Raw genomic sequence first — 112,767 nt, 5'->3', positions numbered from 1 at the left:
CCATCGGTCCAGGTGACGGTACCCAGGGCCGAGAGGCTCACATCACCGCCCAGGAGCTGGACGCCAAAGGCGCTCCCCGGCTGGAAAGAGACCGTCCCCGGCTGGACCGAGGCGGGGGCCGTCCCTGTGGGCACGGTGAGGAAGGGACCCCCAGGGAGCCGCTTCGCCCACCCCTCCACCAGGTGGAGGGCCCGGGGCCCGAACCCGCCCGCCATCAGCGGCGTGGCCAGGGGGACCAGCACCTCGGTGCCTGGCGGCAGTTGGGCGAGAAGCTGGGCGGCCGTGGCCTCATCGGGAGCGAAGGCTACCTGGCGGGGTCCCGCGGGCGAGGGCGCCTGGGCCGCCGCGTCCTCAGCCCCCATCCGCTCCAGAACCCGGAGCATGTCGCCGATGGGCGTCACCAGGCCGATCCGGTGATCGGCGTAGCCAAAGCCGTAGGCGATGGCGCCCACCAAGCGGCCGTCCACGAAGACAGGGCTGCCGCTCATGCCGGAGGCGATGCCGCCTGTCTGCTCGATGAGGGGGCCGGACGTCTCCACCAGGAGGAGGTCACCCGCCGGCCCCGCCCCGGGGAGGACCCCGAGGAAGAGAACGTCAAAGGCTTCGATATCCGTTCCCCCGATGACGGTGTACCCCGTCCCCCGGAGACCGGGCGCCACCTCTTCCACGGGGAAGAGCTGGCCGTTCCAGATGGGGGCGGCCCCTGCCGGCGCTGTCAGGCCCAGGAGGGCCGCTACCAGGAGCCAAAGCGCGTGCGCCTTCAGCCTTGTGAAGGGCATGGATCTCTCCCTCTCTCCGGGAGGCGGGAATCAGCGATCGGTGAAGACCAAGAGCGCGTTGGCCACAGGTCGCTCCCGCCCGTCGGACGGAAGATTGAACAAGTCGCCGCGAAGCACCATGGTGCTGGACCCGCCGCCGTCCAGGTTGAGCGCGTCCTGGGCGCCCAGGGAGGCCATGACCTCGGCCAGTTCGGTCAGGGTGAGGCCGACGCTGGAGGCCTGACGCCCGTTGACGGTGAGCAGGATGAGCCGGCCCCGACTGTCCACGCCGGCTGCCGTCCGGGGTGCCCGGCTCCGGGCCACGTCGGGCTGAAACCGCTCGGCCTCCGCGGTCACATCCACACGCCCGGCCCGCAGCAAGCGGGGCCCACCCCCCACTGCCCACTCCAGGTGGTCCAGGGGGATCGCCTCCGCCAGGCCCCACCGGGCCTCCAAGGGGATCCCGGGCATCACGGGCCACGGCGCCTCGGCCTGGGCACCGGCCACGATGACGTACCCGTCGGGCGGAATGGGCAGGGACTCCCCCACGGACGTGGCCACCACCTGGCCGTCCACCACTGCCCAGGCGGCCCCGCCCTCAGGCACCCGGGCCACCGCGCCGGCCAGGGGGGTGAAAACGGCCAGCTCCTGGATGCCCGGCGCCCGGTTGACGGCCGCCAGGGGGCGGGTCCCCTCCCGGCCCGCCACCTCCCCTTGGAAGGTGGCGGGGCCGATCCACCAGCGGGCCTCGCCGAAGGGCCCCCGGCCAAAGAATAGGGCCGTCCGGGAGAGGATGGGCTGGCTGTGCATCTGGCCGTCCAGGAGAAGGAGACCCAAGGGGCGGCCGGCGGCGAAATAGGTGCCATTCACCCCGGCCAAGGCGCCGTGCTCCCGGACCATCTGACCCACCGTGGCCCGGCCCTCCAGGGTGGCCCCAGCCAGCACGGGCCGGACCTGGACCCCGTCCAGACGGGTATCCACCCGGAGGTACTGGGCCCGGGCGGGCCCAGCGGGCGTCTCGATGGTGAGCAGCCCGAAACGGACCCCGTACCCCACCCAGATCTCCCACGGCTCTCCGATCTGGAGCTGCCCGCCGGCTCCCGCCCCGGCCGCCGGATGGGGCAGGGCGACCCCCAAGCACGAGAAGACCAGCCAGATCAGCAGGGGGGCCACCCACCACCGCCCTGGCTGGCTCACCGACCGACGGGCCTCACCATCCACCAGTCAGACCACACTCCCCGCCCAGCGTCGGGACGCGCTGGCATCGAAAGGCTGGGTTAGAGTTTCTCGGAGGGCTCGCCACTCTCCTCCCCACCCTCAGGGGGCAGGTCCAGGCTGTTCAGGATCACGTCAGCCAGGCCAATGCCGCCCTGCTGGGCCAAGAAGCGGGCCAGCTCGTCCCGGACCAGTCCCGCCCGGATGGGGGACCCCCCGGGGCCCAGAAGGCTCCCGCTGGGGAGGGTGGCCTCGAGGCTCTTGAGGAGTTCGGATAGGAAGACGGCTTCCAGCTCCCGGGCGACTGTCTCCGCCTCCTGGCGGGAGCGAGGGGGATCGGGCCGGGCGGGCCGCCAGGAGGACAGCGGGGCGGGAAGATACCCGAGCGGATCCATGCTCACCGGACCTCCAGCTGGCCGTGGAGCGCGCCCGCTTCAGCCACGGCCCGGAGAATGGCTACCAGGTCGTCGGGCCCGGCCCCGGCCGCGTTGAGGGCGGCCACCAGCTCGTCCACGGTGCCGCCGTCCAGGAGGTGGACCGCCTCCCCCGGATTGGCCCGGCGGGCGGACCGGCCCACCTCCACCTGAACGCCCCGGTGGGCGACGGCCACGGGCGAAATGCGGACCCGGTGCCCGATGACCACCGTCCCCGTCCGCTCATCGACCACCACCCGGCCGCCGCTGTCGGGGACGACCGTCAGCTCCAACACGTCGGCCAGGAAGTCGACGGCCCGCTGGGCCAGCGCGTCAGGCGGGATGAGCCGGATGCTCCCGCTGTCCTCGGCCACCGCCGTCCCTGGGCCGTACGCCTCCTCGATGGCGGCCACGATCCGACTGGCGGTGATGAAGTCGGGCCGCCGGAGGAGGAGGCGGAGCTCCGAGGGCAAGACGGCTCCCGGTACCGCCCGCTCCACGTAGGCCCCGCCGGGAAGGACGGCCACCAGGGGGTGGACGGAGCTGGTGCGGGCGTAGCGGCTGGAGGTGCCGCCGCCCAGGGTGAGGGAACCTTGGGCCACCGCGTAGACCTGGCCATCGGCGCCCAGGAGGGGTGTCTGCAGGAGGAGCCCTCCCGCCAGGCTCCGGGCGTCGCCGAAGGAGGCGACGGTCACATCGATGGTGCTCCCCGGACGGGCGAAGGGAGGCAGCTCCGCGGTGACGGTGACGGCCGCCACGTTCCGGAGGATGAGGTCCCGGGGCTCCACCCGGAGCCCGAACCGCTCCAACATGTTGGCCACCATGCGGACGTTGGCCTCATTCCGCTGGGAATCGCCCGTGCCGTTCAGGCCCACCACCAGGCCCAAGCCCACCAGCTGGTTGGGCCGGACGCCCTCCACTTCCACCAATTCTTTGATCCGGACCACCGGATCGCCCAGGGCGAAGGCGGCCTCGGCCTGGGCGCCAACCGGGCCCGGAAGGAAGGCCGCCGCCAGGAGGAGGCCCAGGAGCGTCACCAGCGCCGCCCCAAGCCAGGCCTGCTCGTTTGCACGTCCCACCGTGATCACTGGTCTCACCCCTCCCGGAGCCCGCCCCTCCACCAGCGCTAAAAGAGCCAGTTGAAGAGCCGGGTCAAGAGGCCCGGATCCTGCAGGTCGCCCACGGGCCCCTCGCCGTCCAGCTCGATCCTGGCATCGGCCAAGTACGAGGAGAGGACGGTGTTGTTGGCGCTGATGTCCTCAGGCCGGACCAGGCCCGTGATGGTCAGGCGCTGCTTGTCCCCGTTGATGACGATCTCCCGGCTCCCCTCGATGCGGAGGTTCCCTTCAGGGGTCACCTCCACCACCCGGGCCGTCAGCCGGGCTTCCAGGGAGCTGCCCCGCCGGGTGCTCCCGTTGCCCTCGCCACTCTGGCTGGCCGACAGGCTCAGCCCGGGGATCCACTGGGTGAGCACGCTCGCCGGGGAAAGAGACGTCTGGTGGTCGCTGCTGGTGCTCGTCACTGCCGACTGGCGCCCCTCGGTCCACTCCTGGATGACCAGGGTGACCAGGTCCCCCGTCCGGCTCGCCTTCCGGTCGGCGAAGAGGGAGGGCGCCCCCTCCACCGGCCAGAGGGATTGGGCGGCCGCTCTGGGAGCCCACCCGACACCGGCGAGCAGCACGCTGGCCGCGATCAGGAGCGCCTGGACCCGCCGCCGCCTCTTTAGGGACCCACCGTCTCTCACTGCGGCACCTCCTCACCCCACCCGGTCTCGCTGCCTGCCTCGACCCGGACCCAGCCCGGGCCGACCACCACCGCCTCCACGTCCAGGCCGCTGGTCAGGTTGCGCACCCGGATCCGCTCGCCCAGACGGCCGGGAGCCAGGGCCCGGGCGGGCACCTGGACCACCACGCTGCCGGCCACCGCCTCCAGGGTGACCTGCTCGTCCCGGGCCACCAGGGGCGGGCCCGCCCCCACCGCCGGGCTCACCCCCGGCTCCAGCCCGCGGGGGGCTGGGCTGGTGGGGGCGGTGCTGGCGGGGGCGGCCGGCGTGACCAGCTGCACCCGCTCAGGCCCGTCCACCACCACCTGGTCGGGGTCGATCCCCGCCTGCCGGAAACGGACGGCCAGGTAGCCCGTGGCCAGCCAACGGCTCCGGCCCGGCAGGGGCGCCGCCCCCACCGGCACCTGAGCCAACCGGTCGACGAGCTCGGGCGGCCCTTCGATCTGGGCCACATCGCCCAGGGTGACGGTCCCGCCCGGCACCTCCACCACCTCGGGCAGGATCACCCGGGCCGGGCCCTCAGGGATGGCCGGCTCCTCCGAAGACGCGCCCGCCGCCGGTTCACCGGGTGCCGCCAGCACCACGAGCAGCAAGAGCGCGCCCAAAACCGAACGCCACCCTTGCTCACCGCGACGGGTCATGGTCTTCCCTCCTACCCCCTCAAGGGCTACCGCCTCAAGCTGTTGGCCGTCTGCAGCATCTCATCGGAAGCTTGGATGGCCCGGGAGTTGGTCTCGTACGCCCGCTGGGCGATGATCAGGTTGACCATCTCCTCCACCACCTGGACGTTGGACATCTCCAGCCAGCCCTGGGCCAGGGTGCCGAAACCGTCCAAGCCCGGTGTGCTCACCATGGGCGGGCCCGAAGCGGCCGTCTCCACGTAGAGGTTCCGGCCCAGGCTGCTCAAGCCCGCGGGGTTGACGAACCGGACCAGCTCGATCTGGCCCACCATCTGGGGTTCACTGTCACCGGGCAAGAGGACGGAGACGGTCCCGTCGGAACCGATGGTCACATCGACGGCGTCTTCCGGGATGATGATCTCCGGCTCGAGGGCGAAGCCGTCGGAGGTGACGATCCGGCCCAGGCCGTCCCGCTTGAAGGAGCCGTCCCGGGTGTAGGCGATGGTGCCGTCCGGCAGGAGCACCTGGAAGAAGCCGTCCCCCTCGATGGCCAGATCCAGGGGGTTCTCCGTCTGCTTGAAGGACCCGGGCGTGAAGATTTTCTGGGTGGCGATGGGCCGCACCCCGTGGCCCACCTGGAGCCCCACGGGGATCTGGGCGCCGGCGGTGACGGGGGTGCCGGCGAAGCGGACCGTCTGGTAGAGGAGGTCTTCGAAATCCACCCGGTTCTTCTTGTACCCGGTGGTGTTGACGTTGGCCAGGTTGTTGGAGATGGTGTCGATGTTGAACTGCTGCCCCGCCATCCCTGAGGCAGCCGTCCAAAGCGAGCGAAGCATCGGTCTCCCTCCCGTGCTCGGGAGGCAGGTCAAGGGGAAAGGTCGCCACCTCGATCGGTCAGTGGCGAGAGACCTCCGCCACGCGGTCCAGCCTCAGCCCTCTCCCCCAAGCCACGTGCCTGCCTGCCCGTTAGATCCGTCCCAGCTCATTCACCGTCTGATCCAAGGTCTCGTCGTAGGAGCGGACCACCCGCTGGCTCGACTCGTAGGCCCGCTGCAGCTCAATGAGGCGGACCAGGCTCTCCACCACCTGAACCGTCGAACCCTCGAGCATCCCCTGGGCCACCCGGGTCCCGTCGGCCGCCAGAGGTTCCGCGCCCTCCAGAGGGGCCAAGAGGGTCGCCCCCTCCTTCCGCAGCTCCCCGTTGGGGTCGGCGAAATCCACAATCAACAGCTGGCCCACCAGGGCCCCGTCCACAAAGACCGTGCCATCCTGGCCGACGGCGACCGCCCCTTCCAAGCCGACCTGGATGGGCCCGTCCACCCCCAAGACCCGGTTCCCCCGAAGGTCAGCCAGGTAGCCCTCGCTGTCCAGGACGAAGCTGCCCGCCCGGGTGTAGCGGACGCCCGCCGGCGTCTCCAGCGCGAAGAACCCCGGACCCTCCAAGGCCAGGTCCAGGGGGTTGCCCGTCTCCCGCAAGGGGCCTTGCTGGAAGGAGGTGTAGACCCCCTCCACATACACACCGGTGCCCAGGGGGCCCACCACCGGCGCCTCCCGGAAGGGGAGCCGGTCCAGGCCCTCAGGCCGGGTGCGCACCTCCACTCCCAGGGGATGGAGCGGCTCAGGATCCCCTCCTTCGCCCCCCACCCGGCGGAGCAAGAGGGTGGGGAAGCTGACCAGCTCAGCCTGATCCGCCTTGTACCCCGTGGTGGAGACGTTGGCCAGGTTGTTGGTCTCCAGCTCCAAGCGGACCGCTTGGGCCAGCATCCCTGAGGCGGCGGTGTACAAGCCGCGCAGCAAGCGGACGCCCTCCTTCCTTCCAGGCCCGCACCGAACCTGCCGATCAAGCCAAAGGTCCCGAGGGAGTGTCTGGTTCCATCATCGGCAAGCGGGAGCGATCCTTGAGCGCGCTGTCAAGCCAGAAGGAGGCGGGCTGGCCTCACTCCCGGGTCGTGGCCGCCTCGCCCACAAAGAGGGAGGGGAGCTCCTTGCCCCGGCGGCGGACCATCTCCAGGGCCGCCCACGTCCCCCGGGCGACGCACGTCAAGGGATCCTCGGCCAGCCGGGTGGGTACGCCCAGCTCGTCGGCCACCCGTTCGGGGAAGTCGCGCAGGAGGGCCCCGCCGCCCGTCAGGAGGATCCCATCCTCGTAGATGTCCGCCGCCATCTCCGGCGGCGTCCGCTCCAGCACCCAGCGGATCCCGTCGAGGATGGCCTGGATGGGCTCGTCCAACGCGGGGAAGAGCTCATCGCTGGTCACCTGGAGGCGCTTGGGCAGGCCCGAGGGCCGGTGGAAGCCGCTCACCTCCAGAGCCCGGACCTCAGAGGTGGGCCGGGCCGCCCCCACCTGGATCTTCAGCTGCTCGGCCGTGCGGGGGCCGACCACCAGCTGGTGGGTCCGCTCCAAGTGGCGGGCGATGGCCGAGTCAAAGTCGGTGCTCCCCACCCGGATGGAGGTGGCCACCACCTCCTGGCCCATGGAGAGGACGGCGATGTCGGTGGTGCCGCCGCCGGCGTCGATCACCATCCGGCCCCGGGGGTGGGTCACCTCCAAGCCGGCGCCCAAGGCGGCGGCCATGGGCTCGCTGATCAGCTCGCAGTGGCGGGCCCCCGCAGCAAGGACCGCGTCCACCACCGCCCGCCGTTCCACACTGGTGATCCCTGCGGGAATGCAGACGACCACGTCAGGGCGGACCAGGGGGATCCGCCCCAGGGCCCGCTGCATGGCGTGGACCAGGAGTTTCTGGGTGAGGTCGAAGTGGGCGATCACCCCGTCTTGCAGGGGGTGGACCGTCTCGTAGACCCCCGGGGTCCGCCCCATCATCTGGTAGGCTTCCTCGCCGACGGCGACCAACTCGCCATCCTCGACCCGGACGGCCACCACCGACGGCTCCTGCAGGAGAATGCCTTTCCCTTCCACATAGACCACAAGATTGGCTGTGCCCAGATCAATCCCGATGCCCCGGCTGAAGAGTGCCACCCTGGATCGTCCTCCCAATCCCCCTTGGGCTGGCCACAGTTTCGAGCCTGGGCCTGGTAAATCCTTCCCTTATGCCGGATCGTGCCGAAAAGTCACCCCTTTTGGCTGTGGGGCAGAGTTCAGGAGACTTTCCGCTCCCCCCGGTACTTCTGGCGGGTCGCCTCGCCCCCCCGGATGTGCCGCTCCGCCTTGTTCCGCTCCAAGACCCGCTTCACCCGGAGGGCCAGCTCCGCATTCACCCGCGGCAACCGCTCAGTGACATCTTTATGCACGGTGGACTTGCTGACGCCGAAGACGCTGGCCGCCTGCCTCACCGTCGCGTTGGTGTCGACGATGTAGGCGCTGATCTCCAGAACCCTTTTCCTGATGTACTCCCGCATCGCCGCGCCCCCTCGCCGCCTCCTGTGGTCCATGTCTATGTGGGGCGCCGGTGAATATGCTGGGGCGCGACGGGAAAGGCGCACCAGGAGCCCCTTCCCCCACCCGCGCCGGACCTCCGGGGGCCCACCTTTATGCGGAGCCTGAATGACCCGGGCGGGAGGGGCCCGAGTCCGGGGGAGGCCCCCGAGCCTCGGGGCGGCCAGGCGGCCGAGGGCCCGGCCAGAGGCCGGGCCCCCAGGCCTCAGGGACGAAGGGCCGGGAGAAACCGGGCCGGGTCGTGGGGCTGGCCGTCCCGGTAGAGGCTGAAGTGGACCCCGAGGCTCAGCCCGTCATCCAGCCGGCCCACCCGGCCGACGGCCTGACCCTGGGCGACGGCCTGGCCTTCCACCACGAAGACCTCACTGAGGGATTCATACCGAGTGGTCCACCCCCCGCTGTGCTCCACCCAGACCCCCAGACCGCCGGTGGCCAGCGGGAAGACCCGGACCACCCGCCCGGGCAGCGCGGCCACCACCAGCTGCCTGGGACCGGCGATCAAGTCGACGCCGTCGTGGAGGCGCCACGCCTGGGTACCCGGATCCCGCCGCCAGGCGTACGCCTGGCCCAGGCTGCCCGTGACGGGGAGGGTCATCTGGGAGAGATCGGCCAGGGGGATGGCCGCCGGGCTGGCCTGGCTCGCCTCAGCCGCTTCCCCACCGGGGACCTGGGGGCCCTGGAAAGGACCAGGGGCCTCCACGCTCACCGGATCGAGGGGGGCTTCAGGGAGCCCGGGCCCCGAGTCGGCCGCGGGGAGGATCTCATCCACCCCCGAAAGGATGTCATCCGTCCGGGGCGCCACGAGGGTGGGGCTCTGGACCATCCGCTCCCCGTCGGCCGCCTCCCAGGGCATGGCCGGCACCAGGTCGGGCCGGGACCGGCCCAGGAAGTAGCCCAGGCCTGCCACCACCGTCAGGACCACGATCCAGCGAGCCGCCAGCAGCCCGCCCTGCCAGCTGAAGGTGTTCCGCAGGGCCCTGCCCAAGCCCCTGGCGGCCCAGGCCAAGGCCCAACCGAGCCCCCGCCCCAGGCGGCGGCTGGCACGGCTCAGCCGGCTCCACCCGCTTCCCGCGGGGATGCGGGCCTGCTGCCAGAGGGCTTTCAGCCTTTCCCGCATGAAGACTCACCTCGCTTGAGCGTAGGTTGGCAGCGGCAGGTCCGCCGGGGAAGGGCCCGCAGACTCGATGACGAGCTGTGTTGTCTGGTCAACGGCCGTCAGGTGGATGCGGAGGGAAGGATCGGGCCCCAGGGTCCGGGCGAGGCTCGCCCCCACCACCTGGCGGGCCGGTCCGCTCAAGGGCGTGGGATACCGTCCTTCCAAGCGGACGTAGAGCCACCGCCCCGCGGCCGGTTGGAGCCGGCCTGAGCCCCGCACCAGCTGGCGGGCCTGGTGGTGGAGACCTTCCGGCGAGGTTCCCGTCGCCCGCACCCAGACCGTCGCCCAGGGGGCGCCGTCCTCCCGGAGAACGGTCACCTGCCAGCGCCCCCACGCCGTCTCCCTGGTCCCCCTCAGGAGCAGGAGGTCCCCCTCCCGGGTAGCCACCCTGTGATCGGGCTCGCCCCCTCGAGCCAGCGCTTGCCAGACCCGGTCCAGAAGCCGCTCCAAGCCCCGAAACCCGGCGCCCTCCACGGGAAGGCGGCTGCCGGCGCCGAGATCGTAGGCCACCAGGTGGGCTGTCGACGTCTGGAAGGCAAGGATGGCGCGATCAAAGAGACCCGCTGGCTTCTCCAGCCGACCGCCCGCCCCTTGGAGCAGCAGGAGGACGAGGGTGGCCAGCGCGGCTTGGATGAGGCTCTGCCGCAGGCGCCGTCCCACTGGGGGGCGGGAGGGTTCCCGAGCTCCTGCGGCGCCTGTCTCTGGAGCGAGGCCCCGGTCCACGGTCATCCTCTCCCCTGCACGTCCTGCCGTGCGTGCCTATTCTTGCCAGCAGGCCGCAGGGCTATACCGACGGGCCGGCGAGAGGTTCACCAGGGGCGAGGGGTTGGTTCCGAAGGCTGGGCGTGGGCGAGGGCAGGCAGACAGAGGGAGCAGGAACGGCGCAGGGCCGGCATGATGCCGGCCCTGACCCGAAGAGCGCCACCGTCCGAGGAGAAGCGCCGGTCGGGGGATCCTCAGCCCTGGGCGGCCTTGATCCGGTTGAGGGCCCGCCGGAGGGCCATCTCCGCCCGGTGGTAGTCGATGTCGGGCCGGCGGCTCCGGAGCCGCTCCTCCGCCCGGGCTCTGGCCCGCAGGGCCCGCTCCAGGTCGATCTCCTCCGCCAGCTCGGCCGTATCGGCCAGCACCGTCACCCGGTCGTGGGCGACCTCCGCGAAGCCACCGCTGATGGCCATCCGCCGCTTCTCGTTGCCGTAGGGGCCGAACTGGAGGACCCCCACCGTCAACCCGGCGATCATGGGCGCATGGCCGGGCAGGATGCCCAGGTACCCGTTGGCCGCGGGCAGGATGATGGACTCCGCCCGTTCGTGGAGGACCCGCCGTTCCGCGGTGATCACTTCCAGCTCCAGCAGGCGCTCCATCAGGCCTTCTCCAGCTCCTTGGCCTTGGCGACCGCGTCATCGATGGTGCCCACCATGTAGAAGGCCACCTCAGGCAGGTCGTCGTGCTTGCCCTCCAGGATCTCCTTGAAGCCCCGCACCGTCTCGGAGACAGGGACGTACACCCCCGGGGTGCCCGTGAACTGCTCCGCGACGAAGAAGGGCTGGGAGAGGAAGCGCTCGATCTTCCGCGCCCGGGCCACCACCAGCTTGTCTTCGTCAGAGAGCTCGTCGATGCCCAGGATGGCGATGATGTCCTGGAGCTCCTTGTACCGCTGGAGGACCTGCTGGACGCCCCGGGCCACCTGGTAGTGCTCCTCGCCCACGATCTCCGGGGCCAGAAGCCGCGACGTGGAGGCCAGGGGGTCCACCGCCGGGTAGATCCCCCGCTCCGCAATGCGCCGCTCCAGGTTGGTGGTGGCGTCCAGGTGGGCGAAGGTGGTGGCGGGGGCCGGGTCGGTGTAGTCGTCGGCCGGGACGTAGACCGCCTGGATGGAGGTGATAGACCCCCGCTTGGTGGTCACAATCCGCTCCTGGAGCTGGCCCATCTCGGTGGCCAGCGTGGGCTGGTAGCCCACGGCTGAGGGCATGCGGCCCAGGAGGGCGGACACCTCCGAGCCTGCCTGGACGAACCGGAAGATGTTGTCGATGAAGAGGAGCACGTCCTGGCCTTCCACATCCCGGAAGTACTCGGCCAGGGTGAGGCCGGTCAAGGCCACCCGGAGCCGGGCGCCGGGGGGCTCGTTCATCTGGCCGTAGACCATGGCCGTCTTGTCGATGACCCCCGACTCGATCATCTCCTGGTAGAGCTGGGTCCCTTCCCGGGTCCGCTCGCCCACCCCGGCGAAGACCGAGTAGCCGCCGTGCTCGTAGGCGATGTTCCGGATCAGCTCCTGGATGAGCACGGTCTTGCCCACCCCGGCGCCGCCGAAGAGGCCCACCTTCCCGCCCCGGGGGTAGGGGGCGAGGAGGTCAATCACCTTGATCCCCGTCTCCAGGATCTGGTTGGCCGGCTCCACCTCGTCCACCGAGGGCGGGCGGCGGTGGATGGGGTACCGCTCCTTGGCCTGGACCGGCCCCTTGCCGTCGATGGTCTCACCCAGGACGTTGAAGAGCCGCCCCAGCACCTCCGGTCCCACCGGCACGGTGATGGGCGCGCCCGTATCCAGCACCAGCTGGCCCCGCTGCAGCCCATCGGTGGAGTCCATGGCGACACAGCGAGCCGTGTTGTTGCCCAGGTGCTGCTGGACTTCCAAGACCAGCTGGGGCCGGGTGGGGTCGCCCCCGGAGCCGTTCCGGGGCAGGACGTGGAGGGCGTTGTACAGCGCAGGCAGCTGCCCCGGCGGGAACTCCACGTCCACCACCGCGCCCAAGATCTGGGTGATCCGGCCCATATGCTCGCTCTGAGGGTTCATTGGCCTTCCTCCTCGAACACCGCGCGCCGCCGGCGGTCACTCCGCCAGCGCTTCCGCGCCGCCCACAATCTCTGTAATCTCCGTGGTAATCCCCGCCTGCCGCGCCCGGTTGAGGGAGAGGGTCAGCTCCCGGATGAGCTCCTGGGCGTTCTCCGAAGCATTCTTCATGGCCGTCATGCGGCTGGCGAATTCGCTGGTCTTCGCCTCCAGGAGGGCCTGGTAGACGGCCACGTCCACAAACCGGGGGAGCAGGATGTCCAGGACCGCCTGGGGCGACGGCTCGTAGAGGTACGCCTCCACTGTCTCCTCGGGCTCGCCCGAGCCACCGTCGCCCACCTCCGCCGCTTGGGCGGCGGTTTCGATGGGCAGGAGGGTCACCTCCACCGTCGGGTGGGTGACCGTGTTGACAAAAGCGTTGTAGACCAGGTGGACCGAGGCGTACCGGCCGTCCATGAAGGCCTGGCTCACCAGCCGGGCGATCTCCTGCGCCGCGCTGAAGGGGACCTCGTCCCCCAGGTGGAGGAAGACCCCTTCCAGCTCCCAACCCAGCCGCTGGAAGGCGTCCCGACCCCGCCGCCCCACCACCACCACGCCCATCTCCGGGTGCTGCTCCCGCAGGTTGACGGCGTAGCGGATCACGTTGGCGTTGTAGGGGCCCGCCAGGCCCCGATCGGCGGTGATCACCACGTAGAGGGGCGGCCGATGGGGCTCGGGCGCCTCCAGCAGGGGATGGCGGTAGCGGGAGGCGTCCACCGCCGCCACCGCCCGGGCCAGCACGGCATGGAGCTTGTCGGCGAAGGGCCTGGCCGAGAGCACCCGGCCCTGGCTCCGGCGGAGCCGGGCGGCGGCCACCATCTCCATGGCCTTGGTGATCTGCTGGGTCGATTGGATGCTGGCGATGCGCCGCCTGATCTCACGTGCTCCGTGTGCCATGGTCTTAGCTCCTTACGGCTGGCTGCTCCGGAAGCGCTCCTTGAACTGGAGCACCGCGTCCTTCAAGCGCTCCTCGAGGGAGGCGTCCAGGACCTTCTTCTCCCGGATCTCCTGGAGGATCTCGGGCTTTTCGGTGCGGAGGTGCTCCAGGAACGCCTTCTCAAAGGGCCGGATGAGCTCCGTCGCCAGATCGTCCAGGAGCCCGTTCACGCCCGCGAAGATGATGGCCACCTGCTCCTCCACGGGCATGGGCGCGTACTGCTCCTGCTTGAGAATCTCCGTCATCCGCTCGCCCCGGGCCAGTTGGGCCTGAGTGGCCCGGTCCAGGTCCGACCCGAACTGGGCGAAGGCCGCCAGCTCCCGGTACTGGGAGAGGTCGAGGCGCAGGCGGCCGGCCACCTGGCGCATGGCCTTCACCTGAGCGTCGCCGCCCACCCGGCTGACGGACCGGCCCACGTTGATGGCGGGCCGGATGCCGGCGTAGAAGAGGTCGGGTTCCAGGTAGATCTGGCCGTCGGTGATGGAGATGACGTTGGTCGGGATGTAGGCCGAGATGTCGTTGGCCTGGGTCTCCACGATGGGGAGCGCGGTCAGCGAGCCCCCACCCAGCTCGTCGCTCAGCTTAGCCGCCCGCTCCAGAAGCCGCGAGTGCAGGTAGAAGACGTCACCGGGGAAGGCTTCCCGTCCGGGCGGCCGCCGGAGGATGAGGGAGAGCTCCCGGTAGGCGGCGGCGTGCTTGGAGAGGTCGTCGTAGACCACCAGCACGTCCTTGCCCTGATACATGAACTCCTCACCCATGGCGCAGCCGGCGTAGGGAGCGATGTAGAGCAGGGGCGCGGGGTCGGCCGCGGTGGCGGAGACCACGATGGTGTACTTCATGGCGTCGTGCCGCTCCAGCGCCTGGACCACGCCGGCCACCGTCGAGGCTTTCTGGCCGATGGCCACATAGATGCAGATGACATCCTGGTCCCGCTGGTTGATGATGGTGTCCACCGCCAGGGCCGTCTTCCCCGTCTGCCGGTCGCCGATGATCAGCTCCCGCTGGCCGCGGCCGATGGGGATCATGGAGTCGATGGCCTTCAGGCCGGTCTGGAGGGGCTCCTTCACGTTCTGACGGTCCACTACGCCGGGTGCCCGGGCCTCAATGGGCCGGAACCGGTCGGTCTCGATGGGCCCCTTGCCGTCCAAGGGCTGGCCCAGGGGGTTGACCACCCGGCCCAGCAGAGCCTCCCCGACGGGCACCTCCACCACCCGGCCCGTCCGCCGGACGGTGTCACCCTCCTTGATCTGGGTGTAGGGGCCCAGGAGGACGGCGCCGATGTTGTCCTCCTCCAAGTTGAGGGCGATGCCGTAGACGCCTCCGGGGAACTCGAGGAGCTCGCTGGCCACCGCATCCTCCAGGCCCCAGACCCGGGCCACGCCGTCACCGACGCTGATGACGGTGCCCACGTTTTGAACGTCGATCTCCCGCTCAAAGCGCTCGATCTGCTGCTTCAGAATCGCTGTAATCTCATCGGGCCGAATGGCCATGCCCTCACCCCATCCTGTCGCTCCCGCTACCTGTCAGTTCCGGAGCTGTGCTTCCAGGCGCTTCAGCCGCGTCGCCACGCTCCCGTCCAGGACCAAATCCCCCATCCGGACCACCACGCCGCCCAGGAGGCTGGGATCCTCCTGGACCACCAGCCGGACCGTCTGGCCGGTGAGCTCCTCCAGGCGCAGCCGGAGCGCCTCCTGCTGGTCCTCGGGCAGGGGCTTGGCGACGGTCACGTCCGCCTCCACCACCCCCTGCAGGCGGTCGGCCGCATGGGGGATCTCGGTGCAGATCTCGGGCAGGATCGGGGCCCGCCCCTTGGTGAGCACCAGCCGGAAGAAGTGGTGGAAAAGCGGCGGGAGCCGGTCCCCGAAGAGCTCCCGCAGGCGGCTGAGGCGCTCCTCCAGCGGCACCCGTTCATCGGCCAGAGCCCAGACCAGGGAGGGCTCCTGCTGGAGGACCTCCCCCACCAGCTGCGCCCCGGCCACGATCGATTCCAGGAGGCCCCGCTCCGCGGCCAGCTCGGCCAGGGCCTGGGCGTACCGCCGGGCCAGCTTGCCCCCCCTCATGAGCCCTTCACCGACCCGGTCTTCTCAAGGAACTCCTCCACCAGGCGACGCTGGTCCTCATCATTGAGGGAACGGCCCACCACCTGGCTGGCGGCCGCCACGGCCAAGCTGGCCATCTCCTGGCGGATGGCCGCCACCGCCAGCTCCCGCTCCCGAGCAATCTCCTCCTTGGCCCGCTGGAGGGTCTGCTCCGCCTCCGCCTGAGCCTGGGCCAGCAGCTCCTGGCGACGCCGTTCCGACGCCTGCTGGGCCTCCTCCATCATCCGCTGGATCTCCCGCTGGGCCTCCTTCAGCTTCTGCTCGTAGCGGGCTTCCAGCTCGGCCGCCCGTTGCCTGGCGTCGCTCGCCTCATCCAGGGTCCGGGCCACCTTCTCCTCCCGAGCCCGGATCATGTTCCCCAGGGGGCGGAAGAGCATGTAGTAGAGGGCCACCAGGACGACAGCCACGTTGATCAATTGAAACAGAAAGGTCCACAAGTCGAAGCTGAGGGGGTTGACCGCCTCGCCCTCAGCCGCGGCGTGGACCACGAAGGTCCAGTCGAACACGGGTCGCTACCCCTCTCCTTGCTCCCAAGCCGCCAGGGGAGGGCCGCCGGCACCGCCGGCGGCCCCACCCGCCAACCGCTCCCACCCCATCAGACCTTGGTCCAAATGAGGATGGCGACGATCATGGCGAAAAGGGTCAAGGCCTCCATGAACGCCAGCGCCACCAGGAGCGTCGAGCGGATGTCACCGGCTGCTTCGGGCTGACGGCCCATGTTGTCCATAGCACGGGTGGTCGCCCATCCCTGGCTGAAGGCGGAGACCATCGCCGGCAACGCGACGGCCAGTGCTACCGTGAGAAACTCCACCGGTTTCCCTCCCTTCCAAATCGCGGCGCGTGCTGCGACCGTTCTCGGACCGCATTCAATGCCCTTGCACCATCTCAGCGAGGTAGCTCACCGTGAGGACGCTGAAGACGTAGGCCTGCACGGCCCCGAAGATGAGGCCAAGGGCCATGATGGGCAGGGGGCCAAAGAGCGGGAGCATGGTGCCCAGGGTCATGGTCACCATCTCCTCGCCAAACATGTTGCCAAAGAGACGAACACTGAGCGAAAAGATCCGGACCAGCTGCTCGAGAATGTTGAGCGGGAGCAGGGCCACCGACGGCAAGATGAAGTGGCGGAGCCACCCCTTGACACCCTTCTTCCGGACAGCGCAGACCCAGGTCATGGGGACGGCCACCACCGCCAGGGCGACGGGGGTCATCAGATCACTGGTGGGCGGGATCGCGCCGGGAATCATCCAGGCATAGTTCAGGAAGAGAATGGCGATGAAAAGGCCGCCATAGAGCCAGGCATACTTCCGGCCCTCGCGGCCCATGAACTGCTCCGCCATGCCGTAGAAAAACTCGACGACAATCTCCAGGAAAGCTTGGGCCCCCCGGGGCCGCTCCTCGAAGCCCCGCCGGGTGAGGAGATAGACCAGGCCCAGCAGGAGCGCCATCGCCACCCATGTGGTCACAACGGTGGAGGTGATCACCACGGGCCCAATGCGGAAGACCTCGTAGCGGAGAACGTGCGCAATGACGTGCTGTAACGCTTCAATCATGCCTGGATCGGGACCTCCCACCAACGGAGCGGAGAAGGGTGAGGATGGCCGTCAGGGTGTAGAAGAGAACCTCGAGGGTGGCGCCCACCGCCACCCCGATCATGGTGTCGAGGCTGATCCGGTACCCGACAACCAACCCTGCCGCCGCCAGCACCAACCGGAGGGGCAGCCGCCAGGCGAGGCTCTTGGTCAGCCGGTCCTCGGCCCTGCCTCGGGCCAGAGGCATGGTCAAGGCGTGATTGATCAGGCCGATGGGTGTGCCCAAAAGGATCCCCAACGCCCCCGCCGGCCAGCCCGCCACCCAGGCCAGCCCGGCCAGCGCCAGGCCTGCCAGAGCCATCCAGAACAGGTCCCGCGGCTGCTGGCGGAGCAGGCGGACCTCTACTCGTTCCCCGGATGTCGCCCCGACTTCGGCGATGGGGGTTCCTCCTCCCGACCATCCTGGGGCCCAGCGTTGATGCCCATGGCTGTGGAGACCGCCCGCAACTCCTGGATCAGGGTGGTGAGACTTAGCGCCACCGCCGCCACCAGGCCCAGGACCAGGCCGACAGGCTCCGTCCCCCATCGAGCATCGAGCCACTGCCCGCCCCGGTATCCCGCATACAAAAGAACTGCCGTGAGGAAGACCCAAGAAAAGCCAATGGTCCCGTATCGCGTCCAGTCAGAGAGGCCTCGGTTCACGGGAACCGCCCTCCCCACCGGCCTGCAGGGCCCGCCCTCAGGCAGCTCGCACACCGAGGCCAATTATAGTCCAAGGATCCTGCCATTTCAATCCCCAATGCGGTATTGATTCCTATTTGTTTTCCAGATCCTTCGGGTCCTGGCAGGCGTTCTTACGAGGCCGCAGGGCCGTGGCCGCCCGGATGACTCCGGGGCTGGGAACCGCCCAGAACGCCCAGAGGCCGGGCCAGCCCGGCCAGGACCAACCCCGCTCCGGCCAGGGCAAGGAGCGCCGCCCACGGCTTCAGGAAGGCCAAACCCAGGCTGGCCACGGCCAGCAGGCCGCTGATCACGTAGAGGATCACCACCACCCGCCGGGGGGTGAGGCCCAGGGCCAGGAGGCGGTGGTGAATGTGGCCCAAATCCCCCTTGTAAAAAGGGTCCCCCCGGCGCCAGCGGCGGAGCACGGCGAAGCAGGTGTCGAACAGGGGCAGGCCGAGGGCCATCAGAGGCACGGCGATGGCCAAGGTGGCCGCGCCCTTGAGGGCCCCTTCGGCGGTGATGACCCCCAGCATCCACCCGGTGAACTGGGCGCCCGCGTCCCCCATGAAGATCCGCGCCGGCGGGAAGTTGTGCCGGAGAAAGCCGAGGAGGCTCGCCAGGAGCACGGCGGCCGCCGCGGCCGGCCAGGCCTGTCCCCGCTGGAGGGCCAGAATGAGGAGGGGCACCGTGGCGATGCTGGCCACCCCCGCCGCCAAACCGTCCAGCCCGTCGATCAGGTTGATCATGTTGGCCATCAGCACCAGCCAGAAGACGGTGACGGGCACCGCCCAGCCCCGGAGGGCGATCATCCCTCCGAGGGGGTGGGTGACAAACTCGATCCGCACCCCGGCCAGGGCCACCCAGAGGGAGACGGCCGCTTGGGCCAGGAGCTTGGCCCAGGCGGGGAGGGGGTACCGGTCGTCCACCAGACCCGCGAAGAGGAGGACCAGGGCGGCCAGAGGCAAGGCAGGGCCGCCGGGCCAGGGCAGGCCCGTCAGGGTCATCCCCCCAAAGAAGGCGACAAAGATGGCCACGCCGCCCAAGTTGGGCGTGGGCTCCCGGTGGATCCGGCGACTCGAGGGGCGCTCCACCCACCCCAGCCGGCGGGCCAGGCGGGCGAGCACCGGGGAGAGGGCGAGGCTCGTGGCCAACGCCACCACCAGGGCCGCCCCCCAGACCACCGGCGCCCCTTCGACCCAGGCCACAGGCCTCACCCCCTGTCGCGTTTCATGCTGCTTCCATTCTAGTGGAGATCCGGGGGAGGCTCAACGCCGATGCCGGCCAGCTTTGGCGCCAGCTGGCAGCCCGCCTAACGGGTGCCATACAGCCGGTCGCCCGCATCCCCGAGGCCCGGCACGATGTAGGCGTTCTCGTCGAGACGCTCGTCCACCGCCGCGAGAAAGATGGGCACGTCGGGGTGCTCCCGCCGCAGCCGCTCGATCCCCTCGGGGGCCGCGATGAGGGCCATGAGGCGGATGGAGGTGCCTCCCCGCTCCTTGATAAAGCGGATGCCCGCCGCCGCGGAGCCGCCGGTGGCCAGCATGGGATCGACCACAATCAGCTCCCGCTCGGCGATGTCCGGGGGCAGCTTGCAGTAGTACTCCACCGGCGCGAGGGTCTCCGGATCCCGGTAGACGCCGATGTGCCCCACCTTGGCGGTAGGGATCAGGCGCAGGATGCCGCCCACCATGCCCAGTCCCGCCCGGAGGATGGGCACGATCCCCACCTTCTTGCCGCTGATGGTCCACCCGGTGGTCCGGGCGATGGGGGTTTCAATCTCCACCTCTTCCAGGGGCAGGTCCCGGGTCACCTCATAGGCCATCAGCATGGCCACCTCGTCCAGGAGCTCCCGGAACTCCTTGGGCCCCGTGTGGCGGTCCCGGATGATGGTCAGCTTGTGTCGGATGAGCGGATGGTCGATCACATGGACCCCGTTCACGCAGGGTCCCCTCCCTTCTGCTCCCCATCCCCGGCCTCGATCTTCTCCACCCGGCGCTGGTGGCGGCCGCCTTCAAACTCCGTTTCCAGGAAGACCCGGGTCACCTCCCGGGCCATCTCCGGGCCGATGATCCGGCCGCCCAGGACGAGCACGTTGGCGTTGTTGTGGAGCCGGCTCATCCGGGCCGAGTAGGGCTCATGGCAGAGGGCGGCCCGGATCCCCCGGACCTTGTTGGCGACGATGGACATGCCGATGCCTGTCCCGCAGATGAGGATCCCCCGGTCAAACTGGCCCTGGGCGACGGCCCGGGCGACGGCCCGCCCGTAGTCGGGGTAGTCGACCGACGCCTCCGACGTGGCCCCGAAGTCCTGGTAGGCCAGCCCCTGCTCCTCAAGGAACTGGATGAGCACCCGCTTCAGCGGGAACCCCGCGTGGTCCGAACCGATGGCGATGCGCATACCGTCCCTCCCCTGGCTCCCTTCACCCTCAAGCAAGCGGAGGAGATCGGGCAGGTGCGCCTCCAGCAGATCGGCCGTCTCCCGGTACCGCCCGATGGGCCCGCCGAAGGGGTCGGGCACGTCCACGGGCGCACCCGTCACCTCACCCAGGGTGATGACCCGGTCCGCTTTGTGGGGGTACCGGCGCCGGATCTCGTCCCGGATCCGCCGGGTCATGGCGACGATCCAGGTCGCCTCGGAGACGAGGCTCCCGTTCAGCGGCCGGGCCCGGTGGACCCCCAAGTCAATCCCCCGCTCTGCCAGGACTTGGCGGGTCAGCTCGGTCGCCGGCGCCCCCTCGACGGCGTCCAGGCCGGCGGAACTGACCAGCACCGGCGGGCGGCCTGACGCCTGTCCCCGTTCCCGGAGCAAGCGACGGAAAAGGGCCTCGGCCATCACACTGCGGCACGTGTTGCCCGAGCAGACGAAGAGCACCGACTCCACCCTGCCACGTCCCCTCCCTGGCCTCTCCCGTGCCGGGGCGACCCCTGCCCGGCTCGCTCCCCCCTCCGCTTCCACCCGGGGCGGCCACTCTCCTGCCCTGAACCGGGCGGGAGTCGCCCGCCCCAGGCGGGCATTCCTAGGGGAGGAGGGGAAGCGCATGGTCGACCGTCCGTATCTATGCCCGATCTGCCGGTCCAATCGCACCCAGTTCGACCTGGTTTTCCGTCTCGCCCGGGCGGTGGTCAAGGACGCCGAAACGGGCGCCATCACCTACGAATCCAACACCATGGAGCTTCTGGGCCCACCCCGGGGCCCCGAGCGGGAGGTCCACTGCCGCCGCTGCGGTTACACGGGGGCCGAGCACCTCTTCGTGCGGGCGGCCCAGCGGGCCGACGAGCGCCGGGTGCCCTACCGGCGGTCCAGCCGTTGATCAGGCCCCCATGAGCTCCGCCTCCCGGGGCCGGCGCCGTCAGACCTGCTCCACCCGCCAGCCCGCGGCCCGGTACATCCGGTCCCGCACCGCCAGACCCACCCCCCGGGCTTCGGGGGCCGCCAGGAGCACCCGGTCGACGCCCAGCCGGTCCATCGCCCGCAGGGCCCCGTAGAGCCGGTGGGCCGCCTCCTCGGGCGCGTCCCGGGAGGCAAGGATCCGCAAGACGGCCCCATCGGGCAGCCGGCCCTCCAGCAGGCTCCCTTCCTCCGCCATCACCACCGCGCCCACCCGCCGGCCCTCCCGGGCCGCCTCCCAGGCCAGCTCCACCACCCGCCGGGCGATGGCCTCAGGCGAACCCTCCAGCAGCAGGGCCGGGGCCTGGGGCGCGTAGTGCCGGTACTTCATCCCGGGGGAGCGGGCCGGCCCGTCCAGGGGCTTCCCCTCCACGGCCGGGTCGATGGTCACCCGCCCCACCAACCCCTCCAACGCTTCCACGCTCACGCCCCCGGGACGGAGGACCACCGGGTGGGGTCCGGTCACGTCCACCACCGTCGACTCCACGCCCACCCCCGTCGGCCCACCGTCCAGGATCAGCTCCACCTTCCCGGCCAGGTCCTCCCACACATCCTGGGCGGTGGTGGGACTGGGCCGGCCCGAGGTGTTGGCGCTGGGCGCGGCGACGGCCGCGCCGGCCGCCTCGATGAGGGCCCGGGCCACGGGATGGTCGGGCAGGCGGACGGCCACCGTCGGCAGGCCAGCCGTTGCCTCATCGGGCACCTGAGGGGCCCGGGGGACCACCAGGGTGAGGGGCCCAGGCCAGAAGGCTCGGGCCAGGGTCCAGGCGGCCGGCGGCAGCTCCCGGGCGAGGGTGGCCAGCTCCTGGGGATGGGCCACGTGGAGGATGAGGGGGTTGTCCGCGGGCCGCCCCTTGGCCGCGAAGATCCGCCGGAGGGCCTGCCGGTCGGTGGCGAGAGCCCCCAGGCCGTAGACCGTCTCGGTGGGAAAGGCGACCAGGCCGCCTGCCCGCAGGATCGCGGCCGCCTCCCGGATGATCCCAGGGTCGGGCTGAAGGGGGTTGACCCGAAGAAGGCGGGTGGGAAGGGAATCCATAGCCAGGAGCCTCCTTCTCAGGGGCTGGTCCGGAGGCCGCAGACGACCCGGGGGTGGCCGGCATGGTCCGGGAGAACCCGGATCCCCTCGTACTGCCCCGCCTCCGCCAGGAGCTGCCGGCACGCCTCCGCCTGGCCGGCGCCGATCTCGAAGGCCAGGAGGCCCCCCGGGCGGAGGAAGGCCCACGCCTGCTGGACCAGCCGGCGGATCACCTGCAAGCCGTCGGGGCCCCCGGCCAGGGCCTGGCGGGGCTCGTAGCGGATTTCCGGGGCCAGGTGGGCCATCTCGTGGTCCGTCAGGTAGGGAGGGTTGGAGACGATCAGGTCCCAGCTGCCGTCGGGTTTGGTGCCGGCCCAGAGATCTCCTTCGAGGAACCGGATCCGGTCGGCCACCCCGTGGCGCTCCGCGTTGGCCCGGGCGACCGCGAGGGCATCGGCCGACAGGTCGGTGGCCAGCCAGTGGCTGTCAGGCAGTTCAGCCGCCAGGGTCACAGCCAGGATGCCGCTGCCCGTCCCCACATCCCAGCCCCGGACGGGACCCTCGCCGATGGCGAAGGCCAAGGCCACCTCCACCAGGTGCTCCGTTTCGGGCCGGGGGATGAGCACCCGGGGATCGACCTGGAAGGACCTCCCGAAGAACTCCTTCTCCCCCATCAGGTAGGCGACGGGCTCCCGCCGGCCCCGGCGGGCGATGAGGGTCCGGTAGACATCCACCTCGTGGGGCTCCAGGGGGCGGTCGTGGTGAACGTAGAGCATGATCCGCTCCATCTGGAGCGCGTGCCCCAGGAGGACCTCCGCGTCAAGCCGGGGCTGGGCCACCCCCTTCTCCCGGAGGTAGCCGGTGGCCAGGCGGAGAAGTTCCAGGACGGTGGGCCGGCTCACACCTGAACCTCCTGGAGGAGCCGCTCCTGCTCCGCCGCCCGGGCCGCCTCGATCAGCTCGTCCAGCTCCCCGTCCAGAACGGCCTCCAGCTTGTAGAGGGTGAGGCCGAACCGGTGGTCCGTCACCCGGCCCTGGGGGAAGTTGTAGGTGCGGATCCGCTCGCTCCGCTCCCCCGTCCCCACCTGGCTCCGGCGGGACTCGGCCAGCTGCGCGGCCTGCTCCCGGCGGGCCCGGTCCAAGAGGCGGGCCCGGAGGACCCGCAAGGCCTTCTCCTTGTTCTTCAGCTGGGACCGTTCATCCTGACAGGTGACCACCAGCCCCGTCGGCAGGTGGGTGATCCGCACCGCCGAGTCGGTGGTGTTAACGCTCTGGCCCCCATGACCGCTGGCCCGGAAGATGTCGATCCGGAGATCCTGCGGGTCGATGACCACGTCCACCTCCTCCGCCTCGGGCAGGACGGCCACGGTGGCCGTGGAGGTGTGGATCCGGCCGCCCGACTCGGTGATGGGGACCCGCTGCACCCGGTGGACGCCGCTTTCGAACTTGAGCTGGCTGTAGGCGCCCCGGCCCGAGAGCTGGACGATCACCTCTTTGAAGCCCCCCAGCTCCGTGGGCGTGCTGCTCATCAGCTCCACCCGCCAGCCCTGCCGCTCCGCGTAACGGGTGTACATGCGGAGCAGGTCGGCCGCGAAGAGGGCCGCCTCCTCGCCCCCGGCGCCGGCCCGGATCTCCACCAGCACGTTCCGCTCGTCGTTGGGATCCTTGGGGATGAGGAGCTTGCGGAGTTCCAGCTCCCAGGCCTCCCGGGCCTTGGTCAGCCGCTCCACCTCCTCCTGGGCCAAGGCCTTCAATTCCGGATCGTCCGCCTCCTGGGCCAGCTGCCGGGCGTCGGCCAGCTCCCGGTCCAACCGCTCCCCCGCCCGGATGTGCTCCACGATGGGCCGCAGCTCCGCCTGGGCCCGGGCCACCTGCTCGTAGCGGCGGCCGTCGGCCAGGAGGTCGGGATCCATCAACTGGCGGGTCAGCTCTTCGTACCGGTCGATCAGCTCCTGAAGCCGCTCACCCATCCTCCCTCCCCCCTTCGGGCCCAGGGGTCAGGGGCTGCAGGCCCTGCCGCAGCCCGTCCACTTCCATCGGCGGCCGCCCCGGCACCTGGTGGCACCAGCGGCAGCGGGCCTCGTACACCTCCTGGGCCCCCACCAGAATGACCGGATCGGTGTAGCGGGCCGGCTGCCCGCCAATGAGCCGCTGGGTGCGGCTGGCAGGGCGGCCGCAGCGGACGCAGATGGCCGCCAGCTTCAGCACCTCTTCGGCCCGGGCCATCAGCTCCGGCACGGGCCCGAAGGGCTCACCGCGAAAGTCCATGTCCAAGCCGGCGCAGATGACCCGCCGGCCCGACGCAACCAGCTGCTCGCAGGCGGCCACGATGGCCCGGCTGAAGAACTGGACCTCATCGATGGCCACCACCTGGGTGTCGGGGGCCACCCGCTCCAGGAGTTCCGCCGCCCCGCTGACGGGCTCGGCCTCCAGCGCGCCCCCATCGTGGGAGGCGACCCGGCTCCGGCCGTATCGGTCGTCCAGCTGGGGCTTGAAGACTTGCACCTTCAGGCGGGCGATCCGGGCCCGCTTCACCCGCCGGATCAGCTCCTCCGTCTTGCCGCTGAACATGGAGCCGACGATCACTTCCAGGCGGGCAGACACAGGGGCCAAACCTGGTTCCATAACTCTCCCCTTCCGCCGGAGTCCCTTCAGCGTTCCTCCGTCTCGGGCCGGGACTGCCGGCTGCCGGCGGAGGCCGGCACCCCTTCTGGGGACCGGGCCGCCAGGGCGGCCTGGACCCGCTCGGCCAGCGACGCCCGCAGCTCGACCCGCAACCGGACCGCATCAGGCTCGTAAACGTGGGCGAGGACCCGGCCGCTCCCTTGGAGCCACCCCAAGACCCGGGCCTCGCTGTAGGGCACCACAAACTCCCGGACCACCAAGGGATCGGGCAAGTGCTCCCGGATCATCTGGACGAGGCGGTCCAGGCCCCACCCCTCCCGGGCGCTGATGGCCACAGAAGGAGCGGTCACCGCGAAGCTGCGGAAGCGCTGGGTCCCCACCTGATCCATCTTGTTGAAGACCACCAGCTGGGGGGCGGTCACCCCCAGCTCGTCCAACACCTGCTCGACGGCCGCCATCTGCTGGCCGTACTCGGGGTCGGAGGCGTCAACCACGTGGAGGAGCAGGTCGGCCTCCACCACCTCTTCCAAGGTGGCGCGGAAGGCGGCCACCAGCCGGTGGGGCAGGCGGCGCAAGAAGCCTACGGTGTCCGCCAGGATCACCTCTTCTCCCGGACCCAGCTGGAGCCGCCGGAGGGTGGGGTCCAGCGTCTCAAAAAGGCGGTCCTGCGCGCTCACCTGGGCTCCGGTGAGCCGGTTGAAGAGGGTCGACTTGCCGGCGTTGGTGTAGCCCACCAGGGCCACCACCGGGGTCTGGTTCCGCTTCCGGGGCGCCCGCTGCACCTGCCGGGTGGCCTCGAAGGCGGCCAGCTCCCGGCGGATGTGGGCCAGACGGCGGCGCACCCGCCGGCGATCCTTCTCCAGCTGGGTCTCCCCCGGGCCGCGGGTGCCGATCCCGCCGCCCAGGCGGGAGAGCTCCTCGACGGTGCTGCTCAGGCGGGGAAGGAGGTACTCCAGCTGGGCCAGCTCTACCTGGAGCTTCCCTTCCCGGCTGCGGGCCCGCTGGGCGAAGATGTCCAAAATCAACTGGGTGCGGTCGATCACCCGGCACTTCAGGATGTTGGTGAGGTTGCGCACCTGGGCCGGGCTCAGCTCGTCATTGAAGATGACCAGTTTGGCCCCGGTCCGCAGGACCAGGGCCAGCAGCTCCTCCACCTTGCCCGGGCCGATAAAGGTGGCTGGATGGGGTCTGGAGCGGCTGGAGGTCACCTCCCCCACCACCGTGCCGCCGGCGGCCTCAGCCAGCCGAGCCAGCTCCCGGAAGAGGCTGTCGGCTTCAGGATCGCCGGAGGCTTTCAGGCCGGCCAGGACCACCAGCTCCCGCTGCTGCACGTCCGCATCCGCCCCCTTGGCGCTTATCTTATCATAGGGAGGGGGGGCCCGGAAGGCCGCCCGGGAGGGGACCATGGAACGATTCATCGTGCACATCGATATGGACGCCTTCTTCGCCGCCGTCGAGATTCGGGACCGGCCGGAACTGGCAGGCAAGCCGGTCATCGTCGGCGCGCCTCCCACGTCTCGCCGAGGGGTGGTCTCCACCTGCAACTATGAGGCGCGCCGCTACGGGGTCCGGTCGGCCCAGCCCATCCAGGTGGCCCGGCGGCTCTGCCCCCACGCGGTCTTCCTGCCGGTGGACATGCCCCGCTACCGGCAGGTCTCCCGCCAGGTGCGGGAGGTGCTGGAGCGGTTCACCCCCCTGGTGGAGCCCATCTCCATCGATGAAGCCTTTCTGGACATGACGCCCGTGGCCACCCACTACCCCGACCCCCAGGCCATGGGCCAGGCCCTCAAGGAGGCCATCCGGGAGGCCACGGGGCTGACGGCCTCCGTCGGCATCGCGCCCAACAAGAGCCTGGCCAAGATTGCCTGCGGCACGGGCAAGCCGGACGGGCTGGTGGTCTGGACCTGGGAGGAGGCGGTCCGGGCCCTGGCCCCCATGCCCGTCAGCGAGCTTTGGGGGGTGGGTCCCAAAACGGCCGCCCAGCTGGAGCGTCTGGGTTTCCGCACCGTCGGTGATGTGCAGGCGGCCTCGGAGGATCAGCTGGTTCGGCTCCTGGGCGACCGGGGCCGGCTCCTGGCCCGCCTGGCTTGGGGGCACGACGACCGGCCCGTCTGCCCCGAAGCGGCGCCGGAGAAGTCTTTGAGCCACGAGGTCACCTTCGAAGAGAGCCTGGTGGGGCTGGAGGCAGCGGAGGCGGCCCTGGCCGAGATCAGTGAGGAGGTGGGCCGCCGCCTCCGGCGCCGGGGGCTCTGGGCCCGGCGGATCACCCTCAAGCTCCGCTTCGACCCCTTCGTCAACCAGACCCGGAGCCTCACCGCCCCCCAAGCCTTCCAGAGCGACCTGGCCATCTTCCAGTACGGGTTGGAGCTCTTGCACCGGAAGAGCCTGCGGGGACCCATCCGCCTCCTGGGGCTGGCCCTTTCCGAGCTGACGGAGACGCCCCAGCTCTCCCTCTTCGACCGGGCCGAGGAGAGCCTCCTGGACCGGCTTCAGGATCAGCTGAACACCCGGGCGGGCCGGCCCATCATCCGGCGGGCCCGGCTCCTGGCCGCCCAACAGCCCGACCCCCAGGCCCGGGAGCGGAAAACCAACGACAAAGGGACCCGACGGGCGGGTCCCCAGTCCCGGTAAACAGGGGAGCTGGCGGGTTAGGCCTGCTTCTTCATGAGCTGGGAGCCGCTCAGATAGGGGTAGCGCTGGCGCTCCAGCTCGTTGCGGACCTCCTTGTTGAGGATGCGCAGGTAGGTTCCCTTCATCCCCAGAGAGCGGGACTCGATGACGTTGGCCGAAGCCAGCTTCCGGAGCGCGTTGACGATGACCGAGCGGGTGATGCCCGCCTCGTCGGCGATGCGGCTGGCGACCACCAAACCCTCGTCGCCCTCCAAGTGATCGAAGATGTGCTGCATCGCCAGAATCTCCGAGTAGGAGAGGCTCCGGATGGCCGAGCGGGCCATGCGCTTCTCCTCGGCCTTGTCCTCCTCCTGATCCTGGATCGCCTGGCCGATGATCATCCCCGCCGCGGTGGCCGCGTAGTCGGCCAGGGCCAGCTCCTCCTCCGAGAAGGAACCCTTCATGCGGACCAGAAGCAAGGTGCCCACCCGACGGCCTGAGCCGATGAGCGGCAGGATGACCGCCGGCAGGTCGGTGTTGAGCACCTTGGCCACTTCCGCGCCCGTGGAGAGCGCGCCCACCTTCAACAGGGCGGTGGCCATCTCATCGGGCAGCTTCCTTGCCTCGATCCACTCGGCGTCGAAGGAGGTCTCCGGGAGGTCGCCCATCAGGGCATGTCCCAGCACCTTGCCGCTGGGGCTGATGATGTAGACCGACGTCTCCGCCTCGTAGGAGTCACGCAGGGCAACAGCCAGGTCAACCAGCTCCAGCTCAGTCCCGGCCGCTTGCAGAACCCGGCTGATTTTCTGCATCTTCTTGAGCACGCAACCATCTCTCCCCTCGTAGTGCGGCCCCCGCCCCATGGGGCGGCAGCCGAAACGGTAACAACTGCAGCAAAACTCTTCCTCTTTAGCAATTATACTGGTGAAATCGCCGACCGTCAACTCGTTCTTGTGGGGCTTTTCTCAAAGACGGTCTCCGCGGGTGGATGCAGATGGCGGGAAGCCACAGGTGATCGCCCTCGGGCACCGCGGGACTGAGATCGTCCCGCTAGACGAAACCGGGCCCGGTCCATCCATCCCTTCTGAATATTACCCTGCTGGCCTCGAGGTTTCAAGTTCGTACGTAGGAAAATGCAGAACGGTGCAGGATTCCGTGTTCGCAGGGCTGCCCGCGGGCTTCGTCCCGCCCTGGGGGAACCCACCGGGGCCTCCTGGGGGGCCGGTCCGACCGGCCGGAACGATTTGCCTCCCTTCCGGCGCGAAGACGCGTTGACAGCCTCCCCGGCCTCTGCTATACTAGGCTACGCCAGTCGGGCCGAAGTGGTGGAATTGGCAGACGCGCTGCGTTCAGGGCGCAGTGGGCCTTGCGCCCGTGCGGGTTCGAGTCCCGCCTTCGGCACCAGAGGCACGAGGGGACGGTTCGATGAACCGTCCCCTCGTTGCGTTTGGCCTTCCCCGTCCTCTTCCGGCCCTCCCCGTCGGCCCCCTTCAGCCCCGGAGGGCGCCGCCCCTCACAGGGGCGGGAGGAGCCCCGTCACCCACGGCAGCAGGCTCTGGGGCCAGAGGCCCAGCTGGAGCGTCCCCCAGGCGCTCACCAGCAAGACGAGACCGATCCCGGCCAGCACCCCCCGTCCCGCCGCCAGGCCCCCGCTTGCGGCGGCCACCTCCGCGGGCTGAAGCTGCCCCTGGGAGGCAACGGGCAGGACCATCTGCCGGACCACCCGCAGGTAGACAAAGGCCGAGATGACCGTGGTCACCACCAGCCCCCCGATGAGGGCCCACCCCCAGGGTCCCGCCTGAGCACCCAAGACCGCCTTCAGGAGCAGGAGCTTGCCCACAAAGCCCGCGGTGGGGGCGATCCCCGCCAGGGAGACGAGGAAGAGGGTCATAAGGGCGGCGAGCCACGGCTTCTCGTAGAAGAGACCGGTATAGGCCTGCAGCTCGCTCCCGGGCCGGCCCTCGGCTTCGAGCCAGGCCACCACCCCGAAGGCCCCCAGGTTGGTCACCGTGTACGCCCCCAGGTAGAAGAAGGCAGCTTCCAAGCCGGCCGCGGTGAGGTTGGGCAGGGCCATCACCAGGTAGCCCGCGTGGGCGATCCCGGAGTAGCCCAGGATCCGCTTGATGTTGGTCTGGCCCAGGGCGGCCAGGGTGCCCACCAGCATGCTCAGGAGGGCCATGACCCACAGGGGGGCAAGGACTGGGCCGGCGGCCGGGGCGTCTGGGGGCACGAGGCTGATGAGGAACCGGATGAGCCCGGCCAGGGCCGCGGCCTTGGTCCCCACGGACATGAAGGCGGTGACGGGCGTGGCCGCGCCCTGGTAGACGTCGGGCACCCAGACGTGGAAGGGGACCAGGGCCAGCTTGAAGGCCAAACCGGCCAGCACCAGGGAGCTCCCCGCGAGGAAGAGGGGGTCACCGGTCCCCACCCGGGCCACCGCGGCCAGGTCCCGGAACCCCAGGCCCCCGGCCGCCCCAAAGAGAAAGGCCGCGCCCAAGACGAACAGGGCTGAGGCGGCCGAGCCCAGGAGGAAGTACTTGAAGGCCGCTTCCCGGGCCTGGGCGTGGGGCGCGAAGGCGACCAGCACGTAGAGGCTCAGGGAGAGGAGCTCCAGGGCGACGAAAAAGACCATCAGGTCGCCCGCCCCACCCACCAGCATCATGCCCGCGGCCGCCCAGAGGAGGAGGGCCAGGTACCCCGACACATCCTCCTCCCGCCGGCCCAGGCTGAGGCCGGTGGCCAGAAGGGCGGCAGCCAGGATGACCAGGTTGAGCGCGAGCCCCAGCCGGTCTCCCCAAAGGGCTCCCCCGAACGCTTCCACGGGACCGGCAAGATGGCTCTGGGCCGGTCCCGCCTGGGAGAGCCCCAGCGTCCACCAGGCGGCGAGGACCAGGCTCGCCAGGGTCAGCCCGAAGAGCCAGGGGCGCGCCTTGGGCACCGGCAGGAAGAGGTCGGCCAGGAGGACGGCCAAGCCCCCACCAGCCAGGGCCAGGAGTGGTGCGGCAGCGGTGAAGTCCAGATCGACAGGCATGGTCGGCCCTCCCACCACGGATTAGAACGAGCTGAGAAGCCAGAGGGAGCCCACCAGGAGGAGCGCGGCCCCACCCAAGAGGGTGACCACCGACCGGCGCACCTGGCCCCGGTGGAGCCGCCTGACCCGCTCCCCAGCCTGACCTGTCAGCCACGCCAGGCCGTTGACCAGGCCGTCCACACCCCGGCGGTCCACCCAAGCCACCACCCGGGCCAGGGCCAGGCCAGGCTCCACGGTGAGGTGCCGGAAGAGTCGGTCCAGCTCGAAGCCGGCCTCCGCCAGACCCGGCGGCCCCACCTGCGGCACGGGCCGGGACGGCCGGAACCGCGCCAGGGCCACCCCCATCCCCACCAGCGCGGCCAGGAGGCTGGCCGTGAGGGTGAGGCTGTCCCCCTCGGGATGGAAGGCCTGGCCCCGGAAGGTCCCCTCCAGGACCTGAGCCGGCACCGCGGTCACGCCCGGAATGGCCAGCCACCCGGCGGCGACGGCGCCCACCAGCAGGAGGCCGACGGGCAGGAGCATGGTCCAGGGCCCCTCCCCTCCCGCCCGCCGGGAAGAGGTGGCCTGCACCGCGGGCCCCTCGGGCCCCAGGAACGCCAAGGCCAGAAGGCGGAAGCTGTAGTAGGCCGTCAAGGCCGCGGCCGCCACGCCCAAGGCCCAGAGGAGGGGCTCACCCGCCTGGCGGGTGGCGGCCAGGATCTCATCCTTGCTGAAGAAGCCCGCCAAGGGCGGCAGGCCCGCCAGCGCGCCCAGGCCCACGAGGAAGCTGGCGAAGGTGAAGGGCATGGACCGCCGCAGCCCTCCCATCCGCCGGAGGTCCTGCTCCCCGTCGAGCCGGTGGATGACCACGCCCGCGGCCAGGAAGAGGAGGGCCTTGAAGAAGGCGTGGGTGAAGAAGTGGAAGGCACTGGCGGCGAAGGCGCCCACGCCCGCGCCCAGCAGCATGTAGCCCACCTGGCTCATGGTGGAGTAGGCCAAGACCCGCTTGATGTCCCACTGGGCCCCGGCCACCACCGCGCCGAAGAGGGCGGTCAGCCCGCCCACCCAGGCGACCACCTGGAGGGCCACGCCCGAGGCCGAAAAGAGGGGCCACATCCGGCAGACCAGGAAGACCCCGGCGGTGACCATGGTCGCCGCGTGGATGAGCGCGCTCACGGGGGTCGGCCCCTGCATCGCGTCGGGCAGCCAAGTGTGGAGGGGAAGCTGAGCCGACTTGGCGACGGCCCCCACCAAGAGGAGGAGGCTGATGGCCGTCAGGGTCCCCTGGGGCACCCCCTCCAGGCGGGCGAAGAGGGCCGGGTAGTGGAGCTCCCCGAAGGCGGCCGCCGCCCAGAAGAGGCCCAGGAGCATGGCCACCTCCCCCGCCTGGGTGATGAGAAAGGCCTTGGTGGCCGCCCGCCGGGCCGCGTCCCGCCGGTGCCAGAAGCCGATGAGGAGGTAGGAGGCGAGCCCCACGTTCCCCCAGCCCAGGATGAGGCCCACGAGCCCGTCGCTCAGGACCAAGAGGCTCATGGCGAAGACGAAGTAGTTGAGCTGGGCGTAGTAGCGGCCAAAGGACGGATCTCCCGCCATGTACCCGGCGGAGTAGAGGTGGATGAGGAAACCCACCCCCGTCACGATGAGCGCCCACCAGAGGGCCAGGGGATCGCCCCAGAGGCCCAGGGTGACCGCCAGCTCCCCACCCGCGGCCCAGCGCCAGAGGGGGAAGACCAGAACCTGCCCAGGATCGAGGGAGCGCAGCTGGAGCCAGGCCGCGACCCCGTGGAGGAAGGCCAGCCCCACCGTGCCCGACCCGATGGCGGCCAGGCTTCGCTGGCTGAAGCGGTGCCGCCCCAGCGCGGTCACCACCGCCCCGGCCAGCGGCCAGAGGAGGATCCCCGGAAGGTACGAAGATGACACCATCGCGACGGCCTCCCTAGCCTCGTTCTCCCAGGAGATTGACCTCGTCCACGTCCTGGCGGGCCTTCCCCCGGAAGACCAGCACCAGAATAGCCAGGCCGATGGCCACCTCGGCCGCGGCCACGGTGATCACCACGAAGGCGAAGACATGGGCGGACATGGCCTCCAGCCCCCGCCCCAGGGCGACGAAGGCCAGGTTGGCCCCGTTCCACATGAGCTCCACGCACATGAGGAGGACCAGCGGGTTCCGCCGGATCATGAGGCCCAGCCCACCCAGCACGAAGAGGACCAGACTGACCAAGAGGTAGGCAGCCAGCGGCATCTCACGACCCCCCCTCGCCCCGGGCGCCCCGCCGCCTTTGGGGCGGGCGGCCCACCAGGATGACCACCCCGATCACGGCCACCATCAGGACCAGGGCCAGGGCCTCAAAGGCCAGCAGATGAGTGGTCAACAGCTCCTGACCGAACCGGACCACCCCGCCGAAGTCGCCCTCCCAGGGCTCGGCCCGGCCCGGGACAACCACCCCCACCGGCAGCAGGGCGGTCAGCAGCAGGACCGCCACCAGCCCGGCCCGCCATCCCTGGCCCCGTAAGGGGCTGGGACCCATGGCAGGGGGTTTGGCGTGCGCGGTCAAGAGCGCGACCACGAAGAGGAAGAGGACCATCACCGCGCCCGCGTAGACGATGATCTGGACCACGGCCAGGAACTCGGCCTGCAGGCTCACGTAGAGGAGGGCCAGGCCCAAGAAGTTGAGGATCATGCCGATCACGCCGTGGACCGGCTTCCGGGCCACCACCACGCCCGAAGCGCCCGCCACCGCCATCAGGCTTCCCAGGAGGAAGAAGAGGACCATCATGCTTCCCCACGCCCCTGGGCGCCCGGCTGGATCACCGCCAGGGGCTGGTGCCCCCGGAACTCGGGGTAGACCGCCTCCGGCACGGGGATGTCGGTCCGTTGGTCCGAGACCAGCTTCTCCCGGCCCCAGACCAGGCTCTGCCGGGTCACGTCGGCCAGCTCGAACTCCTGGGTGAGGCGGAGCGCGCCGGTGGGGCACGCCTCCTCGCAGAAGCCGCAGAAGATGCACCGGAGCAAGTCGACCCGCCACTCGTAGGCGTACCGTTCGCCCGGCGAGCGGGGATTGGCCGGGTCGTTCTCCGCCGCCTGGACCGTGATGGCGTTGGCCGGGCAGGCGACCTGGCAGAGCTCGCAGCCAATGCACATCTCCAGCCCGTTGGCGTACCGCCGGAGCTCGTGCCGGCCCCGGAACCGCTCAGACCGGGGCTTCTTCTCCTCCGGGTAGGCGATGGTCACCTTGGGCCGGAAAAAGTTCTTCAGGGTGGTCTCCAGACCGATGACCAGCTCCTTGAGCACGGCGATCCCCCCTATGCCAGCACCACCACGGCCGCGGTCACCAAGAGGTTGAGGGCCGCGAGCGGCAGCAGCACCTTCCATCCGAAGCTCATCAGCCGATCGTAGCGGAAGCGGGGCAAGGTGGCCCGCAGCCAGATGAAGAGGAAGAGGACGGCGGCCACCTTCAGGGCAAACCAGACCACGGGCGGCAGGAGCGGGCCGTGCCAGCCGCCCAGGTAGAGATGGGTCAGGAGGCTGGCCATGACAATCATGTTGATGTACTCGGCCATGTAGTACATGGCGAAGCGGAGGCCCGAGTACTCAGTGTGGTAGCCGCCCACCAGCTCCGTCTCCCCCTCGGGCAGGTCGAAGGGTGCCCGGTTGGTCTCGGCGACGATGCAGATCAGGAAGATGAGGGCGCCCACGGGCTGGAGGACGATGAAGGGCACCCGGGCCTGGGCGGCCACGATGTCGTCGAGCCGGACCGACCCGGCCAGGATGAGCACCCCCACCAGGCTCATGGCCATGGCCAGCTCGTAGCTGATGGCCTGGGCCGTGGAGCGCAGGGCGCCCAAGAGGGTGTACTTCCCCTGGGAGGCCCACCCGCCCAGGGCGATCCCGTAGACGCCCAGGGAGAGGATGGCCAGAAGGAGCAGCAGGCCCGCGTTGGGGTCGGCGATCCCCCACCGGAAGGAGCCGCTGGAGGGCGCCACCGGGATGACCACGTAGGCGGCCAAGGCGACAAAGAGGCTGATCATGGGCGCCAGCCGGTAGATGAGCCGGTCAGCCGAGGCGGGGATGATGTCCTCCTTGAAGACCAGCTTCACCGCGTCGGCGAAGGGCTGGAGGAGCCCCCAGGGGCCCGTCCGGTTGGGCCCGTGCCGGAGCTGGAAGAAGCCCAGGAACTTCCGCTCGAAGAGCATCAGGTAGGCGAAGATCAGGAAGAGGAGAAGCACCAGCCCCACCGACTTGACGAGGAGCAGCCACCACGCCTCCACCTCAGCCCACCTCCTCCAGGAGCCGGCCCCGGACCCGCACCCGGCCCGCGCCCGTCAGGCGGTTCCAGGCCAGACCTGGTACCCCCCGGGGGACCCCCAGGACCCCCGCCATCACCCGCCGGGTGACCTGGACCTCCGCCTCCACCACCCCATCCCCTGCCTCCAGCCCCACCCGGTCGCCCGGCACGACGCCCCAGCGCTGGGCATCCTCCGGGTTGAGGTAGACCACCGCCGCTAGGGGCCGCCGCTCCCCGTACGCCCGGTCGAAGCGGCTGGTGCCCCCGCCGCCGTGGATGGTCGGCAAGGGGGCGGCGACCAAGCCTTCGCCAGAACCCGAGGGTGTCGGGCTCCCGTCCGACGCCTCGTGCAACAGGGCCACCGGCAGGGCGCCGGCGAAGGTTCCAGAGCCCAGACCGGCCGCGGCCAAGGCCGTCGCCAGCTCCCCCGCCCCCGCCACCAGGGGCCGGCCCTGGAGGGCCTCCCCCAGGTGCTCGAAGATCTGGCCGTCGGTCCAGGCCTCCACCGGGAGCCCCGCGGCCGGGTCGGTGCTCCGGGGGCCTGTCGCCTGCACCCGGCCCTCCAGGTTGGTCAGGTGGCCCGCGCGGGCGGTGAAGGGAGCGGCGGGCAGGACCACGTCCGCCAGGCGGGCAGTCTCCGTCAGGAAGAGGTCCTGGACGACCACGAAGGCCTCGCTCTCGAGGGCCGCCGTCGCCAGGGCCCGGTCGGGGAAGGTCTCCACCAGGTTGGCCCCCACCAGGTAGAGGAAGCCCAGCCGGCCCGCAACCGCGTGCTCCAGCATGGCCTGGGTGGAGAGCCCCGGAGCCGCCGGCTCGGGCGCCAGCCCCGCCTGCCGGCGGGCCTCGGGATCGGCCGCCAGCCGGTAGCCGGGCAGGAGGTCGGGCCGCAGGCCCGCGGCTTCCGCCCCCCGGCTGTTGGCCTGATCGCCCACCACCAGCAGCCTGGCTTCCCGCCCCTGGGCCTGCCAGGTCTGGAGGAACGCGGCCAGGGCCCGGCCGGCCGCCGCCTCCCGGCCGTCCCAGAGGGCGACCAGCAAGCCCTCCCGCTCGTGGAGCTCCTGGGCCACCCGGGGCGGCACGCCTTCCCCGCCGCCTGCCAAGCTTTGGGCGAGGGCCTCCAGCCTGTCGGCCAGGTGGCCCGGCGCCGCGGGCAGGAACTGGTGCGGCACCCGCAGCTCCGGATCGACGGGACCCAGAGTGAGGAGGAGGGCGCCCTGGCGGGCCGCCGCCCGCCGGATCCGCAGGTCGACCACCGGCGCGCTCTGGCCCGGATGGGCCCCCACCACCAGGATGACCGCCGCCCGGTCCAGGTCGGTGATCCGGCCCGGAGCCACATCGAGGGAGGCGGCCGCTTCACCGGCCACCCGGTGATCGACGTTCTCCGTGCCCACCACCTGCCGGGCCAGGCGCTGGAGGAGGTAGGCCTCCTCGTTGGTCAGGCGGCCGCCGCCGATGAAGCCCACCCCCTGGGGTCCCTGGGTGGCCAGCACCTCCTGGAGGCGGCCCACCACCCGCCGGAAGGCCTCCTCCCAGCTGGTGGGGACCAGGGTGCCCCGGGGCGCCCCCAGGGGGCGGACCAGGGGCTGGGCGATCCGTTCGGGCGACTGGACGAAGCCGTAGTTGAACCGCCCCCGGTCGCAGAGCCAACCGTCATCGATGGGCTCAAAGGGGCGGCTCACCACCCGCTCGAGCCGGGCCCCCTCCACGTTGGCCCGGAAGTGAAGCTGGATATGGCAGCCCACGGGGCAGCCGTGGCAGATCTCATCCACCCGGACCAGGTCCCAGGGCCGGGCCCGGAAGCGGTAGAACTTGGAGGTGAGGGCCCCCACGGGGCAGAGCTCGATGGTGTTGCCGGAGAAGACCGAGGCGTAGGGCACCCCCTCGGCAGTGGTGATGAGGGCCTCATGGGCCCGCTGGCCCACCACCAGGGTCCGCTCCTGGGCCACCTGGTGGTCGAAGCGGGTGCATCGCCGGCAGAGGATGCACCGCTCCTCGTCCAGGACGATGAAAGGCCCCAGGTCCACCGCCTTGGGCTTGCGCATCTTGGCGTCGGCCAGCCGGCTCAAGGCGGGCCCGTACTGGTAGGTCAGGTCCTGGAGATCACACTCCCCGCCCTTATCGCAAACAGGGCAGTCGAGGGGGTGGTTGATCAAGAGGAACTCCAGAACGCTCTTCCGGGCCTCGGCCACCTGGGGGGTGTCGGTCCGGACCACCATCCCCTCCCGCACCCGCTCGCTGCAGGCGGGGACCAACTTCCGGGACCCTTCCACCTCCACCAGGCAGATCCGGCAGACCGCCACGGGATCCAGCTGGTCGTGCGAGCAGAAGACGGGAATCTCCACGCCCGCCTGGCGCGCCGCATCGAGCACCAGGGTTCCCGGCGGCACCTGCACGGCCCGGCCGTCGATGGTGAGGCTGACCCGCTCGCCGCTCACGCCGAACGCACCTCCCGAACCTGGCAGGCCCCCCGCTCGATGTGGGCCAGGTACTCGTCCTCAAAGTGGATGAGGGTGGAGCTGAGAAAACCGACAGAGGCATCGGAGAAGGGGCAGATGGTCCGCCCGGCCATCTGCCCGGGCAGGCTCTTCAAGACCTCCAGGTCTTCCGGCCGGCCCTGCCCCGCCTCGATCCGGCCCAGGATCCGGGCCACCCAGCTGGTCCCCTCCCGGCAGGGGGTACACTGGCCGCAGGATTCGGCGGCAAAGAACCGGGCCAGGACGTAGGCTGCCTTCACGATACAGGTGGTGTCGTCCAGGACCATGACCGCGCCTGAGCCCAGCATGGAGCCGGCCTGGGCGACCGAATCGAAATCCAGGGGCACGTCCAGGTGGTCGGCGGTTAGGGCCGGGGAGGAGCCCCCGCCCGGGAGGACCGCCTTCACCCGCCGGCCCGGCCGGAGGCCCCCCGCATGCTCGAAGATCAGCTCCGCCAGGGGCACCCCCATGGGAAGCTCGTAGTTGCCGGGCCGGACCACGTGGCCCGAGACGGAGAAGATCTTGGGCCCCGGGCTCGTCTCGGGGCCGATGGAGCGGAACCACTCGGGACCCCGGGCGACAATGTGGGGCACGCACGAGAGGGTCTCCACGTTGTTGACCACCGTGGGCATCCCGTACAAGCCCGCCACCGCCGGGAAGGGAGGCTTCAGCCGGGGCTCGCCCCGGCCCCCCTGCAGCGAGGAGAGGAGTCCCGTCTCCTCGCCGCAGATGTACGCGCCGGCGCCCCGGTGGACGACGATCTCCAGATCGAAGCCGCTCCCCAGGATGTTCCGGCCCACGTATCCTGCATCCCGGGCCTGGGCCAACGCCCGCTGGAGCACCCGGTACCCCTCCAGGAACTCGCCCCGCAGGTAGATGAAGGCTTGGACCGCCTGGACCGCATAAGCGGCCAGGACGATGCCCTCGATCAGCTGGTGGGGATGGTGCTCGATCAAGAGCCGGTCCTTGAAGGTGCCGGGCTCACTTTCGTCCGCGTTGCAGACCAAGTACCGGGGACGCCCGTCGTCGGGGAGGAAGCTCCACTTCTTCCCGGCGGGGAACCCGGCCCCGCCCCGGCCCCGGAGGCCCGAGTCGGTCACCATCTGCACCACGTCGCCGGGCGCCAGCTCCCGCAGGGCCTTCTCCAGGGCCTGGTAGCCCCCCTGGGCCCGGTACACCTTCAGGTCCGTCAGGTCCAGCTCCCCGATGCCCCGGGTGAGGACCGGTTCAAAGGCCACCGGCATCATCCTCCTCCCCGTCTGGGGCCGCCGCCTCTTGGCTGGCCGCCCGGAGGGCCTCCAGGAGCCGGTCCACCTTCTCGGGGGTCATGTGGGTGGCGTACTCCAGGTTCACCTGCACTACCGGCGCCCCGTCGCAGGCGGCCAGGCACTCGTGGGTCTCCTCCAAGGTCAAGAGCCCGTCGGGTGTGGTCTCACCCGGCGCGATCCCCAGCCTCTGCCGCAGGTGCTGGGCCAGGGCCTCCGCGCCCGCGAGCACGCAGGGCAGGTTCTGACAAAGGGTGAGGGTGTACCGGCCCCGGGGCTGCCGGTGGAGCAGGGAGTAGAAGGAGACGATGCCGGTCACTTCCGAGGGGGTCATGCCGACCAGCTCGGCCACCGCCTCCACATCCTCGGTGGCCAGGTACCCCCGGGCCTCCTGAGCCAGGTGCAGGAGGGGGAGGACCGCCGACCGCCGTTCGGGATACCGGTTGATGAGGGCCTCGATCTCCTCGTGCCGCTCCACGACCCACGACACGGCCTGCTTCTCCATCATCGGTCCACCTCGCCAAAGACAGGGTCGATGGTGGCCAGGATTGCCACCAGGTCGGCCACCAGGTGGCCTTCGGCCATGGCCGGGATGGCCTGCACGTTGTAGAACGAAGGCGGCCGGACCCGAACCCGCCAGGGCCTGGTGCCGCCGCTGGAGACGACATAGAAGCCGATCTCGCCCCGGGGCGACTCGATGGCCTGATAGACGGCCCCCGCAGGCACCTCGAAGCCGTGGGCTACCAGCTTGAAGTGGTGGATCAACGCCTCCATGCTCACCTTGAGCTCCTCTTTGGGCGGCAGGGCGATCTTCCGGTCGTCCACCATCACCGGCCCGGGCTCCAGTTCAGCCAGAGCCTGCTCGACGATGCGGGCGCTCTCCTCCATCTCCCGCATCCGGACCAGGTACCGGTCGTACGCGTCCCCTTGGGTCCCCAGGGGCACCTCAAACTCGTACCGCTCGTAGCCGCAGTAGGGGAAAGCCCGGCGGACATCGTAGTTGACGCCTGACGCCCGCAGGAGGGGCCCCGTCAGCCCCAGGGCTATGGCCTGTTGGGCCGTCAACACCCCGATCCCCTTGGTCCGGTCAATCCAGATGGGGTTCCGATCCAACAGGGCCCGGAACTCGGCCATCCGCTTGGGGAACTTGGCCAGGAAGGCCCGGGCCATCGCCTCCCAGTCCTCGGGCAGGTCTTGGGCCAGCCCCCCGACCCGGAAGTAGCTGGGGTTCATCCGGGCCCCGCTGGCCTCCTCAAAGAGGTCCAGGATCCCCTCCCGCAGCTCAAAGGCGTAGAAGTAGACGCTCTGGGCACCGAGATCGAGGGCGGTGGTTCCCAACCAGACCAGATGGCTGGCGATCCGCTGGAGTTCCGCGAGGATCACCCGGACCACCCGGGCCCGCTCGGGCACCTCCAGGCCCAGGAGCTTCTCCACCGCCAGAACGTAGCCCAGGTTGTTGGAGAGGGGCGAGAGGTAGTCCATCCGGTCCAGGACGGTGATGGCCTGCTGCCAGAGGAGGTACTCCGCGTTCTTCTCGATGCCCGTATGGAGGAACCCGATCTCGGGGGTGGCCTTCACCACCGTCTCCCCCTCCAGCTCCACCACCACCCGGAGAACCCCGTGGGTGCTGGGATGGTGGGGGCCGATGCTGAGGGTGAGCCGCTCCTCGAGCGGCGCCTCTTGGTCCTTGGGGAGCGGGGCAAGGGCCAAAGCCTCCACCTCCTGCCGGGCCGTCCCCTCGGCAGGGCTGGGCGCCAACGGTTCAGGCTCCCGCGCCATCATGGCCATCCCTCCCCTCCGCCTCGCTGCCGCCGGCTCCCGGGTCGGGTCGCCAGCCCCCACGGGCGTGGGCCAGGGGCTGGGGCCGCCGGGCCTGGAGAAAATCGAACTGCTCCCCCTGGGGCAAGGTGGCCGCCGCCCGATCCCGGGGGCCCCGCAGGGGGTAATCCTTCCGGAGGGGATGACCCTCCCAGTCATCGGGCATCAGGATCCGCCGCAGGTCGGGGTGGCCCGTAAAGCGGATCCCGAAGAGGTCATACACCTCCCGCTCAGCCCAGTTGGCCGAAGGCCAGAGGTGGGCGATGGAAGGCACCTCCGGCGCCTCCTCCGGGACGGGCACCCGCAGCTGGAGGCGTCGCGGCTGCTCGGGCCGGCCGTCGCCCTGGAGGGCCAGGAAGTGGTAGACCACCTCGAAACGGGGCTGCCGGGGCAGGTAGTCGACCCCGCCCACATCCAGGCACATGGTGAAGCCGGCCTCCCGGATCGAGTCAGCGACCGCCAGCAGGGCGGTAGGCGCCACCCGGAGGCTTTCGATGCCGTAGCAAGGTTCAAGCCGCTCCACCTGGCCAGGGGCCGCGGCCAGGATCGCCTCCAGCCAGGGAGCGGGGCTGGCCGCCCCCCCTCCGGGCGGCGCCCCGGGGGGACGGACGCGCGGGTCACCCATGGCGGCGGATCACCCCCGCCTGCGGGTCCCCCTGGACGATCTCCTCCTGAAGCCTGAGGACCGCGTGGAGGACGGCGTCCGGGGTGGGCGGGCATCCGGGCACGTAGACGTCGACGGGGATCACCTGGTCCACACCCTGGACGATGGCGTAGTTGTCGAAGATGCCGCCGCTGGACGCGCAGGCCCCCATGGCCACCACCCACTTGGGCTCCGGCATCTGCGCGTAGATCTGCCGGATCACCGGCACCATCTTGTGGGAGAGCCGCCCCGAGACGATGAGCAGGTCGGCCTGGCGGGGCGACGCCCGGAAAACCTCGGCGCCGAACCGGGCGGCGTCGTATCGGGGGGAGACCATGTTCATCATCTCGATGGCACAACAGGCCAGGCCGAAGGTGAGGGGCCACAGGGATGACTTCTGGGCCCACCGCGCGAACTGGTCCAGCCGGGTGACCAAGAACGGCTCGTTGGTCACTTCCACTGGAATCCCCCCCTCTTCCAGACGTAGGCGTAGCCCACCGCCAGCACCAGGACGAAGGCCACCACTTCCCAGAGGCCGAAGACCCCCAGTGCCCGCAGGTTGACGGCCCACGGGTAGAAGACGGCCGCCTCCACATCGAAGACGACAAAGAGCATGGCGATCAGGTAGAACTTGATGGGGATCCTCCCGGGGATGGGCGGGGTGGGATAGCCGCTCTCATAGGTGAGGTACTTCTGCGGGTCATCGTGCCGGGGGCGCCGGCGCCGGGCCATCGCCTCGATGAGACCGGTGATGAGCAGCGGAACGGCCGCGGCCACGCCCAAGTAGATGAGGACCGGCAGATACGCCTCCACGACGACTCGCCCCCAGTATGTGAACCGTGGCACAATCCAGCCCACGATGATGCGGGCGTCCGGTCGCCCGCGCCCACTCCGGCCAAGCCGGAGACCTCTGCATTGAGTCCACCCTACTCTATGTCAGAATACCATCTATTATCGCCAGCCGGCAAGACCTGTTCCGTCTGGCAAGACGCGCCCCACGGACCGGGCCGGGACCGAACCGCCCTCAGCTGCCGGGAGCCTCATCGCCCTGGGCCCGCCCGGCCGCGGGGGCCCCAACCGGCTCCCCGTCGCCGCCCTCCTCGGCGGCCCGTCGAGCCCGAGCCCGGACGGGCTTGGCCGCCGGCGCCCCAGCCCCGTCGTCGTCGCTGGGCGCGGGCCCGCCCGCCGCCTCGTCAGCCCAGGGCGGCCTGAGGACCGCATCGGCCACCGGGCTCTCGGTGGTCATCACCAGGGTGATGCCGAAGGCGGACGCGGTGAGGACGAAGAACAGGATTAGTTTGACCAAGAGGCTGCCTGGAATGGCCACGATCGCCCAGGCCAAGAGGATGAACATGGCGATGAGGCCAGCTGCTACGACACGGAACGCTCGCTCCACGAGCGGTCGACCCCTTCCTCCCAGAGCCGCAAGCGCCACTCTTGCCACGATGCGTATTGAGATCTATTCCCTGTTGGGGGACAGATTCCTGCCCGATCAGAGAGGGCCCGACGGTGGGCCCGGGGAGGAGCCTGGCCGCTCGACGGCCAATAGGTGAGGGGCACCCTGGGCGGAAAGGGGTTATGACCATGAAGCTGATCCTCGCGGTGGTCGAGGACGAAAGCGCCAGCCCCTTGATGGACTCCTTGGTGGAGCAGGGCTTCCAGGCCACCAAGCTCGCCTCCACGGGTGGGTTCCTCCTGCGGGGCAACACCACCCTCCTCATCGGGGTGGAGGATGATCAGGTGGAGCCCGTGCTCACCACCATCCGGCGGATCTGCACCCGGCAGAAGCGGCTCTTGCCCCAACCCTCACCGGAACTGCCCACCTCGGTGAGCATGCCCATCGAGATCGAGTCGGGCGGGGCCACCGTCTTCGTCCTCAACGTGGACCAGTTCATCAAGACCTGAAGCCCGGCCGGAGGGGCCCAGACACCCGGACCACATCCCCCTCGGAGCGGGGCAGCTCGGCGAGCCAGGCGGCCACCGGGCGCCCTCGGACCAGCAGGTGGGCATCCAGCTCGGCCAGGGGGACCAGGACGAAGGCCCGCTCCACCAGACGCGGGTGGGGAAGGGTGAGCTCCGGCGTCTGGCGCGCTTCGCCCTCCATCCAGAGCAGATCCACGTCGATGATCCGGGGGCCCCAACGCACGGTGCGGACCCGCCCCATCTCCCTTTCGATGCGCAACACCTCAGCCAGCAAAGCCTCGGGACCCAGGCCCGTCTCGATCTCCGCTACCAGATTCAAGTAGGCCGGCTGGGGCACCCCACCCCACGGCTCCGTCTCGTAGAGGCTGCTGGTCCGCCGGAGGGCGGTGGCCGGGAGCTGGTCGATCCGGGCCAGGGCCGTCTCCAGGAACCTCTGCCGATCCCCCAGGTTGGACCCCAGGCCCAGGAAGGCCCGGCGGACTCCGGCGGTCCGCGACGGCTCCTTCATCGGTTCTCCCCGCCCTGGGCGGCCGCCGCGGCGACCGGATCGGCGCGGACCAACGCGTCCACCACCCGCCGGGCCCGGTCGATGGCCTCCACGTCGTGGACCCGGACCAGGTCGGCCCCCTGCACCACGGCCGTCACCACCGCGGCCAGGGTTCCCTCCAGGCGATCCTGGGGCGGCGTGCCCAGGACCTCGCCCAGGAAGGACTTGCGGGAGGGGCCCACCAGGAGGGGCAGGCCCCAGTGGCGGAACCGCCCCAGCTGGCCCAGCAGGACCAGGTTGTCCTGGGTCCGCTTGCCAAAGCCCAGGCCGGGATCGAGGATGAGCTGCTCCCGAGCCACCCCCGCCTCGGTCAGGGCCTGGATCCGCTCCCGGAAGAACTGATCCACCTCGCCCACCACATCCTCGTACCAGGGCGCCTCCTGCATGGTCCGGGGGGTCCCTTTCATGTGCATGACCACCAAGGGGAGGCCTGTCCGGGCGGCCAGCCGGGGCATCTCGGGGTCGAAGCGGCCGGCGGAGATGTCGTTGAGGAGGCGGGCGCCTGCGTCCACGGCCGCCTCCGCCACCCGGGCCTTGTAGGTGTCGATGGAGATGGGCACCCGGACCTCCCGGGCGAGACGGCGGATGACGGGGATCACCCGCCGGAGCTCCTCCTCCACGGGGACCGGCTCGGCCCCGGGGCGGGTTGACTCCCCGCCCACATCGATCAGATCCGCCCCTTGGGCCACCATCTCCAGACCCCGAGCCACCGCCCGGCCCGGGTCCAGGTACTGGCCGCCGTCGGAGAAGGAGTCGGGCGTCACATTCAGGATCCCCATCACATAGGTGCGCTGGCCAAGTGGAAGGCGGTACTCACCCAGGATCAGCTCCACAGGCTCATCCTCCCCTCGGGCTCGGCGCCGGGCCCTGGCGGGCCTCAGCGGGCCATCAAGACCTCGCGCCGGATGTCGATCAGGCGGCTCAGGCCGCGGGCGGTCACCAGGCCCACCAGCTGGCCATCCTCCACCACCAGGAGGGGCGTGCCGGTCACGGCCAGGCGGCGGGCCGCCTCCATGGCGGGCAGGCTGGGCGCCACGAGCTGGAGGGGCTCCAGAGGCCGGCGGACGCTCTGGACCGTGGTCTGGGGCCACTCCTCCCGGGCCACCTGGCGGATCTCGCTCAGGCCCACCACACCCAGGGGGACGGCCCCATCCATCACCGGGAAGACCTCCTGGCTGGACCGGGTCAGGTACCGGTCCACGAAGTGATCCAAGGGCATCTCCCGCCGGACGGCCAGGAACTGGGGCTCCATCACGTCGGCCACCGTCAGCCCCCGCAAGGTCTCGGTCAGCTCCACGTTGACCTCGCTCCCCTGGGCCGCCTGGAGCAGGAACCAGCCCAAGAAGACGAACCAGAGCCCGTTGAGCCAGGGACCAAAGAAGACCAGGAAGAGCCCGGCCAGGATCAGCAGGTGGGCGAAGCCGCGCCCCAGGCGGGCGGCCCAGCGGGTGGCCCGGAGGAGGCTGCCCGTGCGGGACCAGAGGAGGGCCCGGAGGATCCGGCCGCCGTCCAGGGGAAAGGCAGGGACCAAGTTGACCAAAGCGAGCATTAGGTTGACCCCGTAGAGGTAACCCGCCACCGCCTCCAGACCCTGCCCCAGCCCCCCGATCCGGGCCCCTTCCTGGACGAGCCGGGCCAGCAGCGCCACCAGGAGGCTGGCCAAGGGGCCGGCGATGGCGATCCGGAACTCAGCCCGGGGACCGGGAGGCTCCCCCCGGGCGTGGGCCACGCCCCCGAAGATGAAGAGGGTGATGCGGGCGATGGGCAGGTTGTGCTCCCGGGCGACCAGGGAGTGGCTCAGCTCGTGGAGGAGCAGGGAGGCGAAGACCAGAAGGGTGGTCACCACGCCGAGAATGCCGTAGACCAGGCCGCTCTGCCCCGGGTAGGCCAAGGGAAAGTAGCCGAGGCTCAGGCTGCTCCCCAAGAACGCGAACACAATGGTCCACGAGGCGTGGATCTCGATGGGAATGCCCATCACCCGGGCCACCCGCCACGCCGCCACCCTGCTCCCCCCTTCCCAAGCCGCCCACCCGGTGAGCCGGCGGACACCTGCTCACCGCCTTACCGCTCCAGCTGGTAGTTGGGCGCCTCCTTGGCGATCTCCACGTCGTGGGGATGGTTCTCCCGGATGCTGGCCGTGGTCACCCGCACGAACCGGGCCGTCCGGCGCAAGGTCTCCAGATCGGGCGCCCCCACGTACCCCATTCCGGCCCGCAGGCCGCCCACCAGCTGGTAGATCACCTCCGCCACAGGGCCCTTGTAGGGCACCCGGCCCTCAATCCCCTCGGGGACCAGCTTCCGCTCCTTCTCCTGGAAGTACCGGTCCCGGCTCCCGGCCCGCATGGCCCCGATGGAGCCCATGCCCCGGTACACCTTGTAGCGCCGCCCCTGATGGATCTCAACCTCGCCGGGGCTCTCGTCGGTCCCCGCCAGGAGACCGCCCAGCATGACCGATTCAGCCCCCGCGGCCAGGGCCTTGGTGATGTCGCCCGAGTAGCGGATGCCCCCGTCGGCGATAACGGGGAGGCCGTACTTGGAGGCGGCCCGCACCGTCTCCCAGATGGCGGTCATCTGGGGCATGCCCGCCCCCGAGACCACCCGGGTGGTGCAGATGGAGCCGGGACCGACGCCGGTCTTGATGGCGTCGGCGCCCGCCTTGGCCAGGTCCTCAGCCCCCTCGGCGGTGGCCACGTTGCCCGCCACCACGTCCACCCGGTCGCCGAAGCGCTCTTTCAACCAGCGGACCATCTCGATGACGCGGCGGGAGTGGCCGTGGGCCGTGTCCAAGACGATGGCGTCCACGCCCGCCTCCACCAGGAGCTCCGCCCGTTCCCGGGCGCCCTCGTCGGTGCCGATGGCGGCCGCCACCCGGAGGCGCCCCTTGTCGTCCTTGGCGGCCAGGGGGTACTTCCGGGCCTTGTCAATATCCTTGATGGTGATGAGCCCCTTCAGCTTGAAATCCTTGTCCACCAAGGGGAGCTTCTCAATCTTATGCCGGTGGAGGATCCGCTTGGCCTCCTCCAGGGAGGTGCCCACCGGCGCGGTGATCAGCTTCTCCGCGGGCGTCATCACCCGCGCGATGGGCTGCTCGAAATCCTCTTCAAAAACCAGATCCCGGTTGGTCAGGATACCCACCAGGGAGTTCTCCTCGTCGACGATGGGCACCCCCGAGATCCGGTAGCGGGCCATCAGGTCCAGGGCCTCCCGCACCGGGCGATCGGGGGTGAGGCTGATGGGGTCGACGATGATGCCGCTCTCCGACCGCTTCACCTTGTCCACCTCGCCCGCCTGGACCTCCGGGGGCAGGTTCCGGTGGATGACGCCAATGCCCCCTTCCCGGGCGACGGCGATGGCCATGCGGGCCTCGGTCACCGTATCCATGGCGGCGCTGACGATGGGAATGTTCAGCCGGATGTTCCTGGAGAAGCGGGTGGCGGTCGAAACCTCGGTGGGCAAAACCTCCGAGTAGGCCGGCACCAACAGGAGGTCATCGAAGGTCAGGGCTTCTTGCACGATCTGGGGATGCCAGGGCGTTTGGGTCACATGCATGCCTCCTCGCCTGTTACCGCGGCGGATCCGGCAGGCGCGGGCCTGCCTGTACCATCTTACCCGAGACTCTCCTCCAGGTCATAGATGAGGAGACCGCTGGGGGCCTTCGGGTAGAAGTAGGTGCTCTTCTGGGGGAGCCGGCCCACCGTCACCGCGGCCTGGCGAACCGCCTCCCCTTCCAAGGCCGGGAGGAGGAAGGCGGCCACCCCTCGCCCTTCCGCCAGCCAGCGCCGGGCCTCGCCCGCCTGGTGGGTGAACCGGAGCCACCGCTCGGCCCCCGCCGCCTGGCTTCCCCCCGCCCGCTGGAGGATGGGGTCCAGGAGCTCTCGGTGGAGAGCCACCACCGCCAGATCCCCCGACGCCTGGGCGCGGGGCCTGAGCCGCCACGCCGTCCCATCGGGACCCAGGAGGTGGACGGTCTGGGCGTCGGCCGGCTCCCCTGCCCCACCGCCCTGCGGCTCGGGCGATCCCGGCAGCCGCTCCACCTGGAAGGCGTCCTGGGCCAGGCGGAGGAGCTCGTCCCACGAGGGGAGGCCCTCGGCCGCCAGCAAGACCCGGTGGGTGGGCAGCACGGTGACGGGGGCCAAGGCGGTGTTGACGAGCCACATGGGCACCCTCCCCGCCCCGGGGAGGCGGCCCAAGGGGCCCTGAGCCAGAGCTAGGGCCGTCTCAAAGCGGTGGTGGCCGTCGGCCAAGACGACCGTTTGGGGGGCCAGGGCGGCAATGAGCCGCGCTTGGTCCGGGCCGGCGGGGAGGACCCAGACTTGGTGCTCCACCCCGTCATCATCCACGGAGCGCTCCAGGGGCTCGCCGGCCATCAGCCGGAAGGCCAGGGCCCGCTCCGCCTCATCGGGCGCGTGGTACAGGCCGAAGACCTGACTGAAGATGGCCCGGGTCTCGCTCCAGAGGGCGAGCCGGTCGGCCTTGGGCCCGGGGAGGGTGGCCTCATGGGGCAGGAAGCGCCCGGCACCCAGGGCCTCCACCTGGGCCGCGACCACCCATCCCCAAGTGAGCCGCTCCCCATCTCCGACCTGGTACCGCTGGGCGTAGAGGTAGAGGGCGGGCTCGGCCTCCAGGCGGAGGATCCCCGCCTGCCGCCACCGGCGGTAGAGCGCGGCCGCTCTGGTATACTGATTATTTGTGGGCCCATCGCCGGGAAAGGTCCTCCCCAGGACGAGCCGCACGATGTTCTGGGGACTCCGCCGGTAGAGGCGATCCTGCAGGTCCGGGTCGATGACGTCGTAGGGCGGCGCAAGAACCGCCTCCAGGGGCCCGGCGCGCTCCGGGTCGTAGCGGACGGCGCGAAAGGGTCGGACGTGGGGCACGCGACCAACCTCCTCCCAGGGCTGGGGCTCGAAGTCAGCAGGTTCGGGGGCGGCAAGATGATCCGGGCCGGCGTTGCCCACGTGATTCGTGCCAGCCCTCCCCATCTCCTTCAGCCCAGGAGGGGAGAGCGGGCGCACCTACAGAATAAGACCGTGAGGGAACAGCCTCAATCGAAAACACCAACGGTTGTCAGGAGGGAGCGGGGTGGCAGCACCGCGCGTGGGAGTGGTGGGTGCGGGTACGATGGGGACGAGCCTCGCGCAGCACCTCGCCCAGCAGGGTTTTGATGTGATCCTGGTGGACGTGGATGGCGCGGCCCTCAAGCGCTCGATGGAGACCATCGAGACCCGCTTGGATCAACGTCTGGAGAAATGGGCGATCACCGAGGCCGAGAAGCGGGTGATCCTCAAGCGGATTTCGCCCACCCTCTCGCTGGAGGCCGTCGCCCCGGCGGAGCTGGTGATCGAGGCGGTCACCGAAGACCTCGAGGTGAAGAAGGCGCTCTTCCGCCAGCTGGACGCCCAATCATCGCCGGAGCAGCTTCTCGCCAGCAACACCTCCACCTTGAGCATCACCGAATTGGCGGCCGTCACCCAACACCCCGAGCGGGTCCTGGGCCTGCACTTCGTCAACCCGGTGACGGAGATGCCCATTGTGGAGATCATCCGGGGCCTGCACACGTCGGAGGCCAGCGTCCAGCGGGCCCGGACGCTGATGGAGAAGGCGGCCAAGGTGCCCGTGGAGGTCTACGAGTCGCCCGGGTACGTCACCACCCGGCTGATCATGCCCCTGCTCAACGAGGCCATGTACTGCGTCATGGAGGGGGTCGCCTCGCCGGAGGACATCGACACCGCCATGCGCCTGGGCTACCGCTTCCGCATGGGGCCCTTGGAGATGGCGGACCGCATGGGCTTGGATTCGGTCCTGGTGGCCATGGAGCGGCTCTTCCGGGAGTACGGTGATGTCAAGTTCCGCCCGTGCCCGCTGCTCAAGAAGTACGTCCGGGCGGGCAACCTGGGTGTCAAGACAGGCCAAGGCTTTTTCCGTTATGATGAAGAGGGACGCCGGGTCGACGGGTGAGGCCACAGAACGGGAGGATGACCCGGAGGGGGCCGGAGAGCCGGCATGGGGGTGGACACTGTGAAGGTTTTTGTTCTGAACTCGGGCAGTTCGTCGGTGAAGTACAAGCTGTACGACATGCCCGCGGAGACGGTCCTGGCCTCGGGCCAGGTGGAGCGGATCGGCATGGAGGATGCGCTGGTCACCCACCGGGTTCCGGGGCGGGAGCCGTACCAGCTCCAGCAGGAGATCCTGGACCACACCACGGCCATTCAGCAGGTGCTCCGCCTGCTCACCGACCAGGAACGGGGCACAGCCGTCTTGGAGCGGATTGACGAGATCGGCGCGGTGGGCCACCGGGTGGTCCACGGGGGCGAGGCTTTCCAGGAGTCGGTCCTGGTGACGCCGGAGGTGAAGGCGACCATCCGGGAGCTGACGGAGCTGGCGCCCCTCCACAATCCCCACAACCTGTCGGGGATCGAGGCGGCCGAAGGGCTCCTGCCGGGAGTGCCGCAGGTGGCCGTCTTCGACACAGCCTTCCACGCGCGCATGCCTCAGCACGCCTACCTGTACGCACTCCCGCGGCTTCTGTACGAGCGGTACGCCGTCCGCCGGTACGGCTTCCACGGCTCGTCCCACCGGTACGTGGCTGAGCGGGTCCGGACCCTCCTGGGCGGCGAAGGGACGCCCAAGATCATCACCTGCCACCTGGGCAACGGCGCCAGCATCGCCGCGGTCCTGGGGGACCACTCCATCGACACCTCCATGGGCTTCACCCCCCTGGAAGGCCTGATGATGGGAACTCGGTCCGGCGACGTGGACGCCGGCGCACTCCTCTACATCATGGCCCGGGAGGAGCTGTCGCTGGCCGAGGCGGACGCCATGCTCAACAAGCACAGCGGCCTGCTGGGCATCTCGGGCACCGCCTCCGACATGCGGGAGATCGAGGCAGGCGCGGAGCAGGGCGATGAGGGCGCTGCCCTGGCCCTGGAGATGTTCACCTACCGGATCCGGAAGTACATCGGCGCCTACGCCGCGGCCCTCAATGGGGTGGACGCCATCGCCTTCACCGCCGGGATCGGCGAGCACTCACCCCGGGTCCGGGAGATGGTCTGCGCCGGGCTGACCTACCTGGGCGTCGAGTTGGATCCGGAAGCCAACCGCCAAGCCAAGGGCGAGGCCCTCATCTCCACGCCCGCCAGCCGGGTGCCCGTCTATGTCATCCCCACCGACGAAGAGGTGGTCATCGCCCGGGACACGGTGGCCGTCGTCGCCCGGGAACGGGCGCCCGTCGCCGGGCAGGGTTGAAGCGGCATCCCCCCTCGGGCTATAATGGGATGAGTTGGTACCCGAGGGGGGTATTTCTGTGCCTGGGACCGAGATCGGGCTCCCCATCGCCTTCCTGGCTGGGGCCGCGTCGGTGGTCTCGCCCTGCGTTCTGGCCCTGATTCCCGCCTATGTGAGCTACCTCTCGGGTTTGAGCCTGGGGGAGCTGAGCGCGGGGGGCGGCGCCAGCCGCTTCCGGCACCGGGTGCTGGCGGGGGCGGTGCTCTTCATCCTGGGCTTCACCCTCGTCTTCGTCGCCTTCGGCGCCACCGCGACGGCTCTAGGCCGCCTGCTCCTCGTCTACCAGGACGTCATCCGCAAACTCGCGGGGATTTTGGTCATCCTCTTCGGCATCTACCTGACGGGGCTGGTCCCCATGCCCTTCCTGGACCAGGAGCGGCGGCTCGATCTGGGGCGCCTGCCCCGGGGGCCCCTGGGGGCCTTTCCCGTCGGGATGGCCTTCGCCGCGGGCTGGACCCCCTGCGTGGGACCCGCCCTGGCCTCCATCCTCTTCCTGGCCGGGACCCAGCAAACCCTCTGGCAGGGCGTCATCCTGCTCCTCGCCTACTCCCTGGGCATGGGGCTGCCCTTCCTGGTCATGGCCCTCCTCATTGGCCGGTTCCAGGAGTGGCTCCCCCGCCTCACCCGCCACAGCCGGTGGATCTCCCTGGCCAGCGGCACCCTGGTGGCCGCGGTGGGGGTGATGCTCTACACCAACGCCTTCTTCCGGCTGGCGGGGCTCTTCAACTACTACTCCTGGGGCCTGTAGCCTCCGGTGCGGGCGCCGCGGGACAAGCCCTAGGAAGGGGCACCACGGGCATGGTATAATGCTCCCACCGATGGCGAAGGGCGGTGAACTGTGGTCGAACGCCTCCTTCAGCCGAAAACCTGGCTGCTCCTGGCCGGCGTGGTCCTGGCCGTCCTCTACCGGGCGCCTCTGGGGGCCACCCTCCTCCCCTTCTTCATGGCCTTTCTCCTGGCCATGCTCATCGACCCGGCGGTGGGCTGGGTGGAGCGGAAAGCCCGCCTGCCCCGCCCTTTGGCCGTCCTGCTGGTCCTCTCCTTGGTGATCCTGGTGGCCGTCATTCTCATCTCGGTCATCTTTATCCGCCTGGTGGGGGATCTCATCAGCCTGGTCAGCCATGCGCCGGAGCTGCGGGACCAGATGATCCTCCTCACCGGCGAGGCGATGGCCGCCATCAACCAGCTGGTGGAGGCCCTGCCGCCGGAGATCGGCGCCTACGTCACCGCCGGCGTGGAAAACTTCAGCCGCCAGGCCCTGGCGTTCATCCAGAGCCTGGTCCAGCGGCTCCTGGCCGGCCTCTCCAGCCTGCCCAGCCTCCTGGTCATCGCGGTGTTGACGGTCATGGCCGCCTACTTCCTCAGCCGGGACCGGGAGCAGCTGGTGGAAAGCCTGCTGGAGCTCGTGCCTGCCCGCCACCAGCGGACCGCCCGCCGGGTCCAGGAGCGGCTCCTGGAGGACTTGATCGGCTTCCTCCACGGCAACATGCTCATCGCCGTCATGACCACCTCCCTGGCCATGGTGGGCCTCTTCTTGATGGGCACACCCTACTGGACCCTCCTGGGCCTCCTCCTGGGCATCCTCGACCTGATCCCCGTCGTCGGCCCAGGGATCGTCATCTTCCCCTGGGCAGTGATCAGCCTGGCCGTCGGCCGGCTGGGCGAGGCGGTGGGGCTCCTGATCCTCTACGCGGGGATCTTCCTCACCCGCCAGATGGCCACGCCGCGGCTGTTGGGGACGGCCATCGGCATCCATCCGGTGGCCACTCTGCTTTCCATCTACGGGGGGATCATCTTCTTCGGGGCTGTGGGACTTCTCTTGGGCCCCGTGCTGGCCATCGGCGTGAAGGCGGCCCTCGTTGCCCGGCGCTCCCTCCGGGAGGAGATGGCGGAGCGGGGCCACGAGCCGGCGAGGGCGGCGGGATCCTAACGCGACCGGGAGCCGAACTCGGCGAGGACTGCACGGCCTGGAGAGGAAGGAGGCCTGGCCGCCCCATGGGGCCAGGCCCGAGAAGGCGGAGCGGAGGGACGGGTCAGGGCAGGTGCCCGTGAACGACACCCATCCGCGAAGGCCAGGCGTACTCCTCAGCCCGGTGTTCGGCCTTGGGAAGCCGGTACCCTTGAGCCCGGAGCTGGCTCAGCCGGCGCCCCACCGACTGGCTGGTCCGGTTGAGGATCTCCCCGATCTCGCGGATGGAGTACCCTTCTTGGTACAGCTGCACGAGCACCATGTCCCCGTCGGGCGTCCAGGGCCGGTTCCGTCCCAAGACCCCGGAGCGACGGCCTGACCCTTTCTGGCCTGCCTGTGTGGTCCGTGCCACCCGAAGGCCCTCCTTCTCTCTCTGGAGCACCTTCAGGATATCAGGCGGGTATGTCCATTCCGGGTCAAACCTGTGACGGATTTGTGACGACAGGCTCAAGACCGGCTGGGCACCGCGTCCACGGGGCCGGCGGCCGTGGGCAGGCTGAACGAGAACCGGCTTCCCTGCCCCACTTGGCTCTCCACCCAGGCCCGGCCTCCGTGGAGTTCCACCAGCTGGCGGACGATGACCAGGCCCAGGCCGGTACCCGACCCGTCGGCGGTGCGGGCCTTGTCCACCTTGTAGAAGCGGTCCCAGATGTAGGGGAGGGCTTCGGGGGGGATGCCGGGGCCTGTGTCCTCCACCACCGTCACCACCTGGTCTTGGCGGGAGTAGGCGCTCACCCGGACCCGGCCGGGCCGCCCGGCATGCCGGATGGCGTTCTCCACCAGATTGATCAGGATCTGGTCCAGGCGGTCCCGATCGGCCCAGACCCGCGGCAGGTCCTCGGGCACCTCGTTCTCCACCTGCACCGCCTCGCCCTCAATCCGGGGCTGCATGCTGGCCAGGACATCCTCCACCACCTGGGCCAGCACCAGGGGCTGGCAGCGGAGGGTGACCTGGCCGCTTTCCATGCGAGAAAGGTCCAGGAGGCTGTTGACCAGCCGGATGAGGCGCATGGTCTCGTCGTGCATCACGCCCAGGTAGCGGTCCACCTCCCGGGGCTCAGTGACCACCCCTTCCCGGATGGCCTGGAGGAAGCCCCGCAGGGAGGTGAGGGGGGTTCGCAGCTCGTGGGAGACGGCGGCGACGAACTCCCGCCGCATCTGCTCCATCCGGTACTGCTCGGTGATGTCCTCCACCAGCCCCACCGCGCCCCCGATCTGCTCGTCGCCCGTGATGGGGGCCACCCGCAGGCGGAGGTAGCGGTCCCCCTCCAGGCGGATGTCCTCCAGGGTGGTCCCGTCGGCCAGGCAGCGCCGGAAGAGGGCGAGCCACTCGGGCGGCAGGAGCTGGTCGACGGGCCGGCCTTCGGCCCCGTCGGGCAGGTGGAGCAGTTCTTGGGCCTGGGGGTTGCTGAGGAGGAGGTGGCCTCGCACATCCACGGCCAGGAGCCCCTCGCTCATGCTCCGAACGATGGACTCCCGCTGCCGCTTCTCCCGGGTGAGGGCGTCGATGGTGAGGCCCAGCTCCCGGGTGAGCTGGTTGAAGGTTCGGGCCAGCTGGCCGATCTCATCCTCATCTTCCACGTCGATCCGCTGGTCGAACCGGCCCTGGCGCATGGCCTGGGCGGCCGCCATCATCTGGCGGACCGGGCGGGTGATCCGCCGGGAGCCGTACAAGGCCAGGAGGAGGGCCAGGGTGAGAGCGACCAGGGAGGCGGAGAGGATGAGGCTTCGGATCCCCCGGACCGCGGCCATGAGACCGCTGACCGGTGCGTGGAGCAAGACCGCGCCCGCCACCCGTCCCTGGACGATGACGGGGGCGGCGACGGAGAAGGTGGGTTCGGAGAGGTCGGGCACCAAGCCCACCCGGCTGACCAGCCGTCCCGTCCGGACGTGACGGAGCTCGTTGGGGCCCAAACGGAAGCCTTCCCAGCGGGTGTGGCGGAGAGAGGTGAGGAGGACCAGGCCCTGCTCGTTGACCACCCAGACCCGGGCGTCGGCCATCCGGTCCACGGTTTCCAGGAGGAAGTGGGCCGTCTCGGGATCGGCCCGGAGGAGGGCCCCGTTGGCGATGAGCGCGGCCAGGACCTGGGCCTGGCTCTCCAGCTCCCGGCGGCGTTCCGCGAAGAAGTAGTCCTGGGCAAAGTAGCCCACGCCGAAGGCCAGGATGGCCATGGTCACCACGATGAGGAGGACCTCATGGATTAGGAGCTTGCCGAAGACGGTGCGCATGAACCATCGGCCCTCTCCGCGTCATCCACCTCCTGGGGCTCGAAGCGGTAGCCCACCCCCCAGACCGTGTGGATGTACCGCCGGGGACTGCCGGCCGGCTCGATCTTTCGCCGCAGCCGCTTGATGTGGACATCGACTGTCCGCTCGTCCCCGTAGAAGTCGAACCCCCACACCCGTTCCAAGAGCTGATCCCGGGTGAGGGTCCGCCCTGAGGCCCTCGCCAGCTCCCAGAGGAGATCGAACTCCCGGGGGGTGAGGGCCACGGGGGTCCCGTCCAGGAGGACCCGGTGCTCGTCGTGGTCGATGACCAGCCCCGGAAAGACCAGACGCTCCCGGGCCTCATCCCCTTCCCGCACCCGGCGGAGGATGGCCTTCACCCGGGCCACCACTTCCCGGGGGTTGAAGGGTTTGGTCACGTAATCGTCGGCCCCCAGTTCCAAGCCCAGGATCTTCTCCATGTCGTCATCCCGGGCGGTGAGCATGAGGATGGGCAGGGAGCTTTGGGCCCGCACCCGACGGCAGACCTCCCACCCGTCCATCTCGGGGAGCATCAGATCCAAGATGAGCATCTGGTACCGGCCGCTCAGGGCCTCCTCCAACCCGCTCCGGCCGTCGTGCCGGCAGGTGACCTCGAAGCCCTCCCGGCGCAGGTAGAGGGTGACCAGCTCGCACACATGGGGATCGTCGTCGACGACCAAGACCCGATCCAGAGGACCACCTCGCCTCTTCCGGCGGCAGGCCGCGAGGTTTGCCGCCATTCTACCCCAAAGGTGTGTCAAAAAGGTGACAACCCTAGGAGGGCACCCAACTGTCCAAGCCCGTCCGCAGAGGGTGCCGCCGGACCCGCTCCACCCGGACGGCCCCGTCGCCGAAGCGGAGGTCCAGCTGGGTGACCAGCTCCTCGCCCAGAAGGGGGCTGTCCTTCAGCTCCAGCCGGGCCGAGCCCGCCGGCGCGGCCAGGGAGCCCTCCAACCGGGCCCGGCCGTCGAACCGGCCCGCCAGCAGGTAGGAGGGGAACTGGTACCCCAAGAGGGCCGCCATCTCCGGCAGGGATTCATCCACCACGTAGAGCTCCACATCGAGCCCCGCCCCGGGGGAGCCCCCGTCACCCACCTGGGGACCCACCCAGCCGCTCACCTGGTACTGGCCGCCGCCCACCCGGCGGCCCGCCAGGGCCTCGATCCGCACCTGGCTCCAAGTGCCGCCAAAGGTGCCGGCCACCTCTTCGAAGGTGGCGGGCCCCGCCACCAGCCGGGCGCTGGCCAGCTGGGCCGTCAGGGCCGGATCCCCCACGGGCCCCTCCAGGCGGACCTGCCCGTCCACCCGGCCCGCCAGGCCCAAGGCCCGGAAGGGCGCCAGCAGCTGGAGGGGGAAGCCTTGGCTGGTCACGTCGGCGGCCAGCTGGCCGCCCCCCTCGCCCGGCTGCCACCAGCCCGAGGCGGTGAGCCGCCCGGGGCCCGCCTGGACTTCAGCCCGCGCGATCTGGAGCCGCCCCTGGTCCCAGGCCACCTCCGCCTCCAGGGCATCCACCTCCCCGCCCATCACCGTCGCGACGGGGGCGGTCACCACGCCGTCCAGGCGGAGGGCCCCCCAGGGCCCGTCCACATGGCCCTCCAGGGCTCCCTCGCCGTCCACGTACCCCTCCAGGACCGGAAGGTATCGGGCCAAGGGCAGCCGCTCCCCCCGCACCGCCAGCTGAAGCCCTTTCGGGTCGAGCTGCCCGTCGGCCACAAGGGCGGCGGGCCCGTCCCTCAGCTTCAGGGCCTCCAGAATCAGGGGGCCGCCTGCCCACCGGGCCCGCGCCTCGAGCTGCTCCATGGGGTAGGTGGCCCAGGGGGTGGCGATGGTGACAGGGCCGCCCTCGGCCGCCAGCTCCACCTGGGGCCAGGGGCCCGAACCCGAGAGGGTGCCGGCCACCGTGACGGGACCGGTTAGGGCGATCCCCCGGGGCCAGCCCTCCACCCGGGCCAGCACCTGGCTCACCCAGGGGGCGCCCAGATCGGCCGCTAGCTGGAACGTCCCTGACCAGGCGCCCGCTTCCACGGGGATGCCCAGTTCCACGGCGAGCCGGCTGCCCCCCTGGTCCACCAGCACCAGGCTCCCCGCCAGACGCCCGTCAGCCTCGTCCTCCCGGGTCAGGGTGGCCTCCCCGGCCAGCCGGACCAGCTCCCCCTGGCCATCGGCCAAGGTCAGGTCCGCCTCACGGATCTGGACCAGCAGGCCTGCGGGCAGGCGGGCCAGGAAGCCCGCCGCGGGGTCCGACGGCCGGTCGGGCCCCGAGGGCAGGCCGCCGGTCCTGCCTGGGGACGGGGCTGGGCTGGCCGCCTGGGGCCACTCCACCCGGGCGTGGACCCCCCAAATGGTGACCCGTTCCACGGCGCCCAAGAGGTCCTTCCCGGCCAGGCCCCGCAGCAGGTCGAAACCAAGGGTGACCCGGTCGGCCCGCACATCGGGCCGCCCGTCCCCGTCCAGATCGACCCGGAGGGCGGTGGCTTCCAGGGCCCGCAGGCCCGTCAGCCGGACGCTCCCCAGCTCCACGCCCACCCCGGGCAGGGCCCGGGCCAGGGCCTCCTCCGCCCACCGGGTGGGGAGGCGGGAGCTGTTGAGGCCCAAGACGGCCAGCGCCACCAGCAAGAGCACCAGGCCCCCTCCCAAGAGGAGCCGTTCCATCCACAGCCAACGTCGGGTCTGCACACCTGCACCTCCGCCTGGCGGGCCCCCAGGCCCCGCGGATCCAGGTTGGCGCCCGGATCCCACTAGGGCGCCTTTCGTCTTGGGGTGGACCAGACCCTGTAGGAAGTTCCGCTAAGCCTGGCAGGGGTTGGAGGCGGCAGGAGGGTTCAGGGCCGCCAGGACTCCTCGGCTGCCCCCAGCCCCCGGTTGACGGCCCGGGCCAGGACGAAGAGGTAGTCGGAGAGCCGGTTGAGGAAGGTGAGGACCGGCGCCGGCACCGGTTCCTCTTGGTGGAGGGCGACCACCCGTCGCTCGGCCCGGCGGGCGACCGTCCGGGCCACGTGAATCTGGGCGGCCAGAGGGGTGCCGCCGGGCAGGATAAAGGTCTGGAGGGGCGGCAGCGCCGCCTCCAGCCCATCGATGGCCCGCTCCAGGGCCCGGGTGGCCTCCTCGGGGAAGGGCGGCACCAGGCCCTCGTCCGCCCGAGGTGTGGCGAGCACCGCCCCCATCTGGAAGAGCCACCCCTGGATGGTGCCCAAGAAGGCGACCCATGCCTCTCGGTCCGCCTCGGGGAGAGGGACCTGGGCCACCTGGGCCCGGATCAGGCCCAGCCAGGCGTTCAGCTCGTCGACGGCGCCGTACGCTTCAACCCGGGGAGCGCTCTTGGGAACCCGCCCGCCTTTGAAGAGGGAGGTTTGGCCCCGATCACCGCCGCGGGTGTAGATGCGCATCCTCGTCCCCTCCCAACGGTCGCGGTGGGTGTCGGGGAGAGGTTCGTCAGGCGGGGGCGGGACCCTGCCGCCACCGGGTGAGGAGGCGGCCGGGGCGGAAGGCGAGACCGACCGCGGTGGCCGTCCCCAGGGCCAGGGCGGCCGCCACCCCGTAAAGGGCGGCGGGGCTCCACCCCGCGCCCGCGGCCAGGCCGAAGGCCGGAGGACCTATGGCCACCCCGAAGAAGCGCATGGAGCCGTAGAGGCAGGTGACCGCGCCCCGCCGGGCCGCGTCCACCGAGCCGGTGACGGCGGTGTTGGCCGGCGTCAAGGCGGTTCCCACCCCCACCCCCAGGAAGAGGAGGGCGATCAGCCGCCAGGTGAGGCCGTGGACGAAGGGGATGAGGCCCAAGGCCAGCGCCGCGAGCCCCAGTCCCACCAGGAGCGCGGGCTGGACCCGCTCGGGCTTGCCCGCCAGCCAGCGCCCCATCACGTAGGAGCAGAGGGCGGAACCCGTCACGGGTACGGCCAGGGCCAGGCCCTTCCCAAGATCCCGCAAGCCGTAGACCGCCTCGGCCTGGTCGGAGAAGGTGGCCAGGGCTCCGAAGAGGAGAAAGAGACTGACCGCCCCGGTCAGGTAGGCCCCGGCGAGCCCGGCGCCCTTCTCCTGGGCCACCGCCTTGAGCCCGGCAAAGTACTGGCCCAGGGGCTGCCCTTTGGCCGCGCCCTCGGGGACCAGGGCCCATACGGCCAGGGCCGTGGGAATGGCCAGGGCCCCGTAAAAGAAGAAGGGGGCGAACCAGGTGATCAGGCCCAGGAGGGAGCCCAAGAGAGGGCTGGCCACCTTGCCGGCCCCGTTGGAGGTCTCCAAGAGCCCCAGGACCCGGGCCCGTCGTCCCGGAGGAAGCAGATCGCCCGTGAGGGTCATGGCCAGCTGATAGGTCCCCCCCGCCCCCACCCCTTGGAGAATGCGGGCGCCCAACAGGTAGGGGAACGGCTTGGCCAGCCAGAGGGCGGCCGCCCCCGCCAGGAGCCCGCCCAGGCCGTAGAGCATCAGGGCGGGCACCATGATGATCTTCCGGCCGTACCGGTCGGCCAGGGCCCCGGCCAGGGGGATGAGGAGCCCCGCCGGCACCGAGAAGGCCGTGATCAAGAGCCCCACCTGGACGGGGCTCACGTCCAGGGCGTGGCCCATCGCGGGCAGAACGGGGATGAGCATGGAGTTGCCCAGGACCATGACGAAGGGCACGCTGCAGAGGGCGGCCAGGGCCCAGAGGCTGAGGGACTCCCCCGCCCGGTCGGGCGCGGCGGAGGACGAGGCTTGGGGCGCAGGCTGATGGCTCTTCACCCGCCTAGGGTGTCTCCACCCCAGGAAACCCATGCAGGGGGGGCCGGCGGCGCCGGATCCCACCGGGCGGCGGGGAGCCCAGCGCCCCCAGAAAAGCAAAAAGGGCCGCCCTTTCGGACGGCCTGGCTCCTCGGGCAGGACTCGAACCTGCAACCATCCGGTTAACAGCCGGACGCTCTACCATTGAGCTACCGAGGATCGCACTGATAAGTGTAGCCCGCTGGAGCGGTCCTGTCAAGCCCCGACGCGCCATCCCCGCCTAAGCCTTGGGGCGCAGGTGGGGGAAGAGGAGTACCTCCCGGATGGAGGTCTGGTTGGTGAGGAACATGACCAGCCGGTCGACGCCGATCCCCAGGCCCCCGGCCGGTGGCATCCCCACCTGGAGCGCGCGCACGAAATCCTCGTCCATGAAATGGGCCTCTTCGTCGCCCTGGGCCCGGAGTTGGGCCTGGTGGCGGAACCGGGCCGCCTGGTCCAGCGCGTCGGTGAGCTCGGAGAAGCCGTTGCCGATCTCCCAGCCGGCCACGTAGGGCTCAAACCGGTCCACCCAGGCGGGGGCGTCCTCCTTCCGCCGGGCCAGCGGCGACACCTCCACGGGAAAGTCGGTGATGAAGACGGGTCCGTGGAGGTGATCGGCCACCTTCCGCTCGAAGATCTCGAAGACCACCTCACCGAGGCTGGCCGTCGGGGGAACCTCCACCCCCAAGGCGGCCGCCTGCTCCCGGGCCTCTTGGTCCGACGCGCCCCGCAGGTCCACCCCGGTCTGCTGGCGGACCGCCTCGATCATGGGCACCCGGGGCCAGGGCGGGGTCACGTCGTAGACCCGTCCCTGGAAGGTGACCTGGCGGGAGCCGCAGACCTCCTCGGCCAAGGCGGCCACCAGTTCCTCGGTGAGCTTCATCATGGCCTCCGCGTCGGCGTAGGCCTCGTAGCACTCCATGGCGGTGAACTCCGGGTTGTGGGTGGTGGAGATGCCCTCGTTCCGGAAGTTCTTCCCGATCTCAAAAACCTTCTCGAAGCCGCCCACCAGCAACCGCTTCAGGTAGAGCTCCGGCGCAATGCGCAGGTACAGCTCTGCGTCCAGCACGTTGTGGTAGGTGACGAAGGGACGGGCGTTGGCCCCCCCGGGGATGGGGTGCAGGATGGGCGTCTCCACCTCCAGGAACCCCCGGTCCACCAGGAAGCGGCGGATGCCGGTGATGATCTGGCTGCGCCGGCGGAAGACCTCCTTTACCTCCGGGTTGACGATGAGGTCCACGTACCGTTGGCGGTACCGCACCTCCACATCCCGGAGCCCGTGCCACTTATCGGGCAGGGAGGCCAAGGACTTGGTGAGGAGGGTCAGCTGGTCCACATCGATGCTGATCTGGCCCCGCCGGGTCCGTACCAACTCACCCTCCACACCAACGATGTCCCCCATGTCCAGCTCATTCCAGAGGCCGTAGGCCTCCGGGCCCATCCGGTCCTCCCGCAGGTAGAGCTGGATGGTGCCGCTCCCGTCCTGAAGGTCCCCGAAGCCCACCTTGCCATGGACGCGCCGGGCCATGAGCCGGCCGGCCACCCGGCACCGGCTTCCGGCCAGCCGGTCAAAATCAGTCACGAGTTCGGCGATCTGGTGGGTGCGCGCAAAAGCGCCCCCGTAGGGCTCCACACCCCGCGCCCGCAGGCTTTCCAGCTTGGCCAGCCGGTGCTCGTCCAACCTCAAGAGCTCCGAGTCGCCGTCCTGCCGACGGATCATGTCCGACGTCGCAGGCACCCCCTCGCTCGACCGGCCGGGCTCCCGGCCCGGCCGGTCCATGGTCACTCGTTCAAAACCTCGAGGATCTCCAGCTGGATGGTCCCGTCGGGGACCTTCACGGTCACGACCGTCCCTGCCCGTTGGCCCATCAAGGCTTTCCCAACCGGCGATTCGTTGGAGATCCGGTTCTCCGTCGGATCGGCCTCGGCCGAGCCGACCACCCGGTACTCCATCTCCTCGCCCAGCTCCAGGTCCCGCACCCGGACCCGGCTGCCCAAGACCACCACGCCGGCGTCGGCCTCGTCCATGCTCACCACCCGGGCCCGGCGCAGGGTCTTCTCCAGGGCGGCAATGCGGCCCTCGATAAAGGCCTGCTCGTTCTTGGCGTCGTCGTACTCGCTGTTCTCCGAGATGTCCCCAAGCTCACGGGCCGCCTTGATCCGCTCAGCCACCTCCCGACGCTTCTGGGTTTTGAGCATCTCCAGCTCGCTCTCCAACCGCGCGAGACCCTCTTTGGTCAGGAGGATTTCCTGCTGATCACTCATGCACCACGGCCTTCCTTTCGCCGGTAAAGTGAGTACGCCTTCAGAGCGCGCGACCACCTGCCGGGTCGACCGCCCTCAGGGTACAGGTCAACCACCCCGACGGTTCAGGGTGGCCCGGCGCGATGGGGATTGGTTGGCTGCACAGAGCCGCACTTACGGGCGAATTATAGCTGCGGTGTGGAAGCCCGTCAACGGAGGCAGGCCACCCCCGCAGCAACGGGTCTCAGGCCTGGGCCTTCTGGCCGTACCGGCGCTGGAACCGTTCCACCCGCCCACCCCGGACGGTCCGCTGCCGCGTCCCCGTGTAGTAGGGGTGGCACTGGGAACAGATCTCCACCCGGATGGGACCGGGATGGGTCGAACCCGTCTCGAAGGTGTTGCCGCACGCGCACGTGACGGTGACCCGATGGTATTCAGGATGGATCCCCGCCTTCACATGGCTCCCTCCCTTCCTCTACGCCGGACCGATTCTATCACGCCCCGGGCCGGGCCGCAACGGGAAGAGGCCGGAGGCAACCGCTGCCTGCTTAGCGCAGGTACCGCAGGGGATCCACCGCTTTCCCGTTCTGGCGGATCTCGAAGTGGACGTGGGGGCCCGTGGAGTTGCCAGTGGAGCCGCTCAGGGCGATGACCTCGCCCCGCTTGACCCGCTGGCCCCGCCGCACCAGAATCCGTGAGTTGTGGGCGTACCGGGTCTCGATCCCCCGGCCGTGATCGATCACCACCAGGTACCCGTAGCCGCCGTTCCAGCCGGCGAAGCGGACCACCCCATCGGCGGAGGCCCGCACCTGGGTCCCGGTGTTGACGGCGATGTCCAGCCCCTCATGCATCCGGCCCCAGCGAGGTCCGAAGCGGGAGGAGATCCGCCCCCGCACGGGCCAATCGAAGGCCCGTCGCAGGCGCCCGTTGGAGTCCACCAGGAGCAGGCGCTGCGCCACCAGGGCCTGGGCCCCGGGGATGAGGAGGACGGTCCCCGGCCGGAGCCGGGAGGGGTCTTCCAGGCCGTTGACCCGGACGATCTCCTGCAGGTCGGTCTGGTAGAGCCGGGCCAGATCCCACAGGGTGTCCCCCTGGGCGACGGTGTGCAAGGCCCCCTTCATGTTGGGCACCACGATCTGCTGGCCCGGCTGCAGGCGGGTGGGATCGATCCCCTCGTTGGCCGCGGTGAGGGTATCGACGTCGATCCCATACTGACGGGCAATGGTCCAGAAGCTCTCGCCCCGCTGGACCGAGTGCTTGAGCAGCTCGAACCGGGTGGGTGGGGCCGGGACCTCCGCCGCCGGCTCCGCTGGCGCCTCCTGGGCTGGGTCGGCCGGGTCGCCCCGGTCGGTGATCAGGGTCTCCACGGCCTCATCGGCCGGCAGGCGGGCGTCGAGGCTCGGATCGGGCGTGGCCTCTGCCTCACGGGCCAGGGCCACCTCAGGGGCCTGGGCCACCTGGGCGTACACATCCTGGTAGACCTCGTGGGTCAGTCGCCACTCATCCGCAGGCGCCGGACCCCCTTCTGCCGGGAGGTCTCGCCGTCCTCCTCCCACGGTTACCGCCGTCAGCAACGCGACGGCGAACAGAAGGGCTGCGACGCTTCTGGGCGTCCTCGCCTCCATCGGTTGCCTCCCCCCGGCGCCAGCGTCCAAGCGGGGCGACGGCTGCGCCCCTCTTCACCATCCGGCCCTTATGCTTTCGGGGCAGCGACAGCTTTTCCTCCCTAGAAGGGGCCCGGTGGCCGCCAGGGAGTTGGAGGCAAGGTTCAATGGAGGTTCCCCTTACGCCCGGACATTCTCGGCGAACTGGGAGTGGATGATCATGTCGATGAACTCTCGGTTGTTCTTGGTGTGGGTCAGGCGGTCGATGATGAGATCGGTGGTCTCCGCCGTGCCCAGATTGGCCAGCACCCGGCGCAGGATCCAGGTCATCTCCAGCTCCTCGGGCGAGAGGAGGAGCTCTTCCTTGCGGGTCCCCGACCGGTAGATGTCGATGGCGGGGAAGATCCGGCGTTCGGCCAGCTTCCGGTCCAGGTGGAGCTCCATGTTCCCCGTTCCCTTGAACTCCTCGTAGATCACCTCATCCATCCTGGAGCCCGTCTCGATGAGCGCGGTGGCGATGATGGTCAGGCTGCCGCCCTCCTCGATGTTCCGGGCCGCTCCGAAGAAGCGCTTGGGCCTGTGGAGCGCCGCCGGGTCCACACCGCCCGAAAGGGTGCGTCCGCTGGGCGGCACCACCAGGTTGTGGGCTCGGGCGAAGCGGGTGATGCTGTCGAGGAGGATGACCACATCCACCTTCTGCTCGACCAGACGCCGGGCCCGCTCCAGGACCAGGTCAGCCACCCGGACGTGGTTTTCCGGCGGCTCGTCGAAGGTGGAGCTGATCACCTCGCCGTTGACGGACCGCTTCATGTCCGTCACTTCCTCGGGCCGCTCATCGATGAGGAGGACCATCAGGTGGACTTCCGGGTGGTTGATGCTGATGCTGTTGGCGATCTTCTTGAGGACGGTGGTCTTACCGGCTTTGGGCGGGGAGACGATCATGCCCCGTTGACCCTTCCCGAGCGGTGCGATGATGTCCATGAGGCGGGTGGCCACATCCCCCGACCCTTCCACCTCCAGGCGCAATCGCTCGTTGGGGTAGATGGGGGTCAGCTTGTCGAACTCGGGCCGCTTGGCCGCCTTCTCGGGATCCATCATGTTGGCCGCCAGAACCCGGAGGAGGGCGTGGTACCGTTCCCCTTCCTTGGGCCGGCGGACCTGGCCGGTGACCAGATCCCCGGTGCGCAGCCCGAAGCGGCGGATCTGGGAGGGCGACACGTACACGTCATCGGGGCTCGGCTCGTAGCCGTTCACCCGGAGGAAGCCGTACCCATCGGGCAGGATCTCCAGGATTCCGTGGGCGAAGAGCAGCCCCTCCTTCTCCGCCTGCTTCTTCATGATGGCCAGGACCAGGTCGTTCTTCCTAAGCTTGGTCGCTCCGTTCAAGCCCAGCTCTTTGGCCAGTTCTTGCAGCTCCACAGCAGTCTTCGACTGCAGCTCTGAAATGTTCACTCCGAACTCCTCCTTGCATCCGGCTCCGAAGGGCTGTGCGCGCGAGAAGGCCCACAGTGATGATCGACCAAGCTGGCGGCACGGGGAAGACGTGCGTGAGGGAGACCGGTCTCCATCCATATGTTCCGCAGGTTGTCCTTCACGTATGAACCGCTCGACCTTCTCAGCCCGGATCGGGCCTGGCGGGTTTCAGGGCACCAAGTTCTCGGACCGCCGGATGCCCTGCATCTTGCCCTGCCCGACAGCGCGAGCAGGGGTGTTACCCTCTCCCCACGGCTTTGCGGAGCACCGTCTCGAGGCTGGCGACCAGCGCCTCTTCGCCAACCAGCCCCAGCTCGGACCGGACGCCGGGACAGGTGAGGCTCACCAGTTGGGCTCGGGCCAGCTGCCGGTGTTCAAAGGTGAGGCTGTGCCACTCACCACACGAGCGGCAGGCGGCCTCCAGGGTCCATCCCCGCCGGCCGCGCGAAAGGCGTCCCACGGGCGTGCCGCACGAGCAGGAAAGGCTCTCCGAGCAGGGTGGGGCGACGTCGAAGAGGGTGAACCGGCGCCGGGACGGGCGACCACAGTTGGGACACCAGAAGAGAACCACCCGCTCCGTGTGGATCACCACGTCCCCGTCACCCCTACCCGAACCGGCTCAGTAGTTTCGCACGGCAGGCGGCAATTCCTTCTTTACCGGCGGCAGGATTCCTGCCCTCTCGACGCGGCGGGAGGGGTCCAACGCAGCGGGTGTCGAAGACGCCCCGGGGTGGTGCACCCCGGGGCGCTGAGAGGTTCAGCCCTTGTTCAGATGCCGCTCAAAATCGCCTGGCGTGAGGCCTTCCAGGAACTTCCGAAACGCCTCCATCTCGTCGTCGTCGATCGGCTTGTTGGCGATCAACGCCTTCGCCGCGACCTCCTCGGAGACGTAGATCGGGCTGTCCGACCTCAAGGCAAGGGCGATGGCATCGCTGGGCCGGGCGTCAACGACCAGCTCACCGTCCCGGCTCTTCATGTAGATCTTGGCATAGTAGGTCTCGTCCTTGAGATCGCTGATGACCACCCGATCCACCTTGGTGTTCAAGGTGTCCAGCATGTTCTTGAGGAGGTCATGGGTAATGGGACGAGGGGGCTTCAAACCCTCCAGCTGAATACTGATCGCCTGAGCCTCGGCAGGACCGATGAGGATGGGAATGAACCCCTTTTCTTCGGCGTCTGTGATCACCACAACAGGCATCATACTGTTCTGGTCGATCCCGACGACCTTCACCTTCATTCTGACCACTGGGCTCACCCCCGGATCTGCCGTCTGTGGTCATTCTAACACATCGCCTACACGACTTCTAGCGGAGCCCAAGCCCATCCGCCAGGGGTTTGCCGCTCCCTTCCAGCTGGCGGGCTTCCCGGAAGGCGAGCGCGGCCCCGACAAAGCCACGGTAGAGGGGGTGCGGGCGGTTCGGGCGGGACCGCCACTCCGGATGGAACTGGCAGCCGATGAACCACGGATGGTCCGGCAGCTCCACCATCTCCACCAGCCGCCCGTCGGGCGAGGCGCCCACGAACCGGAGGCCCGCGTCGGCCAGGACCGAACGGTAGGCGTTGTTCAGCTCAAACCGGTGGCGATGGCGCTCGTAGACCACTGCCTCGCCGTACAGCTCCCGGCTCAAGCTCCCTTCCTCCAGCACGCAGGGGTAGAGCCCCAACCGCATGGTCCCGCCCAAGTTGTCCACATCGGCCTGGTCAGGCATCAGATCCACCACCGGGTGGGGGGTGTCCGGGTCGAACTCGGAAGAGTTGGCCCCCTCTAGGCCGCAAACGTTCCGGGCGATCTCGATGACCGCCACCTGCATGCCCAGGCAGATGCCGAAGTACGGGATCTTCCGCTCCCGGGCGTAGCGGGCGGCCACCACCATCCCCTCGACCCCTCGGCTGCCAAAGCCTCCCGGCACCAGGATGCCGTCGACCCCGTCCAGGACCCTGTCAGCCGGCTGATGTTCCAGGTCCTCCGACGGCACCCAGCGGATCTTTACTCGGGTGTCGTGCGCGGCCCCGCCGTGGGTGAGGGCCTCGACAACGCTCAGGTACGCGTCGGGCGCCGCCACGTACTTGCCCACCACCGCAATCTCCACCTCGTGGCGAGGATGGCGCATCCGCTCCACCATCGCCCGCCACTCGGCCAGGTCCCGCTCCCCGGCGGGCAGGTTCAGCTTCTCAATGACGATCTGATCCAAACCTGCCTCTTCCAGGAGGAGGGGCACCTCATAGATGGTCTCCACATCCTGGTTGGGGATGACCGCCCGGGGATCGATGTCGCAGAAGAGGGCGATCTTGGTCCGCACCTCTTCAGGCAGGGGCTGCTCCGACCGACAGACAATGATGTCGGGCTGGATGCCGAGGCTTCGGAGCTCCTTGACGCTGTGCTGGGTCGGTTTGGTCTTCAGCTCCCGGGACGCCTTGATGTAGGGCACCAAGGTGACGTGGACATACAGGCAATGCTCCCGGCCCAGCTCGCCCTTGAGCTGCCGGATCGCCTCCAGGAAGGGGAGGCTTTCGATGTCCCCCACCGTACCCCCGACCTCCACGATGACCACGTCCACCCGGCGTTCCTTGGCCACTTGGAGGATCCGCTCTTTGATCTCGTTGGTGACGTGGGGGATGACCTGCACCGTCCGGCCCAGAAAGTCGCCCCGGCGCTCCTTGGTGATGATGGACCAGTAGATCTTGCCGGCGGTGACGTTGGAGAGCTGGGTCAGATCCTCGTCGATGAACCGCTCGTAGTGGCCCAGGTCCAGGTCGGTCTCAGCCCCGTCGGCGGTGACGAAGACCTCCCCGTGTTGGAACGGGCTCATGGTCCCGGGGTCGACGTTGATGTACGGATCCAGCTTCTGGATGGCGACGGAGAGGCCCCGACTCTTGAGCAACCGGCCGAGCGAAGCAGCGGTGATCCCTTTGCCCAGGCTCGACACCACCCCGCCGGTGATGAAGATGTACTTGGTCGACATCGGCGCCCTCCTTCCACGTCTACGGGGCGCACCGGCCGGCGGGATCCAACCACCCCAGAGGGTGCCCTCGGCCTATTATAGCAGAGCCTCCCGCCCCGCCAAGCCAGAGTTGTCCCCAACGGCCAGCCCGGCTCGTGGCCACCACCACCAACGGTCCCATCACCCTTCAGGCCGCGCCGTAAAAGGAAGGCAGGCCGACAGACCTGGGCAACCGCAGCACGAGACGCGCAGGCGCCCTCCGCCGGCGGCGGAGGGCGCCTCAACACCCGATCCTGCCGTCACATCCGTTCCGGGGCGGTGACGCCCATCATCCCCAAGACCCGGCGCAGGGTGAGCTGGGTGGCCCGGGCCAGAAGGAGCCGGGCCGCCTCCACCTGGGGCGCCTCGCCCAGAATCCGGTGGTGCGCATAGAAGGTGTGGAAGCGACGGGCCAGCTCCATGGCGTAGAAGGCCAACCGGTGCGGCTCCCTTCGTTCCGCGGCGAGGCGGACCTCCGACGGGAAGGCGACCAGGTGGCGGAGGAGGTCGTCCTCCTCGTCGCTGGCCAGGACCGTGAGGTCGGTCTGCTCCGGGTCGGGCAGGTGCTGGGCCGGATCGGCCCCTTCACCGAAGGCTTGCCGGAAGACACTGCAAATCCGGGCATGGGCGTACTGGACGTAGTAGACCGGGTTCTCGTCCGACTGCCGTACCGCCAGCTCCAGATCGAAATCCAGGTGAGCGTCCAGGCTCCGGGTGAGGAAGGTGAACCGGGCCGCGTCCACCCCCACCTCGTCCAAGAGGTCCTCGAGGGTGACGTACTCCCCCGCCCGCTTGGACATGCGGACCGGCTCACCGCCCCGGGTAAGGGTGACCAGCTGCAAGAGGAGCACCTCAAGCCGGTCGGCGGGATACCCTAGGGCCTCCAAGGCGGCCTTGGTCCGGACGATGTGGCCGTGGTGGTCCGGCCCCCAGATGTCGATGAGGCGGTCGAAGCCTCGCTCGAACTTGTCCTGATGGTAGGCGATGTCGGCCAGGAAGTAGGTTGGGATCCCGTCGCTCTTGATCAGCACCCGGTCCTTCTCATCGCCGAAGCGGCTGGTGGCCAGCCAGACGGCCCCGTCCTCCTCGTAGCTCATCCCCCGTTCCTGGTAGCGCTGGACCACCGCGTCCACCTTCCCCGCCTCGTGCAGGTCCCGCTCCCGGAACCAGCGGTCGAAGCGGACCCGGTACCGCTCCAGGTCGGCCTTCTGCTGGGCCACCACCCGATCGGGCGCCTCCCGTCGGAGGAAGGCCCGCCGGGCTTCGGGCTCCCACTCCAACAGGTCGGGGTAGTCGGCCAGGAGCTCCCGGGCGATCTCCCGCACGTCCTCGCCCTGGTAACCGTCCTCGGGCAGCTCGAAGGGTTCGCCCTTCAGCTCCCGGCAGCGGGCCTCCACCGTCGCGGCAAAGAGATCCACCTGCCGGCCCGCGTCGTTGACGTAGTACTCGGTGGCCACCTGGTGGCCCACCGCGGCCAGGCACCGGGCCAGGACATCCCCCACCACCGCGGCCCGGGCATTGACCACGTTCATGGGCCCGGTGGGGTTGGCGCTCACGTACTCGATGAGAATCCGCTCGGGATGCTCCGTTCGGCTCTCACCGTACCGGTCGGGGTTGGCCAGGATGAGGGGGATCACCTGGTGGAGCCACCCCCGGTGGAGGTAGAAGTTGATGAACCCCGGACCTGCCACCTCGACCCGCTCCACACCCAGGCTCCCGAGATCCAGCTCCTCCACCAGGACCTGGGCCAGGTCCCGGGGCTTGGTCTTGGCCGCCCGGGCCAGAGCGAGGGCGGCGTTGGTGGAGAAATCACCGTGGGCCTTCTCCCGGGGCACCTCCACCTCAAAGGACCGCTCCCCGTCCAACCGGATCCGGCCCGCCGCCTCCGCCCGACTCAGGGCCTGCTCGATCGCCTCTTTGAGCTCTGCCTTCCACCGTCCCAGCAGATCCACGTCATCGCTTCCTTTCTCACCTGGGGCCTTCGCGCCCGGGCCGCCCGCCCCTGGGGTCAGGGCCGACCCCCGGCAGGTGCCGCCCACGCCAGGAGGGCCTCCCGCACCACCTTGGCCGCCAGGAAGGCCGCCGCCTCCCCCGGCCCGTCGTGGGGCGGCGAGAGCTCCACCAGATCACACCCCACCACGTTCAGCGGCTGGAGGGTATAGATGGCGGCGAGGAGCTGGCTCCCCGTCCAGCCACCCGGCTCGGGCGTCCCCACGCCCGGCGCCAGGCCGGGGTCGACCACGTCCAGGTCGATGGTCACGTAGACGGGCCGGTCGCCCAACTCCCGGGGCAAGGCCGCCAGGGCGGCCAAGGCCTCGCCGGGGTCCGCGGGGAGGAGCCGGCTGTGGGCCCGGGCCCAGGCCATCTCCTCCCGGTCGCCTGAGCGGATCCCCACCTGGTAGATCCGCTCCGGGCCCAAGAGCTCGCCCGCCCGACGCATCACCGTCGCGTGGGAGAGCCGCTCACCCAGGTAGACGTCCCGCTGATCGGCATGGGCGTCGAGTTGGATCACCACCAGGTCGGGGTAGTGCTGGGCCAGGGCCCGGAGCACCCCCAGGGTGACCAGGTGCTCGCCGCCCAGGAGGAAGGGCCAGCGCCCCTCCTCCACCAGCACGGAGACCGCCTCTTCGATCCGGTCGAGGGCGGTCTCCACCTGGGCGTAAGGGAGCAGCAGGCTCCCGCCATCGTGCAGCGCCACGTCGGTCAGGTCCCGGTCCAGGACCGGGCTGTAACTTTCCAACCCCTCGCTGACCGCCCGGATCCGGGCCGGCCCGAACCGGGTTCCCGGCCGGAAGCTGACGGTGGCGTCGAGGGGCAGGCCCAGGAGGACGGGGCCTGCCTCCTCATAGGAGGCCCGGGCCTCGAGGAAGGGGCTCTCGGGCACCCGCTCGATGGCGAGCCACCGGCGGCTCACCCGCCGATCAGCTCCTGAACGAAGGCCGGCAGCACAAAGGCGGCCTTGTGGAGCTCCGGCGTGTAGTACTTGCACGGGCCCTGCGGGGGCTTCCCCTGGGGCTCGAGGGGATCGGGACCCAGGCTGCCCAGGGCGAAGCACCAGAGCCCACCGGGGTAGGTGGGCACCACCGAGAGGTAGAGCCGGGCCAAGGGGAAGGTTCGGGCCATGGCTTGGTAGGTGCCGGTCACCAGGTCTTGGTTGACCCAAGGCGACTCGGTCTGGGCCACCAGGATGCCGTCGGGGTTGAGGGCCTGCCGCACGGTCTGGTAAAACGCCTCGCTGAAGAGCCCCGTGGCCGCCTTCACCGGATCGGTGGAGTCGACCACCACCACGTCAAAGGGGGGCAGCTCCCCTTGGGCCACCTTGGCCATGTACTCCTTCCCGTCGGTGTGGACGATCTGGACCCGCTTGTCCTCCAGGCCGCTGGACAGGGAGGGGAGCCAGCGCTTGGCCGCCTCCACCACGCCCGCATCGATCTCGATGAGGACCGCTTCCTCCACCGAGGGGTGCTTCAGCATCTCCCGGATGGAGCCCCCGTCACCGCCGCCCACCACGGCCACCCGCCGGGGGTTGGGATGGGTCGCCATGGGCACGTGGACGAGCATCTCGTGGTAGGAAGGCTCGTCCACCTCCGTCGTCTGGATGCAGCCGTCCAGAACGAGCATCCGGCCGTACTGTTCCGTCTCCAGGACGGCCAACTCCTGGTACCCGGTCTGGCGGTACTCCAGCACCTTCCGAACCTTCAACCCGATGGTCAGAAGGGGCGTTTGCTCCTCAGTAAACCACAGATCCATTCGACGCCGGCTCGGACCGGCCCACCTCCTTTACCCATCTGCCCCGCTCCCGGCCAGTGCCGCCCGAACCGGCAGGCTCGGGCCGGGGAGCGGGGTCAGGCTCAGTACCAGAGGGCGCAACCTGCGAAGGCGCAGCCGATCTGCTCCACCACGTGATCCACCGCGATGGAGCGGATCTCCACCAGCGGAAGGCCCCGATGCTTGAAGGCCTCCTCCACCCGGCGGCGGACCTCGGCCTCGGCCTCCTCCTTGCTGCACTGGCCCCCGTACTCCATGATCACCCCGAAGGTGTCGGGGCTCAGGCCGACCGCCACCGCGGCGGCCACCCGGGTTCCGGGCTCCTCCGAGATGGCCGAACCGTACGCGATGGGCAGCAAGGAGCCGGGGGGCACCATCAGGGTCTCGGCCTCCTGGGCTCCCGGAGGAAGGATGCTGGAGACCCGGATCAAGTTCAGATTGCCCACTCCAGCGACGAGCAAGGCGTTGTCAAAGGCATTGAGGGGGCTCGGGCCCTCGGCCCCGCCGGCCACCAAGGTGAACCTCTTGGGCGTGGGAAGCACCTGGACTCCTCCTGTACTGGCTGCATGGTCGTGCCTGCGGCGTCAGGTTCGCACTGATGCTGGTATGGCGGCCAGCAGGCATGCAGAAGGTAGTATAGCAGGCAGGCCGTCAAAATCCAATAAATCCTGCCTGCCCCCCCAGCCCCTGGCCAAGCCCGGCCTCCCTCTTTCGGGCCCGGACGGGCCGGCTCCCTGCCCTACGAACCGAAGAACCTCTGGATCTCGGCGGCCGCCGCTTCTGGGGAGTCGGCCGCATGGACGATGGTGTAGGGCAGCTCGGTGGCGAAATCGCCCCGGATGGTCCCCGGTTGGGCCTCCAGCGGGTTGGTGGCCCCCACCAGGTTCCGCACGTGCCGGATGCAGTCGGGGCCTTCGAGAACCCCGAGCACCGCCGGGCCGGCGGTGATGGCCTGGAGGAGCTCGGGGAAGAAGGGCTTGTCCGCGTGGTGCCCGTAGTGTTCCCGGGCCACCTCCTCCGAGATCTGGCGCATCTCCAAGCGTCGGATCTTCAGGCCCTTGGCCTCAAAGCGGCGGAGGATCTCCCCCACCAAGCCCCGCTGGACCGCCTCAGGCTTGATAATGATGAAGGTCTGCTCCACCTGCGCTCCCTCCGTCCTTGCCGGTCACCGGCCGCGCTTAGTCGTAATCCTCGAAGGCGTGGGTCAACACGGACTTGAGCCGGGGCGGCGGAACCACCTCGGACTCGGCCAGCAAAATGGGGTGGCCCGCCTGGCTCCACGTCACGCTCTTGATGGTGGCCCGGTTCTTCTCGGGATCGACGGCGACCACTTCCAGCTCGGTGGTGAGGACATCCCCGCACCGGGCGGGTGCCACAAACCGGAAGGTCTGGTGAGCGGTGATGGTCCCCGGCCCTGGCAGTTCGCTGGTGATGGCGGCCACCACCTGGGCGGCCAGCAGGATCCCGGGCACCACCGGCTCCCCCGCGTCGGTCCGCTGGGCGTAATCCCGGTCCACGTAGATGGGATTCAGGTCATTGGTCAGCCCCATGTACAGGTAGACATCCCGCTCCTCCACCCGCTGGGTGAAGGTCGCCTTCTCGCCCACCTCCAGCTGGTCCACATGCCGGCCCAAAGGCCTCTTTCCGGCGATGTGCTGCACCGCCTGCACCTCCCCGTGCCAGTCAAGCCAGCCTCGAACCCTCGGCCGCCAGGCGGAAGGCCTGGCGGGCCGCCTCCACCGTCTGCTCGATGTCGGCCTCCCCGTGGGCCGTCGAGAGAAACCAGGCCTCCCAGGGCGAAGGAGCCAGATAGACCCCCCCGGCCAGCATGGCGTGGAAGAAACGCCGGAAGGCCTCCCCGTCGCTGGCCGCCACGTCGGCTGCGTTCCGGACCGGGGCCTCGGAGAAGAAGAGCCCCAAGAGGGAGCCGACCTGGTGGATCTGAACCGGGACGCCCGCCTCCTGGGCCGCCTCGGCCAACCCCTGGGCCAGGAGGGCCCCCTTGGCCTCCAGGGCCGGGTAGGGGTTCTCCTCCTTCAGGATCTGCAAGGTCTTCAGGCCAGCCGCGACCGCCACCGGATTCCCCGACAGGGTGCCCGCCTGGTAGACAGGGCCCGCGGGGGCCACCTGTTCCATGAGCTCCCGGCGCCCGCCGTAAGCGCCGATGGGCAGGCCACCACCGATGATCTTGCCCAAGCAGGTCAGATCGGGCAGGACCCCGTAGAGGGTCTGGGCGCCCCCGAAGGCAACCCGGAAGCCGGTGATCACCTCATCGAAGATGAGGAGGGCTCCGTGCTCTTCCGTCAACCGCCGCAGCCCCGCCAGAAACCCGGGCTCCGGCGGGATGAGCCCCATATTGCCCGCCACCGGCTCCACGATGACGCAGGCAATCTGGTCCCCCCGCTGGGCGAAGAGGGCTTCAGCCGCATCCAGATCATTGTACGGCAACACGTGGGTCTCCGCGACCACCGCCGCCGGGATGCCGGGGCTGGAGGGCACGCCGAGGGTGGACGCCCCGGAGCCGCTCTCCACCAAGAGGGCGTCCACATGCCCGTGGTAGCCGCCCCGGAACTTGACGATCCCCGTCCGGCCTGTGGCCGCCCGGCTGAGGCGGATGGCGCTCATGGTCGCCTCCGTCCCCGAGTTGACCAGCCGGACCTGCTCCAGGGAGGGGACCGCCTCCACCAACAGCTGGGCCAGGGCCACCTCCCCTTCGGTGGGAGCGCCGAAGGTGGTCCCCGTGCGGGCTGCCTGGGCGATGGCTTCCACCACCCGGGGCTCCGCGTGGCCCAGGATCAAAGGACCGTAGGAACCCACATAATCGATGTAGGACCGCCCGTCCACATCAAAGACCCGGGCCCCCTCCCCCCGGGCGATGAAGGGCGGCACCCCGCCCACGGCCCGGAACGCTCGGACGGGGCTGTTCACCCCTCCCGGCATCCAGCGACAGGCCTCGGCATAGAGGGCCTCCGACCGGCTCATGCCTCCCCGCCCCCCAACTCCCGGCGCCAAGCCCGGGCATACTCCAGCGCGGCGTAGGTGATGATCAGATCGGCGCCTGCCCGCCGGATGGCGGTCAAGCTCTCCCGCATGGCCTGGACCTCATCCAGCCAGCCCAGTCGCCCGGCGGCCCTCAGCATGGCGTACTCCCCGCTCACCTGGTAGGCGACCACCGGCAGGGTGGTCCGCTGCCGCACCTGGTGGATCACGTCCAGGTAAGGCAGGGCGGGCTTCACCATGACCAGATCGGCCCCTTCGGCCCCATCCAGCTCCACCTCCAGAAGGGCTTCCCGGGCGTTGGCCGGGTCCATCTGGTACCCCCGCCGGTCCCCGAAGGCGGGGGCCGAGTCGGCCGCCTCCCGGAAGGGCCCGTAGAAGGCGGAGGCATACTTGGCCGAGTAGGCCAGGATGCTTACCTCGTGGAAGCCGGCCTCATCCAGGGCCCGCCGGATGACGCCCACCCGGCCGTCCATCATGTCACTGGGGGCCACCCAGTCGGCCCCCGCCCGGGCATGGGAGAGGGCCGTGCGGGCCAGCCGCTCGAGGGAAGCGTCGTTGGCCACCTCGCCCCCCTCCAGCACCCCGCAGTGGCCGTGGCTGGTGTACTCGCAGAGACAGACATCGGTGATGACCACCAGCTCCGGCAGGACCTCCTTCAAGGCACGGACGGCCTGCTGAACAACCCCGTCCTCCCGCCAGGCCTCGCTGCCCTCGTCGTCTTTCCGCTCGGGCAGCCCGAAGAGGATGACGGCAGGCACCCCCAGCTCCCAGGCTTCCCGGGCCGGCTCCACCACCCGGTCGACGGACCAGCGGAAGACCCCCGGCATGGAAGGCACCGGCTCCTGGATCCCCCGCCCCGGGCGGACAAAGAGGGGCAGGATCAAGTGGTCCGGCCGCACCCACGTCTCCCGGACCATGCGCCGGATGGTCTCCGTCCGGCGCAGCCGGCGCATCCGGCGCTGGGGAAAGCCCCCGGGCCATCCTGTGGTCATCGGCTCCCCCTCCTTCGTCCTGCGGCTTGACTCAAGGCCGCCACCAACCCCTCCACGCTGGAAACGGGCGCTTCCAGATCCACCGGCACCCCCAGCTCCCGGCACCGGCGGGCGGTGACGGGGCCGATACAGGCCACCCGCGTCCGGGCGGACCAGGCGGGCTGCCAGGTCCCCAGCCGCTGGATGAGGCCTGTGACGGTGGAGGGGCTGGTCAGGGTCACCCAGTCGATGCCCCCTTGGTCCAAGGCCTCGCGAACCTTCTCGGGCGGCAGGCCCCGCTCCTCCCCGCCGGGCACCACCCGGTAGGCCTCCACCTCCGTCACCCGGGCGCCAGCCTCGTGGAGCCGGCGCACCAGCTCAGGAGAACCCAGGAGGGAGCGGGCGATGAGGACCGCCGCCCCCGCCACCCCCTTGTCCACCAGAGCCTCGGCCAAGGCCTCCGTCTCGAAGCGGGCGGGCACCAGGTCGGGCTCCACCCCCCAGGCCCGCAGGGCCTCGGCCGTCCCCGGACCGACGGCGGCCACCTGCACCCGGCGGAGGGCGGCCCCGTCCCGGCCCATCCCCTCCAGGGCTCGGCGGACGGCCTCCACCCCGTTGGGGCTGGTGAGGACCAGCCACCGGTAGCGGTCCAAGGCCTTCAGGGCTTCCGCCAGGGCTTGGGGGGAGGCGGGCGGGCGGATGGCAATGGTGGGGAACAGGAGCGCCCGCGCCCCCTCCGCCTCCAGCCGCCGGGCCAGCTCCTGGGCCTGCTCCCAGCTCCGGGTGACCAAGACCGTCTGGTCCTGGAGGCGCCGGGAGCGGGCCATCACGGCTCCACCTCCTCCGGCAGGAGGGCGGGCCGGCGCCGGCGCCGCTCGGCCATCCGGGCCACCCATGCCCCGACCTCGTACAGGAGGAGGAGGGGGATGGCCAAGAGGGTCTGGGAGACGGGATCGGGCGGGGTCAAGATCGCGGCAATGATGAAGGCGAGGAGGATGACGTACCGCCGCATCTGCCCCCAGAACCGGGCGGAAACGGCGCCCACCCGGGTGAGGGTGTAGGTGATCAGGGGCAGCTGGAAGACCAGCCCGAAGGGCAAGGTCACCCCGATCAGAAAGGAAAGAAACCGGGAGATGGTGATGGTGGCGTGGATCCGTTCCGTCTCGAACCCCAGAAAGAAGGTGAGCATGAAGGGGAGCATCACAAACCAGCTGAAGAGGATGCCCAGCACAAAGAGGAGGATGACCACCGGGGCCAGGCGGTAGACCAGCCGCCGCTCGTTGGGGAAGAGGCCGGGCAGAACGAAGAGCCACGCCTCCACCAGGATGATGGGGGAGGCGGCGATGAGCCCCAAGATGGCCGCGATCTTCACCATGCTGACGAAGGCCTCCGCCGGCGTGACGAAGACCAGGCGGCCCACCTGACTGGCCAGGAAGGAGACCACGTCGGGCACCAAAGGCCAGGCGGCCACGCTCGCGGCCAACCACGCTAGACCGCTCACCAGAATCCGACGTCGGAGTTCAGCCAAATGCCCCGAAAGGGGCATGGTGGGCAGGCTGCTCTCAGAGAGACTCACCGCGGCGTCACGACCCTTCGCCCGGCCCCTGGCCCTGGCTCTCGTGCGCGGCGCCGCCCGCCTCGGCCCGAGCCACCTGCTGGAGCGGGTCCTCGGCACTGGACGCTCCCGAAGACTGGCCGGCCGGCGGGTTGGGGCGGCTCGCCGGCCGGGCCGGGGTGATCTCCTCGCTCCCCACCCGGACCGCGCGGCGGAACTCGTTGATGGCCTTCCCGAGAGCCTCGCCCACCTCGGGCAGCTTGCCCGGCCCGAAGATCAGGAGGGCGAGGACCAAGATGACCAGGAGTTCCATGGGACCCACGTTGAACATGGCGGCACCTCTCCCTTCCCAGCCGTTCCGACCGCCGCCCGGAGCCAGCGCGGGCCTACAGCCGCCGCTCCACGCTAAAATCGGCGACGGAGATGAGGACCTCCTTCAACGGCGTGGGGGGAAGCCCTTCCAGCCAGCCCTTGGCCTCGTCGACGAACTGCCGGGCCGTTTGGTAGGTGTACTCGTGGGCGCCGTTCTCTCGGGCCAGCTTCACCACGGTCGCGATGGCCGCTGGATCGGGGGTCCCGCCGTTGAGGAGAGCCCGCACCTGCTCCCCGTGCTCGGGGTGCCGCAGAAGGTAGAGGACCGGCAGGGTGAGGATCCCCTCGGCCAGGTCCTGGCCCGCCGGCTTCCCCAAGACCTTCTCATCGCCCGCCACGTCCAGCAGGTCATCGATCACCTGGAAGGCCATGCCGACGGCCCGGCCGAAATGCCAGAGGCGCTTGGCCAGCTCCGGCGGGGCCCCGACCGCCAGGGCCCCGCTTTGGCAGCAGGCCGCGAAGAAGAGGGCCGTCTTCCGCTCAATCCGGTAAAAGTAGTCGTCCTCCTCCTGGTCCAGGTTGGAGGCCCGCGCGTTCTGGACGATTTCCCCTTCGCACATCTGGTAGAGCATCTCCGACATGATCTCCACGATCGCCGGGGTGCTCTCCTGGACCAGCAAGAGGAGGGCCCGCGCCAAGACCGCGTCTCCCGAGAGAACCGCGTTGACGTTGCCCCAGAGACGACCCACCGTCGGCCGACCCCGGCGGAGTTCCGCCCCGTCGATCACATCGTCGTGGACGAGAGTGGCCATGTGGATCATCTCCGCGGCCACCGCCACGGGAATCGCCTTCTGCACGTCCTCGGTGAAGAGGCGGGCCGAGAGGAGGACCAGGAGCGGGCGGACCCGCTTGCCGCCCCCCTGGACCAGGTGGAGCGCCATCTGCCGGGCCTCCGGCGGGGCGTCGTCGAAGGCGGACGCGAGCCGGGCCTCCGTCTGCTGCATGGGCTCCTGGACGAGGGCGACGATCTCCTGGTACTGGGCCAGGCTTCCCTTCTGGCCCGTGCTGCCGTTCCCTGCCGAGTGGTTAGTCTTCGAGGTAGTAGGCAAGACGCTCCAACTCCAGGCTCAGATCTGTATGTGCCAGGTAGACATGCTCCGGCGCGGTCACGTGGACCGGCGCGAAGTTGAGGATGGCCCGGGCGCCCGCTCGCACGCACCGATCAACGATCTCTTGCGCGGCCGAAGCGGGCACGGCCACCACCACCATGCGGATGCGCTCCCGTTCCAGGACCTCTTCCAGGCGGTCCACCGACTGGATGACCAGGTTCCCCACCTGCTCCCCAATCTTCTCCGGATCCGCGTCGAAGAGGGCCGCCACCCGCAGCTGGTAGTACGAGTCGCGCTGGTATCGGTCCATGCTGTACCGAGCCAGCGCATGGCCCAGGGCGCCCATGCCGACGATAGCCAAGTTGACAACCTTGTCGAGATTCAGGATGCGCAGGAGCTCGTCCCGCAGGTAGGCAACCTCGTACCCCACGCCCTGCTTCCCGAACTCGCCGAACCAAGCCAGATCCTTCCGGACCAGAGCGGGACTCACCCCGGCCCGCTCGCCCAGTTCTTGCGAGGACATGAGCCGCTTGTCACCGTCGCGGACCGCCTGATCCAAGACCCTCAAGTAGAGGGGAAGGCGGCGCACGACGGCGTCGGAAATCTTGTTCCAGCGCACCCGATCCTCTCCCTGGTAACCCCCCCGTCAGCATCTAAGGGGTGACAATTCGCGCCCAAGCGAGCAAACCCATTATAGGTTCCCAAAGCCAGGACCGTCAATTCGAGCCCTGTTCCCACTCTCAATAAGCAAACCTTCTACTCAAGCGCCACCTCCACCTTCACCCGCTGGGCCCCCCGGGCCACCTCGAGGGTGAGCTGCCCCCCAAAGCCCGCGGCCACCACCGCGTCGCGCAGCTCCTCCATCGCCTCGATCTGGTCCCCGTCGATCCCCACCACCACATCCCCCGGCCGCAGCCCCGCCCGTTCCGCTGGGCTGTCGGGCATCACCTGGGTGATGTAGGCACCCCGGCTGACGGTGATCTCCTGGCCGAACTCCTGGGCGATCAGGTCCCGGATCTCAGGGGTCAAGGTGCCACCCAGGACCCCCAGGCGGAGGGTCTTCCCCCGTTCGATGATCTGGCGGGCCAAGTCCAGGGCGTGGTTGATGGGCACCGCGAAGCCGAGCCCTTCGGCCACCACCCCTTCCAGGGTGCGGACCACTGCGGTCGTCACCCCGATCACCCGCCCCTCCAGGTCGACCAGGGGACCACCCGAGTTCCCCGGGTTAATGGCCGCATCGGTCTGGATCATGTTCTCCAGAAAGAGATGCCGGGCCGGGTCGATCTCCACATCCCGGCCGAGCGCGCTGATGATGCCCGCGGTCACCGAGTAGTCGAAGCCAACGGGGTTGCCGATGGCGATGACGCTCTGGCCCACCACCAACCGGTCCGAATCGCCCAAGGGCGCTTGGGGGAGCTTGTCGGCCTCCACCTTGAGCACGGCCAGGTCGGCCCAAGGATCGGCCCCCAACAGCACGGCCGGGAAGGAATGGCCGTCGGGAAACTGGACGGTGATGGTCTGCGCGTCCTCCACCACATGCTGGTTGGTCAGGATATGGCCCTGGTCGTCGATGACGATCCCGGAACCTTGACCTTGAAGCTTAAAGCCCAACGGCGGCGCGAGGAGCTCGTCGGCTGGCCCCGCCAGCTCCGTCGACACTTTGACCACCGCGGGTCCCACCCGGCGAATCGCTTCGACCACCTGGGCATCGGGGGAGGAGCGTCCCACGGGCACCCCGCCGGGCAGGGGCGCTCCGGGGCTCCCCGGCTCATCCTTCCACTGGCTTGTCCCATAGACGGCCCCCAGGACGAGAAGCCCCACCAAGGCCGCCACCATCCCCAGGCGCCGCACCCTCTGGTCCAAGCAGCACGCCCCCTTTCCGGAGCGTAGTCTGCCCGGGAGCCGGCCCTTCTGCCCAGAGATCGCCCAGTCTGGCCCGTCTTCCCCTACCGGGCCCCTGGGACGGTCCGTTCCTCGACCTCGTACATGAGCTCGCAGACCCGGTCATCCAGCGAGGCGACCTCCCGCTGGTACCGGCGCACCTGGTCTTTGAGGGCTTCCAACTCTTTGAGAAGCCAGGCGTTGGAGATCAGCAGGACCACCAGCACCGCTGCCGCCACCCATTGGAGCATCACTCGGATGCCCCCCTCTCGGACTGGAAGGACTGGACGTCCACGTCCCCTAGTCTATGCACCCCGTACCGCTTTCTTCCGGGGGAGGGAGGTGCTTGCCAGTGGTTCCCACCAGGGGCGCCGGAAACCGGTCCCGAACCTTGCCAACACTGGGCCTTGCCACCGGCTCGGCGGGAAAGGGGGACAAGGGGTGCAACGTGGGCTCTGGGCCGTGATCCTCCTCGCCGGAACCCTTCTGTACGCCACGGCCCTCCCCGGGATCCTCCTCCACGGGCTCCTGCCCGCGTCTCCGGCGGTGGCCGCCCCTGGGCCCGCCGGCGAGCCGGCTCCTGCCCAACCGACCCCCGCCCGGCCGGTGCCCGGTGCACCTGTTCCCGTCCAGCCCGCGCCCGCCGAGCCAGCCCCGGAGGAACCTGCTCCGACCCCGCCTGCCGCCGGCCCGGCCGTCCCCAAGACCCTCGAGCCCCAGCCGCTCCCCCAGCCCGAACCCCCCCAGGCCCAGGAGCCGCCGGCGGTCACGCCCCGGGAGCCCGCCTCCGCCTCCCGCCCCACCGTGCGGGTGATGGCCTTCAACATCCGCCACGGGCTGGGCCTGGACGGGCAGGTCTCCCTCGAACGGGTGGCCCAGGCGATCGCCCAGGGAGACATCGTCTTCCTGAGCGAGGTGGATCGGTTCTGGCTCCGTTCCGGCTTGCGGGATCAGCCGGCGGTCCTCCAGGAGCTGACGGGCCTGCCCTACGCCCATTTCGCCCCTGCCTTGGATCTCCCCGGGCCCTCCCGCCAGTACGGCAACCTGCTTTTGAGCCGGTACCCTATCCTCCAGGCCAAGACCGTCCCCCTGCCCCGCCGGCAGGGCTCCGAGGCGCGGGTGATGATTGAGGCCCGCATCAATGTCCATGGCCAGGTCTGGACGGTGTACGGCGTCCACTTGGGTCTCGACCAGCAGGAGCGCCGCCAGCAGGTGGAGGCGATTCAGGCCCGGGCCGCTTTGGGAGGGCCTTACCGGATCCTCCTGGGCGACTTCAACGCCCTCCCCGAGGCGCCGGAGCTGGAGCCCCTGCGGGCCCCCGGCCCACCGGCCTGGATCGACGGGCTGGCCGACGGTCCCCCCACCTATCCCGCGTGGGAGCCGGCGGCCCGCATCGACCAGATCTGGCTCTCCCCCGGACTGGCCGGGCAGCAGGTGGCCGGCGGCGTGGCGCCAACCCAAGCTTCCGACCACCTGCCCGTCTGGGTGGAGCTCGTCCTACCGGGTGGCCTCTGAGGGCCCCGCGGCCAGCTGCCGCGCGGCCTGCAGGGTGTTCTCCAGAAGCATGGTGATGGTCATGGGCCCCACCCCTCCGGGGACCGGCGTGATGGCCCCCGCCACCTGGACCGCCTCGTCGAAGGCCACGTCTCCCTTGAGGGAGCCGTCGGGTTGCCGGTTGATCCCCACGTCGATGACGGCCGCGCCAGGCTTGATCCAGTCACCCCGGATCAGCTCCGCCCGCCCCACCGCCGCCACCACCAGATCGGCCCGGCGGCAGACGGCGGCCAGATCCCGGGTGCGGGAGTGGCAGAGGGTAACGGTAGCGTCCCGGTGGAGGAGCATCATGGCCAGGGGCTTGCCGACGATGTTGCTCCGGCCCACCACCACCGCCTCCGTCCCCGCCAGCGGCACCCCGGCGTGGTCCAGGAGCGCCAGGATGCCCGCCGGGGTGCAGGGGCGCAGGCCTTCCTGATTCAACACCAGGCGGGCCACGTTGGCCGGGTGGAAGCCGTCCACGTCCTTGGCCGGGTGGATGGCCTCAATGACGGCCCGCTCATCGATGTGGGGCGGCAGGGGGAGCTGGACCAGGATGCCGTGGATGCGGGGATCCCGGTTGAGCCGGTCGATCAGTGAAAGGAGCTGGGCCTGGGACGTGGAGCTGGGCAGATGGTGTTGCTCCGAGGCGATGCCCACCGCCTGGCACGCCCGCTCCTTGTTCCGCACATAGATGCGGGAGGCGGGGTCGTCGCCCACCAGGACCACCGCAAGACCGGGCGGGATGCCGGTCTCCGCCCGGAAACGGGCGACCTCCTCTTGGATCTGGGCCCGCCGCGCTTGGGCAAGGGCCTTGCCGTCCAGAATGGTTGCGGCCATACGTCATCCCTCTTTTCTGACCCGCCCTGACCGGGGCGATTATACCGATGGGCGGACCGAGGTGTCAAAAGCTGGGACCCCAGATCGCGGAAACGGGGTTGAAAGGCAGGAGTAGGTCTGCTAGAATAAGCGACGCAGATGAAGCATGCGGCTATAGCTCAGGGGACAGAGCGCCGGCCTCCGGAGCCGGGTGCGCAGGTTCGAATCCTGCTAGCCGCACCAGCCGCGAGCGGATGTAGCTCAGGGGTAGAGCATCGGCTTCCCAAGCCGAGGGTCGCGGGTTCGAATCCCGTCATCCGCTCCAACTCATCTGCGCTGGCGTAGCTCAGCCGGTAGAGCGGCGCACTCGTAATGCGCAGGTCGTCGGTTCAAGTCCGACCGCCAGCTCCAGCCAGACTCGTCGCCGCCTCGTCTGAGGCGGCGTTTCTTTTTGCCCCCCGTCCGGGACCGAAGGGCAGCCCCTTCAGACGCGGTTTTCCGAAGGGGCTGCAGGCTTGCGAAGCTCCTTACGCCGCAGGCTACCGGGCGAGCATCGCCCGGAGGGCCTCTGGGACAGGGGTGGGCGGCCGGCCCAGGAGCTTCTGGAAGTCGTCGCTCTCCACGTCGAGGGCACCCTGCCGGATGGCTTGCTGGATCTCCACGAGGGCAGGGATCATGGCCTCGGGGACCCCCGCCTCTTTCAGGGTGTGGGCGAAGGTGCCCTCATCGACGTGGTGGACGGGCACCTCCCGGCCCAGCACGTGGGCCACGGCCGCGGCGAGGTCATCGTAGGTGATCGGCTGGCCGGACAGCTCATAGATGGTGTTTTCGTGACCCTCACCCGTCAAGACCGCCGCTGCGGCCTCGGCGTACTCCCGCCGCGGCGCCCAGCCGACCCGGCCCGACCCGGCAGCCGTCACCCAGGGCGCACCACCCCGGACGGCCTCCATGGTGCCCAGCTCGTTCTCCAGGTACCAGTTGTTCCGCAGGAAGCAGTAGGGGATGCCCGACTGGCGGATGGCCTCTTCCGTCGCCCGATGGGTTCGGGCCAGGGACAACGGTGACTGGTCGGCCTTGGCCAGGCTGGTGTAGGCGATGAACTGGACGCCCGCCCTCTGGGCGGCGGCCACCGCTGCCAGGTGCTGGCGAGTCCGGGTCTCCTCGTCGCCCACCGTCGAGATCAAGAGCATCCGCTGCGCGCCGGCAAAGGCCTCTTCGAGGGTCTCGGGCCGGTCAAAGTCACCCTGGCGGACGTCCACGCCCCGCCGGCGCAAGGGTTCGGCTTTGCGGGGATCCCGGACGCTGACGGCCAGGTGCTCAGGTGGTACCGACTGGAGCAGATTTTCCAGGACCAAGGAGCCGAGCTGCCCTGTGGCCCCGGTGACGAGGATCTTCATGGTCTCGACCTCCCAGAGCGCCTCGGCTTCTCCAAGCCCCGTGCCCGCCGCGGCGCCCAAGTTCATGCCAGGCATCAGAGATGGCGCAAGGCGCGGAAGAGCGCCAGGCGGGTGGCGTACGGGACGGTACTCCGAGCCGAAGGGTTCGGCGCCACAAAGTCCATGACCCCTTCCACGACAGCCTTGGGCTGCGCACCCCACGCCACCGGCGCCGACCGGCTCAAACCCGCGTAGGCGCGGTAGACGTTCTTCCCCAGCAACACCAGGACCCGAGGCCGCCAGCGCCGCACCTTCTCCCGCAGCGCCGCGCCGCCCGCCAGCAGCTCCTCCCAGGTCAAGTCCTGCTCGCCCCGGGACGCCCGGTCGACGATGTTGGTGATGCCGAGGCGGTGTTTCAGAAGCTCGTCTTCTTCGTGGGGGGCGAACCGCCGGGGCGTCAAACCCGCCTCGTGAAGCAACCGCCAAAAGTGGTTACCGGGACCGGCAAAGTTGTGCCCGGAAACGGCGCTCGTGCGACCCGGGTTGATCCCGACGAAGAGGACGTCCAAGCCGGGCGCGAGGAGGTCTCGGGTCGACAGCTCCTCCCACCCCAGCTCCCGCAGCTCCCGAAGGAGGGGCATGGCCTGCCATGTGGCAGGCGCCAACCGCTCCCACGCGATCCGCCGGGGCTTGGGCAGCCGTGTCCCCGTCGCGATGGTCTCGGTTGGGGTGATGATGAAGTCGACGGGCAAATCGTGCTCAGCCACCGCGATGTCGGGTACGATCTGGGCGGCATGCACGGTGGTGGCGACGGGCACGGGCGGCAGGCCCACCTCTCGCAAGATGGCGTACTCCATGTCGGCATACCCTTCGCCCTTCCCCGCCCGGGCGCCCGTGCGGCTGACGGCCACCGAGCCCACCACGACGAGGTCGATGGGCGGATGGGCCGCCCCGGCGATGGTGGCCGCCAGGGTCTTCAGGCTCAGAACCTCGCCGTACTCGGCGGCATGAGCCAAGCTCGCGGCGCGCCGCTCCTGCCCCGGCGGCACCTGGTCCGGGCGAATCCGAAGAAACGCTCCCCGCAGCCGCGGCGACGGCATGTAGAGCGTCTTGCCGTCCCGCAGCACCATAGCCCGCACGGGCAGCTGCGGGGCGTCGGGATTGACCTTGACCCCCTGGGCGGCCCTGTACTCGGGCAGCTCGCCCAAGCGGCGGGCGGCCGCCTCAGCGCCGACGAAGTTGGGAATGCGGCCCTCGATGGGAAAGGGGAAGCGGGCGGCATTGGCGGCGTGCAGTCCGGCGTAGGCGATCGCCCGCGCCTGTCCTTTGTCAAGCACCCTTCCTTCGTCCATCGGCGGAGATATACGATGCAGCTGCTCCGGCACCGTCTTTTCCGGCGTTGGCCTGCTGCGCCGCCCGGTGGCATGAGAAAAGCCCTACACCGCCTGGGCGTTGTAGGGCTTTGGCCTTCTGGTGGGCAGAGAGGGACTCGAACCCCCGACCTCTACGATGTGAGCGTAGCGCTCTAACCAGCTGAGCTATCTGCCCAGGAGCACTCTTGATTATAGGCCTCGATGCCGCCCTTGTCAACCGCCAGGTCCCCGCGTGCCTCCGCTGGCGGAGCGCGTCCCTGCGCCGCTGGTGCCGGGAGCGTTCGACGTCTCAGGGGGCCTCGTTCCGTTCCCCCATGACCAGGCCGTCGGGGGAGGTGCGGATGTGCCTACAACTCGACCTGACGCATCCCTTCCGGGGCGAGGCGGATCTCCCGTCGATCCCGGAAGCCTACGTAGGAGCTGTAGATGATCCGGTCGCCGGGCTTCAAGCCGGCCAGAATCTGCAAGGCAGTACCGTCCACCAAGCCATAGCTCACGTCCGTTCGAACCGCCCGGCCATCGTCAGTCACCTTGTACACGAAGCTCCCCTCACCGGAGGTGTAGAAGGGCCCTCGAGGAAGGTACGGCTGACCCTCCAGCCGGCCTACCTCGATCTCAGCGGTAACCGGTGCAAACGGTCGGAGCCGCGCCGGTACATCGGGATCCGCCAGCTCCACCAAGACTTCCACCGTGGTTCCATGGTCCGTTTGACGGGCCAGAGGGGCGACCGACCGCACCTTCCCCGGCCAAGCTGTCCCTTCCACGTACAGGGTGGCCGCCTGCCCGGGCTTCACCTGATTGACCTGCCGTGCCGGGATCTCCAGGCGAGCCACCTGGCTCGAGAGGTCAGCCACCCGGAACAGCTCGGCTCCTTCAGCGACGAGAGCACCTACCGTCCAGTCCCCTTGGAGAATTCGCCCTGAAAAGGGGGCCCGCACCTCCAACAGGCCGGCCCGCGCTTCCAACCGAGCCACCTCATCGAGGGCGGCTTCCAGCTGGGTCTCGATCAGCCTCTTGCGGAGCACGGCTTCGTGCCTGGCAGCAGCCAGTTCTTCCTCCAGGCGAACTTGACGCCGGAGCAGCTCCGCCACCCGCGCCTCCTGCTCGGCGAGCTGGGCTTGGGAGACGGCGCCCGCCCGGAAGAGGGCTCTGATCCTGTCCAATTCGGCCTCAGCTCGGCCCCTGGCCTCCACCTGTTCGAGGAGGTCAGCCTCCAGCTGGGTCAGCTCCCGGATCGCGACGGCGTCGACGAGAGCCAGTTCAACCCGGAGTCGAGCGACAGCGAACCGTTTCTCCGCCAGCTCCTCCCGGAGACCCGGGGCGTCCAGCCGGAGGAGGACCGCCCCGGCCTCCACATCGTCTCCGGGGCGGCTAGCGACCTCGGCCACCCGAGCTTCGACCATCGCCGGCACAATGTGAAGGCTCGTAGGGACAATGGATCCCTCCGCCGGAACAAGAACTCGAAAGGTACGCAGACCGACTTCAACGACCTGATACGAATCCAAGAAGACCTCATCCGTCGGGGGGCGAAGGCCGGCGTAGAGGCCCCAGCCCAGAAGGCTCACGAGACCAAGGGCGAAGAGCAGGAGCCGTCCCTGCAGGCCAAGCCTGAGCAGCCGTCGCTGAGACGCTGAGGATGCCGGGTGTTCAAAGATCGGACGGTCATAGCGCGGTTCATCCCAGGTCGGCATGGAGACCCTCCCACCAGGCTTCTTGGCAAGGTGACCCCGCTCCCCCGTTCGTGTCAAGGGTCAGGGGGAGGGGCCTGCCCGGTGCGGATGCGAAAACCCCATAAAGCGTCCCCTGCGGGCTGCAGCACCCCGTCAGGGAACGGTTCCTGTGGGCTCGGTTCCCTGCCCGGCCAGATGCCCCGGACGGTGATCAACCACTCCCCCGCCCCGGACGGCCATGGCACGGTCAGGAGAACACGCTTCCGCTCCTGGTCCATCCGCAGCTGGCACCCATCGGGTGGGTTGGCGGCCACCCGGCACTGATACCGGGAGATCGGTGGATCCTGGGGGAAGCCGCTCCGGTTCATGGCGGTGTACCACGCAACGATGACCGTGTCGGGGAGCGACGGTCCGAAATCGACCGCGGCCAGCGAAACTTCCGAGGCCGAGACCGGGCGTGGCCAGCCAAATCCAGGAAGGATCCATGAAACCTGCGCTTCCTCGGATGTTACCCAGGTAGCGCGCCGGAGGACCCCCGTTTGCACCTTCACCTCCGTCGCGGTATAGAGCAGGAGCGCCGTCTTCGGCGGTTCCTTGGGGGCGGGACCGGGACCATACCAGGGCAGATCACCGCCCGTCCCGTCCCCACCGGCGCGAGCAACTGAGAACAGGGGCAGGACGAGGATGAGCGGGAGAACCCCCCAGCGGGTGAACCTCCGGAGTCTCACAGCGAGACTCCCTCCAGTTGGGCGACCCTGGCGGCCACATCAGACGTCCCGGTGATCGCCTCATCGGCAACAATACGGCCATCCCGTAGGGAGATCAGCCGTTGGCCGCACGCCGCGACGCTGGGATCGTGGGTGACGACGATCACCGTCATCCCCTGTCGGTTGAGCCGTGTCAGGAGCTCCATAATCTGACGAGCTTGGTTGGAGGGAAGGTTCCCCGTAGGCTCGTCAGCGAGCAACACGGTGGGCCCATTCGCGAGCGCGCGGGCAATGGCCACCCGTTGTTGCTCACCACCAGACAGCTCCGCCGGTCGGTGATGCAGCCTCGCCCCAAGACCAACCTGCTCCAGCAACACCGTTGCTCGCCGGCGCCGTTCTCGCCGGCCGACACCTGCATAGATCATGGGCACCTCAACATTTTCCAGGGCGGTCAGCTCGGGAAATAGGTTGTAATTCTGGAAGACGTACCCAAAATGCCTGTTTCGCACCCGGGCGAGCTCCCGATCGGGCAGCCCGCCGATCTCGCGCCCTTGAAGCCAGTACTTACCGCTGGTGGGAGCATCGAGACCGCCTAAGATGTTCAACAGGGTTGACTTCCCTGACCCAGAAGGCCCCATAATGCTCACGAACTCCGTCTGGCGGACCGACAGGTGGATCTCCTGCAGGGCCGTCACGACGTGCGAGCCTGCATGAAAGAGCCGGCTCACGCCCACCAAGCGCAAGAGTTCACCCGTCCGCCCGTCCCCCTCAACGGACATGACCGGACCCCCAGAAGAGCCCTCGCGACCACGCGCCTTGATCGTTCACACCTCCTCCCGCAGCTGCTCGGCGAGTCCTCCCCGACTGACCTCCCAGGCCGGGTACCAGCCGGCAAGAAGCCCACCGATCAACGTCACCACCAGGCAAAAACCGTAGGCTGCCAGCCGTGCCCCGAACGGCGTCGTTCCTCCCGCCCCAAAATCCGAGAGGGGAGCGGCCAGCTGTTCGAGAGGCCACGAAGCGGCGAGGCCCACCATACCTCCGACCAGGGCTATCGCCATCGACTCGACGACCGCTGACTGCACAATGCGCCGTTGACTGGCGCCGAGGACCCGAGCCAGGCCGATGGCCCGCCGGCGCCCACTCATCCGGACCAAGTTTCCAGTTACCAAGGCGACACCGGCGGCCAGAACGGCTGCGAACACCAACCCGGACACTACCGCCGCACGGGCTCGGTGCTGCTCCCTCAGAAGCTGAGCCTGACCGCCGCGAACGACCTCGAGTTGCCACGACGAACGGCTTCGCGCCTCTTCGCCGCCCTGCAGGCGGCGCCGCTCAGTGAGGAGAGGACTTAAGAGCACCTCCAAGGCTTGCTGAACAGCCAGCTCCTGTTCCATTGGCGCTGAGACGTATAGAACGTCGGCGAAGGGATCGGAAAAGGGTCCTGCCGGCTTACCGTGCTGTGCGGTCAACCAGCCCATAGGAACGATGATTTCGGGTCGCCGGAGATCGACTGTCTCGGGGTCGGCGGACGGGAACCGGTAAACCCCCACGACGCGAAAGACGGCACGGGGAGGTGGAGTGGTCCCCGATGGAAAGCCGGCGAGCAGTCCCTGGAGAAGGAGGCCCTCCTCAACGGAAAGGAGCATCAGCTCTCGATCCAGCGCGTCTTCGGCAGAGCCAAAGAGCTGACGGGCCGCAGCCTCGCTGATCACCGCCACAGGCGCTCCCTGGGCCATCTCGGCAGCACCGAAGAGGGTCCCGGCCACAGCCTCCAGCGCCCACAGGCGGAAGTAGCCCGGATCGGTCGCGCCGGCCGAACGAACGAGATAGGGCCGGTCATCGACCATCAGGGCCACCAGCGGCTGCACAACCAGCGCGGCTGCCTCAGTAATGGCCGGAATTTCGCCCCGCACGAGCAGGGCGTCTTCGGGACGAAAGACAGGCTCCGCCTGACGCATGGCCATGCCCGCACGCTCCTCAACGCGCTGGTAGGTGACCTCCAGCACCGTGGCCCCCCGGGGCCAGGTCACGTGCGGAAGCAGATGGGTGAGGATCACCACCAACGCGCCAGCCGCGACTCCCACTTGAAGGATCACCAGAACCGTCGTGAACCAGCCCGCCTTCAACAGGCGCCAGTGAAAGGGCATCCGCCTCTCCGCCTTTCGGTGCAGCCCTCTGGATCTGAATCGCCTTCACCCGGAGACCGTACGCGTACCGACCCTGTCCTCAGCCCATGGGCCCCGCGCCGCTTGGTACGCAGGAAAGATCCCCATGATGAGACTGGCTCCCAGCGAGGCCCCCACAGCCCAGAACACAGTCCCCAGGCCACCGCCCAGGACCTCCTCGCCCGCGAGAAGAGGGACGGCTTGCGTCCACACGGCCTTCGAGGCACCAAGGAGTACGAAGGCCCCGGCACACCCCAAGAGCCCCGCCAGACCTCCGAGGAGAAGGGTGTCGGCCAGAACCTCCCAGAAGACCGTGGTGCGGGATGCACCCAGCGCCACAGCCAGGGCAAACGTCCGGCGCCGCCGGTAGGTGCGGGCGAGGATGAGGTTGAGCCCAGTCAAAGCCGCCACGAGCAGAGCCAGCGAAGCAGCGGAAGCCATCGCGGGAAAGACGTCCGCGTGCCGCCTGGCCAAGGGGAACGTTGGTCCAGCCACGGAGAGCCCCCTCGCCTCACCTGAACGTTCCAGCTCAAGTTCCACCTGGTGCTGGAGCCAGGAAGGGTCCGTGTCAGGGAGGGGGACCAGACGGACACCGTCAAGTTGCTCCAGGTCGGTCCCGGGGACCGTGCCCCAGGGGACCCACCCCCCCACGTCCTCAGGAACGAATGGGCTCTTGGCCGGAGCCGCACCCTCTCCTCCCGAGGCCGACGCGATGCCCACCACCGTCCAGCGCCGTCCAAAGGCGAAGAGCTGTTGTCCCACCAGGGCTCCCAACCCGTCGTCACCCGACAAGACACGGGCGAACCGTTCGTTCAGGACGATCACACCCTGACCTTCAGCCACAGCCTCCCAGCCGAAGGGTTGTCCCGCCACCACCGGGATCCCATACGCGGCAAAGTAATCACCGCCCACGGGGAGGACCGCGAGACGGGTGCCCAAGGTGCTCGTCGCCCTCTCGCTTCCCAGGGCAGCAGTGCTGACGAAGGTCCGCGGCATGGATCCGAGGAGGACCCACGCCTGGTCCTGCACCATGAGGCGGATGTTCTGGACCCACCGGACCGTCAGCTTGGCCTCGCGATGCTCCGAAGGGACCAGCGGCAAGACGGGAGGAGCGCCTTGGACCAGCAGCTGTCCAAAGCCGGCTTGGACCGGCTGGATGGTGACGGCCGTAGCATCCGGGTGGCGTGCGAGGCGGGCCAAAGCCCGCTCAGCCGTGATCATGGACGTCATAGAGACCGCCAGCGTGGCGGCCCCCACCGCGAGGCCTACGACGACCAACATCGATTCGAACCACCAGAACCTGGCCCGCCGCCAGGCCAACGTGATCGCTCCCCACCAGGTGTTCCAGACGTTGCCGGCCACTCGGGCATCCGTGGTGGGTTCCTGATGATCCCTTCTCAGTCCCATCGCCGCTCGCCCCAGACCATCCCGAGTGTTATGTCTTCACGGATATTCCATAATTATAGTACCCTTTGGTGCGGGTGCAAGGGTGGTCTTTGGCCTTTTCCCCCTGGCGACGCGAAAGGCCCGCGATGGGCCGAAGCGCATCGCGGGCCACCACACTCGCCGGTTCTAGAACTGCCACGAGCACTCGATTTCGCAGTACCATTCCCCGCCGGCTCTGATGCCGCAGCGAACCTTACAGTCCGCCTCGGAGGAGACGTCGGACGCGACAGCGGACGGAACCCCTTGTGCTTGGGTGGGCAGCAAGGCAAGGGGACCCACGATCAGTCCCCCGACAAGGAGAGCCACCGCCGTTGAGCGGGGTGCCTCCCGTTTATCCATCGACGGGCTCAAGTACTTGATCGCAACCCTTCATCAACCGGACGTTCTGGTCCAAGCGTACTGCACCGCGTATCCACCAGAACCCTCGTGGATAGAGCTCGTCCGCTTTCTCGTCTTGAGAGGCCATAGGGACCTGGCGGAATCCGTCGTCCGCATCGCGCAAGGTACGCTCCGATCTCGGCCAGGGTCAGCGGTTGAGTCCTTGCGCCTGGCCTTCGATGGCTGGTCCTTGAAACTTCGAGATCGGGCGGCGGCTGCCGCGCTGCACTTGAGCAGAGCAGCGGGTGTGGCCCTTAGAGCCCGCCGCTGGTATGAAGGGGCTGTCAGCCTCTGGCATTCTGGCGAAGCTTTGGTGGAGACAGGCCAATTCGTCAGGGCGATCTCCCATTTCCGCCGGGCCAGGGTTCTTCTCGGTTCGCGGCAGAGCCGCCGAGCCCTCACCATGCTCGGTCACCTCTGGCGTAGCGAGGGAGCGGTCTTTCAACGATTGGGCTTGCATGGCAGGAGCCGAGCGTGCCTGCTCCAGGCCCGTCAGATGTACGGAGAGGCAGGTCATTCGGTCGAAGAAGGTCACGCGCTGATCGAGTTGAGCCTGGCGCTCCTCGGGGAAGGCAAACCGGCGGAAGCGAAGGCCGTACTCTGCGAAGCTGGATCCATCCTTCACCGGGCGGGCCACCAGACGTGCTGGCCGATCCTGACCCTCAACCTGGGCATCGCTCTTGCTGAGATGGGCCATCACCGGGAAAGCCTTCCTCTCCTCACGGAGGCCCGGTCGGTGCCAGAGTTGAAGACAGCTGCGTACGCCGCGCTCGAACTGGCTCGGCTTCACGCTTGCCAAGGGCAGCCCGACCAAGCTCGGGAGGCCCTCCAAGACGCCGTCGGCACGTGTGACACCGTGGAACAGGCTCGTCGGCTGGCCTTGCAAGGCGCTCTGGGGACGCGTCCCCGGGCCGAAGCCCATATGAAGATCCTGGCCCTCGCGCAAACGACCTACCACCCGCTAGAAGAAGCCACCCTCCTCTTTGAGGCGGCCCGTTATGCGAACGCCGGGGGAGCGCCCGGGTGGTCCCTGGAGTTGTCCCTTCGAGCGTACTCCTGCCTTAAGGCCGCATGGCCAAGCAACTGGCCCAACAACCAGGACTCCCGGTAACGGGCGCGGGGCGTCCAGGATGGGCACCGTAAGCTCTCGCCGCCTGCCTCTCTTCGCCTGCGAATCCCCTGGGGGCTCCGGCGCAGACTAGGCCAGGGCAGGGGAGGCACCAGCAGGGGAGGAGGGCCCCCGTGGTCGGCATCATCGTATGGCGAACGATCCTCTTCTACGTGGTGCTCCTCATCTCCGTCCGGGTGATGGGGAAGCGGGAGATCGGCGCCCTGGACCCCTTCGACTTCGTCGTCGCCATCCTCCTGGCCGAGCTGGCCGCCATCCCCATCCAGAACCTGGGACACCCCTCGTGGACGGGGGTGTTGGCCATCGGGGTTCTGGTGGCCCTCCAAGTCTTGAGCTCCTGGCTCTGCCTGGTAAGCGACAAGGCCCGGGAGATCATCAGCGGCCAGCCCACGGTGGTGGTGCGGAACGGGCAGCTCATGGAGCCGGAGATGCGCCGCCACCGGTACAACATCCACGACCTCCTGGCCCAGCTCCGCCTGGCCGGCGTCCCCGACGTGCGGGACGTGGAGATGGCCGTCTTGGAGAACAACGGCCAGCTGAGCGTCATCCCCCGCTCCCAGAAACGGGCCGTAGCGCCGCAGGACCTCCAGATTCCCACGGAGTACGAGGCTCTCCCCGTCTCGGTGGTCCTCAACGGCCGGATCAACTACGACGCCCTCCGCCAGCACCAGATCAGCTACACCTGGCTCCGTGAGAAGCTCCAGGAGCAAGGGATCGAGGACCCATCCACCGTCTTCTACGCCCACGTGGACCCCCAGGGGAACCTCTTCGTCCAGCGCCGGGCGGGCGTGGCTGGGGAGGCCTAGGCCAAGCCTGGAGGCCTTCCCCAAGTCTCAGGTCTCCCCACGGTCTCACGCCTCCCAGAGATTGGCCGTCCCCCGCAGGAAGATTTGGGACCGCTCCGGGCCCACGGAGATCAGGCTGACGGGCGCCCCGGCCACCGCCTCGATCCGCCGCACATACGTTTGGGCCGCCTCGGGGAGCTCCTCGAAGGACCGGCAACCCGACAGATCCTCCGACCACCCGGGCAGGGTCTCGTAGATGGGCTCCACCTGGGCCAGCTCATCGGCCCGGGCCGGCGGCCGGTCCAGCACCTGGTCGCCCAGGCGGTACCCCACGCACAGCTGAAGCTCTTCCAAGCCGCTCAAGGCGTCCAGCTTGGTGAGGACCAGGTCGGTGAGGCCGTTCACCTGGACCGCGTAGCGGACCGCCACCAGGTCGAGCCAGCCGCACCGGCGGGGACGCCCGGTGGTGGTGCCGAACTCGTGCCCCCGCTCCCGGAGCCAGTCGCCCTGCTCCCCGTGGAGCTCGGTGGGGAAGGGCCCCTCCCCCACCCGGGTGGTGTACGCCTTGGCCACCCCCAGCACCCGGGTGATGGCCCGGGGGCCCAGGCCCGACCCCGTCAGGCCGCCCCCCACTGTGGCGCTGGAGGAGGTGACGTAGGGGTACGTTCCGTGATCCACATCCAGCAGGCTCCCCTGGGCCCCTTCCAGGAGGATCCGCCGTCCTTGGGCGGAGGCCTGGAAGAGGATGGCCGAGGTATCGGTCACGGCGGGGCTGAGGCGTCGGATGGCCCGGGTGAGGCGGGCGGCCACCGCGCGCGCATCCAACTCCGGCGCGTCGTCGAGGCGGATCCCGTAGGCGCCCTCCAGCTGCTGGCGCTTCCGGTTGAGGAGCACCCGGAGCCGCTCCTCCAGATCGGAGGCCAGCAAGTCGGCGATGCGCAGGCCGGTCCGGGCGATCTTGTCCACGTAGGCCGGGCCGATCCCCCGTCCCGTCGTCCCAATCCGCTGCTGGCGGGCCTCCTCCTCCAGCCGGTCCTGGAGACGGTGGACCGGCAGGACCACGTGGGCCCGATCGCTGATCCGGAGCCCGCTCAGGTCCACCCCCCGGGCCTCCAGGCCGTCCAGCTCCTCCGCCAGCAACTCTGGATCGATGACGGTGCCGTTGCCGATCACCGCCAGGCAGCCCGGGCGGAGGATGCCCGTGGGCACCAGATGGAGGGCGTACCGCTCCTGGCCGATCCACACCGTGTGGCCGGCGTTGGCGCCGCCCTGGTAGCGGACCACCACGTCGGCCTGGGCCGTCAGGTAGTCGGTCACCTTCCCCTTGCCTTCATCGCCCCACTGGGCCCCGACGATGGCCACCGCTGGCATGCTCTACGTCCCCTCCCTGCTCCTCTCCCACTCGGCCACCCGCGGGAAGAGCCGGCGGGCGTTGGCCGCGGTCACCGCCGCCGCCTCATCCGGATCCACACCCCACAGGTCGGCCAGAGCCTTCCCACTCTCCACCACCCACGCCGGCTCGTTCCGCTTCCCCCGGTAGGGGACGGGCGCGAGGTAGGGCGCATCCGTCTCCAGGCAGATCCGATCCCGGGGCAGGGTGGCCACCGCCTCCCGCAGGGCCTCCATCTTCTTGAAGGTGAGCATCCCGCCCACCGAGAGGAAGAGGCCCAGCTCCAGGCCTCCCTGCGCCAACTCCGGGTCCCCCGTGAAGCAGTGGAGCACCCCTTCCACCGGCATCTCCTCCCGCAGGACGGCCAGGGTCTCGGCCGTTGCCTCCCGGGAGTGGATCACCACCGGCAGGCTGAGACGGCGGGCGAGGCGGAGCTGGCGGCGGAAGACGGCCTCCTGCACGTCCCGGGGAGCGAAGGTGTAATGGAAGTCCAGGCCGATCTCGCCGATGGCTACCACGTGGGGGTCTCCGGCCAGCCCTTCCAGAGCCGCCTCGCTCGCCTCGGTCCACTGGCCTGCCTCGTGGGGGTGGAACCCCACCGTCGCCCAGACCCGGCCGGGAAAACGCCGGGCCAGCGCCACGGCCCGCTGGGAGCTCTCCAGATCGGTGCCGCTGGTGACCACCCACTGAACCCCAGCAGCCCAAGCCCGGGCCAGGACCGCCGCCTCCTCCCCTTGGAAGGCGGGATCCGTCAGGTGGAGGTGCATGTCGACCCAGCCCCCGAGCGCAGCCTTCACCGGACCCGACTCCCCGGCGGCAGCTCTTCCTGGACGGTCACCAACCCCAACCGGCCGTCGGGTCCTGAGGCGGCCAGGATCATGCCCTGGGAGAGCTCGCCCCGGAGCCGGGCCGGCTTCAGGTTGGCCACCACCACCACCTGGCGGCCCACCAGCTCTTCGGGCTTGTAGCTCTGGGCGATGCCCGCCACCACCTGCCGGGTCTCCGCGCCCAGGTCGAGCTGGAGCTTGAGGAGGCGGTCCGCTCCCTTGACGGGCTCCGCCGCCACCACCCGGGCCAGGCGCAGATCCAGCCGGGCGAACTCGTCGATGGTGATCTCCGGGACCTCTTCGGAGGCAGGGGCCGCCTTCGGCGCCTCCTTCGGGGCGGGGGCGGCCGCCGGCTCAGGCGCCGGCTCCTCCTCCGTCTCCCGCTCCAGCCGGGGGAAGATGGGCTCCGGCTTCTGCACCACCGTCCCCGCCGGGAGGAGCCCCCACCGGAGCTGGTCTTGGCGGGCCTGATGGACCGACCCGCTCAGGCCCAGCTGATGCCAGATCCGCTCGCCCGTCTGGGGAAGGAAGGGAGCGACCAGAAGAGCCACCAGCCGGAGGGCCTCCGCCACCGTGTAGAGCACCCGGGCCAGCCGCGGGGCCTGGGCCGGATCCCGGGCCAGGGCCCACGGCTCCGCCTGGTCCAGGTACTTGTTCCCCCGCCGGATCACCTTCCAAAGCTCCTCCAAGGCCTCGTTGAGGGCCAGCTGCTGGAGCTTGGCGTCCATGGCAGCAAAGGCGCCCGTCGCCAGCGCCGCCAGCTCCCGGTCCAGGGGCTCCTCGGGCCCCGGCTCCCGGATGACCCCCTCCTGGTAGCGGTGGAGCATGCTCAGGGTGCGGTGGAGGAGGTTGCCCAAGTCGTTGGAGAGATCAGCGTTGCTCCGCTCGATGAGGGCCTCCCGGCTGAAGTAGCCGTCCTGGCCGAAGGGGATCTCCCGGAGGAGGAAGTAGCGGATCCGGTCCGCCCCGAACTCCTCGATAAGCTCGATGGGATCGGTCACGTTCCCCTTGGACTTGGACATCTTGCCGGTCTCGGTCAGGATCCAGCCGTGGCCCGCCACCTGGCGGGGCAGGGGCAGGTCCAGGGCCATGAGCAGGGCCGGCCAGATGACAGTGTGGAAGCGGAGGATGTCCTTCCCCACCAGGTGGAGATCCGCCGGCCAGAGGCGCTGGAACCGGTCGGGATCGTCCAGGTACCCGGCCGCGCTGATGTAGTTGGTCAGGGCGTCGATCCAGACGTAGACCACGTGGCCCGGATGGCCCGGAACCGGGATCCCCCACTCAAAGGTGGTCCGGCTGACGGAGAGGTCCTCCACCCCGCTCTTGATGAACTGGATCATCTCGTTCCGCCGGCTCTCGGGCTGGATGAACTCCGGATGCCGCTCGATGTGCTCGAGGAGCCGGGGCATGTACTTGGACAACCGGAAGAAGAAGCTCTCCTCCTGGACCCACTCGACGGGCCGGCCGCAGTCGGGGCAGTTGCCGTCCACCAGCCGGCTCTCGGTCCAGAAGGTCTCGCAGGGCACGCAGTACCAGCCCTCATACTGGGAACGGTAGATGTCCCCCTGGGCCTCCAGCCGTTGGAAGATCTCCTGGACTACCCGCACGTGCCGCGGCTCGGTGGTGCGGATAAAGTCATCATACTGGATGTGGAGCCGCTTCCAGAGGTCCTTGAAGGTGGCGACGATGGCGTCGACATAGGCTTGGGGCGAGGTGCCCGCCTCCTTGGCCCGCCGCTCAATCTTCTGGCCGTGCTCGTCGGAGCCGGTGAGGAAGAAGACCTCATCGCCCTTCAGCCGGTGCCAGCGGGCCAGGCTGTCGGCGATGGTGGTCGTGTAGGCGTGGCCGATGTGGAGGCGGTCACTGGGGTAGTAGATCGGCGTGGTCACGTAGTATCGGGACGCGCCCATGGAATCCCACCCTTCCACGGATCTCAGGCAACAAAAAAGCCGCCCCTCCAGGGGCGGGCAATCCCGCGGTACCACCCTGCTTCACCGCTGCCTCGCGGCAACGGCCTCGCTAGGTGCTGATCGCACCCTGGCGCGTAACGGGCGCCAGCCGGCCTCCCCTACTCGCCTTCGAGGAGGCGCTCCGGGGCCATCTTCACCAGGGGCCGCGCCGCCGGCTCCCACCGTCCCGGCTCGCTTCGGGCCGTTCCCCAGGCTACTCCGCCCCATCATCGCTTTCCTGCTCCTGTTTCGGCCCTAACTATACCCGAGACCTGCCGGGCCAGTCAAGAGTGGCGCCGGGCTCACATAGATTGGAAGCGACGGGAGGGGCGCCCGGTGGAGGGGAAGCTGGTACTCCTGGTCCTGGTGGCGGCAGGCTTGCTGGGGCGGAACGATCTGGTGGCCACCGCCGCGGCGGCGCTGCTCATCTTCGCCACCCTGGGACCGGCCAGCGTGCTGGACTTCCTGGAGGAGTACACCCTCAGCCTGGGGATCCTCCTCCTCTTGATCAGCCTCCTCCTCCCCTTCGCCCGGGGCCACCTGGGGCTCGCCCAGGCGGCGGTCCAGATGGTCAGCCTGCCGGGACTGGTGGCGGTGGTGGTGGGCGCCCTCTCCGCGTGGCTGGCCGCCCAAGGGGTGAACCTCCTCCAGCACCGGCCCGAGACCATGCTGGGCATGGTGATGGGCTCGGTCATGGGCGTCCTCTGGCTGGAGGGGATCCCCGCCGGCCCCCTGGTGGCCGCGGGCCTGGCGGCCGTGCTGCTCCGGTTCCTGGGCCCGTGACGCCGGCAGAAGCCCCCAGAAGCGGGCGCCGGCCGCTTCCCCGAGGCGGGGCGTCGGGCCCCTGGCCGCCGTTTCCGCCCCGTTCGTTGACAGAACCTGGAAGCGTGCCTAGAATGCCTGTAGCTTCCTGTCGAATGTTGTCGAAAGAAGGGAGGGGTGGCACGGTGAAGTCGACGGGCATCGTCCGCCGGGTCGATGAGCTGGGCCGGGTGGTCATCCCCATCGAGCTCCGGCGCACCCTGCAGATTGAGGAGCGGGACGCTCTGGAGATCTATGTGGACGGGGAAAAGATCATTCTGAAGAAGTACCAGCCCGCCTGCATCTTCTGCGGCAGCGCTACCAACGTCCGAACCTACAAGGAGAAGATCATCTGCCAGGCCTGCCTCGACGAGATGAAGCAAGTCTCCTGACGGCCCTGCCGACGGGCCTCAGGAACCCGCCTCCTCCGACGGGCTGCGCTGTCGGAGGGCGATCTGGTAGACCTCCCGCCGGGGGCGGCCCGAGAGCCGGGCCACCTCACGGATGGCCTCCTTGCGGTCCACCTGCTGGGCGATCAGCCGCCCCAGCGCTTCCGCCACCTCCTGGTCCGTCCAGCTGCGGCGGTCTTGGGGGTCGGCGCCCGCCACCACGATCACCAGCTCCCCCCGGGGCGGGTGGCGGTGGAAGTGGTCGAGGACCGTCTCCCAGTCGCCCCGGATCACCTCTTCGAAGCGCTTGGTCAGCTCCCGGGCCACGGCCACCCGCCGGGGCCCGAGAACGTCCCGGAGCTCCTGGAGGGTCCGTACCAGCCTCCCTGGGGCCTCGAAGAGCACCAGGGCGTGGGGCAGGCGGGCCAGCTCCTCCAGCCGGGCCTGGCGGGCCTGGCCCTGGCGGGGCAGGAAGCCTTCGAAGGCGAACCGCTCCACCTCCAGACCCGAAACCGCCACCGCCGCCAGCACCGCGCTGGGGCCGGGAACCACCTGGAGGGGGCACCCGGCGGCCACCGCCTCCGCCACCAGCCGGCCCCCCGGATCGGAGATGGTGGGCATCCCCGCGTCGCTCACCAGGGCGACGGCCTGCCCCTGCTGCAGCCGTTGGATGAGCTCGGCGCTCCTCGCCCGCTCATTGTGCTCGTGCAGGCTGATCAAGGGTGTGTGGATGTCGTAGTGGGCCAGGAGCTTCCGGGTGACACGGGTGTCCTCGGCGGCGATAAGGTCCACCTCTTTCAGCACCCGGAGGGCCCGCAGGGTGACATCCTCCAGGTTGCCGATGGGGGTCCCCACCACGTAAAGGCACCCCGGTTCAGTGGCCACGGCCCGGCCCTCCCCCGGCCCCCCGCCAGGCCAGCCGGTCCAGCACCAGCCGCCGCTGGGCCGGTCCCTGGACCAACCGGTACGCCTCCCGGAGCTCCCGCCAGAGCTCGATCAGCTCGTCCAGGCTGGGCCGCGGGTGGGCGGCCTGCCCCGCTGGGGCGGACCCGGCGGAACGCCCGACCCGGGTGCGGATCACCTGCCGGACCCAGAGGACCGCTCCCTCCAGAACCTCCACCAGATCATCCCGCTCCGCCAGCTCTCCGGCCAGGACCAGCCGGCGCCAGGCAGGCTCGCCCAGAAGGGCCTCCACCCAGGCCCGGGCCGCCTCCTGCCGCTCCCTCAGCCGTTCCCGGTCCAGGGCCCACGCCCGCCCCGGCGCCCCTTGGACGGCCACCAGGAGCAGTTCGGTCTCGGTCTCGTCATCCTCTGGCCCAATCAGCCCCTGGTCCGCCAGCACACCCCGCACCTCCTCATCGGTCAGGGAGCGCAAGGGGACGGTGTGGCAGCGGGAGCGGACCGTCGGCAGGAGCTGGTCGGGCCGCGGGCTGGTCAGCAGGATGACCGCCTGCCCCGGCGGCTCCTCCAGGAGCTTCAGCAGGCTGTTCTGGGCTTCGGGAGTGAGGCGATCAGCTTGGGCGATGACCAGCACCTTCCAGCCGCCCTCATAAGGCCGCCAGGCCGCCTCCTGGATGAGGCGCCGCACCTGGTCGATCCCCAGGCTGCCCAGGCCCCCCGTCCGGACCTGGGGCTCCAGCCAGTGGAGGTCGGGGTGGCTGGTCCGGGCCACCTGCTGGCAGCTCCGGCACCGCCCGCAGGCCTGCCCGTCCCGGGCCTGGGGGCAGAGGAGGAGCTGGGCGAGTCCCCGGGCCAGGAGGCGCTTGCCCACCCCTTCGGGGCCCACCAACAGGTACGCGTGGTGCAGCCGCCCTTCCCGGACGGCCTCCACCAGCCGGCCCCTGGCCCGGTCTTGCCCCACCAGATGGTCCAAGAGGGGTCCGTCTGGGGTCACGACCCTCCCGCCTCCCTTCCCACCCAGCGGTCCACGTGGGCCAGCACCTCCTGGGCCACCGCCTCCGGGGGCTTCCCGGCCGTTTCGATCCGGCAGATCCGTCCGGGGGACTGGCGCCAGAGGTCCAGGTAGGCCTCCCGGACCCGGAGCCAGTGCTCCCGGCCCCGATCTTCGATCCGATCAGGCCGGTTGGGCCCATCGGGACTGGGCCAGCCAGTGAGGGGCCCGCCGGGACCGGGATCGAGGAAGAAGGTAAGGTCGGGCCAGAGGTTCCCCGTGGCCCAGAGGTTCACCTGGCGGACCTGTTCGAGGGCCAGCCCTGCCCCGTAGCCTTGATAGGCGAGGCTCGAGTCGATGTACCGGTCGCAGATGACCCAGATCCCTCCGTCCAAGGCGGGCCGGATCCGCTGCTCTACATGCTGGGCCCGGTCGGCGGCCATCAAGAGCATCTCGGCCATGGGGACGGGCTCCCAACTGGCAGACTCAGGCGCCTCGGGCCCGCCGGCGGCCGGGGGCCCCAGGAGGATCTGGCGGAGGTAACGGCCCAAGGGCGTGTCGCCCGGTTCGAAAGTCTCCAGCACCCGGATCCCCCGTTGCCGCAACGCCTGGGCCAAATACCGGGTCTGGGTGGTCTTGCCCGACCCATCGGGGCCTTCAAAGGTGATAAACCGCCCCCGCTGCCCCCTGCCCATGCTCCTCCCTCCAACCCTGATGGACCCCATCCCCCACGAGCCCCCGTCGTCCGACTCCGTCCCGAAAGGCGCGGGCGGCCCTTCCCGCCCGCCAGCCCGGCTCGCCTGTCAGAAGGAGGGCGGCTCCCGCCGGTGATCCCGGCCCGGCCGGAAGAGGTCGACTTGGCCGCTTTCCAAGGCGCCCACAAACTGCTCCACCTGACTGAAGGTGTTGCTCCGGATGGTGTGGACCGGCAGGCCCTGGGCCTCCGCCTGGCGGAGCCGCTTGGGCATCTTCCGGTACTGCCCCTTCAGGGTAAGGACCAGGTCCGCCTCCTCGAGCCGGTGGGTCAGCTCGGCAGGCACCCGGTGCTCCCGGACCGCCCGCTCCAGGCGGGACCGGCTGACGGCGTAGGGGAAGATGCGGATCACCCGATCCCGCTCCCGGGGGGCGCGCCCGCCCTCCCCTGCCGGGACGTCGGGCGGGGCCTCGTCGGGCGTGGCCGGCTCTTGCACCACCTGATACGAACCGTCGGGCGACCGCTCTCGGATCTCCGGCTGGGGCCGGATGCCCCGCAGCATGAGGTCGATGGTGGTGGCTACCGAGTGGTGGATGGCCAGCCGGTCCATCTCCTGGATCTCCACCACGATCTCGAAGGTGGGTGGCGCCTTCCGCTCCAGGACGGTCTTCTGGGTTCCCCGCTTCTTGGCCTCCTCGTCCCCCAGGGTGACAGCCTGGATGCCCCCCACCAGATCGGAGAGGGTGGGGTTGAGGACCAGGTTGTCCAGGGTATTGCCGTGGGCGGTGCCGATCAGCTGCACCCCCCGCTCGGCAATGGTCCGGGCCGCCATCGCCTCGGCCTCGGTGCCGATCTCGTCGATGACGATCACCTCAGGCATGTGGTTCTCCACCGCCTCGATCATCACCGCGGCCTGGCGATCGGGGCGGCTCACCTGCATCCGCCGGGCCCGCCCGATGGCCGGGTGGGGGATGTCGCCATCGCCGGCGATCTCGTTGGAGGTGTCGACCACCACCACCCGCTTGTTGAACTCGTCAGCCAGCACCCGGGCGATCTCCCGGAGCATGGTGGTCTTCCCGATCCCCGGCCGGCCCAGGAGGAGGATGCTCTTCCCCGTCTCCACCACGTCCCGGATGATGTCGATGGTGCCGAAGACCGCCCGGCCGATGCGGCAGGTGAGGCCCACGATTTCGTTCCGCCGGTTCCGGATGGCCGAGATGCGGTGGAGGGTCCGCTCGATGCCCGCCCGGTTGTCCTCCCCGAACTCCCCCACCCGCTGGACGACGAAGTTGATGTCCTCCCGGGTGACGAAGGCGTCGCTCAGGTAGGTGAACCGGTCGGGGAACCGAGCTTCGGGCTGGCGCCCCAGGTCGAGGACGATCTCTGTCAGGCGATGGAGGTCGGGCATCGCCTCCAAAGCCCGCCGGATATGGGGCGGGAGGCACTCCAGGAGTTGGGTCAGGTTGTCGACCACTTCGCGCCGGCTCATGGCTCAGCCTCCTTTACAGCTCCCCGGAAGCCCAAGGTGGCGAAGAAGCGGGGGAGCCTGCCACCACCAGCAAGGTCTCGCCCGTTGGGTCGCTGCCGCCCTGCAGGCGGGCGCCCGCCCGCCGCAGGCGGGTCAGGTACTCGACGGTCTCCGCCGTCACTTCCTCCCCCGGGACCAGGATGGGGACCCCTGGCGGATAGGGTGCCACCATCTCCGCCGAGGCTTCGCCCACCGCCTCCCGCAGGGGCACCCGTCGGGCCGGAGCAAAGTAGGCTTCCCGGGGTGTCAGGGGCGCCGGCGGCAGGGGCGGCGGCTCCAGGAGGGCCGGCCGCCGGCGCGGCCGAGCCTCCCGGATCAGACGGTCCACCCCATCGAGCAGCCGGCGGGCTGACCAGGGCCCGTCCCCGGGCGAGAGGACCACCACCACGTTGGTCAGGTCGGCCATCTCCACCTGCAGGCCACAGGCACGGCGGAGCCAGCGGGCCGCTTCCAAGCCCGACAGCCCCAGCCCGGCCACCGAGAAGACGATCCGGGTGGGATCCCACGCGGCGATCCCCGCCTGCCCCACCACCTCCGGGCCCCAGCAGTGGAGGCCGGGCCGCTGGTTGAGGGCCTCCCGTACCTGGTGGGCCGTCGCCAGCAGCCGGTCCAGGGCCCCGGAAGCGCCGCCGGCCAGCCACGCCCGAGCCCCGTCCAGAGAGGCCAGAAGCAAAGGCGATGGGCTGGTGGACTGGAGCACCGCCAGGGCCGCGTCCACCCGGTCGGGATCGGGCCCTGCCTCCCCCAGGAGCAGGAGCGACGACTGAACCAGGGAGCCGCCCCCCTTGTGAAAACTCCTGACGGCCGCGGCCGCCCCAGCGGCCAGGGCGCCCGGCGGCAGGTCAGGATGGAAGCCGTGAAGGGCTCCATGGGCCTCGTCCACCCAAAGAGGCACCCCGAGGGCCGCCGCCACCCGGGCCATGGCGGGCAGATCGGGCAGCCAACCGTAGTAGATGGGCGCGGTAAGCCACAGCGCGCTGGGCCGCGGCTCCCCCCTGAGGGCGGCAGCCACCGCCACCGGGGTGGGAACCGTGGCCACGCCCGCTTCCGCCAGGAACTGGGGGGCCACGAAACGGGGCCGCGCCCCGGAGAGGATGAGGCCCCCGATCAGGCTCCGGTGGACGTTGCGGGGGAGCACCACCGTCTGTCCGGGCCCGGTGCCCGCCAGCATGAGGGCATGGATTCCTGCGGTGGTCCCGTTGACCAAGAACCGGGCATGGCGCGCCCCATGGGCGGCGGCGGCCAGGGCCTCGGCCTCCCGGAGGCTGTCCACCGCCGGGGCCTGGTCCGGCTCCTCCAAATCGCCGTCAAGATCGATCAGGAAGGGCTTGGTTCCCAGAACGTCCACCAGGCGCGGGGGAGCCCCGCGGCCCTGCTTGTGTCCCGGGGTGTGGTAGGGCACGATGCCCGCTTGCACGTACGCCACCAGACGATCCAGAAAGGGCGTCCGGTCGCGCTCGGGGGCCTGGGGTGCACCCAATGACCACCCCTCCCAGGGTATGCATTGAAGCTTTCGGCGCCTGGAGCAGCCTTCCTCCATCCCGGGCAGCATGTGCCAGCAGGGTCTCCCCGGGCCAGCACGAAGAGAGTCGGAGAAGGCCGGAGAGCGTCGGAGGACCATACCTGCAGGGCCTGGGCGAGAGGAGTGACGGCAGTGTCCCGCTCCGGTCGGGGGAGGAGGGAGCCGCGGTCGGACCGGCCCACCCTTGGGGAGCGGATCCGCCGGGAACGGCAGCGGCTCGGTTTGACCCAGGCCGAGTTGGCCGGCGAGGAGATGACCAAAAGCTTCATCAGCCAGGTGGAGGCTGACCTGGCCCGCCCCTCGTTGCGCACCCTCCAGCTCCTGGCCCAGCGCCTCAACCGTCCCGTCAGCTATTTTCTCGATGAACCGGAGGTCGATCCCCCCGCCCCACCCCTGGCCGCCTTCCCCGCGCTCCGTCAGGCCCGGGCCCTGGCCGCGGCCGGAGCCACCGCCCAGGCCTTGGAACGGCTGGATCAGGCGTTGGTGGAGCTCCCACCGACGGACCTCCTCTCCCAGGCCCGGCTCCTGAGCCTGCGGGCGGAGCTGATGGCCAGCACCGGCCCCCCCGACCAGGTGGTCCACGCGTACCGCCAGGCGGCCGACGCGTGGCGGGCCACAGGAGACGAGCGGGAGGAGGCCAGCCTCCTCTTGCACTGGGCCCGCTATGAGATGACCCGCGGCAGGACCGACCGGGCCATCCGCCTCCTCGAGCGGGGGCTCGATCGCCTGGGAGATTCCCCCGAGGATGAGTGGCTCCAGGCCAACCTCCGGGCCGAGTTGGGCCTCGCCTTGGCCCGCCGGGGCGCGCCCGCGGAAGCCATCGAACACCTGAAAGAGGCCTTGTGGGCCATGGACGATCTGACCGACTTCGCCCGTTACGGCGAGGTGGCCCTCACTTTGGGCCGGCTCTTGGGGCAGACGGGCGAGCACGAGGCGGCCCAGGTGATGGTGGAGCGCTCCCTCTACTTTTTCCAGGCCCTGGGCGACCGGGAGCGGACCATCGACGGCTACCTCCATCTGACCTGGGTCAAGGCCCGGGCGGGGCAAGGGGACGGGGCCCGTTGGGCGGTGGAGCAGGCCGACCGAATGGCCCGGGAGCTGCCCCCGGGCCATCGCCTGCAGACCGCGGTCCTGCGGGCCCGGGCGTGGTTGGCCGCCTTGGAAGGCCAGGTCTCCGCTGCCCAAGCCCTCTGGGGGGCCGCCATCCAGGCGGCCGGGCCCCAAGACCGGCCCTGGGTCCACCGGGAGCTGGCCCGGCTTCTCTGGCGGGAGGGGCGGCTGGAGGAGGCCCAGACCCAGCTCCAGAAGGCGCTGGACCTGCTGGAAGGGTCAGGCGATGCCGACGCCCCGTTAGGGCCCGTCCGGGAGGAGCTGGCCCGCGTCTGTGAGCAGCTGGGCCAGCTGGATCGGGCGGCAGGTCTCTTCGCCGGCGCTCTCGACTGGTTTCAGAAGAAGGGGATGACGGGCGGATGGATGGACAGCGGAGCCCTCTGGCTCCTGGATCTTCCCCGGGGGTAGGCCCGCCGGCCCGTCTCCGCATCTTGGCGCTCCTCGCTGGGCTCTTGGTGCTGGCCAGCCTTTGGGCCCTCCAAAGATGGATCGGGCCCGGGGCCGCCCTGGTTGGGGCCGGAGCGACGGCGGCCGGCGGTCTCATCGGCTGGGCCTGGGAGCGCCACCGCCACCGCCGGGCGGTGGACCGACTGGTGCAGCTCCTGCGGGATCAGGACCCCGTGGGGGAAACCGGCGCCAGCCCGGGGCTGTGGGACCAGAGGCTACGAGGGGCTTCGGCCCAGCTCGCCCTGGCCCTGGCCGAGCGCGATCAGCGCTGGCAGGAGGCCCTGGGGTCCGCCCAGACCCGGGCCACCCTCCTCGACACCATTCTGGAGAGCCTGGATGACGGCGTCATCGCCCAGGACCAGCAGGGGCGGGTGCAGCTCTTCAACAGTGCGGCCGAGCGGCTCTTCGATCTGCCCCGTTCGGAGGTGCTGGGCCGCCCCTTGGTCGAGGCCATCCGGGAGTACGGCCTGGCCGAGGCCCTGGAAGCGGCCGCGGTCCAGGGGGCAGGCCAGACCCGGAGCGTCCGGCTGATGCGGCCGGTGGAGCGGGAGCTCCAGATCCGCTCGGCCCCCTTGCGCCGGGCGGACGGTGAGCTGGCGGGCGCGGTGGCGGTGCTCCGGGATGTGACGGAGATGCGCCGGCTGGAACAGGTTCGGACGGAGTTCGTGGCCAACGTCTCCCACGAGCTCCGCACGCCGCTCACGGCCCTGAAAGGCTTCATCGAAACCCTCCTGGACGGCGCCATGGACGACCCCGCCACCGCTCGCCGGTTCCTGGAGATCGTCCGGCGGGAGACCGACCGGCTGGTCAGCCTGATCAACGACCTCCTGGATCTCTCCCGGCTGGAGTCACCCCACCTGGAGGTGGAGCTGGTCCCCGTCAACCTGAGCCTCCTTGCGGCCGAATGCGCCGAGCTCTTCCGGCAGCGGGCCGAAAGCCGGTCCATCGATCTCTCCGTCCAGTGCCCCCCAGCGCTGTGGGTGATGGGCAATGAGTCCCTGCTCCGGCAGGTGCTGATCAACCTGGTGGACAACGCGGTGAAGTACACCCCCGAGGGCGGGCGGGTCTGGATCTCAGGCGACCGGGAGGGGGCTTGGGTGGAGCTGGCGGTGGCCGACACCGGGCCGGGGATCCCCGGCCGGGCCCTCAACCGGGTCTTTGAGCGCTTCTACCGGGTGGACAAGGCCCGCTCCCGGGCCATGGGCGGCACCGGGCTGGGGCTCTCCATCGTCCGGCACGCGGTGGAGCGGCAGGGGGGGCGGATCTGGGTGGAGAGCGCCCCGGGAGAAGGGAGCACCTTCCGGGTCCGGCTCCGAGCGGCGCCGGAAAAGGTAACGGCTTCGTAACATGGGCCTGGTACCATCAGAGGGGTGGATGCCGTGAAAGAGCGCATTCTGGTCGTGGACGACGAACCGTCCATCCTGGAGCTGGTCCGCTTCGCCCTGGAGCGGGATGGCTTCGAGGTGGTCACCGCCGCGGACGGGGAGGTCGCCCTCCGGGAGTTTCGCAACCGCCCGGCGGACTTGGTCATCTTGGACCTGATGCTGCCAGGAAAGGACGGTTTCGAGGTCTTCCGGGAGCTCCGCAAAGAGAGCCAGGTCCCCGTCATCATGCTCACCGCCCGGGGCGGTGAGGCCGATAAGGTTCTGGGGTTGGAGATCGGCGCCGACGACTACATGACCAAGCCCTTCAGCCCCCGGGAGCTGGTGGCCCGGGTGAAGGCCGTCCTCCGGCGGATGGAGCCCCGGGAGCCGGCGGAGAACCAGATCTTGCGGGTGGGCGAGATCACCCTGGACCCCTTGCGCCACCGGGTGACCGTCGGCGACCGGGAGGTCCAGCTGGCCCCCCGGGAGTTCGAGCTGCTCCGGATGCTCATGGCCAACCGGGGCGTCGTCCTGAGCCGGGAGACCCTGCTGGAAAAGGTGTGGGGCTACGATTACGTGGGCGACACCCGGACGGTCGACGTGCACGTGGTCCGTCTCCGCCAGAAGCTGGAGCCTGACCCGTCCAGGCCCACGTACATCGAAACGGTTCGGGGCGTGGGCTACCGTATGCGCGATCTTTAGGCGGCCCGTGAGGAGGAGTGGGGATGGAGGTTGAGGCGCAGACGGCCCCCCAGGGGGCCCATTCCTCGCCCAAGATCCGGGTGGAGGGTCTGTCGGTCTCCTACGGGGCCAAGCAGGCGCTCCACGAGGTGAGCCTGTCCATTCGGGCCAACTCGGTTCTGGCCCTCATCGGGCCGTCCGGCTGCGGGAAGTCCACCTTCCTGCGAAGCCTCAACCGGATGAACGAGCTGATCGACGGGTGCCGGGTGACCGGCCGGGTCGAGCTGGACGGCGTGGACATTTACGGGCCGGGCGTGGATGTGGTCGCCTTGCGCCAGCGAGTCGGCATGGTCTTCCAGCGGCCCAATCCCTTCCCCCGGTCCATCTTCGAGAATGTGGCCTACGGGCCGCGGCTGTACGGGATCCGGAACCGGCGGCGTCTGGAGGAGATCGTGGAGTGGGCCCTCACCCAGGCCGCGCTGTGGGATGAGGTGAAAGACCGCTTGGGCACCTCGGCGCTCGAGCTCTCCGGCGGCCAGCAGCAACGCCTCTGCATCGCCCGGGCCCTGGCCGTGGAGCCTGATGTGCTCCTCATGGACGAGCCCGCTTCGGCCCTGGACCCCGTCTCCACCGCCAAGCTCGAGGACCTCATCCAGCAGCTGAAGGAACGGCTGACGGTGGTCATCGTCACCCACAACCTGCAGCAGGCCGGCCGGATCAGCGACGAGACCGCCTTCTTCCTCGACGGCCGCCTGGTGGAGTTGGATCGGACCGACCGCCTCTTCGAGCGGCCCCAGGATCCCCGGACGGAAGCGTACCTCACGGGCCGCTTCGGGTAACCCCTTTTCCCAGAATTCCCCAGCCCGCTTGAGGGATAGGGGCCCGGCCGGCGGACAGACTAGGAGGCGTCAGAGGTCTGCAACGGCCGAGCTAAGATCGTTGTAGGCTCGAGAAGCGGGTCTGCAACGGTCGAGCAAAGGTTTCACCCGGTTCACAGGGCTGGATCGGGTGGAGCCGGAGCGAAGATCTGGGTCGGTTGCTCGTCTGGTCTGAAGCGTTCGTCAACGAGGGCTTTTGGGCTGGGCGAGGGATCGGCTCAGGTCGAGCCAAGACTGGATCGGGCTCTGTGGCTGCTCAACTGCGGTTGTGGAGACACCGGGATCCATCCCGGTCGGAAGATCGGTATGGATTCCCTAGGGGTCCGATCTGGTCGGGCAAAGGTTGCACCGGGCTCTGAAGCCATCGGTCTTTGCTCGCTGGTGAAGCCCGGTGACGTAAGGGTCCGTTGCAGCCGGCGCGAAGGTCGTTGTGGGCTTCTGACCTTTTCGCCCCCGGTCAGGCAAGGGGACCGGGGGCCTCTTCCTTTCCGGCCACCGGGCCGCCCAAGAGGGCCCGCAACCGCCGCAAGCCCCAGGCGAGACGGGACTTGACCGTGCCCAAAGGGACCCCGCAGCGACTCGCGATCTCCCGGAGGCTCAGCTGTTCATAGAAGCGGAGGGTGAGCACCTGCTGGTGCTTGGGGGAGAGCCGCCGGAGGGCCTCCACCACCCGATCCCGCTCGGCCCGATCGGCCACGAGCTCCCCCGGATCGGCCGCCCAGGGAACCGGCTTCCACCCCGCCGCACCGGCCTGGACCTCGTGCTGGCGGCGGGCCCGCCGGCCCGCATCCCGGCACAGGTTCCGGGTGATGGTGGCCAGCCAAGGCCAGACGGGCTCGGGGTGCCGGTACCGGTCCACCGCCTTCAAGAGGCGGACAAAGGTCTCCTGGGCCAGATCCTCGGCCGTCTCCCAGTTCTGGACCAAGCGGAAGGCCAGGCCCCGAACCCGCCGCCAGTAGCGCTGGACCAGGAGTTCCAAGGCCCAGACGTCGCCCCGCTGCACCTGGAGCAACAGCTCTTCATCGGAGAGCGCCGATGCGCCGTCCATCCCCAACCTCCCCTCTCTCCCTTCACCCCAGGCCGGCCGGCCCCCTCCCAAAAGAGGGAAGGGAGGAGCCAAGACGGAATCCACCGGTCCGGAGGTGGGCATCATGCTCCTCACCATCGATCTGGGGAATACCAAGGTCGCCATCGGCGTGTACGAAGGCGATCGGCGGGTGGCCCAGTGGCGCGTCACCACCGACCTGAATCGGACCGCGGACGAGCTGGGACTCCTCCTCGTTCAGCTCTTGGCCCACCAAGGCCTGCCCCGGGAGCGGGTGGAGGGGGCGGTGGTCGCTTCGGTGGTCCCGCCCGCGTTGGACCTGTGGCAGGAGGCGCTGCAGCGCTACGTGGAACGGCCCGTCTGGGTCGTAACGCCCGATTTGGACCTGGGGCTGACCATCAAGTACCACCGGCCCTATGAGTTGGGCGCCGACCGACTGGTGAGCGCCTTCGCGGCCGCGGAGCGGGTGGGGGTGCCGGCCATCGTGGTGGACTTCGGCACCGCGACCACCTTCGACGTGGTCTCCCGCCAGCGGGAGTACCTGGGTGGAGCCATCCTCCCGGGCGCTCAGATCGCCCTGGACGCGCTCGTCGAAGAGACGGCCCAGCTGCCCAAGGTGGGCTGGAGCCGGCCCCAGCGGGTCATCGGCCAGAGCACCACCGAAGCCATCCAGGCGGGCATCTACTTCGGCACCGTGGGACAGGTGAAGGAGATCACCCGCCGGATCCGGGCCGAGTTGGGCGAGGAGGCCCGGGTGGTCGCCACGGGCGGCTTGGCCCCGCTCATCGGCCCGGAGCTTGAGGAGGTGGACCTGATCGAACCCCACCTGCTCCTGGACGGGCTGGCTGCCATCTACCGCCGCCTCAAGAGGTTGGGCCACTGGTAGCCAGGAGCTGGACCACCCGATCGAGGATCTGGTGCGCGACGGCCTCTTTGGACATCAGAGGCAGAGGCTCCGCCTGGCCCGAGCGGTGCAGGAGGGTCACCCGGTTGGTCTCGCTCTCAAAGCCGGCCCCCGGCTCCAGCACGTCGTTGAGCACCAAGAGGTCCACGCCCTTGGCCGCCCGCTTGGCCCGGGCCTGGGCCAGGTCGGCGTTGGTCTCGGCCGCAAAGCCCACCAACACCTGGTGGGGCGCCCGCTGCCCGGCCAGCTCCGTGAGGATGTCCTCCGTCCGTTCCAGCTCCAGGCGGAGCCCCTCCTGGTGCTCCCCCTTCTTGATCTTGGCGGGCGCCTGTTGTCGGGGCCGGAAGTCGGCCACCGCCGCCGCCATGACCAGAACATCGCACTGGAGGAAGTGCTCCAGGAGCGCGGCCCGCATCTGCGCCGCGCTCTCCACCCGGATCACCCGCACCCCCGGTGGATCGGCCAGGGCGACGGGCCCCGTCACCAGGGTGACCTCCGCGCCCCGGGCCCGGGCCGCCCGGGCGACGGCAAAGCCCATCTTGCCCGAGGAGCGGTTGGTCAAGAAGCGGACGGGATCGATGGCCTCCCGGGTCGGCCCGGCGGAGACCAGCACCCGCACGCCCTTCAAGTCCGCCGACTCCGCCCACTGAACCAGCCCCTGACCCCGATCGATCGCCTCGGCCGCGGCGGCCAGGATCTGATCGATGCTGGCCAGGCGGCCCGGCCCCTCAATCCCCGTGGCCAAAGGCCCCCACTCCGGCCCCACGGCGACCACGCCCCACCGGGCCAGTTTGGCCAAGTTCTCCTGGGTGGCCGGGTGGAGGTACATGATCCGGTTCATGGCCGGCGCCACCACCACCGGCGCCTGGGTGGCCAAGAAGGTGCAGGTGAGCAGATCATCGGCCAGCCCCGCCGCCATCTTGGCCAGGATGTTGGCCGTCGCGGGCGCGATGAGCAAGAGGTCGGCTTCTTCCGCCACGTGGACGTGCCGCATCAGCTCGCCCGGCGGCGGGTCAAAGAGATCCACCAGCGGCTCCCGGTAGGTCAGCTCCCGGAAGGTCAGGGGGGCGATGAACCGGGTGGCGGCCCGGGTCATCACCACCTGGACCTGAGCCCCTTCCTGGGTCAAGCGCCGGGCCAGCTCCACCGCCTTGTAGGCGGCGATGCTCCCGGTCACCCCCAGCACCACTCGCTTCCCCTGCCAGCCCCCTTCGGGTCGTCTCATGCCGTCCTCCCCGCCTTTCCCCTCTGCATGCAGGCTTGTCCTCCGCCATCATAGCGGACCGGGCCCAGCCGCCGCAATCGCGGCTCCTCCGACGCGAAAAGCCCTGGAAGGCTCAGCCTTCCAGGGCCTCGTTGGTTGCGGGGGCCGGATTCGAACCGGCAACCTCCGGGTTATGAGCCCGACGAGCTACCGTTGCTCCACCCCGCGTCGCGGGCGGTCATCCGCCCGAAAAAGGCTTCCCGGCAGCGTGCTACTCTCCCACGGGGTCGCCCCCGCAGTACCATCGCCGCTGGAGGGCTTAACGACTGTGTTCGGAATGGGAACAGGTGGGACCCCTCCGCCATGGCCACCGGGAAACTTGTCGCTGAAAGCGCTCTTTGCCCGGCGGGATCACCCGCCTCGCTTGAGCGCCGAAGGCGAATACGCTCGGCGGGTGATCCCGCCGGCTTGCCTTTCAGCGGAAAGCTTCCAAACGTATGAGGTTGTCACGTGGGCATCAGCGAGCCGGGGGTATTCCGGGGCTCGCGCTGAGCACCTTGAGAACTGCACAGGG

113 protein-coding genes, 7 tRNA genes and 1 rRNA gene (1 of these 121 only partly in view) are annotated in these 112,767 nt (G+C 69.8%); 20 read left to right on the top strand and 101 right to left on the bottom strand.

Annotated features, from left to right (window positions below):
• The 25 genes from FWJ67_RS00605 to rpiB all read right to left on the bottom strand — a co-directional run.
• Positions 1 to 779, bottom strand: partial view of a SpoIVB peptidase S55 domain-containing protein gene (locus FWJ67_RS00605; RefSeq protein ID WP_414481804.1) — the 5' end (the start) only. Its footprint begins 1,177 nt before the window's first position; only the first 779 of its 1,956 coding nucleotides appear in the window; the start codon lies at positions 777 to 779; its stop codon lies off the left edge, out of view.
• A gap of 30 nt (positions 780 to 809) precedes the next feature.
• Complete coding sequence (locus FWJ67_RS00600; protein ID WP_414481805.1) at positions 810 to 1,931, bottom strand: phosphodiester glycosidase family protein; 1,122 nt, start codon at positions 1,929 to 1,931, stop codon at positions 810 to 812.
• Between the two features lie 104 nt (positions 1,932 to 2,035).
• Complete coding sequence (locus FWJ67_RS00595; RefSeq protein WP_304173900.1) at positions 2,036 to 2,368, bottom strand: hypothetical protein; 333 nt, start codon at positions 2,366 to 2,368, stop codon at positions 2,036 to 2,038.
• A 2-nt stretch (positions 2,369 to 2,370) separates the two neighbouring features.
• On the bottom strand, positions 2,371 to 3,483 hold the full coding sequence (locus tag FWJ67_RS00590; RefSeq protein ID WP_304173898.1) for a flagellar basal body P-ring protein FlgI: 1,113 nt from the start codon (positions 3,481 to 3,483) through the stop codon (positions 2,371 to 2,373).
• Positions 3,484 to 3,512: 29 nt separating this feature from the next.
• The gene (locus tag FWJ67_RS00585; protein ID WP_304173896.1) at positions 3,513 to 4,130 is read right to left on the bottom strand and encodes a flagellar basal body L-ring protein FlgH; all 618 of its coding nucleotides are present in this window, start codon (positions 4,128 to 4,130) and stop codon (positions 3,513 to 3,515) included.
• Positions 4,127 to 4,810, bottom strand: coding sequence for a flagella basal body P-ring formation protein FlgA (locus FWJ67_RS00580; RefSeq protein WP_414481807.1), 684 nt, complete (start codon positions 4,808 to 4,810; stop codon positions 4,127 to 4,129). The genes FWJ67_RS00585 and FWJ67_RS00580 overlap by 4 nt, the downstream gene beginning before the upstream one ends.
• A 26-nt stretch (positions 4,811 to 4,836) precedes the next feature.
• Positions 4,837 to 5,625 (bottom strand): flagellar basal-body rod protein FlgG, encoded by a 789-nt coding sequence (gene flgG, locus FWJ67_RS00575; protein ID WP_304173892.1) that lies wholly within the window; start codon positions 5,623 to 5,625, stop codon positions 4,837 to 4,839.
• A 130-nt stretch (positions 5,626 to 5,755) separates the two neighbouring features.
• A complete protein-coding gene (gene flgF / locus FWJ67_RS00570) occupies positions 5,756 to 6,586 on the bottom strand; it encodes a flagellar basal-body rod protein FlgF (protein ID WP_304173889.1) in 831 nt (276 codons plus the stop codon).
• A gap of 139 nt (positions 6,587 to 6,725) precedes the next feature.
• The gene (locus FWJ67_RS00565) at positions 6,726 to 7,766 is read right to left on the bottom strand and encodes a rod shape-determining protein (protein ID WP_304173887.1); all 1,041 of its coding nucleotides are present in this window, start codon (positions 7,764 to 7,766) and stop codon (positions 6,726 to 6,728) included.
• A 119-nt stretch (positions 7,767 to 7,885) separates the two neighbouring features.
• Positions 7,886 to 8,146 carry a sporulation transcriptional regulator SpoIIID gene (gene spoIIID, locus FWJ67_RS00560; protein WP_414481808.1) on the bottom strand — a complete coding sequence of 87 codons (261 nt, stop codon included), beginning with the start codon at positions 8,144 to 8,146 and terminating at the stop codon, positions 7,886 to 7,888.
• A gap of 242 nt (positions 8,147 to 8,388) precedes the next feature.
• On the bottom strand, positions 8,389 to 9,300 hold the full coding sequence (locus FWJ67_RS00555) for a M23 family metallopeptidase (protein WP_304173883.1): 912 nt from the start codon (positions 9,298 to 9,300) through the stop codon (positions 8,389 to 8,391).
• A gap of 6 nt (positions 9,301 to 9,306) precedes the next feature.
• A complete protein-coding gene (locus tag FWJ67_RS00550) occupies positions 9,307 to 9,999 on the bottom strand; it encodes a hypothetical protein (RefSeq protein WP_304173881.1) in 693 nt (230 codons plus the stop codon).
• A 296-nt stretch (positions 10,000 to 10,295) separates the two neighbouring features.
• Positions 10,296 to 10,700: a F0F1 ATP synthase subunit epsilon gene (locus FWJ67_RS00545; RefSeq protein WP_304173879.1), complete on the bottom strand. Its 405-nt coding sequence runs from the start codon at positions 10,698 to 10,700 to the stop codon at positions 10,296 to 10,298.
• The gene (gene atpD, locus FWJ67_RS00540) at positions 10,700 to 12,133 is read right to left on the bottom strand and encodes a F0F1 ATP synthase subunit beta (protein ID WP_304173877.1); all 1,434 of its coding nucleotides are present in this window, start codon (positions 12,131 to 12,133) and stop codon (positions 10,700 to 10,702) included. Before atpD ends, FWJ67_RS00545 begins: the two co-directional genes overlap by 1 nt.
• Before the next feature lie 36 nt (positions 12,134 to 12,169).
• Positions 12,170 to 13,066, bottom strand: a complete 897-nt coding sequence (gene atpG, locus FWJ67_RS00535) for an ATP synthase F1 subunit gamma (protein ID WP_304173875.1) — start codon at positions 13,064 to 13,066, stop codon at positions 12,170 to 12,172.
• A 12-nt stretch (positions 13,067 to 13,078) separates the two neighbouring features.
• Entirely contained in the window at positions 13,079 to 14,596 is a 1,518-nt protein-coding gene (gene atpA / locus FWJ67_RS00530; protein ID WP_304173873.1) for a F0F1 ATP synthase subunit alpha, read from the bottom strand.
• Between the two features lie 33 nt (positions 14,597 to 14,629).
• Positions 14,630 to 15,166 carry an ATP synthase F1 subunit delta gene (atpH, locus tag FWJ67_RS00525; RefSeq protein ID WP_304173871.1) on the bottom strand — a complete coding sequence of 179 codons (537 nt, stop codon included), beginning with the start codon at positions 15,164 to 15,166 and terminating at the stop codon, positions 14,630 to 14,632.
• Positions 15,163 to 15,711 carry a F0F1 ATP synthase subunit B gene (gene atpF / locus FWJ67_RS00520; protein WP_304173869.1) on the bottom strand — a complete coding sequence of 183 codons (549 nt, stop codon included), beginning with the start codon at positions 15,709 to 15,711 and terminating at the stop codon, positions 15,163 to 15,165. Before atpF ends, atpH begins: the two co-directional genes overlap by 4 nt.
• An 89-nt stretch (positions 15,712 to 15,800) precedes the next feature.
• Entirely contained in the window at positions 15,801 to 16,016 is a 216-nt protein-coding gene (locus FWJ67_RS00515; RefSeq protein ID WP_414481809.1) for an ATP synthase F0 subunit C, read from the bottom strand.
• A 55-nt stretch (positions 16,017 to 16,071) separates the two neighbouring features.
• Complete coding sequence (atpB, locus tag FWJ67_RS00510) at positions 16,072 to 16,755, bottom strand: F0F1 ATP synthase subunit A (RefSeq protein ID WP_414481810.1); 684 nt, start codon at positions 16,753 to 16,755, stop codon at positions 16,072 to 16,074.
• Positions 16,748 to 17,095, bottom strand: a complete 348-nt coding sequence (locus FWJ67_RS00505; RefSeq protein WP_304173862.1) for a hypothetical protein — start codon at positions 17,093 to 17,095, stop codon at positions 16,748 to 16,750. Before FWJ67_RS00505 ends, atpB begins: the two co-directional genes overlap by 8 nt.
• 41 nt (positions 17,096 to 17,136) lie before the next feature.
• Positions 17,137 to 17,436: an AtpZ/AtpI family protein gene (locus FWJ67_RS00500; RefSeq protein WP_369686579.1), complete on the bottom strand. Its 300-nt coding sequence runs from the start codon at positions 17,434 to 17,436 to the stop codon at positions 17,137 to 17,139.
• A 152-nt stretch (positions 17,437 to 17,588) separates the two neighbouring features.
• Positions 17,589 to 18,662, bottom strand: coding sequence for a glycosyltransferase family 4 protein (locus FWJ67_RS00495; RefSeq protein ID WP_304173860.1), 1,074 nt, complete (start codon positions 18,660 to 18,662; stop codon positions 17,589 to 17,591).
• A 104-nt stretch (positions 18,663 to 18,766) separates the two neighbouring features.
• Entirely contained in the window at positions 18,767 to 19,396 is a 630-nt protein-coding gene (upp, locus tag FWJ67_RS00490; protein ID WP_304173858.1) for a uracil phosphoribosyltransferase, read from the bottom strand.
• Positions 19,393 to 20,337 carry a ribose 5-phosphate isomerase B gene (rpiB, locus tag FWJ67_RS00485; RefSeq protein WP_304173856.1) on the bottom strand — a complete coding sequence of 315 codons (945 nt, stop codon included), beginning with the start codon at positions 20,335 to 20,337 and terminating at the stop codon, positions 19,393 to 19,395. Before rpiB ends, upp begins: the two co-directional genes overlap by 4 nt.
• A gap of 157 nt (positions 20,338 to 20,494) precedes the next feature.
• On the opposite strand from rpiB, the gene FWJ67_RS00480 reads away from it, so the two are divergent.
• Entirely contained in the window at positions 20,495 to 20,767 is a 273-nt protein-coding gene (locus FWJ67_RS00480; protein WP_304173854.1) for a hypothetical protein, read from the top strand.
• 39 nt (positions 20,768 to 20,806) lie between these two features.
• Here FWJ67_RS00480 and FWJ67_RS00475 read toward each other — a convergent pair whose 3' ends face one another.
• From FWJ67_RS00475 to hflX, 5 genes are read right to left on the bottom strand one after another with little or no spacing between them, the layout of a single operon-like run.
• Entirely contained in the window at positions 20,807 to 21,880 is a 1,074-nt protein-coding gene (locus tag FWJ67_RS00475; protein ID WP_304173852.1) for an L-threonylcarbamoyladenylate synthase, read from the bottom strand.
• A 17-nt stretch (positions 21,881 to 21,897) separates the two neighbouring features.
• Positions 21,898 to 22,761 carry a peptide chain release factor N(5)-glutamine methyltransferase gene (prmC, locus tag FWJ67_RS00470; protein ID WP_414481811.1) on the bottom strand — a complete coding sequence of 288 codons (864 nt, stop codon included), beginning with the start codon at positions 22,759 to 22,761 and terminating at the stop codon, positions 21,898 to 21,900.
• Positions 22,758 to 23,828 (bottom strand): peptide chain release factor 1, encoded by a 1,071-nt coding sequence (prfA, locus tag FWJ67_RS00465; protein WP_304173848.1) that lies wholly within the window; start codon positions 23,826 to 23,828, stop codon positions 22,758 to 22,760. Before prfA ends, prmC begins: the two co-directional genes overlap by 4 nt.
• On the bottom strand, positions 23,821 to 24,483 hold the full coding sequence (locus tag FWJ67_RS00460; RefSeq protein ID WP_304173846.1) for a thymidine kinase: 663 nt from the start codon (positions 24,481 to 24,483) through the stop codon (positions 23,821 to 23,823). The genes prfA and FWJ67_RS00460 overlap by 8 nt, the downstream gene beginning before the upstream one ends.
• 26 nt (positions 24,484 to 24,509) lie before the next feature.
• The gene (gene hflX / locus FWJ67_RS00455) at positions 24,510 to 25,814 is read right to left on the bottom strand and encodes a GTPase HflX (RefSeq protein ID WP_304173845.1); all 1,305 of its coding nucleotides are present in this window, start codon (positions 25,812 to 25,814) and stop codon (positions 24,510 to 24,512) included.
• Positions 25,815 to 25,887: 73 nt separating this feature from the next.
• On the opposite strand from hflX, the gene dinB reads away from it, so the two are divergent.
• On the top strand, positions 25,888 to 27,114 hold the full coding sequence (dinB, locus tag FWJ67_RS00450) for a DNA polymerase IV (RefSeq protein ID WP_304173844.1): 1,227 nt from the start codon (positions 25,888 to 25,890) through the stop codon (positions 27,112 to 27,114).
• A gap of 17 nt (positions 27,115 to 27,131) precedes the next feature.
• On the opposite strand, the gene FWJ67_RS00445 is transcribed toward dinB, so the two are convergent.
• Entirely contained in the window at positions 27,132 to 27,917 is a 786-nt protein-coding gene (locus FWJ67_RS00445) for a hypothetical protein (RefSeq protein WP_304173843.1), read from the bottom strand.
• 492 nt (positions 27,918 to 28,409) lie between these two features.
• On the opposite strand from FWJ67_RS00445, the gene FWJ67_RS00440 reads away from it, so the two are divergent.
• A tRNA-Leu gene (locus tag FWJ67_RS00440) sits at positions 28,410 to 28,497 on the top strand.
• Positions 28,498 to 28,606: 109 nt separating this feature from the next.
• Here FWJ67_RS00440 and FWJ67_RS00435 read toward each other — a convergent pair.
• From FWJ67_RS00435 to FWJ67_RS00370, 14 genes are all read right to left on the bottom strand, one after another.
• Complete coding sequence (locus tag FWJ67_RS00435) at positions 28,607 to 30,124, bottom strand: NADH-quinone oxidoreductase subunit N (RefSeq protein WP_304173841.1); 1,518 nt, start codon at positions 30,122 to 30,124, stop codon at positions 28,607 to 28,609.
• A 21-nt stretch (positions 30,125 to 30,145) separates the two neighbouring features.
• Positions 30,146 to 32,026 carry an NADH-quinone oxidoreductase subunit L gene (gene nuoL, locus FWJ67_RS00430; RefSeq protein WP_414481812.1) on the bottom strand — a complete coding sequence of 627 codons (1,881 nt, stop codon included), beginning with the start codon at positions 32,024 to 32,026 and terminating at the stop codon, positions 30,146 to 30,148.
• Between the two features lie 13 nt (positions 32,027 to 32,039).
• Entirely contained in the window at positions 32,040 to 32,345 is a 306-nt protein-coding gene (gene nuoK / locus FWJ67_RS00425) for an NADH-quinone oxidoreductase subunit NuoK (protein WP_304173837.1), read from the bottom strand.
• A 1-nt stretch (position 32,346) separates the two neighbouring features.
• Positions 32,347 to 32,880: an NADH-quinone oxidoreductase subunit J gene (locus FWJ67_RS00420; RefSeq protein ID WP_304173835.1), complete on the bottom strand. Its 534-nt coding sequence runs from the start codon at positions 32,878 to 32,880 to the stop codon at positions 32,347 to 32,349.
• Positions 32,877 to 33,395, bottom strand: a complete 519-nt coding sequence (gene nuoI / locus FWJ67_RS00415) for an NADH-quinone oxidoreductase subunit NuoI (RefSeq protein WP_304173834.1) — start codon at positions 33,393 to 33,395, stop codon at positions 32,877 to 32,879. Before nuoI ends, FWJ67_RS00420 begins: the two co-directional genes overlap by 4 nt.
• Before the next feature lie 11 nt (positions 33,396 to 33,406).
• Positions 33,407 to 34,372 (bottom strand): NADH-quinone oxidoreductase subunit NuoH, encoded by a 966-nt coding sequence (gene nuoH / locus FWJ67_RS00410; protein WP_304173833.1) that lies wholly within the window; start codon positions 34,370 to 34,372, stop codon positions 33,407 to 33,409.
• Between the two features lies 1 nt (position 34,373).
• The gene (gene nuoG / locus FWJ67_RS00405; RefSeq protein WP_414481814.1) at positions 34,374 to 36,824 is read right to left on the bottom strand and encodes an NADH-quinone oxidoreductase subunit NuoG; all 2,451 of its coding nucleotides are present in this window, start codon (positions 36,822 to 36,824) and stop codon (positions 34,374 to 34,376) included.
• A complete protein-coding gene (gene nuoF, locus FWJ67_RS00400) occupies positions 36,821 to 38,107 on the bottom strand; it encodes an NADH-quinone oxidoreductase subunit NuoF (protein WP_369686578.1) in 1,287 nt (428 codons plus the stop codon). The genes nuoG and nuoF overlap by 4 nt, the downstream gene beginning before the upstream one ends.
• Positions 38,091 to 38,633 carry a complex I 24 kDa subunit family protein gene (gene nuoE / locus FWJ67_RS00395; RefSeq protein WP_304173830.1) on the bottom strand — a complete coding sequence of 181 codons (543 nt, stop codon included), beginning with the start codon at positions 38,631 to 38,633 and terminating at the stop codon, positions 38,091 to 38,093. The genes nuoF and nuoE overlap by 17 nt, the downstream gene beginning before the upstream one ends.
• Positions 38,633 to 39,916 carry an NADH dehydrogenase (quinone) subunit D gene (nuoD, locus tag FWJ67_RS00390; protein WP_414481815.1) on the bottom strand — a complete coding sequence of 428 codons (1,284 nt, stop codon included), beginning with the start codon at positions 39,914 to 39,916 and terminating at the stop codon, positions 38,633 to 38,635. Before nuoD ends, nuoE begins: the two co-directional genes overlap by 1 nt.
• Entirely contained in the window at positions 39,891 to 40,571 is a 681-nt protein-coding gene (locus tag FWJ67_RS00385; RefSeq protein WP_304173828.1) for an NADH-quinone oxidoreductase subunit C, read from the bottom strand. The genes nuoD and FWJ67_RS00385 overlap by 26 nt, the downstream gene beginning before the upstream one ends.
• On the bottom strand, positions 40,564 to 41,049 hold the full coding sequence (locus FWJ67_RS00380; RefSeq protein ID WP_369686577.1) for an NADH-quinone oxidoreductase subunit B: 486 nt from the start codon (positions 41,047 to 41,049) through the stop codon (positions 40,564 to 40,566). Before FWJ67_RS00380 ends, FWJ67_RS00385 begins: the two co-directional genes overlap by 8 nt.
• Positions 41,040 to 41,402 (bottom strand): NADH-quinone oxidoreductase subunit A, encoded by a 363-nt coding sequence (locus FWJ67_RS00375; protein ID WP_304173827.1) that lies wholly within the window; start codon positions 41,400 to 41,402, stop codon positions 41,040 to 41,042. Before FWJ67_RS00375 ends, FWJ67_RS00380 begins: the two co-directional genes overlap by 10 nt.
• A 211-nt stretch (positions 41,403 to 41,613) precedes the next feature.
• Complete coding sequence (locus FWJ67_RS00370) at positions 41,614 to 41,985, bottom strand: hypothetical protein (RefSeq protein WP_304173826.1); 372 nt, start codon at positions 41,983 to 41,985, stop codon at positions 41,614 to 41,616.
• 188 nt (positions 41,986 to 42,173) lie between these two features.
• Here FWJ67_RS00370 and FWJ67_RS00365 point away from each other — a divergent pair, with 188 nt between their 5' ends.
• Positions 42,174 to 42,494, top strand: a complete 321-nt coding sequence (locus tag FWJ67_RS00365; protein WP_304173825.1) for a cyclic-di-AMP receptor — start codon at positions 42,174 to 42,176, stop codon at positions 42,492 to 42,494.
• Here the strand turns inward: FWJ67_RS00365 and folK are convergent.
• The 5 genes from folK to FWJ67_RS00340 form a co-directional block, all read right to left on the bottom strand.
• Positions 42,484 to 43,020, bottom strand: coding sequence for a 2-amino-4-hydroxy-6-hydroxymethyldihydropteridine diphosphokinase (folK, locus tag FWJ67_RS00360; protein WP_304173824.1), 537 nt, complete (start codon positions 43,018 to 43,020; stop codon positions 42,484 to 42,486). The two genes, FWJ67_RS00365 and folK, sit on opposite strands and share 11 nt — an antisense overlap.
• Positions 43,017 to 43,892 carry a dihydropteroate synthase gene (folP, locus tag FWJ67_RS00355; RefSeq protein ID WP_304173823.1) on the bottom strand — a complete coding sequence of 292 codons (876 nt, stop codon included), beginning with the start codon at positions 43,890 to 43,892 and terminating at the stop codon, positions 43,017 to 43,019. Before folP ends, folK begins: the two co-directional genes overlap by 4 nt.
• Before the next feature lie 44 nt (positions 43,893 to 43,936).
• Positions 43,937 to 45,061 (bottom strand): site-2 protease family protein, encoded by a 1,125-nt coding sequence (locus FWJ67_RS00350; RefSeq protein WP_304173822.1) that lies wholly within the window; start codon positions 45,059 to 45,061, stop codon positions 43,937 to 43,939.
• 59 nt (positions 45,062 to 45,120) lie between these two features.
• Complete coding sequence (guaB, locus tag FWJ67_RS00345) at positions 45,121 to 46,602, bottom strand: IMP dehydrogenase (RefSeq protein ID WP_304173821.1); 1,482 nt, start codon at positions 46,600 to 46,602, stop codon at positions 45,121 to 45,123.
• A 62-nt stretch (positions 46,603 to 46,664) separates the two neighbouring features.
• Positions 46,665 to 47,933, bottom strand: coding sequence for a DUF1015 domain-containing protein (locus FWJ67_RS00340; protein ID WP_414481816.1), 1,269 nt, complete (start codon positions 47,931 to 47,933; stop codon positions 46,665 to 46,667).
• A gap of 205 nt (positions 47,934 to 48,138) precedes the next feature.
• Between FWJ67_RS00340 and FWJ67_RS00335 the strand changes: the two genes are divergently transcribed.
• The 4 genes from FWJ67_RS00335 (at position 48,139) to ytvI (ending at position 52,270) form a co-directional block, all read left to right on the top strand.
• Positions 48,139 to 49,014 (top strand): 3-hydroxyacyl-CoA dehydrogenase family protein, encoded by an 876-nt coding sequence (locus FWJ67_RS00335; protein ID WP_304173818.1) that lies wholly within the window; start codon positions 48,139 to 48,141, stop codon positions 49,012 to 49,014.
• Positions 49,015 to 49,059: 45 nt separating this feature from the next.
• Positions 49,060 to 50,301: an acetate/propionate family kinase gene (locus tag FWJ67_RS00330; RefSeq protein WP_414481817.1), complete on the top strand. Its 1,242-nt coding sequence runs from the start codon at positions 49,060 to 49,062 to the stop codon at positions 50,299 to 50,301.
• Positions 50,302 to 50,359: 58 nt separating this feature from the next.
• On the top strand, positions 50,360 to 51,088 hold the full coding sequence (locus tag FWJ67_RS00325; protein ID WP_304173814.1) for a cytochrome c biogenesis CcdA family protein: 729 nt from the start codon (positions 50,360 to 50,362) through the stop codon (positions 51,086 to 51,088).
• Between the two features lie 90 nt (positions 51,089 to 51,178).
• Positions 51,179 to 52,270 (top strand): sporulation integral membrane protein YtvI, encoded by a 1,092-nt coding sequence (gene ytvI, locus FWJ67_RS00320; protein WP_304173812.1) that lies wholly within the window; start codon positions 51,179 to 51,181, stop codon positions 52,268 to 52,270.
• 103 nt (positions 52,271 to 52,373) lie between these two features.
• Here the strand turns inward: ytvI and FWJ67_RS00315 are convergent, their stop codons facing one another.
• The 30 genes from FWJ67_RS00315 to FWJ67_RS00170 all read right to left on the bottom strand — a co-directional run bounded on the left by FWJ67_RS00315 (position 52,374) and on the right by FWJ67_RS00170 (position 80,439).
• A complete protein-coding gene (locus FWJ67_RS00315; protein WP_304173810.1) occupies positions 52,374 to 52,661 on the bottom strand; it encodes a hypothetical protein in 288 nt (95 codons plus the stop codon).
• Between the two features lie 95 nt (positions 52,662 to 52,756).
• Entirely contained in the window at positions 52,757 to 54,538 is a 1,782-nt protein-coding gene (locus tag FWJ67_RS00310) for an ATP-binding protein (RefSeq protein ID WP_414482515.1), read from the bottom strand.
• The gene (locus FWJ67_RS00305; protein WP_414481818.1) at positions 54,511 to 55,296 is read right to left on the bottom strand and encodes a response regulator transcription factor; all 786 of its coding nucleotides are present in this window, start codon (positions 55,294 to 55,296) and stop codon (positions 54,511 to 54,513) included. The genes FWJ67_RS00310 and FWJ67_RS00305 overlap by 28 nt, the downstream gene beginning before the upstream one ends.
• Before the next feature lie 34 nt (positions 55,297 to 55,330).
• The gene (locus FWJ67_RS00300) at positions 55,331 to 57,232 is read right to left on the bottom strand and encodes a hypothetical protein (protein ID WP_414482514.1); all 1,902 of its coding nucleotides are present in this window, start codon (positions 57,230 to 57,232) and stop codon (positions 55,331 to 55,333) included.
• A gap of 146 nt (positions 57,233 to 57,378) precedes the next feature.
• On the bottom strand, positions 57,379 to 57,942 hold the full coding sequence (locus tag FWJ67_RS00295; protein ID WP_304173802.1) for a cob(I)yrinic acid a,c-diamide adenosyltransferase: 564 nt from the start codon (positions 57,940 to 57,942) through the stop codon (positions 57,379 to 57,381).
• 46 nt (positions 57,943 to 57,988) lie between these two features.
• Positions 57,989 to 59,269 carry an MFS transporter gene (locus FWJ67_RS00290; RefSeq protein WP_414482513.1) on the bottom strand — a complete coding sequence of 427 codons (1,281 nt, stop codon included), beginning with the start codon at positions 59,267 to 59,269 and terminating at the stop codon, positions 57,989 to 57,991.
• A 123-nt stretch (positions 59,270 to 59,392) separates the two neighbouring features.
• A tRNA-Asn gene (locus FWJ67_RS00285) sits at positions 59,393 to 59,467 on the bottom strand.
• Positions 59,468 to 59,528: 61 nt separating this feature from the next.
• Positions 59,529 to 61,007: a lysine--tRNA ligase gene (lysS, locus tag FWJ67_RS00280; RefSeq protein ID WP_414481821.1), complete on the bottom strand. Its 1,479-nt coding sequence runs from the start codon at positions 61,005 to 61,007 to the stop codon at positions 59,529 to 59,531.
• A gap of 62 nt (positions 61,008 to 61,069) precedes the next feature.
• Positions 61,070 to 61,552 (bottom strand): transcription elongation factor GreA, encoded by a 483-nt coding sequence (gene greA / locus FWJ67_RS00275; RefSeq protein ID WP_304173798.1) that lies wholly within the window; start codon positions 61,550 to 61,552, stop codon positions 61,070 to 61,072.
• Between the two features lie 223 nt (positions 61,553 to 61,775).
• Positions 61,776 to 61,988: a 50S ribosomal protein L31 gene (rpmE, locus tag FWJ67_RS00270; RefSeq protein ID WP_304173796.1), complete on the bottom strand. Its 213-nt coding sequence runs from the start codon at positions 61,986 to 61,988 to the stop codon at positions 61,776 to 61,778.
• 91 nt (positions 61,989 to 62,079) lie between these two features.
• On the bottom strand, positions 62,080 to 63,156 hold the full coding sequence (locus tag FWJ67_RS00265; protein ID WP_414482512.1) for a peptidoglycan DD-metalloendopeptidase family protein: 1,077 nt from the start codon (positions 63,154 to 63,156) through the stop codon (positions 62,080 to 62,082).
• A gap of 159 nt (positions 63,157 to 63,315) precedes the next feature.
• Positions 63,316 to 64,587, bottom strand: coding sequence for a transcription termination factor Rho (gene rho, locus FWJ67_RS00260; protein ID WP_414482511.1), 1,272 nt, complete (start codon positions 64,585 to 64,587; stop codon positions 63,316 to 63,318).
• 259 nt (positions 64,588 to 64,846) lie between these two features.
• Positions 64,847 to 65,200 carry a hypothetical protein gene (locus FWJ67_RS00255; RefSeq protein ID WP_304173791.1) on the bottom strand — a complete coding sequence of 118 codons (354 nt, stop codon included), beginning with the start codon at positions 65,198 to 65,200 and terminating at the stop codon, positions 64,847 to 64,849.
• 165 nt (positions 65,201 to 65,365) lie between these two features.
• Positions 65,366 to 65,845 (bottom strand): bifunctional nuclease family protein, encoded by a 480-nt coding sequence (locus FWJ67_RS00250; protein WP_414481832.1) that lies wholly within the window; start codon positions 65,843 to 65,845, stop codon positions 65,366 to 65,368.
• A gap of 67 nt (positions 65,846 to 65,912) precedes the next feature.
• The gene (locus tag FWJ67_RS00245) at positions 65,913 to 67,571 is read right to left on the bottom strand and encodes a CTP synthase (protein ID WP_414482510.1); all 1,659 of its coding nucleotides are present in this window, start codon (positions 67,569 to 67,571) and stop codon (positions 65,913 to 65,915) included.
• Positions 67,572 to 67,849: 278 nt separating this feature from the next.
• Positions 67,850 to 69,541, bottom strand: a complete 1,692-nt coding sequence (gene argS, locus FWJ67_RS00240) for an arginine--tRNA ligase (RefSeq protein WP_304173785.1) — start codon at positions 69,539 to 69,541, stop codon at positions 67,850 to 67,852.
• A gap of 56 nt (positions 69,542 to 69,597) precedes the next feature.
• Complete coding sequence (gene speB, locus FWJ67_RS00235) at positions 69,598 to 70,503, bottom strand: agmatinase (protein ID WP_414481826.1); 906 nt, start codon at positions 70,501 to 70,503, stop codon at positions 69,598 to 69,600.
• Positions 70,500 to 71,339 (bottom strand): polyamine aminopropyltransferase, encoded by an 840-nt coding sequence (speE, locus tag FWJ67_RS00230; protein WP_304173781.1) that lies wholly within the window; start codon positions 71,337 to 71,339, stop codon positions 70,500 to 70,502. The genes speB and speE overlap by 4 nt, the downstream gene beginning before the upstream one ends.
• A gap of 101 nt (positions 71,340 to 71,440) precedes the next feature.
• Positions 71,441 to 71,899, bottom strand: a complete 459-nt coding sequence (locus FWJ67_RS00225; protein ID WP_304173779.1) for a pyruvoyl-dependent arginine decarboxylase — start codon at positions 71,897 to 71,899, stop codon at positions 71,441 to 71,443.
• Between the two features lie 197 nt (positions 71,900 to 72,096).
• Positions 72,097 to 72,498, bottom strand: a complete 402-nt coding sequence (gene ndk, locus FWJ67_RS00220) for a nucleoside-diphosphate kinase (RefSeq protein WP_304173777.1) — start codon at positions 72,496 to 72,498, stop codon at positions 72,097 to 72,099.
• A 37-nt stretch (positions 72,499 to 72,535) separates the two neighbouring features.
• Positions 72,536 to 73,018, bottom strand: coding sequence for a MaoC family dehydratase (locus tag FWJ67_RS00215; RefSeq protein ID WP_304173775.1), 483 nt, complete (start codon positions 73,016 to 73,018; stop codon positions 72,536 to 72,538).
• 22 nt (positions 73,019 to 73,040) lie between these two features.
• A complete protein-coding gene (hemL, locus tag FWJ67_RS00210; protein ID WP_304173773.1) occupies positions 73,041 to 74,339 on the bottom strand; it encodes a glutamate-1-semialdehyde 2,1-aminomutase in 1,299 nt (432 codons plus the stop codon).
• Positions 74,336 to 75,349, bottom strand: a complete 1,014-nt coding sequence (gene hemB / locus FWJ67_RS00205) for a porphobilinogen synthase (protein ID WP_414481827.1) — start codon at positions 75,347 to 75,349, stop codon at positions 74,336 to 74,338. The genes hemL and hemB overlap by 4 nt, the downstream gene beginning before the upstream one ends.
• Positions 75,346 to 76,155, bottom strand: a complete 810-nt coding sequence (locus tag FWJ67_RS00200) for a uroporphyrinogen-III synthase (protein WP_304173908.1) — start codon at positions 76,153 to 76,155, stop codon at positions 75,346 to 75,348. The genes hemB and FWJ67_RS00200 overlap by 4 nt, the downstream gene beginning before the upstream one ends.
• Positions 76,155 to 76,904, bottom strand: coding sequence for a twin-arginine translocase subunit TatC (gene tatC, locus FWJ67_RS00195; protein ID WP_414481828.1), 750 nt, complete (start codon positions 76,902 to 76,904; stop codon positions 76,155 to 76,157). Before tatC ends, FWJ67_RS00200 begins: the two co-directional genes overlap by 1 nt.
• Before the next feature lie 7 nt (positions 76,905 to 76,911).
• Positions 76,912 to 77,214: a twin-arginine translocase TatA/TatE family subunit gene (gene tatA, locus FWJ67_RS00190; protein ID WP_304173766.1), complete on the bottom strand. Its 303-nt coding sequence runs from the start codon at positions 77,212 to 77,214 to the stop codon at positions 76,912 to 76,914.
• Between the two features lie 55 nt (positions 77,215 to 77,269).
• Positions 77,270 to 78,304: a polyprenyl synthetase family protein gene (locus FWJ67_RS00185; protein WP_304173764.1), complete on the bottom strand. Its 1,035-nt coding sequence runs from the start codon at positions 78,302 to 78,304 to the stop codon at positions 77,270 to 77,272.
• Complete coding sequence (locus FWJ67_RS00180) at positions 78,282 to 78,923, bottom strand: redox-sensing transcriptional repressor Rex (RefSeq protein WP_304173761.1); 642 nt, start codon at positions 78,921 to 78,923, stop codon at positions 78,282 to 78,284. The genes FWJ67_RS00185 and FWJ67_RS00180 overlap by 23 nt, the downstream gene beginning before the upstream one ends.
• Positions 78,924 to 79,060: 137 nt before the next feature.
• Positions 79,061 to 80,167 (bottom strand): S1C family serine protease, encoded by a 1,107-nt coding sequence (locus tag FWJ67_RS00175; protein ID WP_414481829.1) that lies wholly within the window; start codon positions 80,165 to 80,167, stop codon positions 79,061 to 79,063.
• Between the two features lie 83 nt (positions 80,168 to 80,250).
• A complete protein-coding gene (locus FWJ67_RS00170; protein WP_304173757.1) occupies positions 80,251 to 80,439 on the bottom strand; it encodes a hypothetical protein in 189 nt (62 codons plus the stop codon).
• Positions 80,440 to 80,626: 187 nt separating this feature from the next.
• Between FWJ67_RS00170 and FWJ67_RS00165 the strand changes: the two genes are divergently transcribed.
• Positions 80,627 to 81,700, top strand: a complete 1,074-nt coding sequence (locus tag FWJ67_RS00165) for an endonuclease/exonuclease/phosphatase family protein (RefSeq protein WP_304173755.1) — start codon at positions 80,627 to 80,629, stop codon at positions 81,698 to 81,700.
• On the opposite strand, the gene folD is transcribed toward FWJ67_RS00165, so the two are convergent.
• On the bottom strand, positions 81,683 to 82,558 hold the full coding sequence (gene folD, locus FWJ67_RS00160) for a bifunctional methylenetetrahydrofolate dehydrogenase/methenyltetrahydrofolate cyclohydrolase FolD (protein ID WP_304173753.1): 876 nt from the start codon (positions 82,556 to 82,558) through the stop codon (positions 81,683 to 81,685). The two genes, FWJ67_RS00165 and folD, sit on opposite strands and share 18 nt — an antisense overlap.
• Positions 82,559 to 82,705: 147 nt before the next feature.
• On the opposite strand from folD, the gene FWJ67_RS00155 reads away from it, so the two are divergent.
• The 3 genes from FWJ67_RS00155 to FWJ67_RS00145 all read left to right on the top strand — a co-directional run bounded on the left by FWJ67_RS00155 (position 82,706) and on the right by FWJ67_RS00145 (position 82,948).
• Positions 82,706 to 82,780, top strand: a tRNA-Arg gene (locus FWJ67_RS00155).
• A gap of 7 nt (positions 82,781 to 82,787) precedes the next feature.
• A tRNA-Gly gene (locus FWJ67_RS00150) sits at positions 82,788 to 82,862 on the top strand.
• A gap of 10 nt (positions 82,863 to 82,872) precedes the next feature.
• A tRNA-Thr gene (locus tag FWJ67_RS00145) sits at positions 82,873 to 82,948 on the top strand.
• Positions 82,949 to 83,076: 128 nt separating this feature from the next.
• On the opposite strand, the gene FWJ67_RS00140 is transcribed toward FWJ67_RS00145, so the two are convergent.
• From FWJ67_RS00140 to FWJ67_RS00105, 8 genes are all read right to left on the bottom strand, one after another.
• Entirely contained in the window at positions 83,077 to 83,934 is an 858-nt protein-coding gene (locus FWJ67_RS00140) for an SDR family oxidoreductase (protein WP_304173751.1), read from the bottom strand.
• A gap of 74 nt (positions 83,935 to 84,008) precedes the next feature.
• Entirely contained in the window at positions 84,009 to 85,250 is a 1,242-nt protein-coding gene (locus tag FWJ67_RS00135) for a 5-formyltetrahydrofolate cyclo-ligase (protein ID WP_414481830.1), read from the bottom strand.
• 134 nt (positions 85,251 to 85,384) lie between these two features.
• Positions 85,385 to 85,461: transfer RNA gene (locus tag FWJ67_RS00130), tRNA-Val, on the bottom strand.
• A 172-nt stretch (positions 85,462 to 85,633) separates the two neighbouring features.
• Positions 85,634 to 86,698 carry an efflux RND transporter periplasmic adaptor subunit gene (locus FWJ67_RS00125; protein WP_414482446.1) on the bottom strand — a complete coding sequence of 355 codons (1,065 nt, stop codon included), beginning with the start codon at positions 86,696 to 86,698 and terminating at the stop codon, positions 85,634 to 85,636.
• Between the two features lie 982 nt (positions 86,699 to 87,680).
• Positions 87,681 to 88,442, bottom strand: a complete 762-nt coding sequence (locus FWJ67_RS00120) for an ABC transporter ATP-binding protein (RefSeq protein WP_304174432.1) — start codon at positions 88,440 to 88,442, stop codon at positions 87,681 to 87,683.
• A 45-nt stretch (positions 88,443 to 88,487) separates the two neighbouring features.
• Complete coding sequence (locus tag FWJ67_RS00115; RefSeq protein ID WP_304174435.1) at positions 88,488 to 89,813, bottom strand: ABC transporter permease; 1,326 nt, start codon at positions 89,811 to 89,813, stop codon at positions 88,488 to 88,490.
• Between the two features lie 45 nt (positions 89,814 to 89,858).
• Positions 89,859 to 91,112, bottom strand: coding sequence for an ABC transporter permease (locus FWJ67_RS00110; protein WP_414482447.1), 1,254 nt, complete (start codon positions 91,110 to 91,112; stop codon positions 89,859 to 89,861).
• Positions 91,113 to 91,803: 691 nt separating this feature from the next.
• Positions 91,804 to 92,355 (bottom strand): hypothetical protein, encoded by a 552-nt coding sequence (locus FWJ67_RS00105; protein WP_304174440.1) that lies wholly within the window; start codon positions 92,353 to 92,355, stop codon positions 91,804 to 91,806.
• Positions 92,356 to 92,897: 542 nt separating this feature from the next.
• Here FWJ67_RS00105 and FWJ67_RS00100 point away from each other — a divergent pair.
• Positions 92,898 to 93,590, top strand: coding sequence for a YetF domain-containing protein (locus tag FWJ67_RS00100; RefSeq protein ID WP_414482273.1), 693 nt, complete (start codon positions 92,898 to 92,900; stop codon positions 93,588 to 93,590).
• A 45-nt stretch (positions 93,591 to 93,635) separates the two neighbouring features.
• On the opposite strand, the gene FWJ67_RS00095 is transcribed toward FWJ67_RS00100, so the two are convergent.
• From FWJ67_RS00095 to metG, 3 genes are read right to left on the bottom strand one after another with little or no spacing between them, the layout of a single operon-like run.
• Entirely contained in the window at positions 93,636 to 94,940 is a 1,305-nt protein-coding gene (locus tag FWJ67_RS00095) for an adenylosuccinate synthase (RefSeq protein ID WP_304171532.1), read from the bottom strand.
• A gap of 3 nt (positions 94,941 to 94,943) precedes the next feature.
• Complete coding sequence (locus tag FWJ67_RS00090; protein ID WP_414482274.1) at positions 94,944 to 95,756, bottom strand: TatD family hydrolase; 813 nt, start codon at positions 95,754 to 95,756, stop codon at positions 94,944 to 94,946.
• Positions 95,753 to 97,696 carry a methionine--tRNA ligase gene (gene metG, locus FWJ67_RS00085; RefSeq protein WP_304171536.1) on the bottom strand — a complete coding sequence of 648 codons (1,944 nt, stop codon included), beginning with the start codon at positions 97,694 to 97,696 and terminating at the stop codon, positions 95,753 to 95,755. Before metG ends, FWJ67_RS00090 begins: the two co-directional genes overlap by 4 nt.
• A 375-nt stretch (positions 97,697 to 98,071) precedes the next feature.
• On the opposite strand from metG, the gene FWJ67_RS00080 reads away from it, so the two are divergent.
• Together FWJ67_RS00080 and FWJ67_RS00075 are read left to right on the top strand one after the other, a co-directional pair.
• A complete protein-coding gene (locus FWJ67_RS00080; protein WP_304171538.1) occupies positions 98,072 to 98,518 on the top strand; it encodes a DUF441 family protein in 447 nt (148 codons plus the stop codon).
• Positions 98,519 to 98,652: 134 nt separating this feature from the next.
• Complete coding sequence (locus tag FWJ67_RS00075; RefSeq protein ID WP_369686535.1) at positions 98,653 to 98,928, top strand: AbrB/MazE/SpoVT family DNA-binding domain-containing protein; 276 nt, start codon at positions 98,653 to 98,655, stop codon at positions 98,926 to 98,928.
• Between the two features lie 18 nt (positions 98,929 to 98,946).
• On the opposite strand, the gene rsmI is transcribed toward FWJ67_RS00075, so the two are convergent.
• The 5 genes from rsmI to FWJ67_RS00050 form a co-directional block, all read right to left on the bottom strand.
• Positions 98,947 to 99,810, bottom strand: a complete 864-nt coding sequence (gene rsmI / locus FWJ67_RS00070) for a 16S rRNA (cytidine(1402)-2'-O)-methyltransferase (protein WP_304171540.1) — start codon at positions 99,808 to 99,810, stop codon at positions 98,947 to 98,949.
• Positions 99,800 to 100,819 carry a DNA polymerase III subunit delta' gene (gene holB, locus FWJ67_RS00065; protein WP_304171542.1) on the bottom strand — a complete coding sequence of 340 codons (1,020 nt, stop codon included), beginning with the start codon at positions 100,817 to 100,819 and terminating at the stop codon, positions 99,800 to 99,802. Before holB ends, rsmI begins: the two co-directional genes overlap by 11 nt.
• On the bottom strand, positions 100,816 to 101,511 hold the full coding sequence (gene tmk / locus FWJ67_RS00060; protein ID WP_304171544.1) for a dTMP kinase: 696 nt from the start codon (positions 101,509 to 101,511) through the stop codon (positions 100,816 to 100,818). The genes holB and tmk overlap by 4 nt, the downstream gene beginning before the upstream one ends.
• Positions 101,512 to 101,619: 108 nt before the next feature.
• Entirely contained in the window at positions 101,620 to 102,999 is a 1,380-nt protein-coding gene (locus FWJ67_RS00055) for an AAA family ATPase (protein ID WP_304171546.1), read from the bottom strand.
• Between the two features lie 13 nt (positions 103,000 to 103,012).
• On the bottom strand, positions 103,013 to 104,518 hold the full coding sequence (locus FWJ67_RS00050; RefSeq protein WP_304171548.1) for an aminotransferase class I/II-fold pyridoxal phosphate-dependent enzyme: 1,506 nt from the start codon (positions 104,516 to 104,518) through the stop codon (positions 103,013 to 103,015).
• Between the two features lie 174 nt (positions 104,519 to 104,692).
• Between FWJ67_RS00050 and FWJ67_RS00045 the strand changes: the two genes are divergently transcribed.
• From FWJ67_RS00045 to pstB, 4 genes are read left to right on the top strand one after another with little or no spacing between them, the layout of a single operon-like run.
• Positions 104,693 to 106,078 carry a helix-turn-helix domain-containing protein gene (locus FWJ67_RS00045; RefSeq protein WP_414482509.1) on the top strand — a complete coding sequence of 462 codons (1,386 nt, stop codon included), beginning with the start codon at positions 104,693 to 104,695 and terminating at the stop codon, positions 106,076 to 106,078.
• Positions 106,030 to 107,463 carry a sensor histidine kinase gene (locus FWJ67_RS00040; protein ID WP_414482508.1) on the top strand — a complete coding sequence of 478 codons (1,434 nt, stop codon included), beginning with the start codon at positions 106,030 to 106,032 and terminating at the stop codon, positions 107,461 to 107,463. Before FWJ67_RS00045 ends, FWJ67_RS00040 begins: the two co-directional genes overlap by 49 nt.
• A gap of 33 nt (positions 107,464 to 107,496) precedes the next feature.
• Positions 107,497 to 108,183 carry a response regulator transcription factor gene (locus FWJ67_RS00035; protein WP_304171554.1) on the top strand — a complete coding sequence of 229 codons (687 nt, stop codon included), beginning with the start codon at positions 107,497 to 107,499 and terminating at the stop codon, positions 108,181 to 108,183.
• A 23-nt stretch (positions 108,184 to 108,206) separates the two neighbouring features.
• A complete protein-coding gene (pstB, locus tag FWJ67_RS00030; protein ID WP_304171556.1) occupies positions 108,207 to 109,001 on the top strand; it encodes a phosphate ABC transporter ATP-binding protein PstB in 795 nt (264 codons plus the stop codon).
• Positions 109,002 to 109,497: 496 nt separating this feature from the next.
• On the opposite strand, the gene FWJ67_RS00025 is transcribed toward pstB, so the two are convergent.
• Positions 109,498 to 110,088 carry an RNA polymerase sigma factor gene (locus FWJ67_RS00025; protein ID WP_304171558.1) on the bottom strand — a complete coding sequence of 197 codons (591 nt, stop codon included), beginning with the start codon at positions 110,086 to 110,088 and terminating at the stop codon, positions 109,498 to 109,500.
• 103 nt (positions 110,089 to 110,191) lie between these two features.
• Between FWJ67_RS00025 and FWJ67_RS00020 the strand changes: the two genes are divergently transcribed.
• Positions 110,192 to 110,971 carry a type III pantothenate kinase gene (locus FWJ67_RS00020; RefSeq protein WP_304171560.1) on the top strand — a complete coding sequence of 260 codons (780 nt, stop codon included), beginning with the start codon at positions 110,192 to 110,194 and terminating at the stop codon, positions 110,969 to 110,971.
• Here the strand turns inward: FWJ67_RS00020 and coaBC are convergent.
• The 3 genes from coaBC to rrf form a co-directional block, all read right to left on the bottom strand.
• Entirely contained in the window at positions 110,949 to 112,214 is a 1,266-nt protein-coding gene (gene coaBC, locus FWJ67_RS00015; RefSeq protein ID WP_414482275.1) for a bifunctional phosphopantothenoylcysteine decarboxylase/phosphopantothenate--cysteine ligase CoaBC, read from the bottom strand. The genes FWJ67_RS00020 and coaBC overlap by 23 nt on opposite strands.
• Positions 112,215 to 112,346: 132 nt before the next feature.
• Positions 112,347 to 112,421: transfer RNA gene (locus tag FWJ67_RS00010), tRNA-Met, on the bottom strand.
• A 30-nt stretch (positions 112,422 to 112,451) separates the two neighbouring features.
• Positions 112,452 to 112,568 (bottom strand): 5S ribosomal RNA (rrf, locus tag FWJ67_RS00005).
• Positions 112,569 to 112,767: the final 199 nt, after the last annotated feature.

The sequence above is a fragment of the Limnochorda sp. genome (assembly GCF_047459355.1).
Lineage (GTDB): Bacteria > Bacillota > Limnochordia > Limnochordales > Limnochordaceae > Limnochorda.
The sequence above is the reverse complement of the archived record's forward strand: the minus strand, read 5'-3'. Positions and strand labels throughout refer to the sequence as shown.

Coding starts and splice junctions, on each gene's coding strand:
- FWJ67_RS00595 (WP_304173900.1), bottom strand. CDS start 2,368: ATGGATCCGCTCGGGTATCTTCCCGCCCCGCTGTCCTCCTGGCGGCCC.
- FWJ67_RS00580 (WP_414481807.1), bottom strand. CDS start 4,810: ATGACCCGTCGCGGTGAGCAAGGGTGGCGTTCGGTTTTGGGCGCGCTC.
- flgG (WP_304173892.1), bottom strand. CDS start 5,625: ATGCTTCGCTCGCTTTGGACGGCTGCCTCAGGGATGGCGGGGCAGCAG.
- spoIIID (WP_414481808.1), bottom strand. CDS start 8,146: ATGCGGGAGTACATCAGGAAAAGGGTTCTGGAGATCAGCGCCTACATC.
- FWJ67_RS00555 (WP_304173883.1), bottom strand. CDS start 9,300: ATGCGGGAAAGGCTGAAAGCCCTCTGGCAGCAGGCCCGCATCCCCGCG.
- FWJ67_RS00545 (WP_304173879.1), bottom strand. CDS start 10,700: ATGGAGCGCCTGCTGGAGCTGGAAGTGATCACCGCGGAACGGCGGGTC.
- atpD (WP_304173877.1), bottom strand. CDS start 12,133: ATGAACCCTCAGAGCGAGCATATGGGCCGGATCACCCAGATCTTGGGC.
- atpG (WP_304173875.1), bottom strand. CDS start 13,066: ATGGCACACGGAGCACGTGAGATCAGGCGGCGCATCGCCAGCATCCAA.
- atpA (WP_304173873.1), bottom strand. CDS start 14,596: ATGGCCATTCGGCCCGATGAGATTACAGCGATTCTGAAGCAGCAGATC.
- atpH (WP_304173871.1), bottom strand. CDS start 15,166: ATGAGGGGGGGCAAGCTGGCCCGGCGGTACGCCCAGGCCCTGGCCGAG.
- atpB (WP_414481810.1), bottom strand. CDS start 16,755: ATGATTGAAGCGTTACAGCACGTCATTGCGCACGTTCTCCGCTACGAG.
- FWJ67_RS00505 (WP_304173862.1), bottom strand. CDS start 17,095: ATGGCTCTGGCAGGCCTGGCGCTGGCCGGGCTGGCCTGGGTGGCGGGC.
- FWJ67_RS00480 (WP_304173854.1), top strand. CDS start 20,495: ATGGTCGACCGTCCGTATCTATGCCCGATCTGCCGGTCCAATCGCACC.
- FWJ67_RS00475 (WP_304173852.1), bottom strand. CDS start 21,880: ATGGATTCCCTTCCCACCCGCCTTCTTCGGGTCAACCCCCTTCAGCCC.
- prfA (WP_304173848.1), bottom strand. CDS start 23,828: ATGGGTGAGCGGCTTCAGGAGCTGATCGACCGGTACGAAGAGCTGACC.
- FWJ67_RS00460 (WP_304173846.1), bottom strand. CDS start 24,483: ATGGAACCAGGTTTGGCCCCTGTGTCTGCCCGCCTGGAAGTGATCGTC.
- dinB (WP_304173844.1), top strand. CDS start 25,888: ATGGAACGATTCATCGTGCACATCGATATGGACGCCTTCTTCGCCGCC.
- FWJ67_RS00435 (WP_304173841.1), bottom strand. CDS start 30,124: ATGCCTGTCGATCTGGACTTCACCGCTGCCGCACCACTCCTGGCCCTG.
- nuoL (WP_414481812.1), bottom strand. CDS start 32,026: ATGGTGTCATCTTCGTACCTTCCGGGGATCCTCCTCTGGCCGCTGGCC.
- nuoK (WP_304173837.1), bottom strand. CDS start 32,345: ATGCCGCTGGCTGCCTACCTCTTGGTCAGTCTGGTCCTCTTCGTGCTG.
- FWJ67_RS00420 (WP_304173835.1), bottom strand. CDS start 32,880: ATGATGGTCCTCTTCTTCCTCCTGGGAAGCCTGATGGCGGTGGCGGGC.
- nuoF (WP_369686578.1), bottom strand. CDS start 38,107: ATGCCGGTGGCCTTTGAACCGGTCCTCACCCGGGGCATCGGGGAGCTG.
- nuoE (WP_304173830.1), bottom strand. CDS start 38,633: ATGGAGAAGCAGGCCGTGTCGTGGGTCGTGGAGCGGCACGAGGAGATC.
- nuoD (WP_414481815.1), bottom strand. CDS start 39,916: ATGGCCATGATGGCGCGGGAGCCTGAACCGTTGGCGCCCAGCCCTGCC.
- FWJ67_RS00385 (WP_304173828.1), bottom strand. CDS start 40,571: ATGGGTGACCCGCGCGTCCGTCCCCCCGGGGCGCCGCCCGGAGGGGGG.
- FWJ67_RS00365 (WP_304173825.1), top strand. CDS start 42,174: ATGAAGCTGATCCTCGCGGTGGTCGAGGACGAAAGCGCCAGCCCCTTG.
- folK (WP_304173824.1), bottom strand. CDS start 43,020: ATGAAGGAGCCGTCGCGGACCGCCGGAGTCCGCCGGGCCTTCCTGGGC.
- FWJ67_RS00330 (WP_414481817.1), top strand. CDS start 49,060: ATGGGGGTGGACACTGTGAAGGTTTTTGTTCTGAACTCGGGCAGTTCG.
- FWJ67_RS00310 (WP_414482515.1), bottom strand. CDS start 54,538: ATGCGCACCGTCTTCGGCAAGCTCCTAATCCATGAGGTCCTCCTCATC.
- FWJ67_RS00305 (WP_414481818.1), bottom strand. CDS start 55,296: ATGGCGGCAAACCTCGCGGCCTGCCGCCGGAAGAGGCGAGGTGGTCCT.
- FWJ67_RS00295 (WP_304173802.1), bottom strand. CDS start 57,942: ATGCGCATCTACACCCGCGGCGGTGATCGGGGCCAAACCTCCCTCTTC.
- lysS (WP_414481821.1), bottom strand. CDS start 61,007: ATGATCCGTCGGCAGGACGGCGACTCGGAGCTCTTGAGGTTGGACGAG.
- greA (WP_304173798.1), bottom strand. CDS start 61,552: ATGAGTGATCAGCAGGAAATCCTCCTGACCAAAGAGGGTCTCGCGCGG.
- FWJ67_RS00265 (WP_414482512.1), bottom strand. CDS start 63,156: ATGGAGGCGAGGACGCCCAGAAGCGTCGCAGCCCTTCTGTTCGCCGTC.
- FWJ67_RS00250 (WP_414481832.1), bottom strand. CDS start 65,845: ATGAAGGTGAAGGTCGTCGGGATCGACCAGAACAGTATGATGCCTGTT.
- FWJ67_RS00245 (WP_414482510.1), bottom strand. CDS start 67,571: ATGTCGACCAAGTACATCTTCATCACCGGCGGGGTGGTGTCGAGCCTG.
- speE (WP_304173781.1), bottom strand. CDS start 71,339: ATGGATCTGTGGTTTACTGAGGAGCAAACGCCCCTTCTGACCATCGGG.
- hemL (WP_304173773.1), bottom strand. CDS start 74,339: ATGAGCCGGTCGGAGGCCCTCTATGCCGAGGCCTGTCGCTGGATGCCG.
- hemB (WP_414481827.1), bottom strand. CDS start 75,349: ATGACCACAGGATGGCCCGGGGGCTTTCCCCAGCGCCGGATGCGCCGG.
- FWJ67_RS00200 (WP_304173908.1), bottom strand. CDS start 76,155: ATGGCCCGCTCCCGGCGCCTCCAGGACCAGACGGTCTTGGTCACCCGG.
- tatA (WP_304173766.1), bottom strand. CDS start 77,214: ATGTTCAACGTGGGTCCCATGGAACTCCTGGTCATCTTGGTCCTCGCC.
- folD (WP_304173753.1), bottom strand. CDS start 82,558: ATGGCCGCAACCATTCTGGACGGCAAGGCCCTTGCCCAAGCGCGGCGG.
- FWJ67_RS00140 (WP_304173751.1), bottom strand. CDS start 83,934: ATGAAGATCCTCGTCACCGGGGCCACAGGGCAGCTCGGCTCCTTGGTC.
- FWJ67_RS00120 (WP_304174432.1), bottom strand. CDS start 88,442: ATGTCCGTTGAGGGGGACGGGCGGACGGGTGAACTCTTGCGCTTGGTG.
- FWJ67_RS00115 (WP_304174435.1), bottom strand. CDS start 89,813: ATGCCCTTTCACTGGCGCCTGTTGAAGGCGGGCTGGTTCACGACGGTT.
- FWJ67_RS00110 (WP_414482447.1), bottom strand. CDS start 91,112: ATGTTGGTCGTCGTAGGCCTCGCGGTGGGGGCCGCCACGCTGGCGGTC.
- FWJ67_RS00095 (WP_304171532.1), bottom strand. CDS start 94,940: ATGCCAGCGGTGGCCATCGTCGGGGCCCAGTGGGGCGATGAAGGCAAG.
- metG (WP_304171536.1), bottom strand. CDS start 97,696: ATGGGCGCGTCCCGATACTACGTGACCACGCCGATCTACTACCCCAGT.
- FWJ67_RS00075 (WP_369686535.1), top strand. CDS start 98,653: ATGTTGTCGAAAGAAGGGAGGGGTGGCACGGTGAAGTCGACGGGCATC.
- tmk (WP_304171544.1), bottom strand. CDS start 101,511: ATGGGCAGGGGGCAGCGGGGGCGGTTTATCACCTTTGAAGGCCCCGAT.
- FWJ67_RS00055 (WP_304171546.1), bottom strand. CDS start 102,999: ATGAGCCGGCGCGAAGTGGTCGACAACCTGACCCAACTCCTGGAGTGC.
- FWJ67_RS00040 (WP_414482508.1), top strand. CDS start 106,030: ATGGATGGACAGCGGAGCCCTCTGGCTCCTGGATCTTCCCCGGGGGTA.
- pstB (WP_304171556.1), top strand. CDS start 108,207: ATGGAGGTTGAGGCGCAGACGGCCCCCCAGGGGGCCCATTCCTCGCCC.
- FWJ67_RS00025 (WP_304171558.1), bottom strand. CDS start 110,088: ATGGACGGCGCATCGGCGCTCTCCGATGAAGAGCTGTTGCTCCAGGTG.
- FWJ67_RS00020 (WP_304171560.1), top strand. CDS start 110,192: ATGCTCCTCACCATCGATCTGGGGAATACCAAGGTCGCCATCGGCGTG.
- coaBC (WP_414482275.1), bottom strand. CDS start 112,214: ATGAGACGACCCGAAGGGGGCTGGCAGGGGAAGCGAGTGGTGCTGGGG.